This is a genomic window from Enterococcus sp. M190262 (assembly GCF_005843965.1).
Taxonomy (GTDB): Bacteria; Bacillota; Bacilli; order Lactobacillales; family Enterococcaceae; genus Enterococcus_D; species Enterococcus_D gallinarum.
Genome location: NZ_CP040461.1, coordinates 1,735,686 through 1,851,028, shown reverse-complemented (window position 1 = coordinate 1,851,028; position 115,343 = coordinate 1,735,686). Strand labels below are relative to the sequence as shown.

Annotated in this window: 100 protein-coding genes and 2 tRNA genes (2 of these 102 cut by a window edge); 18 read left to right on the top strand and 84 right to left on the bottom strand. The window is 41.2% G+C overall.

Features of this window, described 5'->3' with window-relative positions; all coding sequences use genetic code 11:
• On the bottom strand, positions 1 to 882 hold the 5' portion of the coding sequence (locus FE005_RS08670) for an aldose epimerase family protein (protein WP_005471910.1). 105 nt of this gene lie to the left of the window's left edge; only the first 882 of its 987 coding nucleotides appear in the window; its start codon is at positions 880 to 882; its stop codon lies beyond the left edge, outside the window.
• A 145-nt stretch (positions 883 to 1,027) separates the two neighbouring features.
• Between FE005_RS08670 and FE005_RS08665 the strand changes: the two genes are divergently transcribed.
• Entirely contained in the window at positions 1,028 to 1,390 is a 363-nt protein-coding gene (locus FE005_RS08665; protein ID WP_003127663.1) for an iron-sulfur cluster biosynthesis family protein, read from the top strand.
• Between the two features lie 90 nt (positions 1,391 to 1,480).
• Here FE005_RS08665 and FE005_RS08660 read toward each other — a convergent pair whose 3' ends face one another.
• Genes FE005_RS08660 through map form a run of 3 tightly spaced genes read right to left on the bottom strand, consistent with a single transcriptional unit; the run spans position 1,481 to position 4,432 of the window.
• On the bottom strand, positions 1,481 to 2,692 hold the full coding sequence (locus FE005_RS08660) for a glycosyltransferase family 4 protein (RefSeq protein WP_003127662.1): 1,212 nt from the start codon (positions 2,690 to 2,692) through the stop codon (positions 1,481 to 1,483).
• 19 nt (positions 2,693 to 2,711) lie between these two features.
• Positions 2,712 to 3,635 carry a YihY/virulence factor BrkB family protein gene (locus FE005_RS08655; RefSeq protein WP_003127661.1) on the bottom strand — a complete coding sequence of 308 codons (924 nt, stop codon included), beginning with the start codon at positions 3,633 to 3,635 and terminating at the stop codon, positions 2,712 to 2,714.
• A 32-nt stretch (positions 3,636 to 3,667) separates the two neighbouring features.
• A complete protein-coding gene (map, locus tag FE005_RS08650; protein WP_003127660.1) occupies positions 3,668 to 4,432 on the bottom strand; it encodes a type I methionyl aminopeptidase in 765 nt (254 codons plus the stop codon).
• A gap of 171 nt (positions 4,433 to 4,603) precedes the next feature.
• Between map and FE005_RS08645 the strand changes: the two genes are divergently transcribed.
• A complete protein-coding gene (locus FE005_RS08645) occupies positions 4,604 to 5,044 on the top strand; it encodes a flavodoxin (protein WP_003127659.1) in 441 nt (146 codons plus the stop codon).
• A 68-nt stretch (positions 5,045 to 5,112) separates the two neighbouring features.
• On the opposite strand, the gene FE005_RS08640 is transcribed toward FE005_RS08645, so the two are convergent.
• On the bottom strand, positions 5,113 to 5,700 hold the full coding sequence (locus FE005_RS08640; protein WP_003127658.1) for a TetR/AcrR family transcriptional regulator: 588 nt from the start codon (positions 5,698 to 5,700) through the stop codon (positions 5,113 to 5,115).
• A gap of 231 nt (positions 5,701 to 5,931) precedes the next feature.
• Here FE005_RS08640 and FE005_RS08635 point away from each other — a divergent pair, with 231 nt between their 5' ends.
• The 6 genes from FE005_RS08635 (at position 5,932) to FE005_RS08610 (ending at position 11,478) form a co-directional block, all read left to right on the top strand.
• Positions 5,932 to 7,167, top strand: coding sequence for an aminopeptidase (locus FE005_RS08635; protein ID WP_138371651.1), 1,236 nt, complete (start codon positions 5,932 to 5,934; stop codon positions 7,165 to 7,167).
• Positions 7,168 to 7,363: 196 nt separating this feature from the next.
• Positions 7,364 to 8,011: a metal-dependent transcriptional regulator gene (locus FE005_RS08630; RefSeq protein ID WP_005471905.1), complete on the top strand. Its 648-nt coding sequence runs from the start codon at positions 7,364 to 7,366 to the stop codon at positions 8,009 to 8,011.
• 12 nt (positions 8,012 to 8,023) lie between these two features.
• Entirely contained in the window at positions 8,024 to 9,547 is a 1,524-nt protein-coding gene (zwf, locus tag FE005_RS08625) for a glucose-6-phosphate dehydrogenase (RefSeq protein ID WP_060815194.1), read from the top strand.
• 98 nt (positions 9,548 to 9,645) lie between these two features.
• Entirely contained in the window at positions 9,646 to 10,452 is an 807-nt protein-coding gene (locus FE005_RS08620) for a hydroxymethylpyrimidine/phosphomethylpyrimidine kinase (protein ID WP_138371650.1), read from the top strand.
• Entirely contained in the window at positions 10,434 to 10,913 is a 480-nt protein-coding gene (locus FE005_RS08615) for an ECF transporter S component (protein ID WP_138371649.1), read from the top strand. The genes FE005_RS08620 and FE005_RS08615 overlap by 19 nt, the downstream gene beginning before the upstream one ends.
• A gap of 1 nt (position 10,914) precedes the next feature.
• Positions 10,915 to 11,478, top strand: a complete 564-nt coding sequence (locus FE005_RS08610; RefSeq protein WP_029487175.1) for a TIGR01440 family protein — start codon at positions 10,915 to 10,917, stop codon at positions 11,476 to 11,478.
• A gap of 137 nt (positions 11,479 to 11,615) precedes the next feature.
• Here the strand turns inward: FE005_RS08610 and FE005_RS08605 are convergent, their stop codons facing one another.
• The 19 genes from FE005_RS08605 to FE005_RS08515 all read right to left on the bottom strand — a co-directional run bounded on the left by FE005_RS08605 (position 11,616) and on the right by FE005_RS08515 (position 36,110).
• Positions 11,616 to 13,055 (bottom strand): glutamate synthase subunit beta, encoded by a 1,440-nt coding sequence (locus tag FE005_RS08605; protein ID WP_138371648.1) that lies wholly within the window; start codon positions 13,053 to 13,055, stop codon positions 11,616 to 11,618.
• A gap of 1 nt (position 13,056) precedes the next feature.
• Positions 13,057 to 17,544, bottom strand: coding sequence for a glutamate synthase large subunit (gene gltB / locus FE005_RS08600; protein WP_138371647.1), 4,488 nt, complete (start codon positions 17,542 to 17,544; stop codon positions 13,057 to 13,059).
• Between the two features lie 371 nt (positions 17,545 to 17,915).
• On the bottom strand, positions 17,916 to 20,711 hold the full coding sequence (gene ileS / locus FE005_RS08595) for an isoleucine--tRNA ligase (protein WP_138371646.1): 2,796 nt from the start codon (positions 20,709 to 20,711) through the stop codon (positions 17,916 to 17,918).
• A gap of 375 nt (positions 20,712 to 21,086) precedes the next feature.
• Complete coding sequence (locus FE005_RS08590; protein ID WP_003127647.1) at positions 21,087 to 21,836, bottom strand: DivIVA domain-containing protein; 750 nt, start codon at positions 21,834 to 21,836, stop codon at positions 21,087 to 21,089.
• Positions 21,837 to 21,855: 19 nt separating this feature from the next.
• Positions 21,856 to 22,638, bottom strand: a complete 783-nt coding sequence (locus tag FE005_RS08585; protein ID WP_003127645.1) for an RNA-binding protein — start codon at positions 22,636 to 22,638, stop codon at positions 21,856 to 21,858.
• A gap of 18 nt (positions 22,639 to 22,656) precedes the next feature.
• Positions 22,657 to 22,929 carry a YggT family protein gene (locus tag FE005_RS08580; RefSeq protein WP_029487179.1) on the bottom strand — a complete coding sequence of 91 codons (273 nt, stop codon included), beginning with the start codon at positions 22,927 to 22,929 and terminating at the stop codon, positions 22,657 to 22,659.
• A gap of 17 nt (positions 22,930 to 22,946) precedes the next feature.
• Positions 22,947 to 23,561 carry a cell division protein SepF gene (locus tag FE005_RS08575; RefSeq protein ID WP_005471891.1) on the bottom strand — a complete coding sequence of 205 codons (615 nt, stop codon included), beginning with the start codon at positions 23,559 to 23,561 and terminating at the stop codon, positions 22,947 to 22,949.
• Between the two features lie 13 nt (positions 23,562 to 23,574).
• On the bottom strand, positions 23,575 to 24,249 hold the full coding sequence (locus tag FE005_RS08570) for a YggS family pyridoxal phosphate-dependent enzyme (RefSeq protein ID WP_138371645.1): 675 nt from the start codon (positions 24,247 to 24,249) through the stop codon (positions 23,575 to 23,577).
• A gap of 12 nt (positions 24,250 to 24,261) precedes the next feature.
• On the bottom strand, positions 24,262 to 25,500 hold the full coding sequence (gene ftsZ / locus FE005_RS08565; RefSeq protein ID WP_003127641.1) for a cell division protein FtsZ: 1,239 nt from the start codon (positions 25,498 to 25,500) through the stop codon (positions 24,262 to 24,264).
• A gap of 31 nt (positions 25,501 to 25,531) precedes the next feature.
• On the bottom strand, positions 25,532 to 26,848 hold the full coding sequence (ftsA, locus tag FE005_RS08560) for a cell division protein FtsA (protein ID WP_003127640.1): 1,317 nt from the start codon (positions 26,846 to 26,848) through the stop codon (positions 25,532 to 25,534).
• Positions 26,849 to 27,002: 154 nt separating this feature from the next.
• Entirely contained in the window at positions 27,003 to 27,953 is a 951-nt protein-coding gene (locus FE005_RS08555; protein WP_138371644.1) for a cell division protein FtsQ/DivIB, read from the bottom strand.
• Between the two features lie 86 nt (positions 27,954 to 28,039).
• The gene (murG, locus tag FE005_RS08550; RefSeq protein WP_138371643.1) at positions 28,040 to 29,134 is read right to left on the bottom strand and encodes an undecaprenyldiphospho-muramoylpentapeptide beta-N-acetylglucosaminyltransferase; all 1,095 of its coding nucleotides are present in this window, start codon (positions 29,132 to 29,134) and stop codon (positions 28,040 to 28,042) included.
• Positions 29,131 to 30,507 carry a UDP-N-acetylmuramoyl-L-alanine--D-glutamate ligase gene (murD, locus tag FE005_RS08545; RefSeq protein ID WP_138371642.1) on the bottom strand — a complete coding sequence of 459 codons (1,377 nt, stop codon included), beginning with the start codon at positions 30,505 to 30,507 and terminating at the stop codon, positions 29,131 to 29,133. The genes murG and murD overlap by 4 nt, the downstream gene beginning before the upstream one ends.
• Before the next feature lie 14 nt (positions 30,508 to 30,521).
• Entirely contained in the window at positions 30,522 to 31,484 is a 963-nt protein-coding gene (gene mraY, locus FE005_RS08540) for a phospho-N-acetylmuramoyl-pentapeptide-transferase (protein WP_138371641.1), read from the bottom strand.
• 12 nt (positions 31,485 to 31,496) lie between these two features.
• Positions 31,497 to 33,704, bottom strand: coding sequence for a penicillin-binding transpeptidase domain-containing protein (locus FE005_RS08535; protein WP_041119492.1), 2,208 nt, complete (start codon positions 33,702 to 33,704; stop codon positions 31,497 to 31,499).
• Positions 33,705 to 34,124 carry a cell division protein FtsL gene (gene ftsL / locus FE005_RS08530; RefSeq protein ID WP_003127633.1) on the bottom strand — a complete coding sequence of 140 codons (420 nt, stop codon included), beginning with the start codon at positions 34,122 to 34,124 and terminating at the stop codon, positions 33,705 to 33,707.
• Between the two features lie 5 nt (positions 34,125 to 34,129).
• Positions 34,130 to 35,089, bottom strand: a complete 960-nt coding sequence (gene rsmH / locus FE005_RS08525) for a 16S rRNA (cytosine(1402)-N(4))-methyltransferase RsmH (protein ID WP_003127632.1) — start codon at positions 35,087 to 35,089, stop codon at positions 34,130 to 34,132.
• A 14-nt stretch (positions 35,090 to 35,103) separates the two neighbouring features.
• Positions 35,104 to 35,535 (bottom strand): division/cell wall cluster transcriptional repressor MraZ, encoded by a 432-nt coding sequence (gene mraZ / locus FE005_RS08520; RefSeq protein ID WP_003127631.1) that lies wholly within the window; start codon positions 35,533 to 35,535, stop codon positions 35,104 to 35,106.
• 206 nt (positions 35,536 to 35,741) lie between these two features.
• Positions 35,742 to 36,110 (bottom strand): DUF3397 domain-containing protein, encoded by a 369-nt coding sequence (locus FE005_RS08515; protein WP_003127630.1) that lies wholly within the window; start codon positions 36,108 to 36,110, stop codon positions 35,742 to 35,744.
• A 331-nt stretch (positions 36,111 to 36,441) separates the two neighbouring features.
• Between FE005_RS08515 and FE005_RS08510 the strand changes: the two genes are divergently transcribed.
• Positions 36,442 to 36,561, top strand: a complete 120-nt coding sequence (locus tag FE005_RS08510) for a DUF4044 domain-containing protein (RefSeq protein WP_005471881.1) — start codon at positions 36,442 to 36,444, stop codon at positions 36,559 to 36,561.
• Between the two features lie 127 nt (positions 36,562 to 36,688).
• On the opposite strand, the gene cls is transcribed toward FE005_RS08510, so the two are convergent.
• The 5 genes from cls to secA all read right to left on the bottom strand — a co-directional run bounded on the left by cls (position 36,689) and on the right by secA (position 43,622).
• Entirely contained in the window at positions 36,689 to 38,134 is a 1,446-nt protein-coding gene (gene cls, locus FE005_RS08505; RefSeq protein WP_003127628.1) for a cardiolipin synthase, read from the bottom strand.
• A 109-nt stretch (positions 38,135 to 38,243) separates the two neighbouring features.
• Positions 38,244 to 39,128 (bottom strand): permease-like cell division protein FtsX, encoded by an 885-nt coding sequence (gene ftsX / locus FE005_RS08500; RefSeq protein ID WP_003127626.1) that lies wholly within the window; start codon positions 39,126 to 39,128, stop codon positions 38,244 to 38,246.
• A complete protein-coding gene (gene ftsE, locus FE005_RS08495; RefSeq protein WP_005471877.1) occupies positions 39,121 to 39,807 on the bottom strand; it encodes a cell division ATP-binding protein FtsE in 687 nt (228 codons plus the stop codon). The genes ftsX and ftsE overlap by 8 nt, the downstream gene beginning before the upstream one ends.
• A gap of 116 nt (positions 39,808 to 39,923) precedes the next feature.
• Positions 39,924 to 41,031 (bottom strand): peptide chain release factor 2 gene (gene prfB, locus FE005_RS08490; protein ID WP_138371640.1). Its coding sequence is split into 2 segments (ribosomal slippage): positions 39,924 to 40,958 and positions 40,960 to 41,031, totalling 1,107 coding nucleotides; the frame shifts between segments, so codons are not numbered across the junction.
• A 92-nt stretch (positions 41,032 to 41,123) separates the two neighbouring features.
• Positions 41,124 to 43,622 carry a preprotein translocase subunit SecA gene (gene secA / locus FE005_RS08485; RefSeq protein WP_003127623.1) on the bottom strand — a complete coding sequence of 833 codons (2,499 nt, stop codon included), beginning with the start codon at positions 43,620 to 43,622 and terminating at the stop codon, positions 41,124 to 41,126.
• A gap of 507 nt (positions 43,623 to 44,129) precedes the next feature.
• On the opposite strand from secA, the gene FE005_RS08480 reads away from it, so the two are divergent.
• The 3 genes from FE005_RS08480 (at position 44,130) to FE005_RS08470 (ending at position 47,689) form a co-directional block, all read left to right on the top strand.
• Complete coding sequence (locus FE005_RS08480; protein ID WP_060813454.1) at positions 44,130 to 45,389, top strand: extracellular solute-binding protein; 1,260 nt, start codon at positions 44,130 to 44,132, stop codon at positions 45,387 to 45,389.
• A gap of 81 nt (positions 45,390 to 45,470) precedes the next feature.
• Positions 45,471 to 46,817, top strand: coding sequence for a carbohydrate ABC transporter permease (locus FE005_RS08475; protein WP_003127621.1), 1,347 nt, complete (start codon positions 45,471 to 45,473; stop codon positions 46,815 to 46,817).
• Between the two features lie 2 nt (positions 46,818 to 46,819).
• On the top strand, positions 46,820 to 47,689 hold the full coding sequence (locus FE005_RS08470; RefSeq protein ID WP_003127620.1) for a sugar ABC transporter permease: 870 nt from the start codon (positions 46,820 to 46,822) through the stop codon (positions 47,687 to 47,689).
• 91 nt (positions 47,690 to 47,780) lie between these two features.
• Here FE005_RS08470 and FE005_RS08465 read toward each other — a convergent pair whose 3' ends face one another.
• Positions 47,781 to 48,140: a helix-turn-helix domain-containing protein gene (locus tag FE005_RS08465; protein ID WP_003127619.1), complete on the bottom strand. Its 360-nt coding sequence runs from the start codon at positions 48,138 to 48,140 to the stop codon at positions 47,781 to 47,783.
• 128 nt (positions 48,141 to 48,268) lie between these two features.
• Here FE005_RS08465 and FE005_RS08460 point away from each other — a divergent pair, with 128 nt between their 5' ends.
• Positions 48,269 to 49,111: an aldo/keto reductase gene (locus FE005_RS08460; RefSeq protein ID WP_138371639.1), complete on the top strand. Its 843-nt coding sequence runs from the start codon at positions 48,269 to 48,271 to the stop codon at positions 49,109 to 49,111.
• 18 nt (positions 49,112 to 49,129) lie between these two features.
• Positions 49,130 to 49,924: an SDR family NAD(P)-dependent oxidoreductase gene (locus FE005_RS08455; RefSeq protein WP_060813460.1), complete on the top strand. Its 795-nt coding sequence runs from the start codon at positions 49,130 to 49,132 to the stop codon at positions 49,922 to 49,924.
• Between the two features lie 250 nt (positions 49,925 to 50,174).
• Here the strand turns inward: FE005_RS08455 and raiA are convergent, their stop codons facing one another.
• The 5 genes from raiA to FE005_RS08430 all read right to left on the bottom strand — a co-directional run bounded on the left by raiA (position 50,175) and on the right by FE005_RS08430 (position 53,741).
• Positions 50,175 to 50,732, bottom strand: coding sequence for a ribosome-associated translation inhibitor RaiA (raiA, locus tag FE005_RS08450; RefSeq protein ID WP_003127615.1), 558 nt, complete (start codon positions 50,730 to 50,732; stop codon positions 50,175 to 50,177).
• A 133-nt stretch (positions 50,733 to 50,865) separates the two neighbouring features.
• Positions 50,866 to 51,540 (bottom strand): ComF family protein, encoded by a 675-nt coding sequence (locus tag FE005_RS08445; RefSeq protein WP_005471862.1) that lies wholly within the window; start codon positions 51,538 to 51,540, stop codon positions 50,866 to 50,868.
• A complete protein-coding gene (locus tag FE005_RS08440; protein ID WP_005471861.1) occupies positions 51,530 to 52,840 on the bottom strand; it encodes a DEAD/DEAH box helicase family protein in 1,311 nt (436 codons plus the stop codon). Before FE005_RS08440 ends, FE005_RS08445 begins: the two co-directional genes overlap by 11 nt.
• 215 nt (positions 52,841 to 53,055) lie before the next feature.
• Positions 53,056 to 53,376, bottom strand: coding sequence for a PTS sugar transporter subunit IIB (locus tag FE005_RS08435; RefSeq protein WP_003127611.1), 321 nt, complete (start codon positions 53,374 to 53,376; stop codon positions 53,056 to 53,058).
• 71 nt (positions 53,377 to 53,447) lie between these two features.
• Positions 53,448 to 53,741, bottom strand: a complete 294-nt coding sequence (locus FE005_RS08430) for a hypothetical protein (RefSeq protein ID WP_003127610.1) — start codon at positions 53,739 to 53,741, stop codon at positions 53,448 to 53,450.
• Positions 53,742 to 53,842: 101 nt separating this feature from the next.
• Between FE005_RS08430 and FE005_RS08425 the strand changes: the two genes are divergently transcribed.
• Complete coding sequence (locus FE005_RS08425; RefSeq protein WP_003127609.1) at positions 53,843 to 54,478, top strand: YigZ family protein; 636 nt, start codon at positions 53,843 to 53,845, stop codon at positions 54,476 to 54,478.
• A gap of 192 nt (positions 54,479 to 54,670) precedes the next feature.
• Here the strand turns inward: FE005_RS08425 and FE005_RS08420 are convergent, their stop codons facing one another.
• Positions 54,671 to 55,378: a GntR family transcriptional regulator gene (locus FE005_RS08420; RefSeq protein WP_003127608.1), complete on the bottom strand. Its 708-nt coding sequence runs from the start codon at positions 55,376 to 55,378 to the stop codon at positions 54,671 to 54,673.
• Between the two features lie 188 nt (positions 55,379 to 55,566).
• The gene (locus FE005_RS08415) at positions 55,567 to 59,799 is read right to left on the bottom strand and encodes a 2-hydroxyacyl-CoA dehydratase (RefSeq protein ID WP_138371638.1); all 4,233 of its coding nucleotides are present in this window, start codon (positions 59,797 to 59,799) and stop codon (positions 55,567 to 55,569) included.
• Between the two features lie 177 nt (positions 59,800 to 59,976).
• Here FE005_RS08415 and FE005_RS08410 point away from each other — a divergent pair, with 177 nt between their 5' ends.
• On the top strand, positions 59,977 to 60,582 hold the full coding sequence (locus FE005_RS08410; RefSeq protein WP_060813470.1) for a TetR/AcrR family transcriptional regulator: 606 nt from the start codon (positions 59,977 to 59,979) through the stop codon (positions 60,580 to 60,582).
• 156 nt (positions 60,583 to 60,738) lie between these two features.
• Here FE005_RS08410 and FE005_RS16835 read toward each other — a convergent pair whose 3' ends face one another.
• The 42 genes from FE005_RS16835 to FE005_RS08205 all read right to left on the bottom strand — a co-directional run bounded on the left by FE005_RS16835 (position 60,739) and on the right by FE005_RS08205 (position 95,999).
• Entirely contained in the window at positions 60,739 to 60,906 is a 168-nt protein-coding gene (locus FE005_RS16835) for a hypothetical protein (protein WP_003127605.1), read from the bottom strand.
• Positions 60,907 to 61,046: 140 nt separating this feature from the next.
• A tRNA-Gln gene (locus FE005_RS08405) sits at positions 61,047 to 61,118 on the bottom strand.
• A gap of 1 nt (position 61,119) precedes the next feature.
• Positions 61,120 to 61,203, bottom strand: a tRNA-Tyr gene (locus FE005_RS08400).
• Between the two features lie 85 nt (positions 61,204 to 61,288).
• Entirely contained in the window at positions 61,289 to 61,525 is a 237-nt protein-coding gene (locus FE005_RS08395) for a DUF2969 domain-containing protein (protein WP_005471857.1), read from the bottom strand.
• A gap of 124 nt (positions 61,526 to 61,649) precedes the next feature.
• Positions 61,650 to 62,297, bottom strand: coding sequence for a CBS and ACT domain-containing protein (locus FE005_RS08390; RefSeq protein ID WP_003127602.1), 648 nt, complete (start codon positions 62,295 to 62,297; stop codon positions 61,650 to 61,652).
• A 25-nt stretch (positions 62,298 to 62,322) separates the two neighbouring features.
• Positions 62,323 to 63,024, bottom strand: a complete 702-nt coding sequence (locus tag FE005_RS08385) for an ABC transporter ATP-binding protein (protein ID WP_005471855.1) — start codon at positions 63,022 to 63,024, stop codon at positions 62,323 to 62,325.
• Entirely contained in the window at positions 63,024 to 63,800 is a 777-nt protein-coding gene (locus FE005_RS08380) for an ABC transporter ATP-binding protein (protein ID WP_060813473.1), read from the bottom strand. Before FE005_RS08380 ends, FE005_RS08385 begins: the two co-directional genes overlap by 1 nt.
• A complete protein-coding gene (locus tag FE005_RS08375; protein WP_005471852.1) occupies positions 63,781 to 64,758 on the bottom strand; it encodes a branched-chain amino acid ABC transporter permease in 978 nt (325 codons plus the stop codon). The genes FE005_RS08380 and FE005_RS08375 overlap by 20 nt, the downstream gene beginning before the upstream one ends.
• 9 nt (positions 64,759 to 64,767) lie before the next feature.
• Positions 64,768 to 65,646: a branched-chain amino acid ABC transporter permease gene (locus FE005_RS08370; RefSeq protein WP_003127599.1), complete on the bottom strand. Its 879-nt coding sequence runs from the start codon at positions 65,644 to 65,646 to the stop codon at positions 64,768 to 64,770.
• A 209-nt stretch (positions 65,647 to 65,855) separates the two neighbouring features.
• Complete coding sequence (locus tag FE005_RS08365; RefSeq protein WP_003127598.1) at positions 65,856 to 67,043, bottom strand: ABC transporter substrate-binding protein; 1,188 nt, start codon at positions 67,041 to 67,043, stop codon at positions 65,856 to 65,858.
• 260 nt (positions 67,044 to 67,303) lie between these two features.
• Positions 67,304 to 68,176, bottom strand: coding sequence for an ROK family protein (locus FE005_RS08360; RefSeq protein WP_003127596.1), 873 nt, complete (start codon positions 68,174 to 68,176; stop codon positions 67,304 to 67,306).
• A gap of 184 nt (positions 68,177 to 68,360) precedes the next feature.
• Complete coding sequence (locus tag FE005_RS08355; protein WP_138371637.1) at positions 68,361 to 68,816, bottom strand: N-acetyltransferase; 456 nt, start codon at positions 68,814 to 68,816, stop codon at positions 68,361 to 68,363.
• Between the two features lie 53 nt (positions 68,817 to 68,869).
• On the bottom strand, positions 68,870 to 69,145 hold the full coding sequence (gene yidD, locus FE005_RS08350) for a membrane protein insertion efficiency factor YidD (RefSeq protein WP_003127593.1): 276 nt from the start codon (positions 69,143 to 69,145) through the stop codon (positions 68,870 to 68,872).
• Positions 69,146 to 69,228: 83 nt separating this feature from the next.
• A complete protein-coding gene (locus FE005_RS08345) occupies positions 69,229 to 69,405 on the bottom strand; it encodes a DNA-directed RNA polymerase subunit beta (RefSeq protein ID WP_005471848.1) in 177 nt (58 codons plus the stop codon).
• Between the two features lie 15 nt (positions 69,406 to 69,420).
• A complete protein-coding gene (gene murA / locus FE005_RS08340) occupies positions 69,421 to 70,710 on the bottom strand; it encodes a UDP-N-acetylglucosamine 1-carboxyvinyltransferase (protein ID WP_003127592.1) in 1,290 nt (429 codons plus the stop codon).
• A gap of 92 nt (positions 70,711 to 70,802) precedes the next feature.
• The gene (locus FE005_RS08335; RefSeq protein WP_003127591.1) at positions 70,803 to 71,036 is read right to left on the bottom strand and encodes a DUF1146 family protein; all 234 of its coding nucleotides are present in this window, start codon (positions 71,034 to 71,036) and stop codon (positions 70,803 to 70,805) included.
• Between the two features lie 152 nt (positions 71,037 to 71,188).
• Positions 71,189 to 71,611 carry a F0F1 ATP synthase subunit epsilon gene (locus FE005_RS08330; protein WP_003127590.1) on the bottom strand — a complete coding sequence of 141 codons (423 nt, stop codon included), beginning with the start codon at positions 71,609 to 71,611 and terminating at the stop codon, positions 71,189 to 71,191.
• A gap of 30 nt (positions 71,612 to 71,641) precedes the next feature.
• The gene (atpD, locus tag FE005_RS08325) at positions 71,642 to 73,048 is read right to left on the bottom strand and encodes a F0F1 ATP synthase subunit beta (RefSeq protein WP_003127589.1); all 1,407 of its coding nucleotides are present in this window, start codon (positions 73,046 to 73,048) and stop codon (positions 71,642 to 71,644) included.
• A gap of 26 nt (positions 73,049 to 73,074) precedes the next feature.
• Positions 73,075 to 73,977, bottom strand: a complete 903-nt coding sequence (locus FE005_RS08320; RefSeq protein WP_003127588.1) for a F0F1 ATP synthase subunit gamma — start codon at positions 73,975 to 73,977, stop codon at positions 73,075 to 73,077.
• A gap of 15 nt (positions 73,978 to 73,992) precedes the next feature.
• Complete coding sequence (gene atpA / locus FE005_RS08315; protein ID WP_003127587.1) at positions 73,993 to 75,549, bottom strand: F0F1 ATP synthase subunit alpha; 1,557 nt, start codon at positions 75,547 to 75,549, stop codon at positions 73,993 to 73,995.
• 23 nt (positions 75,550 to 75,572) lie between these two features.
• Positions 75,573 to 76,115: an ATP synthase F1 subunit delta gene (atpH, locus tag FE005_RS08310; RefSeq protein ID WP_005471844.1), complete on the bottom strand. Its 543-nt coding sequence runs from the start codon at positions 76,113 to 76,115 to the stop codon at positions 75,573 to 75,575.
• Positions 76,102 to 76,626, bottom strand: a complete 525-nt coding sequence (gene atpF, locus FE005_RS08305; RefSeq protein ID WP_003127585.1) for a F0F1 ATP synthase subunit B — start codon at positions 76,624 to 76,626, stop codon at positions 76,102 to 76,104. Before atpF ends, atpH begins: the two co-directional genes overlap by 14 nt.
• An 82-nt stretch (positions 76,627 to 76,708) precedes the next feature.
• The gene (gene atpE / locus FE005_RS08300; RefSeq protein WP_003127584.1) at positions 76,709 to 76,924 is read right to left on the bottom strand and encodes an ATP synthase F0 subunit C; all 216 of its coding nucleotides are present in this window, start codon (positions 76,922 to 76,924) and stop codon (positions 76,709 to 76,711) included.
• A 32-nt stretch (positions 76,925 to 76,956) separates the two neighbouring features.
• On the bottom strand, positions 76,957 to 77,676 hold the full coding sequence (atpB, locus tag FE005_RS08295; protein ID WP_003127582.1) for a F0F1 ATP synthase subunit A: 720 nt from the start codon (positions 77,674 to 77,676) through the stop codon (positions 76,957 to 76,959).
• Between the two features lie 292 nt (positions 77,677 to 77,968).
• A complete protein-coding gene (gene smpB / locus FE005_RS08290; protein ID WP_003127581.1) occupies positions 77,969 to 78,427 on the bottom strand; it encodes an SsrA-binding protein SmpB in 459 nt (152 codons plus the stop codon).
• A 12-nt stretch (positions 78,428 to 78,439) separates the two neighbouring features.
• A complete protein-coding gene (gene rnr, locus FE005_RS08285) occupies positions 78,440 to 80,773 on the bottom strand; it encodes a ribonuclease R (RefSeq protein ID WP_103300945.1) in 2,334 nt (777 codons plus the stop codon).
• 3 nt (positions 80,774 to 80,776) lie between these two features.
• On the bottom strand, positions 80,777 to 81,532 hold the full coding sequence (locus FE005_RS08280) for a carboxylesterase (RefSeq protein WP_003127579.1): 756 nt from the start codon (positions 81,530 to 81,532) through the stop codon (positions 80,777 to 80,779).
• Between the two features lie 122 nt (positions 81,533 to 81,654).
• Complete coding sequence (secG, locus tag FE005_RS08275; RefSeq protein ID WP_003127578.1) at positions 81,655 to 81,891, bottom strand: preprotein translocase subunit SecG; 237 nt, start codon at positions 81,889 to 81,891, stop codon at positions 81,655 to 81,657.
• Between the two features lie 209 nt (positions 81,892 to 82,100).
• Entirely contained in the window at positions 82,101 to 82,373 is a 273-nt protein-coding gene (locus tag FE005_RS08270) for a GNAT family N-acetyltransferase (RefSeq protein ID WP_003127577.1), read from the bottom strand.
• A 42-nt stretch (positions 82,374 to 82,415) separates the two neighbouring features.
• Entirely contained in the window at positions 82,416 to 83,351 is a 936-nt protein-coding gene (locus tag FE005_RS08265) for an alpha/beta hydrolase (protein ID WP_103300947.1), read from the bottom strand.
• Positions 83,352 to 83,729: 378 nt separating this feature from the next.
• Positions 83,730 to 85,073 (bottom strand): hypothetical protein, encoded by a 1,344-nt coding sequence (locus FE005_RS08260; protein WP_245178480.1) that lies wholly within the window; start codon positions 85,071 to 85,073, stop codon positions 83,730 to 83,732.
• Positions 85,074 to 85,143: 70 nt separating this feature from the next.
• Positions 85,144 to 85,527: a hypothetical protein gene (locus FE005_RS08255; RefSeq protein ID WP_003127574.1), complete on the bottom strand. Its 384-nt coding sequence runs from the start codon at positions 85,525 to 85,527 to the stop codon at positions 85,144 to 85,146.
• Positions 85,524 to 86,540, bottom strand: coding sequence for a sugar transferase (locus FE005_RS08250; RefSeq protein WP_081131226.1), 1,017 nt, complete (start codon positions 86,538 to 86,540; stop codon positions 85,524 to 85,526). Before FE005_RS08250 ends, FE005_RS08255 begins: the two co-directional genes overlap by 4 nt.
• Complete coding sequence (locus FE005_RS08245) at positions 86,537 to 87,523, bottom strand: helix-turn-helix transcriptional regulator (protein WP_003127572.1); 987 nt, start codon at positions 87,521 to 87,523, stop codon at positions 86,537 to 86,539. The genes FE005_RS08250 and FE005_RS08245 overlap by 4 nt, the downstream gene beginning before the upstream one ends.
• A 46-nt stretch (positions 87,524 to 87,569) precedes the next feature.
• On the bottom strand, positions 87,570 to 87,761 hold the full coding sequence (locus FE005_RS08240; protein WP_003127570.1) for a hypothetical protein: 192 nt from the start codon (positions 87,759 to 87,761) through the stop codon (positions 87,570 to 87,572).
• A gap of 74 nt (positions 87,762 to 87,835) precedes the next feature.
• Positions 87,836 to 88,369, bottom strand: coding sequence for a hypothetical protein (locus FE005_RS08235; RefSeq protein ID WP_103300951.1), 534 nt, complete (start codon positions 88,367 to 88,369; stop codon positions 87,836 to 87,838).
• A 7-nt stretch (positions 88,370 to 88,376) separates the two neighbouring features.
• On the bottom strand, positions 88,377 to 89,225 hold the full coding sequence (locus tag FE005_RS08230) for a DUF2963 domain-containing protein (protein ID WP_138371635.1): 849 nt from the start codon (positions 89,223 to 89,225) through the stop codon (positions 88,377 to 88,379).
• Positions 89,215 to 90,654 carry a glycosyltransferase gene (locus FE005_RS08225; protein WP_138371634.1) on the bottom strand — a complete coding sequence of 480 codons (1,440 nt, stop codon included), beginning with the start codon at positions 90,652 to 90,654 and terminating at the stop codon, positions 89,215 to 89,217. The genes FE005_RS08230 and FE005_RS08225 overlap by 11 nt, the downstream gene beginning before the upstream one ends.
• Before the next feature lie 16 nt (positions 90,655 to 90,670).
• Complete coding sequence (gene asp3 / locus FE005_RS08220) at positions 90,671 to 91,564, bottom strand: accessory Sec system protein Asp3 (protein ID WP_138371633.1); 894 nt, start codon at positions 91,562 to 91,564, stop codon at positions 90,671 to 90,673.
• Between the two features lie 15 nt (positions 91,565 to 91,579).
• On the bottom strand, positions 91,580 to 93,172 hold the full coding sequence (asp2, locus tag FE005_RS08215; RefSeq protein WP_138371632.1) for an accessory Sec system protein Asp2: 1,593 nt from the start codon (positions 93,170 to 93,172) through the stop codon (positions 91,580 to 91,582).
• Complete coding sequence (gene asp1 / locus FE005_RS08210; protein WP_230321091.1) at positions 93,159 to 94,760, bottom strand: accessory Sec system protein Asp1; 1,602 nt, start codon at positions 94,758 to 94,760, stop codon at positions 93,159 to 93,161. The genes asp2 and asp1 overlap by 14 nt, the downstream gene beginning before the upstream one ends.
• 21 nt (positions 94,761 to 94,781) lie before the next feature.
• Positions 94,782 to 95,999, bottom strand: coding sequence for an accessory Sec system protein translocase subunit SecY2 (locus FE005_RS08205; RefSeq protein ID WP_103300955.1), 1,218 nt, complete (start codon positions 95,997 to 95,999; stop codon positions 94,782 to 94,784).
• A 263-nt stretch (positions 96,000 to 96,262) separates the two neighbouring features.
• On the opposite strand from FE005_RS08205, the gene FE005_RS08200 reads away from it, so the two are divergent.
• Positions 96,263 to 96,718: a hypothetical protein gene (locus FE005_RS08200; RefSeq protein WP_138371630.1), complete on the top strand. Its 456-nt coding sequence runs from the start codon at positions 96,263 to 96,265 to the stop codon at positions 96,716 to 96,718.
• A 41-nt stretch (positions 96,719 to 96,759) separates the two neighbouring features.
• Complete coding sequence (gene secA2 / locus FE005_RS08195) at positions 96,760 to 99,129, top strand: accessory Sec system translocase SecA2 (protein WP_138371629.1); 2,370 nt, start codon at positions 96,760 to 96,762, stop codon at positions 99,127 to 99,129.
• Between the two features lie 136 nt (positions 99,130 to 99,265).
• On the opposite strand, the gene FE005_RS08190 is transcribed toward secA2, so the two are convergent.
• The 5 genes from FE005_RS08190 to pgk form a co-directional block, all read right to left on the bottom strand.
• Positions 99,266 to 111,220: a KxYKxGKxW signal peptide domain-containing protein gene (locus FE005_RS08190; protein WP_138371628.1), complete on the bottom strand. Its 11,955-nt coding sequence runs from the start codon at positions 111,218 to 111,220 to the stop codon at positions 99,266 to 99,268.
• Positions 111,221 to 111,379: 159 nt separating this feature from the next.
• Positions 111,380 to 112,492, bottom strand: a complete 1,113-nt coding sequence (gene glf / locus FE005_RS08185; protein ID WP_138371627.1) for a UDP-galactopyranose mutase — start codon at positions 112,490 to 112,492, stop codon at positions 111,380 to 111,382.
• 227 nt (positions 112,493 to 112,719) lie between these two features.
• Positions 112,720 to 114,021 carry a surface-displayed alpha-enolase gene (gene eno, locus FE005_RS08180; RefSeq protein ID WP_003127565.1) on the bottom strand — a complete coding sequence of 434 codons (1,302 nt, stop codon included), beginning with the start codon at positions 114,019 to 114,021 and terminating at the stop codon, positions 112,720 to 112,722.
• 111 nt (positions 114,022 to 114,132) lie between these two features.
• On the bottom strand, positions 114,133 to 114,888 hold the full coding sequence (gene tpiA / locus FE005_RS08175) for a triose-phosphate isomerase (protein WP_003127564.1): 756 nt from the start codon (positions 114,886 to 114,888) through the stop codon (positions 114,133 to 114,135).
• Between the two features lie 69 nt (positions 114,889 to 114,957).
• A protein-coding gene (gene pgk, locus FE005_RS08170) for a phosphoglycerate kinase (protein WP_003127563.1) crosses the window boundary here: on the bottom strand, positions 114,958 to 115,343 show its 3' end. It continues 805 nt past the right edge of the window; the window shows 386 of its 1,191 coding nt (coding positions 806-1,191); its start codon lies off the right edge, out of view — the gene reads right to left on this strand; it ends in the stop codon at positions 114,958 to 114,960.

Genomic DNA, 115,343 nt, shown 5'->3' with positions numbered 1-115,343 from the left:
CTCAATAGCCATTCCGCCATGGTTTGCAAAAGGTCCGGTTTTCATTGGTGCTCCTTCTTCGCCATCTCGTGTGGTATAGATGACTACAGCCGGTCGATCCGTTGTAACTGTGATGGAAACTTTTTCATCAGGGCTCGTCACTTTCAAGTCCCAGTCCTGAGTATGATCCAATAAGAATGGATCATCAAGTAATGTTGTGCCCATTTTTCGTGCTACACGAAAGTCAAACTTCGTATCAGCAACAGGTTGTTTTTTTCCTGTTGTTGTGACATCAGGATTCGTTTCAGCCACATATTCCGCATTGATTTGAACCATGTGATCATCGATTGGATTTCTAGTGTCACCGGTCAAATTGAAATAGCCATGATTCGTGGGATTATATAGTGTAGGCTGATCGGTTGTGGCATCGTAAGTAATCGTAAATGAATCATCATTTTCCAATGTATAAGTCACTGTGTATGAAACATTGCCCGGAAATCCACTATCGCCGTCTTTGCGTTCTGTCCGATAAATTACGCCAGCTGCGGTTTCTGTTTCAAATGTTTCAGCTTTCCAAGTATCGGTATCCAATCCCTTAAATCCGCCATGCAATGTATTGCCATTATCATTATCTTCTGTTTGATACTCTTTCCCGTCGATAGTAAATCGGGTTCCTGCAATTCTGCCGGCAACTGGCCCAATCGTTGCGCCATAATAACGCGCTTTCTGGTGTCCTGCGATCGTATCATACCCAACAACTAAGTCTCGGCCGCCATCAATCGGCACGATCCAATCCAGTAAGCGTGCTCCTTCCGGGCTTGTTACAAGTTTGACACCGCTATCATTTTCAACTTCATAAACTGTTCCCATTTTTTCTGTTTCTCGTTGCTGTACACTTGGCATTGACCATCCTTCTTTCTTCACTGAAATAACTTCTCATTCAGTATAGACGTTTTAGCCTCAAGACGTCAATAAGCTGAAAGCAGATTACTTTTGTTCTGAGGGAAATGCTCTTAGAATGAAAATGAAGAGAAAGAAGGAGGAACACATGATGGAACTAAAAATGTCACAAGCAGTCATCAACAAACTAGAAGGATATCATAGCAATGAGGGGGCTTTACTGCTGGATCTGGATGACGGTGTCGGACCTTATTCGAAATTAGGGATCTGTTCTCTCGATACAAGTTTTCGTTTCTTGCTGGTCTCAGACAAAGAGGTTCCCGCACCTTACACCATTACTCTCTCATCTGCGGTTGGACCTATTTATATCAAAGACTATACAGCCAATTATTTTGACCAAGAACCAAAGCTTAATTTAAATGAGCGTTTCCAATCAATTATGTTAGAAACAGAATCTGGCGTTGTCGATCGTAACGTTGAAATAATCGATTTGCGCAAACAATCCTTTTAGGGATAGATACAAAAAAAACGACCCACACGTGACTTTCAGCTTCAACTGAACATGTCATGTGAGGATCGTTCTTTTACTGATGGACCGAGATTATTTTTTATGCCTAGCCCGTCGTTTTCTGCGCGAGGTCCGCTGAGGGGTTTTTGATTCTGTTGGTTCCTTTATTGGCTCCTCGGTTGTTTCTAGTGAGTCGCCTGTTCTCTTAGTCAAAACTTCCTGACGAAAGCGCCGATTACCTAGAAATTTCAAGGCGCACATCAATGGTTGGCGATTCTCTCCCACCAAACCAATCAATTCAATAAATAATTCAATCCCAAATGCGGTACTAATGATCAGTAGAATAATTGCCGTATTACTGGCATAGTTCATCAACAGTGCAATAAAAGAAAATACCATTGCTAACGCATAGATTGTCAATACTGCTCCCCGATGAGTGAATCCTAAAGAAAGCAAGCGATGATGAAGATGCATTTTATCAGCAGAAGAAATTTTTTGTTTGTTGAACTTCCGTCGAATCATCGCATAGACAGTATCGGTGATTGGTACGCCCAGAATCAGCATAGGCGTAATCACGGTTATAAACGTCGCATTCTTCAACCCTTGCAATGAGAGAACGGAAATCATAAACCCTAAGAATAAAGCACCCGTATCACCCAGAAAAATCGTTGCTGGATAAAAGTTATAGGGAAAGAATCCCACGATGGCAGCGACTAAAGTAAAGATCACCATTGAAACAGCTACTGAATCAGGTAAAAAGAAGTAACTGATAATCCCAATCGTTATCAAACTGATGATCGATACTCCACTAGCCAGTCCATCTAACCCATCAATCAAATTGACGGCATTTGTGATTGCCAATATCCATAAAATTGTCATTGGCAGGCCTAACCACCCTAAATCGAATACACCGATATAAGGAATCGACACAGTACTGATCTTGATCCCCGCCACAAAATAGATTTCCAAAGCCGCTAGCGTTAACCCACAGACCTTTTGTAATGGAGAGAGCTCAAAGATATCATCAAGCAAACCAGTCACTACAACGATCGCGGCTCCTAAGAGCATTGGCCAGACATAGTTAAATGGGATCATTTCGCGAAACTCCCAAAGCAAGGCAAAAGAGAAGGACAGGAAAATACTAAGTCCTCCTGCTGTAGGCATTGTTTTGGTGTTGATTCGTCGTTCTCCTGGGCGATCGACTGCACCAATTTTAAAGGATATCAATTTAATGATGGGCGTCAATATCAAAGATATGATCATCGTGATGAAAAGACGTACAATAAATTTAAATGCAAATTCCATCGCTCATTCTCACTTTCATTTATTTCTCCTTATTGGAAAATGTATCTTCAAGTTTTGATGAGATACGTTCCACGGGATCTTTTCGTTCTTTGATCTCTTGTCCCGATAAATATTCTTCCACAACTGCGTTGATGATGCCGCCTAAAATAATGATCGTTGCCGCCAGATTCAGCCAAATCATCAACACAATGAAACTCCCGATGATTTGATAGCCGCTGATCCTAGCAGCAAAAAAGCGGGCATATAAGCCAAACACTTGCGACAGCAGCATCCAGCCCGCAGTAGCAAATACTGCGCCAGGAAGCGTTGACCGAAGTTTTACTTTGGCATTAGGCACCAACCAGTAGATTAACATCAAGATAAACAGCAACGCAATGATCGTCAAAGGCCATTTGACAGTTTGGAAGGTAGCAATCAAATCATCTTGAATATGGAAGATTGGTTGTAGAAAGTCCAAAATGATCTTCCCTAAACCAATAACCATCGTCACACCTACGATTGCAATCATAAACAAGAGAATAATGACAAAAGAGACCGCACGAACAACAATAAAGTTCGAACGCTGATCGACACCAAACGCTTTGTTCATGGCAATTTGTAATGCATTGATGCTTTGGCTGGCTGACCAAAGAGCTGCAAGTGCCGAAATAGACAACAAGCCGCCGGAACCAGAAGTCAGCAGATTCTCAATGGCCGGTCCGATAAATTCATACACTTGACCAGGAATCAATTCTTGGACATAGGGCAGCACGTTACTAGGAGCGATTGAAAGAAAAGGCAGCAAGTTTCCGATCGCGATCAGCAATGGAAACAAGGATAGTAATAAATAATAGGCTACGACAACTGAGGTCGTTCCCATTTCAGATTCCGTGATCCGCGTTTGTGTCGTTTCTATAAATCGCATAAGCTTTTGATTGCTTTTCGCCTTATCGATCCATTTCATTTGGGGTTCCTCCGACATCCGTCCATTCTTTTCTAGTAGGTTCCTTCTTCTCCTTGAGAAGTCAAGATCCGTGGACCATCTTTTGTGATAGCTAAGCTATGCTCATATTGACAACTCAATCCACCATCAAGTGTGTACGCTGTCCAACCATTTGGATCCATCTTCATTTTCCAAGTTCCTGTGTTGATCATCGGCTCGATCGTGATGACCATCCCTTCTTTCAAGCGCAGGCCTTTCCCTGCTTCGCCATAATGAGGAATCATTGGTGCTTCGTGGATCGTTGGACCAATGCCATGACCGACAAAATCACGGACAACACCATAGCCTTCACCTTCCGCATACGTTTGGATTGCATGACCAATATCACCGATTCGATTCCCAACTTGTGCTTGTTCGATTCCCAAATACATCGCTTTTTTCGTTACTTCCATTAAACGATCGATTTCTGGGGTCGATTCACCTACGACATAACTCCAGCAAGAATCGGAGATTCCGCCTTTTAGATCAATACACATATCTACTTTGATCAGATCACCATTTTTTAATACTTTTTTTCGGGGAAACCCATGACAAATCTCATTGTTGATGCTGCAGCAAGTCGCATATTTATAATCTTCAAAGCCGATCTGTGCAGCGATTCCGCCATGGCTTTCAATATAATTTCTCACAAATACTTCGATATCCCAGCTAGTGATCCCTGGTTTAATAAACGTACGAAGTTGTTTATGAACGTCCGCAAGTAATGCGCCGGACTCAGCCATTTGATCAATCTCTCTGGCAGATTTTAATGTTATCATTTTCTCGTCTCCCTTATTTAAATTCCTCTTATTTTACCATAGAAAGCAAGAATTTTACAAAGTCTGCTGATTCACCTAAGACTTTTTTCAAGAATTGTTATTCTTGACTGGGTTTGCTATAATCAGAGAGGGTTTTTACTGTTGACCGTTAAAGGATCGGAGGACTTATTTATGACTTTAGCTAAAATCGTTTACGCAAGCATGACAGGCAACACCGAAGAAATAGCTGATATCGTTGCAGAAGCACTTGAAAATCTGGCTATTGAGGTAGATATCAATGAATGTACGCAAGTAGATGCCGATGAATTCGAAGAGGCAGATATTTGCATTGTAGCCACTTATACCTATGGTGATGGTGAACTGCCAGACGAGATCGTTGATTTCTATGAAGACTTGCAAGAATTAGACCTGAGTGGAAAAACATTTGGTGTTTGCGGTTCAGGTGACACGTTCTACGATGATTTTTGCAAATCTGTCGATGATTTTGAAGCAGCTTTTGCCAAGACCGGTGCTATCAAAGGAGCAGAAAGCGTCAAAGTTGATTTGGCTGCCGAAGAAGAAGACATTCAAAACTTAGAAGACTTTGCGAAAAAAATCGTTGCATCTCTTTGATGCGCATACATAAAAAAGCATGTATCCCACGCTGGGTACATGCTTTTTTCTCTTTACGTATGATTTAATTATTGATCGAATGACTTGTATGAAATATCAATCGGTGTTTCTCGATGAATGATATTTTCTGCGGTCTCGGTCATCAATTTTGCAATTTGGTCTTCCGTCGGATGAAGAATTCCCGAAGACATCAATGCGGCTAATCCAGTGGCAACGATCCATACACCCGTATGCAATGATTTCAGTTCGACTTCTGTTAAATCCTGATATTTCGGATCTTTTTTCACAGATTTGACGAATAAATCAAAAGAAAATTTTTGCATGGAATCGCCACCGCCATACTCTTCCAGGTAAAGCGCGCGATACAAGCGTTTTTCTTTATTCGCAAAACCAATGTAATTCAAAGTCAGATCGACGATCACGTCCCCACGTCTCTCAATGGGAAATACTTCTGTTGCTAGATAATCATAAATTTGATTGATCAAGGCACTTTTAAGGTCATCCATGTTTTTGAATTCTAAGTAAATCGGTTGGGTTGAACACTTCATTTTCGCTGCAATATTACGTGCGGTAAAACGTGTGAATCCTTCGGTTGCGACAACTTCATAGGCAGCTTTTAAAATCTGGTCTCTAGTAATTGTTTTCTTTCTTGCCATAATTTTTTAATCTCCTTAATTCTGCTATACATCGCTTTCAGAAAAACCTTTTATTCATTGTATCATGTTTTTTTAAGATTGCAAAACAACTTTTAAGATTGTCCTAGTCCCTATTTGCTTCCAATTCAGCATGAAAAAATCTGTTTTTTTGACTTCGATTTCATTTGTTTTCAAAAAAAGATAGTGCTATCATAGAGAAAGTTATAGTTAGAAAAATTAGGAGGAATTTTAATGGTTTTACCAAATTTTAATCAAAATCTTGAGAAATATGCCCAACTAATCACAGAAGTTGGCGTCAATGTTCAAAAAGGCCATACGATCGTCATCCAAATCGCTGTTGATCAAGCACCTTTGGCTCGCCTTTTGACAAAAAAAGCCTATGCATTAGGGGCAGCAGAAGTCATCGTTCAATGGACAGATGATGTCGTTCAAAAAGAATTTCTTGCCCACGCCGACAGCGATCGCTTGGAAACGATTCCCCAATACAAAATCGATCAAACAGACTATTGGGTAGCAAAAGGTGCGAGCCGTATCAGTGTGGTTTCAGCCAATCCCGATGCATTAGCAGGTGTAGATTCAGACCGCGTAGCGACTTATCAAGCCGCCTCGGGGAAAGCCATGATTAACTTGCGAAAAGCAACCCAAGCCAACAAAGTGAGCTGGACGGTTGTGGCAGCCGCTGGTCAAGATTGGGCACAAAAAGTCTTCCCTGATGCAACACCAGAAGAAGCGCAAGACTTGCTTTGGGATCAAATTTTCAAAACAACGCGCATCTATGAAGAAGACCCTGTGGCAGCTTGGAAGAATCATGATAAAACGTTGCAAGAAAAAGCCAATGAACTCAACGAAGAACAATTCACAGCGTTGCATTATACTGCCCCAGGCACAGACATTATTATCGGCTTGCCAAAGAACCATTTATGGGAAGGTGCCGGCAGCTTCAATGCCCGTGGCGAAAAGTTTATGGCAAACATGCCAACAGAAGAGGTCTTTACCGCTCCTGATAGCCGCCGCATCGATGGCTATATCTCAAGTACGAAACCATTAAGCTATGCGGGAACGATCATCTCTGGGATGAAGTTCACCTTTAAAGATGGGAAAGTGGTTGATTTCTCTGCAGAACAAGGAGAAGAAGTTTTAGCAAAATTATTAGCCATTGATGAAGGCGCAAAACATTTAGGCGAAGTGGCCCTTGTTCCTGATCCTTCACCAATCTCACAATCCGGAATCATTTTCTTCAACACCCTTTTTGATGAAAATGCTTCAAACCACTTAGCTCTTGGTTCGGCTTATGCATTCAGCTTACAAGGCGGAACAGAAATGAGCGAAGAAGAATTGGCCGCTGCTGGTCTCAACCGCAGCCAAACACACGTTGATTTTATGGTAGGATCTGCCCAAATGTCCATCGATGGAATCAAAGAAGATGGCACAACAGTCCCAGTATTCAGAAATGGCGATTGGGCTTAATACACACTAAAAAGGCTGAGAGGATGAATCATTCTCTCAGTTTTCTTCTTCTTAAAAAACTGACTGTCAGAATAAGCGAATAAAGTAAAGCGGTTTATAAAAAACCTTCTTCTTCCCACGGTTTTTTCCGTAGTAATCTGTGGCTTTTTTTGATAGAATTTAGTTTGATAGTCTTTGATAAGAGAGGATGAATACCATGACACCAAACCGCGAAGATTATTTGAAGCTCATCTTGGAATTGGGCGGTGATCAGAAGAAAATCAACAACAAACAAATCGTTTCTGGTCTGGATGTGTCTGCTGCTTCAGTAAGCGAGATGATTTCTAAGCTTTTAAAAGAAGGCTTAGTAGAACACTCTCCTTATCAAGGCGTCCAATTGACCGAAAGCGGACTAGCTTCGGCAAGTGCTCTCATTCGTAAACATCGTTTATGGGAAGTATTTTTAGTGGAGCATTTGAATTATTCTTGGAATGAAGTCCACGATGATGCGGAGGTACTTGAACATGTCACATCAGGGACATTGGCTGATCATTTAGAAGCCTATCTAGGACATCCTAAGTTTTGTCCTCACGGCGGAATGATCCCCGAACAGGGACAACCCGTCCACGAAGGAGAAAAAACGACGATGAGTGCTTACCCTGTCGGGACAAAGATCCGAATTGCTCGCGTGTTGGATGAACGGGAATTGTTGGACTATCTGGTAGCCATCGACCTGAATATTCATGAAGAGTTTGAGATCATTGATACGGCTGCCTACGAAGGACCGATCACCATTAAAAATGCGGATAAAGAAATTGCTGTCAGTTATAAAGCAGCTAGTACGATTTTTGTAGATAAATTGTAAGGAGTGAAAACGATGGAAAAAAAGGTGCTTTTTACTATTTTTGGCGGAACCGGTGACCTTGCACAACGCAAACTTTACCCTTCCCTCTTCCGTTTGTATAAAAAAGGCGATCTTAAAGAAGATTTTGCTGTAATCGGTACGGCTCGCCGTCCTTGGTCAGATGAACATTACCGTGAAGTTGTTATGGGAACGATCGAAGATTTGATCGAGTCAAAAGAACAAGCTGAGACTTTCGCTTCACATTTTTATTATCAGTCTCATGATGTAACAGATACCACTCACTATGACTCATTGAAAGAGCTGGCAGATTCTCTAGATCAGAAGTATCAGCTTGAAGGAAACCAACTGTTTTATCTGGCAATGTCTCCAAACTTCTTTGGTACCATCGTCTCACATTTAAAATCACAAGGCATGCTTGAAACCGAAGGCTACCATCGTGTGGTGATTGAAAAACCTTTCGGAAGTGACTATGCCTCTGCGAAACAATTGAACGAAGAAATCAATCAAGTTTTCAGTGAGCAAGAGATCTATCGAATCGATCACTATCTAGGAAAAGAAATGATCCAAAATATTTCTGCAATCCGTTTTGCCAATAATATTTTTGAATCGCAATGGAACAACCGCTATATCGACAATGTTCAAATCAATATCGCTGAAGATCTCGGCGTTGAAGAACGCGGTGGCTATTATGATAAGAGTGGTGCCTTAAAAGATATGGTCCAAAACCACATCTTGCAGATTCTCTCTTTGCTAGCTATGGAACCACCAGTCGCTTTCTCAGAAAAAGAACTCCGTACAGAAAAAATCAAAGCATTGAATGCGATTCGCATTTATTCAGAAGAAGAAGTCAAAACTAATTTTGTCCGCGGACAGTATGCTCACGGGCAATTAGAGGATCAGCAGTTTGCTGGGTATCGTGAAGAAATGAATGTTGCGGAAGATTCTGCCACCGAAACATTTGTCGCAGGCAAGTTTTTGATCGACAACTTCCGCTGGTCAGGAGTCCCTTTTTATGTACGCACAGGGAAACGTTTAACAGAGAAAGGCACCCGTATCAATATCGTTTTCAAGCAAGTTCCAGTGAATGTTTTCAAGAAAGATGTGACTGATTGCGAAAGCAAGAAGAAATTAGCACCTAATGTCTTGACGATTTATATTCAACCGACGGAAGGCTTTTCACTTTCTCTAAATGGCAAAGAAATCGGTCAAGGATTCGACACCCTTCCTGTTAAACTAGATTACCGCAATAGTACTGAAATCGTAGAAAATACGCCAGAAGCCTATGAAAAATTGCTCTTAGATGCTTTGAATGGTGACGGCACCAACTTTACTCATTGGGACGAAGTTGCTCAATCATGGCGCATCGTCGATGTCATCCGACATGCTTGGGATAAAGAAACACCTGATTTTCCGAACTATTCAGCAGGGACCATGGGACCAAAAGCCGCCTATGATCTATTAGCAGCTGATGGCTTTGAATGGATTTGGAAACCAGATGAATGGTATCGTGAACGAAACTTACTAAATAATCAATAAGCAGCAGCCAATTGGATGGGTAAAAAAACAGCCAATTGGCTGTTTTTATTTTTGCTCCATTCGCTATAATAAAACGAAAGACTAAAGGATGTGAATCAATGAAACAAGTATTGACCATTGCTGGCTTAGACAGCTTAGCAGGTGGTGGTGCCACTGCAGATATCAAGACCTTTGAAGAATTCAATACCTTTGGTCACATGGTGCTCACTTGTGTCGCAGCCATCAATGAGGAAATCACCATTTATGATATCCCTCCTGCAACGCTGAAGGACCAATTAGCTTCAGTTAAAGCTTTCACCCGTTTAGCAGCCATCAAAATCGGCCTATTACATACACTGGAAACGATCGAATTAGTGAAAAATTTCCTAGTGACCCAAGACTGCCCGATCATCTTAGATCCAGTCTTAGCTTTTAAAGAAGGACAGACAAAAGCCAATCAAGAGTATCAACACGCCCTGCAATCCTTATTTTCCTTAGCCACTATCGTTACTCCCAATTTGGTTGAAGCAGAATATTTCGCAAATCAAGCCATTACTACTCGGGAAGAAATGAAGATAGCTGCCAAAAAAATCAAAGCACTTGGGCCTGCTTTTGTGTTGATCAAAGGTGGCGCTCGTCTGAACGGGCTGCAAGCCTGCGACCTGCTCTATGATGGGGATGACTTTTTCTTTTTTGAGACACCAAAATCACCCAAACAGACAACGAACGGCGCCGGTTGTACGTTATCCGCTGCCATCGCTGCGCTCTTGGCTACTGACCGCTCAATGACAGATGCTGTACAGCAAGCCAAAGACTTTGTTTTTGCCGGCATTGAAAATGGGCTACAGCTGACAGAATCTTTAGGAAATGTCGATCAACTTGCTTATTTTAGGAAAGGAGTTACCTCATGTCTACCAAGAAACTAACAACGTTAGCTATGCTGACAGCACTGACTACCGCTCTTTCTTTATTATTTGTCCTGCCAGTTCCTCAGACAAAAGGTGTCGTGACCCTTTGCGAAGCCGGCATCTATACCACGGCTCTTTTATTAGGCGGTCCTTCAGGTGCGATCGTCGGCAGCTTGAGCGGCGGAATGATCGACTTTTTGTCCGGTTATCCAGAATGGGCATTGTTTTCTATTTTGATCCATGGCTGCCAAGGCTACTTTACTGGTCGTTTTCGTCACTATCCCCTGCTGGCACTTTGTTTGGGAAGCGTGACGATGATTTTAGGCTATGCCGCAGCAACGACCATCATGTTTGGCTTTGGAGCAGGCATTGCTTCGATTCTCAGCAATAGCCTTCAAAATGTTTTTGGTATATTGGTAGCATTTCCGCTTGTCAATTATTTAAAACGAACGCAAAAATTTTCTTTGAATGAGAGGTAAGATTCCAATGAATGATTTTCATCAACTTAAAAATGACTTAGTAACCATCACAACTGAAGTAATTGACGCAGCACACTTAACGCAAAATGATTTATTTGTTTTAGGCTGTTCTACTAGCGAAGTCGTTGGCGGGATGATCGGCAAAAACTCCAGCGAAGAAGTAGGCTACATCATTATTAAGACCATTAAAGAGGTGTTGGATCCGCTTGGCATTCGCTTAGCGGTTCAAGGATGCGAACACTTGAACCGTGCATTAGCTGTAGAGCGTAGCACTGCTCAGTATTATCAATTAGAAGAAGTGGCAGTTGTCCCTGCACTTCATGCGGGAGGTGCTTGTTCTGTAGCGGCATTTCGCTTGTTTGATGATCCCGTTGAAGTGGAGCATATCGTTGCGAAAGCTGGCATCGATATTGGTGATACTGCCATCGGCATGCATGTCAAACACGTACAGATCCCTATTCGGCCAAGTATCAAAACGTTAGGTGCAGCTCATGTGACTGCATTAGGCTCACGCCCCAAATATATCGGCGGACCGCGGGCACAGTACAAAGTATCTGCTATGTGACGAAAGATTCAACAAAACCGAAGGATACCTGCTAAGCTTCTTGGACGATTCGTCCTTCGCGCAAGATTGCGCATCGCTTTTCAGAGATAGCCTTCGGTTTATTTGTCTTATCTGTCGCATTTTTCCCGTTGTTTTTGCTAAATTTGTTGATAAATCAAGGCCCTCAGCGATTGATCGACTTTCTCCGCAGCGAGCCGCCCCTCTCGAATTGCCCAAATCACTAAGCTAGGACCTCTTTTTGCATCACCAGCTACCAAAACCCGTTCATTATTGGTTGTATAATCATCATAGATTTCACGGACATTGAAGGTGTCTAACAAGTGTGTTTCTGGACCTAAGAAGCCCATTGCCAACAAAACTAAATCAGCTTTCATCACTTGCTCTGTACCAGAGATTGGCTGAAAATTCTCATCTACTTTGACTGTTTCGATCCCAATCACCTGTCCCCGTTCCGCTCCTACAAAAGCAGTCGTCGAAATGCTGTGATACGTATGTTCCTGTAGAACCGCAGCAACTTCTTCCTGACCATACCCGATTTTAGCTGTCATTGGGTATTCAGGCCATGGATTTTCAGCTAAACGTTGTGGTGGAAGCTGTGGCGTGATTTCCAACTGACGAACAGAAGCAGCCCCTTGGCGCATCGCAGTCCCTAAGCAATCATTTCCGGTATCTCCGCCGCCGATCACGACTACGTGTTTGCCTGCCAAGGATTCATTCGCAGCTTTTCCATGGTTCAATACCTCTTTGGTTGCTGCTGTCAAATAATCAACAGCAAACTGAATCCCAGTCAAAGACCTTCCTGGGATCTTTAAATCCCGCGGAACACTGGCGCCAGTAGAAATAATAACACGATCATAAGCAGCTTCTAATTCTTCAGCAGAAATGTCGCGGCCGACTTCGACATTCGTTAGGAACGTCACGCCTAGTTCTGCCATCAAATCGATTCTGCGCTGAACCACTGTTTTATCTAGTTTCATATTAGGGATACCATACATCAGCAACCCCCCGCAACGATCACTGCGTTCATAAACCGTCACTTGATGACCTAACTGATTCAAGCGCCAAGCAGCGGATAGACCAGCTGGTCCACTGCCAATGATGGCGGTTTTGAAACCAGTTGCTGCTTGCGGTTCTCCCGATGCTCGGACCCAATCATTCTCAAATGCAGTGTCGATAATGAAACGCTCATTGTCATGAATCGTGACCCCGCTCCCATTTAGTGCCTCCGTGCAGCCTTTCTCACAAGGAGCTGGACAAACCCGTCCGGTCATTTCAGGTAATGGATTCGTTTTCGCTAACCGTTCAAAAGCCGCTTGAAACCTGCCTTGATAAACAAGATCATTCCATTCAGGAATCAAATTATCGTTGGGGCATCCAGATACTGTCCGTTGCCCACCATAGAAAGAACCGGTATGACAAAAAGGAATGCCACAATTCATACATCTTGCTGCTTGTTCTTGCCGCTCACTTGCTGGCAATGGTTCTTGCAGTTCTTGCCAATCAGTGATCCGCTCTGCTACCGGACGATACGGATTTTCTTTTCGAGGGTATTTTAAGAAACCAAAAGGATCTGCCATACTAGTCATGCTCCTTTCCTGGGATCGTCATCTGAGGACCGACAACTGACTCAAAAGCTTTAGCGATCAGTTCATCTCCTGAGAGACCTTGTTGCGCCAATTGATGAGTCGCTTCCACCATTTGATGATATTCCTTAGGATAAACTTTGATGAACAACTGCTTATGATAGAGCCAATCGCTTAGAATCTCGGCTGCTTTTAAGGAATCTGTATAGGCAAAATGGTTCTCGATCAATTCTTTCAATACCGCATCATCCCCGCTCTCATCTACCTTAAACAATTCCACCATTTCTAAATTGCATTGAGCAGCAAACGCTTGCTCCGGATCGTACACATAGGCGACACCTCCAGACATGCCAGCAGCAAAATTGCGGCCCGTCTTGCCTAGAATAACAGCGACACCTCCAGTCATATACTCGCAGCCATGATCGCCGATTCCTTCTACAACCACTTTGGCTCCGCTATTTCGAACACAGAAACGTTCTCCTGCCAGACCTCTGAAATATCCTTCTCCTCGATTTGCCCCAAAGCAAGCCACATTACCTACAATGGGCGACTGTTCAATATCATAACTAGCATCTGCTGGCGGTACAATGATCAAACGGCCACCACTCAATCCTTTGGCTACGTAATCATTGGCTTCTCCAACCAATCTCAGCTCAAGTCCTTGCGTTGCAAAGGCACCAAAACTTTGACCCGCAATTCCTTGATAATTGAATTGCAGCAATCCTGGAGGAAGTTCATAGTTCCCAAAGCGTTCTGCAATCCATCCCCCTATGCGGGCACCAACAGAACGTTGAATATTGTTGATCGGTTGACTGATAGCAACAGGATGTTGTTTTTCAATTGCTGCTTTGGCAAAACTATCCAATTCTGGCCATTGTCGTTTCTCCAAAAAAGGATCCGTCACTTTACGTGCAATCGGAAGTGTCGTACCCAAGATGCGAGCGAAATCCAATGATTTTGCTTTCCCTTTGGCAATGAAACGAGGTACCAAGACTTCTGTGTGCCCCACCATCTCATCAATGGTACGAAAACCCAGTTCTGCCATGATTTCTCTGAGGTCTTCTGCTAAGAAAAACATAGTATGAATAATATGTTCCGGTTTACCAGCAAAAAACTTTCGTAAAGCTGGATTTTGGGTGGCAATACCCACGGGACAAGTATTCAGACTGCAGACTCTCATCATCACACAGCCGATCGCAACAAGGGCCAATGAAGCAAAACTGTACTCTTCAGCACCTAAAAGTGCCGCAATCGCAATATCCCTTCCCGTCATCAATTTACCATCCGTTTCTAAGGTCATCCGCTGACGAAGATGATTGAGTGCCAATGTTTGATGAGCTTCTGCTAACCCCATTTCCCAAGGCAAGCCCGCATCTCTGATGGAATTGCGGGGAGAAGCACCGGTACCGCCATCATAGCCTGATATTACAACAACATCAGCACCTGCCTTGACAACACCGGTTGCAATCGTTCCAACACCCGTACTGGCAACCAGCTTCACATTGATTCGCGCATAAGGGTTGATGGTCTTTAAATCATGGATCAATTGTGCCAAATCTTCAATCGAATAAATATCGTGATGAGGAGGTGGTGAAATCAAGCGAACCCCAGGGGTTGATCCGCGAATCTCAGCGACCCAAGGGAAAACTTTATTTCCAGGCAGTTGACCGCCTTCACCTGGCTTCGCTCCTTGAGCCATCTTGATCTGCAACTCATCGGCACTCATTAAATACTCCGCATTAACTCCAAAACGTCCAGAAGCAACTTGCTTGATCCGACTATTGTAATTTTTGCCGTTGACCGCTTTGAAACGCTCGCGATGTTCCCCGCCTTCTCCACTATTTGATTTAGCTCCGATGGCATTCATTGCCTCAGCAATACATTTATGAGCTTCCTCACTTAGCGATCCATAAGACATTGCTCCTACTTTGAATCGTTTGACGATTTGGACAGCAGGCTCTACTTCCTCCAATGGAATTGGCTGACGCGAAGGTGTGAACTCCCATAGTGAACGAAGTGTCGTGGGTGTGCTTAAAGCCTCTTGATTCATGACAGCTGCATACTCCTTGTACAACTGATAATCTCCTGTGCGCACCGCTTTTTGAAAGTGATAGATGGTTTTTGGATTAAAAAGGTGATGCTCACCTTCTGCTTTAAACTGAAAGCTGCCTCCCGAATCTAGATAATCCTGTTGTTTTTCACCATAGGCAGCTTCGTATCGCTCAAAATACTCTTGTTCGATTTGTTTCAACGACAGGCCGCCAATCCGAGAAACAGTTCCCGTAAAATAAACCTCAGTGACTTGTGGTGAGATACCGACAGCTTCAAAGAGCTGAGCACCATGATAACCGGCAATAGTTGAAATTCCCATACGAGACATAATCTTTATGAGTCCCTTCTCACAGGCCTGTCGATAATTTTCGACATGATCACTCATGTCATAATAATGCAGCGTTTCGTAAGCCCCGTAAGGATGAATCCCACTGGCACCGTAGCCAACTAACATAGCATAGTGATGAACTTCGCAGACTTCAGCCGTGTCAACAATGAGTGAGGCAAGCGCTCGCTTTCCTTTTCGCACCAAGTAATTATGCAAACCCGAAACAGCCAACAAGACAGGAATTGCCATCTTACCTAGTTGTGGTGCAATAGGTTCGCGATCACTTAACACGAGAATCGTAGCCCCTTGATCAATTTTGGCTTCACTTTCTTTAAAAAGAGTATCCAATGCTTGGTGCAGTGTTTGTTGCTCATTGCCAGTCACAGAATAAAGAGTAGAGAGGACTGCCGCCGATTGTTGTTTCTGATTTAGATGTTTGATCTTCAGATACTCGCTTGTGGCTAAAATCGGACTAGCGATTTTTAATTTATGGCAATTTTGGCTAAGATCTTTTGTAACATCGCCATCTCGTCCCAGAAATAATTCTGTACCGATCACTAGCTTTTCGCGAATCGCGTCAATTGGTGGATTCGTTACCTGTGCGAATTGTTGCTTAAAGTACGTAAAAAGCGACTGGGGACGTTCACTTAAGATTGCTAATGGTGAATCAAATCCCATGGAGATAACCGGTTCCTCTCCTGTTTGAGCCATAGGGATCAGCAGTGTCCGGATGACTTCGTCGGTGTACCCGTGAAGTTTCCATAACCGCTGTAGTGTCTCTGTCGATAATCCATCAGAAAAAGGGGGTTCTGGTAAGTCATCCATCGTTAACAAATTTTCTGTCAACCATTCGCGATAAGGATGAGCTTGCGCGTATTTTTCTTTGATCTCTTTATTTCTCAAAATCAAGCCATTTTTGGTATCGACCAAAAACATATTGGCTGGACCTAAAACCCCTTTTTCAATTACCTCTGCTGCGGGTAGATCAACCACCCCTGATTCGGATGCTACGACAACTAAGCCATCCCTCGTAATTGAATAGCGGGAAGGCCGCAACCCATTGCGATCCAAAGCAGCACCCACCAGCTCACCATCCGTAAAACAAAGCGCTGCCGGTCCATCCCATGGTGCCATAAAACTAGCATTGTACTCATGAAAAGCAACTAGTTCTTCTGGCAAACCGGCTTCTTTCGACCAGGCTTCAGGTACCATCATCAAAAGCGCCTGAGGTAAATCTCTCCCTTGGCGATACAAGAATTCCATGCAATTCTCAAGTTTTGCGGAGTCCGAATTTTCCTCATCATAGACTTCGATTTGATGACTATGCATCCAATTTTCGGCTCCTCTTAACGTATTGATTTCCCCATTATGGGCTAAAAAACGAAAAGGCTGCGCGCGATTCCAGCTAGGAAAAGTATTGGTTGAAAAACGAGAATGAGTCAATGCGATACTGGAAGTCATACGCGGATCTTGTAAGTCCGTATAAAACAGTCCGACCTGATAAGCATGTAACATGCCTTTATAGACGATTGTTTGGCTAGAAAGACTGCAGATGGCTAGTTCCTTGGCTGCATAGTTTTTTTCTAATTGTCGCCGCAAATGATACAAACGGTCCTCAAAATCTCTGCCGACTGTCACATCGAGAGGTTTTTCAATAAAGAATTGACAAAAACTAGGCATCACTTTTTGTGCTCCTGGACCACATTGCGAATAGTCATAGGGAACTTCCCGCTGCCACAACACCCGAAATCCCATTTGCTGAATATCCTGAGCAACGGCCTTTCTTAATTTGACTGCGGATTCTCGTTCTTGCGGCAAAAAAAACATGCCTACTGCATAGTGACCTTTCGGCGGTAAAACAATCTCTGCCGCTAAAGCAATTGCTTGAAAAAAAGGATCAGGTAATGCCATCAACACACCAGCACCATCCCCTGTATCTGGTTCGGCTCCTGTTCCGCCACGATGATTCATTCGTTCTAACATCGTCAACGCATTTTCAATCAGTTTTCTCGAGTATAATCCATCTTTTTGTACGATAAAGCCCATGCCACAAGCATCACTTTCAAAACGAGGATCATACATTAATGTCTCTTTTTCCCTCATCCCCTCATCCTTTCTTTAAATATTCTGAATATTCCAATTTTTAACAGTTTACCTTTTCTATGTAAATCTTGCAATCTTTTTCTGCAAGTTGGTCTAGCTTCCTCTCAAAAACGCTGAACGGGTAAAACCGATTGGGACAAAGCAAGCACGATTGCCTAGCGCTGCATTTTTATCACTTCTATGCTTCTTATCATCAGTTGCTGTCGTCTAGTTGCTATTGCTAGGAGAAAACGATGAAAAAGACACAAAAGCTGATAACTAAGTCAGCACAATGAAATGATCACAAAAAACGTGTGCCATCGGTCGATCTACTTAGATCGTCCAACGGCACACTGATAATTTTTGGTTTACCTTTATTTCTCAGCTAATTTTTATTTCTCAAAGCCTTCAGCAACGGCTTCTGGATAATATTCTTCCACCAAATGAGCACAACGCCCGCAAAGTGTTGGCAGTTTCTCATCCACTCCGACATCTGTCCGCACTTGCCGACAACGGTCGCAAACTTCACCATCGGCTTTTTCGATCAAGATTGCACCATCTTCAAATTGTAGCGCTGCTTCTGGAGCGGCACTTCCTGCTTCTTTGATTTCGAAGAAGTCTGGTGAAATGATCAATAATTGGGCCAAATCAGCATCAACAGCCGTTAATAGGTCTGCCAGCGGTTGTGATGGATAGATGGTCACTTTTGCTTCCAATGACTTACCAATCAGTTTATCATTCCGTGCTTCTTCTAGTGCTTTCAGGACATTGTCACGGAATGAAAGAAATGCTGTCCACATATCAAGCAACTCAGCTTGATTCGCAAATGATTCATAACTTGGCAATTCAGCTAGTTGAACATAGGCTTCCTCTTCTTTTAAGTGAGACCAGATTTCTTCGGCTGTGTGAGGAATGATTGGCGTCAACAATTTTGTCAAAGCCACTGCCGTTTGGTAAAAGACAGTTTGCATTGCTCGCCGTTGTGGATCATTTTCCGCTTCGATATAAACAACATCTTTCGCAAAGTCTAAATAGAAAGCAGAAAGATCGCCAGTCAAGAAATTGATGATCGTCTTATAGATATGCAAGAAATTGTATTTCTCATACCCATCTTCACGAATGGTTTTGATCGTTTCGTTTAATCGAACCAGCATGTATTTGTCTACAGAGCGTAAGTTTTCATAAGAAACCATATCCGTTTTTGGATCGAAATCAGCCGTATTGGCTAATAAGAAACGCATTGTATTACGGATCTTACGGTAAACCTCGGAGACTTGATTCAAAATATCCATTGAAACTCGGACATCTGCTTCATAATCTACACTGCTAACCCATAGGCGAAGGATATCGGCACCCATTTGTTTGATTACTTTCTCTGGAGCAATGGTATTTCCAAGAGATTTACTCATCTTCCGGCCTTCACCATCCAAGGTAAACCCTTGAGACAAGACTGATTTGTATGGTGCTTCCCCATTGATCGCCACACTTGTGGTGATACTTGAGTTAAACCATCCACGGTATTGATCTGAACCTTCCAAATACATGTCAGCTGGGAAAGTCAACTCTGGACGTTGACGCAAGACTGCTTCATGAGAAGAACCAGAATCAAACCAAACATCCATGATATCTGTTTCTTTAGAGAATTTGCCATTTGGTGAACCCGGATGCGTAAAGCCTGCAGGCAATAATTCTTCGGCTTCTTTTTCAAACCAGATATTTGATCCGTGTTGTTCAAATAGCGTTGCAACATGTTCGATCGTTTCTGGCGTAATGATTGCTTCACCGTTTTCGGCGTAGAAAATCGGCAGTGGTACCCCCCAGGCACGTTGACGTGAGATGACCCAATCGCCTCGATCACGAATCATGTTGTACAAGCGTGTTTTGCCCCAAGGAATGATCCAGTCCACTTTCTCGATTTCATCAAGGATGTTTTGACGGAATTGATCGATTGAAGCAAACCATTGTGGTGTTGCCCGATAGATAACAGGTTTTTTGGTCCGCCAATCATGAGGATAACTATGGACAAAGAAATCAAGTTTCAATAATGCACCTTTTTCTGCTAACAAATCGGTGATCATTGGGTTCGCTTTATCATAGAAGATTCCTTCAAATCCTGGTGCTTCTTCCGTAAACATCCCACGACTATCGACAGGAGATAGGACATCTAATTTGTATTTTTTGCTTACGATGTAGTCGTCTTCCCCGTGCCCAGGAGCAGTATGAACCAATCCAGTACCTGCTTCCAGCGTGACATGGTCACCTAGCATCACCAATGAAGTCCGATCATAGAAAGGATGCTGGCCAGTCATGTATTCTAGTTTTTCTCCAGCAATTTCTTGCAAGATTTCAACACTTTCCCATCCAATAGCTGCTTGAACAGTCTCCAACAAATCTTTGGCGATCACAAATTTACGGCCATCTGCCATGATTTGAACATAAGTAAACGTTGGGTTTACTGAAATTCCTAAGTTTGCTGGTAATGTCCAAGGTGTCGTCGTCCAAATAACGAAAGATGTATCTTCATCAAGGATTCCTTTTCCATCTGCTACAGGAAAAGCGACATAGATCGAAGGTGATTTGACATCTTTGTATTCGATCTCTGCTTCTGCCAATGAAGACTCGCTGGATGGTGACCAGTAGATTGGCTTTAATCCTTTATAGATGTAGCCTTTTTCTGCCATCTTTCCGAATACGCGGATTTCAGCAGCTTCGTAATCAGGTGTCAAAGTGATGTAAGGATGATCCCAATCACCTGAGATTCCTAAACGTTTAAAGTCCTCACGTTGGGTATCTACTTGTGTCAAAGCATACTCTTCGCATTTTTTGCGATATTCCGCAAGTGTCATTTCTTTGCGTTTGATGCCCTTGTTTGTCAGCACTTGTTCGATCGGCAATCCATGCGTATCCCAACCTGGTACATAAGGTGAGCGGAATCCTGACATTGATTTAGAACGTACAATAATGTCTTTACTGATTTTGTTTAATGCATGACCAATGTGGATATTGCCATTCGCATAGGGAGGGCCATCATGTAAGACAAATGTTGGTTTCCCTTCGTTCAGTGCTTGTCTTTGTTGATAGATATTTTGTTCTTCCCAATCTTTTTGCCATTCGATTTCGCGATTAGGCAAATTTCCCCGCATCGGAAAAGCCGTTTTTCCAAGATGCAATGTTTCTTTCATCTTCATTGTATTCGCTCCTTTTACTGATTACTCATGATTATGGCATGTGCAAGCACATGTCGATCAAACAATTTTGTCTATCCTGCCTCAATTTCAGTGAATTCACTCATTGAAATGACTAAATCCTTCTAATTAGCCCATAGGCTATGAAGCTATAAAAAAAACACATCCATCCCGGAAAGGGACGAACGTGTTCGTGGTACCACCCAAATTTTATTGTCAGTGACAATTCTTTGTTGATCGGTAACGAGATCAAACGTTGGACTCTACCACTGTTCAAGACCAAGACTAACAGATGATCTAATTTCTTACAGGGTTTTATCCGGCTTCCACTCTCCCAGACTCGCTTTAAAAGTATAAGAAATTTTTCTGTTCTGTATATTAGTCATTTGTTTTATTTAATTCATCTAGTAATTGACGTGCATCATCCAATGTTTTCACTTCTGGATTTTCTTCTACATCAATTTCTTTCTCACTGGATTCCACGATTTCTACTGGACTCTCCACTGCTTCTGAGTTTACTTCAGAATCATTTTCGCTGTCAAGTTCTTTTGATAAAACTTCTTTGATTACTTGATGAGAATCTTTTACATAGCTAGAAAACGGCGCCAAAATTTCTTCCCATTCTGGACTTTTTACTTGCTCTAATTGTGTTTGCAGCATAACCAAAAGATTGTTGTGGAAAACGCGCGTTTTCTTCTTCAAATCATTGGTTTCAGTTGCCAATTGACGCGCATTATTGGTTGCATCCGTCAGAATTTCTTTGGCTTTTTCTTCTGCAGCTGTTGTCAATGCATGAGCACGTTTTTCGGCATTCGTTACTAATTCATCTGCACGGTTTTGAGCAGAAGTAACGATCACTTCAGATTCTTTGCTTGCGCTCGTTTTTACTTTGTCTGCGGTATCTTGAGCCACGATAATCGATTGGTTCAATGCATCTTTCAATTCATTGAAATACTCAAGTTTTTCTTCTGCATGCTTCAATGATTTTTCTAGTTCACGGTTCTTTTGAACAGCTTCTTCATAATCACGAACGATCATATCTAAGAAGTCATCGACTTCATCCTGATTGTAACCGCGCATTTTTACTGAAAAGCTTTTGTTTTGAATATCTAATGGAGTTAATGCCATAAGTTTACACCTCTTTGTTTTATTTACGTAATACACCTAATAACAATCTAACTTTTTCTTTTTTTGTCGTGCCTTCTAACCCCTGAATCTGGATACGCCCAAATCCTCTGATTGATACGATATCCAGTAGATCCAACATAAAATCCGGACGTAATGTTTCTGTCCAATTGACTTTCACTTTGCCAGACTCGATGAGTTGTTTGGAACGCTGGCGCGAAATATTATAGACAGCAGAAATGACAGTATCCAAACGGAGAGAGCTGACCGTTTCTCGTTCTTCGCTCCAGCCGTCTTTTGGTACGATCAATTCCGTGTACTTCGTTTCTTCGAGGCGAACTGAGACATTCCCGATTTTATCGACCTGTGTTTGGACAAAATGACTGATTTCGCTTGCCACAAATACTTGCCAATTTTCCCCATCAGAAATGATGTCACCAAAGTATTCCCTTTTGACCCCTGTGCCCATTAACGTTCCTAAAACCTTCCCATGACTTAAAACCGTGAATTTTTTTGGATAGATAATGGTGAATAATACCAAATCAAATTCTTCACTTGCTGGTTGGTAATAGTCTGGGTAGATCAGGCACCGTCTTCTTTCAGCAGCTTCATATCCGCCAAAAAATTGAAAACTCAAATCGGTTGATTGCCGAATCAGACTTTCTAAAATATAGGCTTGCCGCGGATCAAGAAAATCTGTTAAATAGGGTGCGTATTGCATCTGCACTTGTTCGATCCAGCCTTGCGCAGAATCAATAAAAGGGTGCTCATCGCTTCGAAAATGCTGATAGACATTTGCGTTCACCGATATTCACCCCTTACGTTAGAATAAGATTGCTTGTAGAAGAACGAACAGACCTTGCGTTGCTAGCTGCAGAACGATAATGGCAAATGCAATCGTAAAGTCGATGCCAGCGAAACTCAGATTTAGACGATCAAACAAACCTAGATATGGTTCACAGATTTTTGCTAAGAAACGTCCAAATGCTGATTGGTATCCTCCCGGAAACCAAGAAAGCAAGGCATAGATCACTAATAATACTGTATAGAGATATACTGCATCACTGAATAGATTTAATAACCTAAAGACTAAAATATGCTTTCCTCCTTGACTCAGATATCGAAGAAATTACTATCTGCTAATGTTTGAGCAGTTCCCTCGATCTCCATTCCTTTTGGCGTACATAAGAAGATTTCATCTCCAACACGCTTGATATCGCCATCTTCAGCGTACACTGTTCCCGTCAAAAAATCAACTATTCGCCGTGCTTGGTACTCCTCAATTAAATGAAAATTAACAAGTACTGCATCGCCATTGATCACTTGTTTCGCGATTCCCATCGCTTCTGAATAAACTCTTGGTTCTACGATAGTAATCTTGCCTGCAGCCTTGGACTTTATTTCTTTTGTTTTGGGATTACTGCGTTGTTGGGCCATAGAAACGACCTTTTCCTCTGTCTTTTGGACAGGGCGTTGTTGTCTTTCAAAGGACGCACTTGATGCTGTTGAACGCTGCGCTTGCGCTTGCTGTGATGGCATATGGCTTCGTGAAAATGTATTCGTTGGATTTTCAGCACGAGTCGTGCGTGGTGCAACATAAGAACTACCTTGATTGACGGCGATATTTTGCGGGGATCGCACAGATTCTTGAGCTACCACGCTTTCTTCGTAATAATCTTCTTCATCTGTCAATCCAAAAAAATTGGTCAATTTCTCTTTTAAAGACATATGTCAACCTCCTTTACTCCTGAAATAATGCGGTGCCGATGCGAACAACTGTCGCACCCGCTTGGATCGCAACGGCAAAATCATTACTCATTCCCATACTTGTTTCTGTACATGGAGCATGTGCCAAGTGCAGCGCTGCGATTTTTTCTTGTAATTCTTTCAACTGATGAAAATAATGGAGCTGCTCTGCTTCTGAAGAAGCAAGTGGTGCCATGGTCATCAAGCCGATGACATTGATTTTATCAAAGGGCTGCAACTCTTCAATAAATGAAACAACATCGTCTGGTGCAATTCCTTGTTTACTTGCTTCACCTGAAATATTGACTTCTACAAAACAAGCAATCGTTTTTGCTGCTCGTTTTTGAATTTCTTGCGCCAATTTCAGCGAATCTAACGCATGGAAATAATCAACTTCATTTATAATTGATTTTACCTTTCTGCGTTGCAAATTACCAATAAAATGCCAGTTTACTTCTGGAAAATCTGCTAGTTGCTGCTTTTTTTCCAGGAGTTTTTCTACTCGGTTTTCCGCACAGTCAGTGACACCGGCTTCGATGATCTTCCGTGTTTTTTCACTATCGACAGATTTTGTCACAGCAACCAGACGAACCTCACTTGCTTTTCTAGAAACAAGAGCACAAGAATCCTGGATCTCTTGCTGGATCTTGTGCAAGTTCTCAGAAATCATGTGCTCTGCCTCCTAGCGTTTGCGACGGAAGAATGGTGGTGTACTTAATTCATCGTCGTCATTTGTTTTTACTTCATCTCTATTGAATGTATCAAATTCTTTTTTTTCAACATTCTCAAATTGGCTTTCTTCTACTTTAGGACGAACGTTTTGTTCTTTACGAATATCCCAATCACCAAAGCCATGATCATCTTCTACGTGTGAAGGTTTCGCCTGATCCATATCTAACGTTGGTTTTTGTGGAATTGAATGGATTTGACTTTGTCTGCTTGTACGAGAAGAGCGTTCCTTTTTTGAAGGATCGATACCTGTTGCAATCACAGTCACACGGATTTCATCTCCTAAGTCTTCATTGATTGAAGTTCCTAGAATAATGTTTACGTCGCCTGTTGCAGCACTTGCTACGATATCAGAAGCATCTTGTGCTTCAAATAAAGTCATGTCTAATCCGCCAGTGATGTTCAGTAAGACTTGTTCTGCACCATCGATAGATGTTTCTAGCAATGGAGAAGAGATCGCCTTTTTCGTTGCTTCGATGACACGTTCTTCGCCGCTAGCAACACCAATACCCATCAATGCTGTTCCTTGATTTTCCATTACTGTTTTCACGTCAGCAAAGTCCAAGTTGACATAGCCTGGTGCAGTAATCAGATCAGAGATTCCTTGTACCCCTTGACGCAATACATTGTCTGCTTCACGGAATGCTTCCAGCATTGGTGTCTTCTTGTCAACAACTTCCAATAAACGGTTGTTGGAGATGATCAATAATGTATCGACGTTTTCTTTTAGTTTTGCAATTCCTTCAGCTGCGAAACGGCCGCGTTTTGGTCCTTCAAATGTGAATGGACGAGTTACTACGCCGACTGTCAATGCGCCGATTTCTTTGGCAAGTTTTGCAACAATCGGAGCTGCCCCAGTTCCGGTACCTCCACCCATGCCGGCAGTGATAAAGATCATATCAGCGCCTTGCAAGGAATCACGAATTGCGTCTTCACTTTCTTCTGCTGCTTTTTCTCCAACTTCAGGTTGAGAGCCAGCACCTAGACCGCGAGTATATTTAGGGCCTAATTGGATCACTGTTTCAGCTTTTGAATTTTTCAATGCTTGCACATCTGTATTGGCAGCGATAAATTCGACACCTTTAACGTTTTCTTCGATCATACGGTTGACAGCATTGCCGCCGCCGCCGCCGACACCGATAACTTTGATTACAGCGCCATCATTGATATTGTTATCAATTGAAAATTCCATAGTTTATCTTCCTCCTGAGTATCGTTTTAGATTATTCAAAGATATTTGAGAAGAAATCTTTGACACGGTTCGTGATCGATTCGCCTTTCTTCTCTTCTTCTGGTTCTTCATAAGTTTCTTCTGGAGCCTCGTACTGCTCATAAGAAATCTCTTGTTGAACAGCAACAGGTTGTTGCGTCGTACGTTCACCCGTGATCGCGCTTTTAGCAAGCTGATAAACTTCACTTAAATTAGCAGAATAATCAACGATACTGATCACATTAGTGAAAACCGGATTTCTCAATCCCATATGGTTTGGCACGTATAATTTCACATTTGTTTCGAAGACTTCCTGTGCTAAATCGACAACGCCAGGTAAGCTAGCAGCTCCGCCAGTCAAAATAATTCCGCCTGGTAATTCAAACGCATCGATTTCATTCAAGACATCTTTTGATTTATTAAAGATTTGCTCCATCCGTGCTTCGATGATTTCAGCAAGATACCGTTCATCGATTTTGACAGGTTCAGATTTACCAATGACGTCCACTGGGAATTCTTCGCTTGCCGATGTACGTTCAGGATAAGCATCACCATAATTGATTTTTAGCGCTTCTGCATTATTGAAAGAAGTATTCAACACAGTAGAGATGTCTTTTGTTACAAATTCTCCACCTTCTTGATTGACATGGGTGAATTTCAACTGTTTGTCATGCATTACCGAAGTCGTTGTTTGACCGCCACCAATATCAATCACGATCGTACCAAAATCTTTTTCGCCATCTGATAAAATCGATTCAGTCAAAGCTAGTGGTGTGATTACAAGTTCGTTGACAATCAAGCCGGACTTTTCAACACATTTGCGAATATTGTGCAAAATCGTTTTAGGGCCTGTATAAACTACCCCAAACATCTCCAAGCGGACACCGATCATTCCGCGAGGATCTTTGATCCCTTCAAAGCCATCCACAGTAAACTCTTGCGGTAAAATGGCAATGATCTGTCTTTCAGGAGGTGTAGATCGAACGAGCGCTGCTGATGCTACGTTACGCACGTCGTCATCTGTGATTTCTTTTGATTCGCTGTTGACAGCAATCATCCCTTGGCAATTTTCAACTTCTAACAGATTGGCTGGCACACCCACGCTCACACTGCGAATTTGGATACCCGCTTTTTCTTCTGCTTGTCTTACTGCTCTTTGGATGGCTTGAACCGTCTTGTCAATGTCTACAATGATTCCGCGGTTGATTCCTTCTGATTTTGCATTTCCTACACCAATAATGTTCATTTGGCTATCAACGTATTCAGCTACAACAACTTTCACAGATGTCGTACCAATATCGAGGCCAACATACATTCCCGTTTTTGCCATGGATGGGGTTCCCTCCTACTTAATTTGCATATATCGCGAACCTTGAAAAGTTCGTATTTATATCTAATTAGAATAATTTGTTCACTGTTACCAATTCTACCATATAATAGCGATTTTTAGAAACAAGTTAATGAAAAAAACTCTTGAATTTTTCCTAAGAATCCCCTTCGGTCGATTGTTCTGTTGCCGAGTCACTGTCTTTTGTATTGGAAATCGGATAGGTAAAGATGCCCACTTCCATATCGATGATACTGTCTTCTTTCAAATCTTTTGCGATTTGCGGATAATACTGCATTTGACTAGCCATATTTGAAATGTTCACAATCACTTGGTTACCATCATTCATATAGATCGTTAACAACTCGTCATTACTGTCCCGAGGCGTGTACTTGATTTGAGAAATTCCTTCACGGATCTCTTGACTGAGCTTCTGATAAGCAGTCAGTACTTCTTTGATTTTTGACTGATCCGAAAAGCTCTCTAAAATAGGTAGTCCTTCCAGAGGCTGATCACTCGGTTCATTGATCACGACACCACTTTCAAGAATAGGTGAATAATGATTATCGCTTGCTAGCAATGCCACCTCTTGGTACTCCGATACCCGAATCTTGAACTGGTTTAAAGAAGTGATTGTCACTTGAACATTTTTGACACGAGGCAACGCTTTTTTGATGGCTTGTTCCGTTTGTTCGCGGTCAAAATACTGCGGCCATATTTCTTCTCCAGTCGTTAATTCCGAATGTTCGATAATTGATTGGGCGGACACTTGATCATTGCCCACGACTTTAACATCCGCTAACTTACTCAACGGGGAGACGTAATACAGAATAAATAACAACGGGATCAGCAAAACACCAATAATCAACAGCAATCGGCGCAACAATACTCGATTACGGTATTTTTTTAAATTGGGCAATCGATCAGCAAAAGAGCGGGGAGCTTGTTCTGAATCTTCAGTCTCTGCGCCTTCTTCGTGCTTTTCTTCTGTTTGGTCTTCTGATTGTTCTTCATCTGAGTGAATCCCGGAAATGACAGAGGGTGACCATACAGGTTGATCGCCTTTTTCTTTTTGATAACGCAGATTTTCTTTCTGCCAAGGGGTCAATTCTTCTGTCGTGGGGGTGGTTTGATTATCATGAGATTTCTTATCTTTACTGATGACAATCTCTCCTTTCTATCCAACACATTGTACTATTTGATTACCTCTTGCACAAGTCGAAATAGTCGCTCAGATGCATCACTGATTCCTTGCTCTTTCGACGCCTTTGCCATTTCCATCCGTACGTTTTCATCACTCATGATCGCATCGACACACTCAATTAGATTTTGACTGTTCAACTCATTGTCCGCAATCATCTTGACTGCCCCAGCATTGACTAAGCTTTGCGCATTTTTTGTTTGATGATCATTCGTCACATAAGGACTAGGAATCAAAATCGCTGGTAATCCCAATGCAGTAAATTCAGCGATCGATGTAGCGCCAGCTCGTCCTATCAACAAGTCACTATTCGCCATGACTTCTGCCATTTGATCGATGTAGGGGCGAATGCTGATATTTGGAAAGGCATCTTTCGACATACCGATCTTCTCTTCGATTTCTTGGTAATAACGGTCACCAGAAGCATATAACAGTTGATAATCTTTCTTTGCAAAAAGTGGAATTGCTTCGATAATCGCTTGATTGATTTTCAGTGCTCCTTGACTGCCGCCAAAGACTAAAACAGTTTTTTTCTTAGGGTCAAGGTCATAGGAAGCAAGGATCGCAGACTTCTGACTGTTTTTTACTTCTTGCCCGCGGGGATTCCCCACCAAGACCGTCTTCTTATCCGGAAAATAGTGCGCTGCATCCTGAAAAGCAATAGCAATCTTGTCCACATATCTGGTCAAAAATTTATTAGTGATTCCAGGAACACTATTTTGTTCATGGATGATCGTTGGGATCTTAAGTGCTGATGCCGCGTAGACCACAGCACCAGAGACATAGCCCCCTGTCCCGATCACTACATCCGGTTGAAATTCTCTGAGTATTTTCTTTGCTTCACGATAACTTTTCAGGAAAAGTTGGACTGTTTTGACATTGTCCAATGAAAGTTTTCGTTTAAAGCCTTGTATTTCTAACGTCTTAAAAGGAATCCCGGTTGGTGGAACGATTTTGTTCTCTAATCCACGGGTAGCCCCAATATATAAAAATTCAGCTGTTGGATCAATGGAACGAACATAATCGACAAAAGACAATGCCGGATAGATATGCCCGCCGGTTCCACCGCCAGTTACTAGTATTTTCATTCACTTCGCTCATTTCTGTTAAGTTCTGCTACTGCCGCCATAAATTTATCCCCCCGTACTTCAAAGTTCGGGTATTGGTCCCAGCTTGCATTGGCCGGTGATAATAAAACGGTATCTCCCGGTTGGCTTAATTGATAAGCCAAAGGAACAGCTGTAGTTACATCTTCTGTCAATTTAATCGTTTTGATTCCTGCATTACGTGCGGCTTCAGCAAGTTTCTCTTTTGTTTGTCCGAACAAAACAATCGCTTTGAGATCTTGCAGTGATGGAATCAGCTCATCAAAGGAGTTGCCGCGATCCAATCCTCCAGCCAACAAAATCAACTGATCCTTTTGGAAACCACCTAAAGCCATCTCTGTCGCCAAGCTATTTGTGGCTTTCGAATCATTGAAAAAGCGAACCCCTTCAATCGTATCAACATACTGAGTACGGTGAGGTACACCGCTAAATGTATGCAATGCTTGAACGATAGCCTCATTTGCTATCCCTTCTAATTTTGCCACTGCGATTGCAGCTAATGCATTTTCAACATTGTGACTGCCGGGAACGCCCAGTTCAGAAACAGGCATGATTGCCTCATCTTTGAAATATAACTGCTCTTCAAAAAGATACGCACCAGCCACTTTTTGTTGTGTCGAGAATGGAATCACTTTTGCTTTTGTTTGTTGAGAAAGTTCGACTAATTCTGACTGGTTCCAATTGATGACTAGAAAATCTTCTGCTGTCATATTTTGCTGCAGCCGCCATTTAGCCCGCACATATTCGGATCGATTGCCATGATAATCTAGATGAGCTTCATAAATATTCGTGATGACCGCAATTTTGGGATGTAATGTTTCGATCCCCATCAATTGGAAGCTGGAAAGTTCCATGATCAAGCGATCTTTAGCGCTAGCGGTTTGGGCGACGGTACTTGCTGGAAAGCCAATATTTCCAGACAACAATGCCCGGCCTTCACTAAATCCCGTATTTAAAACATTAGCGATCATCGTAGTGGTCGTGGTCTTTCCATTCGTTCCAGTGATCCCAATGATCGGTGCTTCCGAAATTTTGTAAGCTAACTCTACTTCCGTAATGATTGGGATATTTTTCTCGATCGCTTTTTGGACAATAGGCTGATCATAAGGAATCCCAGGATTTTTGACCACAAGTGAAAAACCCTCATCCAGTAGTTCAATTGGGTGACTGCCGGTGATTACTTTAACGCCTAACGCCAAAAGATCCTGTGCTTCTGGATTTTCGGCAAAGGGTTTCCCGTCATTAACAGTAACAAGTGCGCCCAAATCATGTAACAATTTAGCCGCACTGAACCCACTTTTTGCTAATCCTAGCACAAGAACTTTTTTATTTTGATATTCATTTATATTTTTCATATGATTCCTCTCTCCTACCATACAATCACTAATGTGATGATCGAACATCCTAAAGCAATCAGCCAAAAAATTGTATCGATCTTCCATTCCGACCAGCCACTCATTTCAAAATGGTGATGAATAGGCGACATTTTAAAAATCCGTTTACCAGTCAATTTGAAAGAAGCGACTTGCAGCATGACACTTGCTGTCTCAATCACATAGACAAGTCCGACAAGTAATAATGTCCATTCTTGGTGAAGCAGTATTGAAACTGCTGCTAAAAGACCGCCCAATGCAAGGGAGCCCACATCACCCATGAAAATTTTAGCTGGTTTACGATTGTATGGGAAGAAGCCGATCAATCCTCCAATGACCGCTAAACAGACGATCAGGATATCGATTTGATCTTGACACCAAGCAATGAGGCCATAAGTTGCAAATGAGATCGTACCGAGTCCAGCAACCAAGCCGTCAATCCCATCTGTTAAGTTGACGGCGTTTGAAAAGCCAACTAACCAAAAAATCACAAATGCGCCGTAAAAGATCGATAGCGGCAGCTCAAATCCAAAGAGATTCAAAACATTCGCATTGCCTTCTGATAAAAAGACCAGATAAAAGACAATCCCACCGATGATTTGTCCGATCAATTTTTGTAAAGAGTTTAAACCCATGTTGCGTTTCTTGAAAATTTTGATGAAATCGTCCAAGAATCCAAGCGCACCATAAACCAAGATAATAAATAACAAAATGAACAGCGATGCGGTCAACTGCTTTTGCCATGCGCCAACCCAAACTGCTGTGATCAATGCCGCAATCAAAAATACGAAGCCGCCCATTGTAGGAGTGCCAGCTTTGACATTGTGCCATTTTGGCCCTTCTCCTCGAATCTCTTGTCCGTATTTTTTCATTTGAAAATAGCCGATAAACAGCGGCATTGCAGCAGTAACGATTGCAAAACTACTGGCAAGTGGCAATATCATCTCTGTCCATTCCATAGTGTTCTCTCCCTATTCTTTTTCGCTCAATTTGAAGGTGATTGTTTGATCCGTGATTTCCTCATAAGGTGCAAGACTTTGGGAAACACAATACCCGTCGCCCTCAAATTTGACATCAACATCCAACATGTTACCCAATTTGACTAAATCAGCTTTTGACCATGTGGTGGTGTCAGGCATATAAATTTTGTCACTATCCGTTAGCAAAAGAAGTCTTTCTCCTGGCAGTACTTTCGATCCACTGTCCACAGACTGATCGATAACTGTTTTTCCATCCCCTAATACTACAGGTGCTAGACCAATTTTTTGTACATCAGTTGCCGCGGTAGTTGTATCTAATTTACGATAATCATTGACGGTTACTTTCTGACTATTTTCTGTTGCTGTTTCTTCTAATGTTGCTTTCTTTAAATCCATCACGCGTTTCATCAACGGATTGGCGATTTTTGCCAATGCTTCGCTGTCGTGGTGTTCTGGTAATTTAATTGTTAGATAAAGAATGTATTCAGGGTCTTCTGAAGGAACCATTTCTACGATTGAGTACAAGTAATTGGAATCCCCAGATAAGTATTTCCCAGTTTTTGGATCAGCTACTTGGGCAGTCCCAGTTTTTGCTGAAATATTGTAACCAGGTACACTATAGACACCATACGCACTTCCGTAGTTTTCACTTTCTACCACATCACGCATATATTCTCGAACTTTCGTCGCTGCTTGTTCCGTGATAGGGTGTCCAACAACTTCTGGCTGTGTTACAGTCTCTTCACCTGTTTCATTGTCCACGATTTTGCTGATGTATTGCGGCTTGACCATCGTGCCGTTATTTGCGACTGCGGTAAAAGCCTGCATCATTTGAAAATTCGTCACACCGATTGCTTGACCAAATGAAGTCATTGCTTGACTGACCGGATTATTTTCCGGCATGATCCCAGTATTCTCATTTGGCAGACCCGAGTACGTACTGCGACCAAATCCAAACTGTTGCAAGTATTGTTGCCAACGGTCTGTCATTCGTTGTTCCAAAGTAACCATCCCAATATTACTTGACCAAGAAAGAGCTTGACGCATCGTCAATGTTCCTTTTTGACCAAAGTCCCAGTCATTGATTGTCGCATCATACAGTTTCAATCCATCCGGACTTGGTGTAAAAGTTTCATTTTCATCGAATATCCCTTGATCGATAGCAGCAGCTGTGGTTAAGACTTTCATGGTCGATCCTGGTTCATAGTTGTCTTCGACCAATAAATTCTGCCAGGTCTTGATGGTACTTAAATCATCAGGATCATAGGTTGGCCTTTGTGCCATCGCCTCGATTTCTCCTGTTTTTGCATTCATTAATGTGGCAGTCAGATCTTCTGGCTTGTATTCTTTGAACACTTTATCCATGAGCGTTTCTAAATAGCTTTGAATCCGGCTATCAATCGTTGTATAGATATCTTTGCCATCTACCGCTGCCACTGATTCTGCCACCGTTCCCGGTAGCGGGTTTTGATTGTTATCCTTTTGATAGACGATTTTCCCGTCTGTTCCGGATAATACATCATCATAAGCAGCTTCTAGACCAGTTTTTCCTACTAAGCCAGAAGAGTCGTTCTCCTCATTTTCTGCTAGAGCATAGCCGATAAAGTGAGAAGAGAAAATTCCATTAGGATACATTCTAGAAGGATGATCTGTAAAATAAAGGCCAGCGATTCCTTCTTTTTTCATTGCTTCTTCGATCGCTGTCTTTTTCTCCAGCGTCATTTTACTTCCTTGGCTACCGAATTCCACTTGCCAACGTTCTTCTTTTAGACCTTTTTCCAAAGTTTGCACAGCCTCATTCTGATCAATACCTAGTTGCTCATTCAGGATTTTGGCTAATTTATCAAAGTTCTTCTCTTCAGCATATAAATTCTTTTTCCCACTAACGTAGGATTTCGACAAAATAGCATAAACAGAATAAGAAGTTGCATCTTCTGCGATCGCGATCCCGTTGCGATCATAGATTGTCCCGCGTTTTGCTTTGACAACTTCGCTTCCTTGATAAAGGCTCTTGGTTTTCTCAGCCAATGAAGTACCTGCCACATTACCTACGATAACAATGTAGCTCAAACGCGTGACAAACAAAAAGAACAATCCAATACTCGTAGCAAAGAGAATAATACCTACTTTTTTGCGATTGTTCGTTGTAGTTTGATTTTTCTTTTTCAAGTATTGCTTGAATTTATCTGTTAGCTTCATTTAATCCACTTTCCTTAAATTGTCATCATCGATCGACAATCCATTATCCTCAGCAACCTTTTTGATACGCTCAGTTTTAGAAAGTTCGTTTCTTTCTTGCTCTAATTGTTCTGCTTGACTATTTTTTTCATTGATGTCTGATTGGATCAGTGAAATATCATGTTCGACTTGACTGATCGTAGTCCGAATATTGATCGTCAGGATCGCTAATGTCAAAACGGCAATGATCACAAATGCTGCAATCAGTTTTTCTAAATTAGAGATACTTTTTAACCGGCGAGCAGGAGATGCTGGTACACGGATAACCTCAGGACGCTCAGGTTCGCTTGGCAGCTGTTCAATTGTCGGTTCAGAGTGAGCATAAAACTCTTGTTCAGACGTTTCTTCAAATTCATAATCATGAACTTTTAGTTCTGCCATAATTGCTAACCTTCGCTTTCCTTCATTTTTTCCGCGATCCGCAGTTTAGCACTACGGGAACGATTGTTTTCAGATACTTCTTCTTCAGAGGGAAGAAGTGGTTTTCGAGTAATTAATTTTAGTACTGGTTGAAATTCTTCGGGGATGATCGGCAACCCTGGTGGCACATCTTTGGGGGTGCTGTAAGCTTTGAACGTAGACTTGACGATTCGATCTTCTAAAGAATGGAAAGTGATAACACTGATTCGTCCATTTTTTTCCAATAAATCGATGGCCTGTTCCAAAGATTCTTCAATGACACCTAATTCATCATTCACAGCAATCCGAATGGCTTGGAAGATCCGTTTGGCCGGGTGTCCGCCTTTGCGCCGCGCCGGAGCGGGAATCGCTGTTTTGATAATCTCGACTAATTCTCCAGTCGTTTCGATTGGTTTATTTGCTCGTGTCCGTTCAATTTCACGAGCAATTTGTTTTGAAAATTTTTCTTCTCCATAACGGAAAAAGATTTTTACAAGTTGGTGATAATCAAATTGATTCACTACCTCATAAGCAGTCAAAGCAGCCGACTGATCCATCCGCATATCTAATGGTGCATCCTGATGATAACTGAACCCACGTTCTGCTTCATCTAATTGCGGCGAAGAAACCCCTAAATCATACAACACACCACTTACTTGATCGACACCCTGTTGCTGCAAAGCTTCCTTTAAATAGCGGAAATTGCTTTTTATAAACGTGACCATTCCTTTAGCCACATAAGGCGCTAAGCGTTCTTTGGCATGATCGATCGCTTTTTGATCTTGGTCAAATGCGTAGAGGTGTCCCTCTTCTGATAATTGGGACAATAAATATTCACTATGACCCGCTCCACCTAATGTACAATCGACATAGATTCCATCCGGACGAATAGCTAAACCGTCCACTGTCTCCTTCAACATTACGGTGTAGTGTTGAAATTCTGCCATGCGCTTTCCTCTTCCTATAAGCCAAAATCAATCATTGTTTCAGCAATTTCATCAAAATTTTCTTCTGCTTCAGTGGTAAATGCTTGCCAACGTGCTTCATCCCAGATCTCAATCCGGTTGGAAACGCCGATGATCACGCAGCTTTTCATAAGTGACGCGTGTTCACGCAAGGTTGCCGGAATATTGATACGACCTTGTTTGTCGATCTCGCACTCCGTGGCAGCGGAATAAAAAAAACGTACGAATGTCCGAGCATCTTTCTTCGCCAAGGGCATTTCGTTCAGTTTTTCTTCTAGTTTTTCCCATTCAGATAAGGGGTAGCCAAATAAACAGCCATCTAATCCACGTGTCACAACAAATTTTTCTCCGAGTTTTTCTCGCAGTTTTGAAGGAACGATTAGTCGGCCTTTTGCATCTATCGAATGTTGAAATTCACCCATAAACATCGATAAATAACCCCCGATCTCCACCTGATAATCACAGTCTACCACAATCCCCCACTTTCTACCACATTTAACGTGAAATTTAAAAGTGAAGTTCTTTGACTAATTTTTACCAAACGAAAAAACAGGAGTTTCTTTCTCTTAAAAAGTTTTTAAAAAAACTTTAAGCAGAAAAATCTCGATGGAATAAGGGTTCTCCCTGTCACAAATTACAAATACTTGACGATATTTAAAATGATCAAAACAACATGGAAAATCAATGTAAACAAAAAGATACTCCGCCAGTACATTTTGATGTATCTGCCATACTGGATTTCTTCGTAATAATACGCTTGAAAGACAGCTAAGAGAATCCCCAGTAATAAGATAGAAATCAAATAATAGGGAGTGATCGATTGCTCAAAGGTATTCTTTGATAACTGATGAATCCCAATCACCAAAAAAGGCACAGCTAAGTCGGGTGCCTTCAGTCCAAACCGTTCTTTCAAAGACAACGCAGAAACTAAAAATCTGCAAGCAAAAAAAACGACTAATGGAAAGATATACCAAAATAAAACAGCAGGCCCAAATCCAGACATACAAACAAATCCTTTCTAACAGCTAGTGTAACTATACTTTATTTTCTTTACATCTATGTTTCAGTTCGTTTAAAAATCCGCGGTCCAATAAGACAGTCTGCAATCTTTTACTTTCCTTACTCAAGCATCCTGCTTATTTTCTACTTATTTTTTCTCTATGTCTTTACTAATTAAAACAGAACAACCACCCTTCAACAAGAGAATCTTTGAAAAAACTTTTTGTGCTCTTGCAAAATATTCAAGATTTCTTAATTTATAAGAATAGCAGCTTGAGTTCTTTGGTAATTGGAGGTAAACTGTGACTAGAAATCAATCTAAAAGGTGGATCACGATGAACGAAAAAAAACCAAAAAGCACCTTCGCCAAAATCACTCAAGTAGTTATTTGGACAATGCTTATTTTGACAGTCGGGTCAGTTTTTCTGGCAGCCTACACAAGTATCATGAAATAATAAAAAACAGCAGTTGCATGAATCACCTTCTAACGTTGATCCAAAAAACAAACGTTAGAAGAGGTGCTTCAGCATTACTGCTGTTTTTTTTGTTGCCCAACTTTCACCTACGTTTACTAAATAGTTTCTATAGAAGCGGCGAAACAAGTCGTGCTAATCCCTCTTTGACCTTGATCAACAATCGGCGATTCCGGTATTTTTCCAAAGTCAATTCCTCTGAATCCTTGGAGTCAGCAAAAAATGCTTGGCGCGCTTCCTCAGCAACTTTTGCATCATAGACAACTGTATTGACCTCAAAGTCAAGTCGAAACGAACGAACATCAATATTCGCAGAACCAATCGAAACGACCCCACTGTCAACAATCATCGTTTTGGCGTGCATAAAACCTTTCTCATAAGTCTCTACCACTGCACCATAGGCTAATAACTCAGCAGCAAAGGAGTAAGTTGCCCAATAGACAAGTGGATGATCTGGCTTATTAGGGATCTGCAAATGAACAGAAACACCGGACAAAAGTGCCAGTTTCAAGGCATTGTGGATCGATTCATCAGGAATATAATAGGGAGTTTGAATCAAAATTTCTTTTTTGGCTAAATTAATCATCTTCAAATAAGTTATCTTTATCTCTTCGTGTTCTGAATCAGGACCGCTAGTCACTACCTGTGCAGCAATCGTTCCGTTTGTTTCGATCATTGGAAACAACGCTGCTTCATATTTGATTTCGATAGCATGTTGTGAATTCCAGTCCATCAAAAACCGGTTTTGTAGTGAGTAAACAGCTGGTCCTAAAATTCGCAGATGATTATCCCGCCAATAACCAAATTTTTCTACCTCACCTAAATATTCATTTCCAACATTGAAACCCCCGGTATAACCAATCTTGCCGTCGATCACGACAATTTTCCGATGATTGCGATAATTGATCCGAGGATTGAGATAAGGAACGAACAACGGGAAAAAGAACGCAACTTGACCGCCATGAACCCGTAATTCATCGAAGAATTTCAGTGAAACCTGGGTGCTGCCCCAAGCGTCCAAAAGCACACGGACTTTCACTCCTCGTTTGGCTGCACGGATCAAAGCATCTCGTACTTCTCCCCCCAATGTATCACTGCGATAAATATAATATTGCATATGGATATGATCTGTGGCGCCTTCAATATCTTTGAGTAATGCATCAAATTTTTTTCGGCCATCTTTATAAAGAGTCATTTCATTTGTAGTGGTATATAACGACTGACCATAGATCGTCAATAAATAAACGAGCTGCTTGACTTCTACTTGCGCAGTGGGCGGATGGGGATAAAGATTCCGCTGCAGCGCTTGCTTTTGCTCTTCCAGCTCCACGTTCAAACCAATTTTGGCTTGTGTCCTCAAATCGAAAATTTTTTCTTTGGAGATTCCGCGGCCAAAGAAAAAATAGAGTACAAATCCCACGACTGGTATAAACAATAAAACAAGCAACCACGCCCATGTCTGAGCCGTTTGCCGTCTTTCTCTAAAAATAATCACGATCGACAACAAAATGTTCACGAAGAAAATGATCGTGAACAGGTTATCCATAACTAACATACCAACCCTCACCTCTCCTAAAAGAATAGCGAACTTGCAGTCTAAAGTAAAGGTGTCGGCAAATGAAAAACAGACCTGCTAGTCAGCAGATCTGTTTCAATAACACGTTCTACGCTTTTAAGAAACGGCGCATTGAGATGATCGATCCTAATGAACCAATCACGATTCCGATCAGAGCCATGACACCACAAACTTGCAGTAGAAACTGATTTGGTGCAATCAAACTATAATTGGAACGTAGCAGTGCTGGATTGACTAACAAGTAAACTTGGTGATAACCAAAATACATAATAGCGATAGGGACAATTGATCCCAGCAATCCGATCCAGCCGCCTTCTAAGAAGAAAGGCCAGCGAATGTAACCATTTTTAGCACCTACCAGACGCATAATTTGAATCTCTCTTTGACGAGACAAGATCGTGATCCGAATCGTATTTGAAATCAAGAACATTGCCACAAAGATCAATAGGATAGCAGCCCCAAGTCCCCAAGTACGAACCGCAGCTGATAGAGCAAAGATCTTGTCAGAAGAATCGCCACCATAGTCTGCTTTGAAAACATTTGGCAATTCTCCAGCTTGTTTTGCAATTTTTTTCGTGTATTCAGGATCTGTGGCACTAACAACGTATACGTTATAAAGCGGATTACTGTCCCCTTCGAATAAGTTCCAAGAATCCCCCATCGCATCCTGAATTTTTTTCAATTCATCATCACGACTCGAAAAACGAACGTCTGAAACATTCGGTAATTCTTTAAGCGATTGTTCCAAAGTATCCATGTCTTTTTGTTCTGTTCCGATATCCACAAAGACAGAAACATCCACATTCTTACGGATGTCTTCGGCTAACTTCGTTGCATTTAAAATAACACCCAAAAAGATACCGACTAACGTCAACGTGATCGTGACTGCACTGAGTGACGCGATCGTCATCCAGCCGTTTCGTTTTAAACTTTTAATACTCTCAAGGAGATGACGGAAAAACGTTCTAATCATCGTAACCATATTCTCCTTCCGCTTGGTCGCGAATGATCCGACCATTTTCAATTGCGATTACACGGTGACGAATCGTATTGACGATCGTGCTATTGTGTGTCGCCATCACTACTGTTGTTCCTTGTGCATTGATCCGATCCAACAACTTCATGATCTCCCAAGAATTCTCAGGATCTAAATTTCCTGTTGGTTCATCTGCAATCAATACTTTCGGGGTATTCACGATTGCTCGTGCAATAGAAACCCGTTGTTGCTCTCCGCCTGAAAGCTCACTTGGGAAGACCCGTACTTTGTGTTTCAATCCTACAAGGTCCAATACTTCCATTACCCGTTTTTTGACCTCCCGAGGCTTGCGGCCAATAACTTGCATCGCATAAGCGACATTCTCATAAACCGTTTTTCGCGGAAGCAATTTATAATCTTGGAAAACAACACCGATTTCGCGGCGCATCAATGGCACTTCGCGATTCTTGATCGTCAACAGGTCATACCCTGCTACATTAAGAACACCCTTCGTTGCTTTTTCTTCACGATACATCAATTTGATAAAGGTCGATTTCCCTGCACCGGAAGGTCCGACGACATAAACAAACTCACCTTGATCAATTGAAATCGAAAGATTACGGATAGCAGTCGTACCATTAGAGTACTTTTTCATTACTTCTTTCATTTCAATCATGCAGCTATCTCTCCATCTCACTTTTTTTCATACTGGCTTATTATAGCATGAATATATTTCACAATGCTTTCAACAGATTACAATTATATTTCAATCTGTTTAATAGCCCAGTATAGTTATTTTTGATTTAATTTCAACTTGAGGTAGGCATCGATAAAGCCGTCTAAATCACCATCCATTACTGCTTGTACATTTCCTGTTTCAAAGTTAGTCCGGTGATCTTTGACCATGGAATACGGATGAAAGACATAGGAACGAATTTGTGAACCCCAACCGATCTCCATCTGTTCTCCGCGAAGCGCTGCAGCTTCCTGTTCTTTCTTTTCTACTTCTAGTTGATAAAGTTTTGCTTTCAACATTCCCATTGCTTGTTCCCGGTTTTTCAACTGCGAACGTTGTGCTTGACTAGCCACTACGGTACCAGTTGGAATGTGCGTGATTCGTACAGCAGACTCCGTCTTATTGATGTGCTGACCGCCCGCACCGCTCGCTCGATAAGTATCGATTTTCAAGTCATCACTATTGATTTCGATATCAATCGCACCATCTAGCTCTGGCATGACATCTACCGAACAAAAAGAGGTATGCCGTCTTTTGGCTGAATCAAATGGTGAAATCCGAACTAAGCGATGGACGCCTTTTTCTGATTTCAAATACCCATAAGCATTATGGCCTTTGATCAACAAAGTGACACTCTTGATTCCGGCTTCGTCTCCTGCCTGATAGTCCAATGTTTCGACTTGGTATCCATGTTGCTCGCAAAAACGAGTATACATCCGCAACAACATACTGCCCCAATCTTGGGACTCGGTGCCGCCAGCACCTGGATGCAGTTCGATGATTGCATTGTTTCGATCATATGGTTCATCTAACAGCATAGACAGTTCATAAGTTCCCATTTTTTCATTCAAAGCTTGGATACGTTCTGCTAGTTCTGCTTCCATTTCTGCATCTGATTCTTCTTGGATCATTTCCAAAAGAACTTCCAACTCTTCAAATTCTTCTGCCAATTGATTGAACTGATCGTAGGTTTCTTTATTGGCATTGTTCTCGTTGATCACCTTCTGTGCTTGCTCAGAATCATCCCAAAACGTAGGGTCCGCCATCTGGTGTTCTGCTTCAGCGATTGCCTCTTCTAACTGATCTAAGTCAAAGAGACCCCCTAAAACTATTTATTTTTTCATTCATTTGATTCAATTGATTCCGGATATCTGCGATTTCCATTTGAATTCCTTCTTTCTTCACGCATATTGTAAATGAACGGAAAAGGCTGGACAAGAAAAGCTGCCAGCCTTTTTCCTAACGTATCAATTCTTCTATTTTTTGCCGTGACAGTTTTTGAATTTTTTGCCACTGCCGCAAGGACACGGATCATTACGGCCAACATTTTTGAAACTAGGATCTTCTTCTGGGACTGTTTCAGTTTCTTGAGCTTCTCCTTGAGCGACTTGTTCTCGTTGTACATTTTGGCGAATCTCGGCTTTCATAAACAAGCGTGTCACTTCATATTCGATCGCTCCCACCATATCTTCAAACATGTTGTATCCTTCAGTTTGGTATTCAACCAATGGATTGTTCTGCCCATATGCCCGCAGACCGACTGACTGTCTTAATTGGTCCATCGCATCGATATGGTCCGTCCATTTCGTATCCACTACTCGCAGAATAACTACTTTTTCAAATTCTAACAATTGTTCTTGACTGTTTAATTGGGCTTTTTTCTGCTCGAAAACTTCTTCTGCCCGTTGATAGAGATAGTCTTTGATTTCTTGTGGTTTTTTGCCTTTGATATCATCAACAGAGATGGAATCTTCATGCACTAAAGCATTTCCGGCAAAGTCGACGATCCCTTCATAATTCCAATTGCTTTCTTCTAATTGGGTATGGCTATCGACAACTCGTTCAATCGATCGTTTGACCATATTCATCAATGTTTGTGAAAGATCCTGCTCTTCCATGATGACTTCTTGACGTTGACCATAGATGACTTCCCGTTGCTCACGCATAACATCATCGTATTGCAAAACGTTTTTCCGGGTATCGTAGTTGTTACCTTCTACTCGTTTTTGCGCAGATTCTACTTGTTTAGACAACATCTTACTTTGAATCACGGCATCTTCTTCATCAATCTTCATCCGATCCAAGAACACTTTGATCCGCTCAGAACCAAACCGTTTCATCAAATCATCTTCCAACGAAAGATAGAATTGAGAAACCCCTGGGTCTCCTTGACGCCCAGAACGTCCTCGTAATTGGTTATCAATCCGGCGAGATTCATGACGTTCCGTACCGATGACCGCTAATCCACCTAATTCAGCAACACCTAAGCCTAATTTGATATCTGTTCCCCGACCAGCCATGTTCGTTGCGATCGTTACAGCACCTTTTTGTCCTGCGTTCAGAATGATTTCAGCTTCTTTAAAGTGATTTTTGGCATTCAGTACTTCATGAGGGACTTTCTCTCTATCCAACATGCTTGAAAGCAGCTCGGAAGTTTCTACAGCTACTGTACCAACAAGAACTGGTTGCCCTTTACGATGCCGTTCTTTGATATCTTGCACCACTGCGTGGAACTTGCTTTCCAGCGTTGGATAAAGTAAATCTGCACGGTCATCACGAACGATTGGTCGATTGGTCGGAATCTGAATGACTTGCATATTGTAGATTTCACGAAACTCTTCTTCTTCTGTTTTTGCGGTACCAGTCATACCAGAAAGTTTTTTGTACATCCGGAAATAGTTCTGGAAAGTGATTGTAGCCATCGTTTTGGTTTCATCTTCGATCTCAACATTTTCTTTTGCTTCGATCGCTTGGTGCAATCCGTCAGAATAACGACGTCCATCCATGATCCGTCCAGTAAACTGGTCGACGATCAAGACTTTACCTTCTTGTACGACATAGTCGATATCGCGGATCATGATATAATTCGCCCGCAACGCTTGGTCCATATGATGGGTCAACGCTGTATTTTCGATATCATACAAGTTTTCCAAGCCAAATGTTTCTTCGGCTTTCTCGATCCCTTTTTCAGTCAATCCAATTGTTTTTGATTGGATGTCGATTTTGTAATCTTCTTCTTCTTTTAATCGTTTCACAAAATTATCGACCCGATTGTATAGTGCAGTCGATTTTTCTGCTTGTCCAGAAATAATCAATGGTGTTCTGGCTTCATCGATCAAGATTGAGTCGACTTCATCGACGATGGCATAATTCAATGGCCGTTGAACCATTTGATGGCGGTAAACCACCATATTGTCACGTAAATAGTCAAAGCCTAGTTCATTATTCGTACTGTAGGTGATATCACAGGCATATGCAGCCCGTTTTTCTTCTGCTGTCTTCGAATTGATGTTTAGCCCAACAGTCAATCCTAAGAAATTATATAACTCACCCATTTCTGTAGAGTCACGAGTTGCCAAGTATTCATTGACCGTTACAACGTGTACACCGGCACCACTTAACGCATTCAAATAAACCGGCAATGTCGCAGTCAAGGTTTTTCCTTCACCGGTACGCATTTCAGGGATATTTCCGTCATGAAGCACGATCCCCCCCATTAATTGGACATGGTAAGGATACAGCCCTAAGACGCGTTTTGCCGCTTCGCGAACCACAGCAAAGGCTTCTGGCAATAATTGGTCTAACGTTTCACCTTGTTGAAAACGACCGCGAAATTCATCTGTTTTTTCGCGCAATTGTTCGTCAGATAAAGCGGCCATTTCGTCCGCATGAGATTCAACTTGTGAAGCAATATGGTCAAGACGTTTTAATTCTTTTTTATCATTCTCGATTAATTTTCTAAAAAAATTGGCCATGCCTATATAATTCTCCTTTTATTTCTACTTTTCCTAACTGGAAACTCTCCTAACTATTTTATCACTAGTTCATCATAAAGGAAATATTTTTCGGCGCAGTTCATGTTTCTCCATGATTTTTTTAACTCTTTTTTTCTTTTTTCAATTGTTTTAAATAGATTTCTTTTACGCCCATTGCTTCTTGTGTCCAAAAGAAACTCTACTTCTCTTGCTCCTTAAAACAATCTCTGAAACAGAAAGCAATCGTTTGCTTTACAACGGACGGAAAAATGATCTGCCACATTTTCATTCGCTTTTCAAATGTGAATAGAATAACTAAGTTATTTCCTGAAAATTTCGACTTTATCATTCCAATTGTAGAAAGGTTTTGTGTTGGACTGATTCTTAATTTTTCTTATAAGCAATAGAAAACCAAAAAAGTTGTTCATTTTCTGCTTGACTATTATTGCAATCGATTGCATAATTAGGTCTGTAAACGCAAACAATTAATTTTTAGGAGGAACAAGAATGAAGGTAGATGTAAAACGATTACTTATTGGGGGAAGTATTTTAAGCTTGTCTGCAATCGTACTAGGCGCTTGTGGCAACAGCAACGACGATGCTGCTTCAAGCAATGGCAGTGCAGCGGAGTCTAGTGCAAAAGTCGAAGGTGATATTAAATTATGGGTAGATACCGAACATATTGATGCCTTACAAGGGCAAGTCGACAAATTTGAAAAAGAGTATCCTGATGTAAAAGTAACAGTTGCAGCTGGCTCTTCTGCCGATGCCAAAGCAGACGTCTCAAAAGACCCTGAACAAGCAGCCGATGTATTCATGATGCCTCATGACCAAGTAGGACAAATGGCTGAAGCTGGTCTGATTTATCCAATCGGTGATAAGCAAGCAGCAACAATCAAAGATACGAACGTGGAAGCAGCAGTTGATGCCGTGACTTGGAAAGACAAAATTTACGGCTATCCTTACGGTGTTGAATCTCAAGTGCTTTATTACAATACTTCTACATTGACAGCAGATGATGTAAAAACTTGGGAAGGATTGACTTCCGCTGGAAAAATCGGTACCAACTTTGCAGAAGACGGTGCAAACTACATTTTTGGCCCTCTATTTATGAGCAACGGAAATGTTCTTTATGGAGAAGACGGTGAAGATATTAATGGAACCAATTTCAACAACGAAGCTGGTGTTGAAGTCTTACAATGGATCGCCGATCAAAAAAATAATAGCGGTGTCCTTCAAGCCAGTGAATCCGCGTTGTCTGATTTGCAATCTGGTAAATCAGATGCCTTCCTTTCAGGTCCTTGGTCAAAAAATGACGTAGAAAAAGCGCTTGGAGACAACATGGGTGTTGCCGCCTATCCAACGATCGACTTCGGCAGTGGTGCGAAACAAATGAAAGCTTTCTTAGGTGTAAAACTTTATGCTGTCAACCAACAAACCGAAGCGCCATTAGCAGCTATGGCTTTAGCAGAATATTTAAGCAACCAAGAAACACAAGAAATCGAATTTACTGAAAACGGCGTTGTCCCTTCAAATAAAGATGCACAAGAATCTGATGCAGTAAAAGCTGATGCAGTAGCAAAAGCTGTGATGGAAATGTCTGATGCAGAACACTCTGTCGTAATGCCTAAATTGCCTGAGATGGTTTCTTTCTGGCCACCAATGGATGCGTTAATCAACGATACCTATAAAGGTCAAATCAAACCAGATCAGTTCCAAGATAAACTCGATAAGTTTGTTTCCGATATTTCAAAAGTAACAGAATAATCAACAACACATCACTATACATGACAAAGGGAAAGCCTGCTTTCCCTTTTCTAGTTAATTACGAAAGCAAGGTGAGAGGATATGTTCAGGAAAAAACATGCGTCGCATATCACTTTTAGAGAATTATTCAAAAAAGGCGATCTAGCGACAAAACTATCTTTTATTTTGATGGGAAGCGCTAATTTCGCCAATAAACAATGGCTGAAAGGAATTATTTTCATCGTATCACAAGTTGGTTTTATCGCTTGGTTCATAAGAAATGGTTTCCACGCTCTTCTGATGCTGCAAACATTAGGAACACAAAAACAAGGGTTGGTCTATAACGAAGCACTTGGTATTGAAATCTTGCAAAAAGGTGACAATTCAATGCTCTTATTGCTTTTCGGTATTGCTTCCCTGCTCGTTTGTGCACTCTTGATTATTCTCTATATCATTAATTTGAAAAGCGCCCGTCATTTGTACGAATTAAAACAACAAGGACTTAAAATCCCTACGACACGCGACGATTTACATAGTCTGGTGAACGAACGCTTTCATGCAACATTGATGACAATCCCATTGATTGGTGTCTTATTTTTTACTATCTTACCGCTCTTATATATGATTTCGATTGCCTTCACCAATTATGATCACAAAAATTTACCCCCAAAAAATCTGTTTACTTGGGTAGGATTGAAGAATTTCTCTAATGTCATCACTGGTGATATGGCGTCCACCTTTTTCCCAGTACTAGCTTGGACATTGACATGGGCTGTACTCGCAACGATCACTTGTTTCTTCTTCGGCGTGATCTTAGCCTTATTGATCAACGCGAAAGGGATCCGTTACAAAAAATTGTGGCGCACCATTTTTGTTTTGACGATGGCAGTTCCTCAATTCGTGTCACTTTTGATCATGCGTAACTTACTAAACGGTTCTGGTCCGATTAACTCACTCTTACTGAATTGGGGATGGATCTCTTCTTCGATCCCGTTTCTGACCGATCCTTTCTTTGCGAAAGTCAGCATTATCTTTGTGAACATGTGGATCGGGATTCCAGCAACGATGCTTGTAACAACAGGAATCTTACAAAATCTTGATCAGGAACAACTAGAAGCAGCCGAAATCGATGGCGCCAATAAATTCCAAATTTTCCGCTCCATCACATTTCCTCAGATATTGTTTGTAATGATGCCCGCATTGATTCAACAGTTTATCGGCAACATCAACAACTTTAATGTTATTTTCTTATTGACTGGCGGCGGCCCGTCTAACTCTAATTTCTATGGTGCTGGCTCGACCGATCTGTTAGTAACGTGGCTGTACAACTTGACAGTCAACACGATGGATTACAATTTAGCTTCCGTAATCGGTATCTTGATCTTTATCTTATCTGCTGTCTTTAGCCTGTTTGCGTACACGCGAACAAATTCTTATAAGGAGGGGTAACAATGTCTGTAAAGAAAAAGAAATCCGGCTACCAACAAGGGCAGTCAAAAACCCGTTTTCTGATTTATACGATTTTGATCATTCTTTCTGTTCTTTGGTTATTCCCGATCGTTTGGATCATTTTGACAAGTTTTAGAGGAGAAGGTGGGGCCTTCGTTCCTTATATCATTCCCAAAGAATTCACTTTTGAAAATTACCGACAACTATTAGCCAATGATAGCGGTAGCTACCCTTTTGTCCGCTGGTTCTTGAATACATTGTTTGTTGCTGTCTGCAGCTGTCTTTTGTCTACATTTATTACAATCGCAATGGCCTACTCTCTCTCACGGTTGCGCTTTAGACTTCGTAAACCTTTCTTGAAAGTTGCCTTGGTATTGAATATGTTCCCAGGCTTTATGAGCATGATCGCCGTTTATTATATTCTAAAAGCCCTCAACCTAACACAAAGCTTATTGGCGCTGATCTTGGTTTATTCGGCTGGAGCGGCACTGGGATTCTACGTTGCCAAAGGGTTCTTTGATACGATTCCAATGGCGCTAGATGAGTCTGCCATGATCGATGGTGCCAATAAATGGCATATTTTTACCAAGATCACATTGCCGTTATCAAAACCAATTATCGTCTATACCTCTTTGATGGCCTTCATGGGTCCTTGGATGGATTTCATCTTTGCTCGAATCATCATGGGTGATGACGTCAAAAACTATACCGTTGCGATCGGACTTTATTCTATGATGACAAAAACAACAGCCAATTCGTTGTTTATGTCCTTTACAGCTGGCTGTGTGCTGATCGCTATTCCAATCACCCTACTCTTTATCTATATGCAAAAATATTATGTACAAGGAATTACTTCCGGTTCAGTGAAATAACCCTCTTCCTACTTCACTTTTTTTAAGCAAAACTAGCAATCGCTGAGTGACTCTCGACTCGACGATTGCTAGTTTTTGTTTTTGATCTTCCCTACGCCTCTTGACTAGCTAACGCTACTTCAACGCCTTGTTCTTTCAATGTTGAAACATGCATTTCTCCCCAATGACAGAGAGCATCCAATACGCTGCTTAATGTCAGACCATAGTCGCTGAGAGAATAGACAACCTTTGGTGGAACTTGGTGATAAGAGGTTCGCAAAACGATGCCGTCTGTCTCCAGCTCTCTTAGTTGCTGCGTCAGCATTTTTTGACTGATATCAGGTATCCGTCGCTTCAAATCACTCGGACGCAAGGCGCCATCTCGCAGATTACACAGAATAATCGGTTTCCATTTTCCACCGATCACATCCATAGTAGCTTCCACACCAATGTTGTATTTTTTTGGAGTCATACTTCAAACACTTCCTTTAAATTCACAAAAGTTACTTTTTTGACACTATAGTACAAAAAAGTAGGTACTATTCATCTGAACTTTTTTAGTATAAGGTATATTTACCAAAAATCAAGGAGGAAATTTATATGATTCACTCATTAACCGACACAATTACATTGAACGAACAAGTCAGCATTCCTGGCTTTGGTTTGGGCGTCTTTCAAATTCCTGATGAAGAAGTAGCTACTGTTGTAAAAAACGGCATTTTAAAAGGTTATCGTTTGATTGATACCGCGCAAATATATGATAATGAAAGCGGAACAGGCCAAGGGATCAAAGAAGGACTAGCAGCAACGGGACTTACACGAGAAGAACTCTTTGTCACTTCTAAAGTTTGGAACAATTATTTGACCTACGATGAAACGATCGCGGCTTTTGAAAAGTCCCTCGCGCTTTTGCAATTGGATTATTTAGACCTTTATTTGCTCCACTGGCCTGGCAAAAATGCGTATCAAGAATCTTGGCGGGCACTTGAAGACCTCCATCAAGCTGGAAAGATCAAAGCCATCGGCGTCAGCAATTTTCAGAGCCATCATTTGAAGGAATTGCTCGCTACAGCAAAAGTCAAACCTGTGTTAAATCAAGTGGAACTACATCCAAAATTAGCTCAAAAAGAACTGCGTGATTATTGTCAGCAACAAGGAATCAAGATCCAAGCTTGGTCTCCATTGATGCAAGGTCAGATTCTCCAACATCCGATCCTCGTAAAGATGGCTCAACGCCATCACGTATCCCCTGCACAAATCGCCTTACGCTGGCATATCCAGCAAGATATTTTACTGGTAGTTAAGACAGTTAATCCCGACAGAATGGAACAAAATCAGCAACTCTTTGATTTTTCTTTGTCGGAAGAAGATATGCATGAACTTAATCGTTTGAATGAAGATCACCGGGTAGGTCCCGATCCGGATCAATTTAACTTTAACTAAGGAAATGGAGTGAAGGAAATGGAATTAGGATTAACAAAGAAAACAGCACTGGTCACTGGCTCTACGAAAGGTATTGGGAAAGCAATTGCTTTCGAGCTGGCAAAAGAAGGCGCGGATGTCATCGTCAATGGACGGCAAGAGGACAGTGTCAAAGCTGTCGTTGCTGAATTAAAAGAAAAATTTCCTAAGACGAATCCCCAAGTGGCTCCATATGATCTAGCCGATGCAGCAGCTCGCCAACAGCTTTTTGACCACTTCCCTAAAGTAGATATTCTTGTCAATAATATGGGGATCTTCGAACCAATGGATTACATGGAAATTACCGATGAAGTTTGGGAACATTTTTTCCATGTGAATGTTTTGTCGGGAAATGCTTTAGCAAAATTTTATTTGCCTCATATGCTCCAACAAAACTTCGGCCGTGTGATTTTTATTGCCAGTGAAGAAGCCGTTATGCCTTCTGGAGAAATGCCGCAGTACAGCATGACAAAAACGATGAACCTCTCTTTGGCTAAAAGTTTGTCAAAACTCACCGCTGGGACACAGGTCACTGTAAATACGATCATGCCTGGTTCAACACTGACCGAAGGCGTAGAAACGATGCTGAAAACGATGTATCAAGAAAGTGATTTGCCGGAGTCCATGTGGGAAGAAGATTTCATGAAAAAGCATCGCCCACTGTCTCAAATTCAACGGCTCATTCGTCCAGAAGAGATTGGACGCTTTGTAGCTTTCGTTGCTAGTCCTTACGCATCCTCTTTCTCTGGAGCCGCCTTGAGACTCGACGGTGGTTTAGTACCAACGATTTATTGATTTCTCAGCAAAGAACTATGTCAAAAAGACTTTAGCAAACACAGCAGCCGAAAGGCCATGAAATTGCCCCTATGATCCCGCAGATCGGATTTACACCTGCAGGATTGATAGGGCAATTTTATTTCACTCAGCGAATCATTTTGTTTAACTGCCCCTTTTATCACAGCTTTTTTATTCAAAAAAACAGAGCAGATCACTCTGCTCTGTCAAAAAAGACTTTTTTGGGGATTTCCGACAAGTCATTCTTTGATTAATCGGTTTCGATCAATCCATACTTGCCGTCTTTACGGCGATAAACAATGCTTGTGCCGTTTGTTTCGGCATCTTCAAAAATGAAGAAGTTATGTCCTAGCATATTCATTTGCAAAACGGCTTCTTCACTATCCATCGGTTTTAGAGAAAGACGTTTTGTACGTACAATGTCTAGTTCTGCTCCATTGGTTTCTTCTTCGTTTGTATCCGTTGTGAATAAGTCGCCATTGTCTGGAGCCACTAAAGCTGTTTCCCGAGATTTACGGTTGATTTTCGTTTTGAATTTACGGATTTGGCGTTCCAATTTATCAACAACCAAATCAATACTTGCATATAGATCAGGAGAAGTTTCTTCCGCACGCAAGACTAGGAATGGTAACGGAATGGTTACTTCAACTTTTGCTGTTTTTTCGGTATATACTTTCAAATTAACATGCGCTGTTGCTTCAGGCACATCATTAAAATAACGCTCTAGTTTACCTACTTTTTTCTCAACGTAATCGCGGATCGCTTCAGTTACCTCGATATTTTCGCCACGTACATTATATCTAAACATAAAAATTACCCCTTTCGTCTACCACACTAAGAAGGAAAAGGACCACTCTCTTCTTCTTCTTAACTCTATTATATCGAAGTATCTTGCATTTGGAAAGCGAATCGCTAAGATTTTTTTAAGCGTTTACAATTCCTTATCTGGCAAAAGAAAAGGACGTGATCGTTTTCGGCTGGCAAGTCAAAAGTACTTCTGCAGCATGATAAATTGTTTGTCCAGTCGTATACACATCATCCACCAGCAACACACGTTTGTCCTTGATTTCTTGACCCTTTTCGATAATAAATGGTTGCGGAGCTGCTAATCGTTCGTTTCTAGTCATTGCTGCTTGAGGAGGTAAATGGATCTTTTTCTTTAGTAAGGATCGGTAATCAATCCCGGCAGCTTGTAATACTGCTGTCACTTGATTAAAGCCACGCTGCTGATAGCGTTCATGAGAAAGGGGGATCGGGATGACCAGATCATAGAGCAATCCTTTGAAAGCTTGCTTGATCTCTGGGAGAAAGGTAGCCCGCAGACGAAAATCGCCCATTAATTTGTATTGATGGAGCCACTCCTGCATTCCTTGATTGTATGTCATCAGAGCACGATGCTGTAGCTGAAACTTTGGATAACGTTGCCCCCAATAGCGACAATCCCGACAATTTTGGCTTTCATTACAACATGTCTTGCAGCAGCTAGTCAAATCAACAAACTGCAATTTACTCCTACAGTCTGGACACTTCTCTGAAGCAGGAATTCCTAATGGCCATAAAATCTCCCGCAGCCACAGTTCTCGTGCAAACTCCTGTTGACACCAGCTACACTTCACTTGCCAGCCACTCCTTTGCTAATCGATTCATCGCTTGGATTTCCAAGATCGCCTTACGAATCGCTGATGTTGCCTGATCATAGAAAAAGAGAACTTCTCCATGATTGAATGGACCTTTTCGATCAACTCGTCCAGCAATCTGGACCAGTGCTGATTTAGAAAAAACAGGATGATCTGCTCCCATCACCACTACAGAAACATTTTCAAAGGTAACACCTCGTTCCAAGATGGTAGTTGTGAAAAGAATCTGATACTTTGAATTGCGCGCCTTGACTACTTTTTCTATTCGAGCAGGGTCTTTTGCTGAAACACTGGTTATCGTCTCCTCTTTTAAGAATGATCGAACAGCTTTTTCTAGCCGTTCCATAAAAACAATACTTGGGCAAAAAACTAAGACAAAATTTGTTTGAGATAGGCGTTGCAGATGAAACAATAAGCGCCGTAGTCTTCTTTTTGTTTGATACACGTTACGCCAACCTTCATACCAAATCAGTTGAGGAACGATCAGCGGTCGCTGATGAAAACGCAGCGGCATTTTTTCCACTGCAAAATTTGTTGTTTCTTTTAGTAACGCATCTGAAGGTGTGGCACTTAGATAAATCAGACAGCCGGTCGCTTTCAATGCATTCATTAACCCGAACCTTAGTTGCTGGTCCCCTTCATAAGGAAAAGCATCTACTTCGTCAACGATTATCAGATCAAATGCCCGATAAAAATGCAGCAGTTGATGAATGGTCGCCACAAGCAAGTCTGTATACCGATAGTCTTCCTCTGAATCTCCGTAAAGCAGTAAACAAGATTCTTTGGGAAATGCCTGTTGGATCCGAGGGAACAGTTCGCGGCACACATCGATTCGCGGAGAGACGACAGCTACCCGATGTCCTTGCAGCCTTGCCGCTTGTATCACTTCAAAAATCATTTCCGTTTTGCCAGAGCCGGTTACCGACCAAACCAACGTTGCTTTTTTTTGTTGATAATTTCTTACCAACGCTTGTGAGATTCTTTTTTGAAAAACCGTTAGTGGACCAGGCCAATGAATTTTCGGAAAACTGACGCTGCTTTGTTCCGAAACTGTCACAAAAACTTTAGACGTATCTGCCCGTCCGTAATGGATGCAGGCAGGGCAATAGTGAATCCCTGTTGGCAGTTGTACCTCCTCTTTATTGAAGCAGCTGCCACAACGCTGACATTCAATTTGCCCCTCTTTGATTAAGACGGCTGGACGAATGTCACCTTTGAGTTGGTCGGAGTTGTTGCGTTCCCTTTCGGATACTAAAATTTGACGACCGCCTTCTTCCATCGTATCCCTCCTCTCGTTATATATGACTGATCAAGCCTTCAAAAGCAGGTACATTCGCTAGTTTTTTCGAAAGCCTTGGACATTCGACACAATTAAAGTACGCCATCCACAAAAAAAGAACCTTACACGTTCTCATTTTCTGCCAAAACAGAGAAATTCGAAACCTGTAAGGTTCTACTCAATAGTCTTAAGTAATCGTTGAAAATGGATCGGGCTTATTCACCAATCAATGTCAATGCTTGATCCAACACTTTTTCACCATTCATCATACCATAGTCAGCCATGTTGATAACTTCCAATGGGATTCCCTTTGGTGCTAAACGTTTTTCAAAATCGCCTTTCATGAAACGAACTTGAGGGCCTAATAATAAAACGTTCACATCTTTGCTTTCTAAATGTTGATCTGCTTCTGAAGCGGAAACAGCAAAAATATCTGTATCAAGACCTTTTGCATCAGCAGCTTTCTGCATTTTTGTCACTAATAAGCTGGTGCTCATTCCTGCGGAACAAACTAACATAATCGTTTTTTTAGCCATATCGAACACTCCCTAAAATTTTAAATAATATAACATTACCTATTCCTAGTATAGAACAAGTTTCAAATTTGTCAACGCTTACTGTCTATTAACCAATTGGACTTGACCAATTGATTGAAAACAACATATTCCTTCTTTAAATTCACGTGAACCACTTCATATCTTGCATTCAACCACGCATAGGCCCCGTTTTCCGGATGTCGATAATCATTGGCCCACCAATCAATGCTCTTGCGGGCACTCTTTGGCAGCCCTGTCGCCGGAAATAACAGTTCATCAAATTGTGTGAAAGTCAATGTGACTTGAGAACCGCCATTAGATTTTAAGTAATGAGTGATGATATCGTATTTCTTGCGTTTACTCAATGGCAACGCCTCCTTTTTTATCCGTTCACTTATTCTTTACTGATTTCTTTCATTGAAACTTTTCTCCACATTACCTATACTGAAAATAAAAGGAGGAGCCTATGAAGAATAGTTATCGCACCATTCGTGAGGATGGACAAAGTGAACAAGAAATCAAGAAATCCCGATTCATTTGTTCCCTTAAACGTGTCACTTCCGAAGAGGAAGCCAAAGCATTCATCCTCGCTCTCAAAAAAGAGCATTGGAAGGCCAATCATAATTGCAGTGCTTTTGTTATTGGCGAAAACAATGAGATCCAACGAAGCAGCGACGATGGGGAACCAAGCGGTACCGCTGGTGTCCCCATGCTAGATGTCCTCAAAAAAAATGAATTAATCAATGTGGTTGCTGTTGTGACCCGTTACTTTGGTGGGACGAAATTAGGCGCTGGCGGTTTGATCCGCGCTTATGCAAGCACTGTTGCCGCTGCCTTAAAGGAAATCGGTATCGTTGAAGGGACACTTAACCAGACACTTTATTTGACCATCGATTATCCTCAGCTAGGAAAGCTGCAAAATCACTTAGAGCACCAAAACATTCACTTAGCATCCATTGACTATACGGATAAAATCCGAGTAACGCTGATGGTTCCCGAAATATCCTTGTCCGCGGTAGAAGCCGATCTAACAGATCTGTTACAAGGACAACTAGAGATCGCACACGGCCCTGTCAGCTATGTGGAACGACCGATTTCCTGAGAAACAGATCGAATTTGTGTTGTCATTACTTGCTGGTGAAGCAGAATGATTGTTCAGATAGCTACTGTCAAGCGATGCCTCATGAATCTGCTTGAGGCATCATTTCTGACAATTCTTGCTACTCTTTCACCTCGTTTACTAGCTTTCACTTTTGTCTTTCACTTTGGTCAATATAATTTTCTATTTCCTGTCTTATTTTTCTAAATAAAATTCAAAACGATTCCCTACGTATTGTGTACGCACGTATTCAAATGGTTGTCCGTTTTCAAAACAGGTAATTTGCCGCATTCTTAAAATTGCATCCCCGCGTTTGATTTGCAAGTAATCAGCGATTTGCTCCGAAGCAATCATTGCTGAGATCGTTTGTGAGGCAGCTCCGATCTTATGACCGCCCTTTTCTTCTAACACATGATACAAAGATGAGATGATTTCTTCTTTACTAAAATTGTGAATCAATTTCTCTGGAATACTCGCCACTTCGAAACAAATAGGTACATCATCTGCATAACGAATGCGTTCCATCCGTAAAATCGTCTCATGTCCTTCTAATTGCAACTTTTCCATTTCACTCGAACTTGGGGCTGTCAAGAAGTAGGCCACTGCTTTACTAGAAGGCACCCGTCCAAGTGAGCGCATGATCTCAGTAAAACTCGTGGTTCCGCTCATTTTCTCCTGTACTTTCTGACGAGCCACATAAGTTCCTGATCCGATTTTTCTTTCCAAAATCCCTTCGTCGGCTAGTGTCTGAATAGCTTGGCGCAATGTCATGCGACTAACACCGAATTGTTTCGCTAACTCGCGCTCAGAAGGCAAACGGTCACCGATTTTGTAGGTTTCATTCTCGATGTTTGCTTTGATTTGATCATGTATCTGTATGTATACGGGTAAGTTCTCTGCCATAGTCTATTCCTCCATTCAGTTTCTATTATAACTGGTATATACCTAAATAACCAATGAAAAAACTAAAAAGACTGTCAATTTAAGGGAAAAATCCTTTTTTTCATTCTGTTCTTCTTGCAAAAGACAAAATAAGAAAAAAAGTTCCCTCAAATTGGTACAGTCTTATTGGATAGTTAAAGCGCTGAATGTTAGTTGCTGCTTTGCAAAGCTTTATTGGCCGTTGCCAACATTAAACGAATCCGATTCAATTGATTGACCATGGAGACTCCAGGATCATAATCAATCGCAGCAATATTGGCTTTAGGATATTGGTGCCGCAGTTCTTTGATTACACCCTTACCGACCACATGATTTGGCAAACAACCAAAAGGCTGCATGCAAACGATATTAGTCACATCAGATTTCAATAGATCAATCATTTCACCAGTCAAAAACCACCCTTCACCCGTATGATTACCAATAGATAAGATTTTGCTAGCATCATCTGCTAATTGATAAATCGAGTGTAATCCTTCAAATCGCTGAGAAGCCCGCAACGCACGGTCCATCGGTTTTTGGATCCGTTCGATCAATCCAATGGCAAATTCAGCGATCCATTTGCTTTTTTTGGCCATTCCTAGGTTTTGATAGCGCCAAATCTGATTATAAAGCGAATAATTCATAAAACCAACCATGTCTGGTACTACCGCTTCCGCCCCTTCTGCTTCCAAAAGTCTCACGATATCGTTATTCGCTGTAGGAGAGTATTTCACTAAAATCTCGCCTACCACACCGACTCTTGGTTTCACGATGTCCTGCAGATCAATCGTATCAAAATCGGCAATGATTTTTTTCATGTTGTGGTTGAACAAAGTAAAAGAACCGTTGCGTACATTTTTTTCAACTTTTTTAAGCCACGTTTCATGAAGCCGATCTACAGAACCAGAGATGGCTTCATAAGGCCGCGTTCGATAAACAACTCGTTCAAATAAATCTCCATACAAAAATGCAACAGCCACGCGTTTGAGCATTGGTAATGTAAACTTAAAGCCAGGATTTGACTCCACGCCTTGATTTCCCATGGAGACCGAAACGACGGGAACTTGTGGAAAACCCGCCTCGTTCAATGCTTTACGCAGCAGCGGGATATAATTGGTTGCCCGACATCCCCCGCCCGTTTGTGTCATCAATACGCTAGTGTTTTGCAAGTCATATTTTCCGCTTTGGAGTGCTTCGATCAATTGACCGATGGAAATAATGGCTGGATAGCAAGCATCGTTATTTACGAAACGCAGGCCCACATTGACTGCTTCTCGATCATCCGCCGGCAAGCAGATCACATTGTATCCCGAAGCTTGCAGTGCCACATCAACTAACCCGCTTTGATGAATTGGGCTTAGCATGGGTAATAACAAAGTATGTTGTTTACGCATTTCTTTAGTAAATGTGATCTTGGCTGGTTCTTCAAAACGTTGAGTAGGAATAAAATGGTTTTTCTCCCTTTCATTGACAGCTGCCTTAAGAGAACGTAAACGGATCCGAATGGCGCCTAAATTAGCCCCTTCATCGATTTTCAATACAGTGTACAATTTGCCATATTGTTCCATGATCTCTTCTACTTGATCTGTTGTGACGGCGTCGATTCCACAACCAAATGAGTTTAGTTGGACCAATTCCAACTGCTTGCTTTTAGCGACGACCCGTGCTGCGGCATATAAACGAGAATGGTAAACCCACTGATTAACGACCCGTAAATGACCGACATTTCCCAAATGCGCAATGCTATCTTCTGTTAATACATGAAAGCCCTCTTGGGTAATCACTTCCGCGATCCCATGATTGATCTCCGGATCCAAATGATAGGGTCTGCCAGAAAGTACGATGCCTCGCTGATTGGTTTCGGTCAGCATCCGTAAGGTTTTTTCCCCTTGCTGACAAACATCTAGCTTAAATTGATCCAATTCTTCAAAACCAAGCCGCAATGCGTGCGCGATCTCTGTCTCAGTGATACCCAAATCTTGAAATTCTTCTGACAACACTTTGACCATTGAAGTTTCGTCTGCCAAATTTAGAAACGGGTTACGATAATCCACACGGCCAGCACGGATATCATCCAGATTGTTGCGAATAACATCTGGGTAGCTTTGTACGATGGGACAGTTGAAATGATTCTCAGCCTGCGCTGTTTCTGGTCTTTCAAAAATAATTCCTGGATAAAAAATCAATGGGACCCCTTGGTCGATCAACGTTTGAATATGTCCATGAGCGATTTTGGCCGGATAACAAGCGGTATCACTTGGAATTGTCTCGATACCTTTCTCATACAATTCTTTGTTTGATCGTGGGGACAATTCAACGCGAAAGCCCAGTTCTGTAAAAAAAGTATGCCATAACGGATAGTTTTCATATAGATTCAATACACGAGGAATGCCGATACGCCCACGAGACGCTTCTTTTTTGCGAAGCGGGCGATACTTAAACAAGCGGCGGTATTTGTAATCGACTAAATTTATCTTGCGCTCTTCTTTTTTGATTTTGATGCGGGCACCCCGCTCGCAGCGATTTCCGGTAATAAATTTGCGTCCATCCGAGAATAAAGTGACAGTCAGCATACAATTATTTTCACATAACCCGCAATGAGTGAATTCTTTTTCAGCAGTAAATTGACTCAATTCATCACTTGAAAGCAAGGCTGTGACTTCACCAATCTCGTAATTTTCTAACGCGATCAGTGCTGCACCATAAGCCCCCATCAAGCCAGCAATTGACGGCCGCACGACTTCCCTGCCGCTGATTTTTTCAAAGGCTCGTAACACCGCCTCATTATAAAAAGTTCCTCCTTGACAGACGATTTTTTCGCCTAGATCTTCTGGGCGACGAATTTTGATCACTTTATACAAGGCATTTTTGATCACAGAATAGGAGAGACCCGCAGAAATATCCCCGACAGATGCACCTTCTTTTTGGACTTGTTTCACTTTTGAATTCATGAATACCGTACAGCGAGAACCAAGATCGACTGGATTCTTGGCAGTAGTGGCTGCTAACGCAAATTCTTTGACTTCGTATTTCAGCGAACGCGCAAAGGTTTCAATAAAGGACCCGCAGCCTGAGGAACAAGCTTCATTCAGCTGGATCGAAGAGAGTGCACCATCTTTGATAGTCATGGCCTTCATATCCTGCCCGCCAATGTCTAAAATAAAATCGACCCCCGGTTGGAAATGTTCGGCGGCTTTATAATGAGCCATCGTTTCAACTTCACCAATGTCAATTTTCAGTGCATTTTTGATCAACTGTTCTCCATATCCTGTGACCGCAGCTTTCCCAATGAACACAGCTGGTGGCATCTGCTGATACATTTCCTGTAATACCCGCATGGTGGTTTCCAATGGCTGCCCTTCATTGTTGCCATAAAAAGAGTAAAGAATCCTACCCACTTCGTCGATCAATACGACTTTCGTTGTCGTTGAACCCGCATCGATACCGAGAAAGGCTGCTCCTGTATGAGAAGCAAGTTTTTTTTCTTCCACCGAAGATTGGCCATGACGCTGTCTAAAAACTGCGAGCTCTTCTTCCGTAGCAAATAGCGGCGCCAATGTGTGAGACGGTTGCAATTTCGCTGAATCATCGGTTGATAACCGGGCTAATAATGTATTGAGTTGAGCTGTTTCTTCTCCATATAAAGCGGCGCCGATCGCAACAAACAGCTGGGGATTTTCTGGAAAAATAATGTCTTCTTCAGCAATTTGCAGTGTCTCCACAAAGCGGCGCCGTAGTTCAGACATGAAATAAAGGGGGCCACCTAAAAAAGCCACTTTTCCCTTGATTTTACGACCAGCAGCTAACCCTGCAATCGTCTGATTGACCACTGCTTGAAAAATACTGGCGGCGATGTCGGCTTTATCTGCTCCTTCATTGATCAAAGGTTGCACATCTGTTTTTGCGAATACCCCGCAACGGGAAGCGATAGGATAGATCGTTTGATAATTTTTCGCTAAATCATTTACACCATTAGCATCGGTTTTCAACAATACCGCCATTTGATCGATAAACGCACCCGTCCCACCTGCACAGCTACCATTCATTCGTTGTTCCAACGCCCCTTCAAAAAAGGTGATTTTGGCATCTTCTCCCCCTAATTCAATGGCAACATTTGTTTCAGGAATCAGTGTCTCAACTGTTTTAGTACAGGCAATGACCTCTTGCACGAAAGGGATCGCTAAAACTTCGGCCAGTCCCATCCCTCCAGAGCCAGTGATTGCTAGTGCGACCTGTTGATTACCGATGACTTCCTGAGCTTCCAGTAAAACTTTTTTTGTGGCAGTTTTGATATCCGAATAGTGGCGTTCATACTTGGCAAAGAGGGTCTGCTTTTTTTCATTCAAGACCACCATTTTGACAGTCGTCGATCCTACATCGATACCAGCACTTAATTTTTTCATAGGGTGCCTCCGCTTTATCCAACACTTTGTTGATTATCTTACAAACTGTTTGTTATAATACTTATGTCTATTTTAAGAACAATCTATTGACATTTCAACAAACAGATTCATGGGATGTGTGGGATAAGCAACAGGAACGGTAAAAATGTCGTTTAAATTGAGAGGAAGTTCACAAAAATGAAAAAAGTTGATTTGCGGGTTCAACGCACGAATAAACATATCATGGAGGCTTTTATCCGACTCGTAGAGCAAAAAGGCTACGATCAAGTGACTGTCCAAGATATTGCCGACGAAGCCATGATCAATCGTGCGACATTCTATGCTCATTATAAAGACAAACAAGATTTATATGAAAAAATTTTTGATATGGCAATCGACTCCTTTACTTCGATTTTGTCCCTTGAAGATTTAGTCCAGGGAAATCGAATCAAGATCAAACGAGTCGAACTTGCGATGACAAAAATCTATCAGCACATTCAGGACAATCGCTTTTTTTATCTGACCATCATGGATGGCGCAGCCATCGAATTAGTCCGGCAACGAATCGCGGAGATTCTCTATGAACAATATGACCATATTTTTTCAAAATTAAAAATTACAGAAAGCTCCATCGAAGTACCGCTGGATTTCGTTATTGAATATATGACATCGATTTTTGTTGGTACTCTGCACTGGTGGCTTACTGCCGATAGTCAAATGACTCCTGACCAACTAGCTAAACTGGTCATTAAATTAGTCGCCAATGGACACTTAACCGTTCTCGGTATCGAAATCGAAGGGTAACATACGAGAAGGAGAGTATATCGTATAAATCAAAAAACCGAACCAGAGTTGCTTCCCCCAGTACTTCCTCTCAGAAATCAGGAAAACGTGAAACGGGTGACAACTCTTGTCCGGTTTATTTGTTATTGGGCTGTTTTACTCAATGTCTTTTCGCAATCAATGATTCTTTGAACGCCATTTGATCGTATCTTTTGTTTTACGCAATTGTGTAACTTTGATACCTTTTGGTGCAATACGAATAGCATAATCTTCACGTTTGACAACATCATACACATGTTCAGCTGCTTCGGTGACTTTTTCTTTTAGATTCAATTTAAATTTCATCTTCTCATCTCCTGAGTTATTTACCTATAGCCTATCGTAAATAAAAAAAATCTTCAACTTTTAACCCTTAGAATTTTGCTATAAATAACGAAGAAAAGTCAGCAAGACATGCTTGCTGACTTTTCTTGATTGTTCACTGACTGGGGTAGCTGGATTCGAACCAACGCATGACGGAGTCAAAGTCCGTTGCCTTACCGCTTGGCTATACCCCAATGGTGGAGGAGAGTGGATTCGAACCACTGAACCCGAAGGAACGGATTTACAGTCCGTCGCGTTTAGCCACTTCGCTACTCCTCCAAACGGCTTTTAAAAAACCTGACTCAGTTATAATACCTAAAAATATAACAAATTGCAAGAGCAAAATGTCATTTTTTTTAAGAAATTATTCATGTAAGTTCCATTGGCGCAAAATCGTTTCAATTGCTGCATCCAAAGTTCGGCTTGCACCTAAATCTTCTTCGCCCAGAAAGCTTTGGAATTCTTTCGGACCGGATGCGAGAATTTCACCAATCACTTTTTTCCCTAATACTAGTTGATGGACTTCATATTCTTTTCCTTGGATCACCTTAACGGTTTCTTCCACACGGACTTCAATATCTTTATTTTTTTTCGACATCATACTCACCTCTTTCAGATACCTTGTTTATTCTACCAGAAAACACCGCAAAGCAAAAGCAAATCTAGTCAACCATTCATCCAGAAAAAAATCATGCAATCACTGATTGTGTTTGCATGATTTTTGCTTATTTTTGATTGGTCAATACCGCACTCAATACCGTATACCCAGCATTGGCAAAAATTTTCTCGATTTCTGACACTTGTCTGGATTCAACTTGAATCTCTACGATCGTTTTCAAAGCCATTCGATTGACCACGATCGTTAAAATACTTAATTGATGATCTGTTAATAACTGCGTGATTTCCGCTAAGACACCGCTGTGGTCATCAATAATCTCAAGAGCTACTCTTGTACCGCCCTCATAATAACCTGTGATCTTCAAGAAAGCATCAAAGATATCATTGTTCGTAATGATCCCTACTAGTTCGTCATCTGCTAAAACAGGCAACACACCGACATTTTCTTCTCGCATGACTGCAATCGCGTCTTCTAGCAGCGCCTCCGGTTTGATGGTGGTCACTTTCTTCAGCATGATATCTGCTACAGTCGTTTTGTTTAATAAATAATTCATTTCATAAACACTTAAACTTGTCGCTTTTGAAGGCATTGCTTCTGCAATCGTGCCTTCTGTAATCAGGCCAACTAACCGTTGCTGATCAACAACCGGTAATCGATGGATGTCATGTTTTTTCATTAAGTCTATCGCATCAAATATTGGCATTGCCGAATGAACAGTGATGACATTCTTGGTCATAAAATCACGTACGCTCATTTTTCATCCCCCTTGTTGTAAGCTATTAACCGCCTAAATAGGCTTTCTTGACTTCATCACTTTCCAATAACTCTTGCCCGCTTCCTTGCAAGACGATTTTGCCGGTCTCTAGAACATACCCGCGGTCAGCAATGGACAAAGCCATTTTGGCATTCTGCTCAATCAATAAAACGGTCGTTCCTTGCTGTTTGATTTCTTGGATAATCGAGAAGATCTCTTTGATGAATATCGGGGCTAGGCCCATGGATGGTTCATCGAGTAAAAGCAACCGAGGCTTGGACATCAGTGCACGTCCCATTGCCAACATCTGCTGTTCTCCTCCTGATAACGTTGAAGCATCTTGACTTAGTCGTTCTTTTAGGACAGGAAATTTCGTGAAGACCTGCTGATAGTCCTCTTTGACTTGATTGTCTTTTCGCAAAAAAGCGCCCATCTCAAGGTTTTCTTGAACGGAGAGTCCTGGAAAAACGTGACGTCCTTCAGGTACTTGTGATAATCCATTAGCAACGATTTTTTGTGGAGCTTCTTTTTGGATGGGTTTGCCTTCAAAGAGAATCGTGCCTTTAGAGGGTCGGATCAGACCGGAAATCGTCCGCAAAATCGTCGTTTTCCCTGCACCATTGGCACCGATCAACGAGACGATCTCTCCTTGATTGACTTCAAAGGAAACATCATGAACCGCTTGGATCATGCCGTAATGGACACTTAAATTTTCAATACGCAGCATTAGAGTTCCCCTCCTAAATAGGCTTCGATCACTCGCGGATCATTTTTGATCTCTTCTGGCTTTCCATGAGCAATCACTTGCCCATATTCCAGTACATAGATGCGTTCACAAACTTCCATGACTAAACTCATGTCATGTTCGATCAATAAAATCGTCAGTTGAAAGTCTTTTTGGATACGGTAGATCAATTTAGTCAGTTCCGCTGTTTCCTGAGGATTCATCCCGGCGGCTGGCTCATCAAGAAAAAGGATCTTTGGTTCAGTAGCCAATGCCCGAACGATCTCAAGACGTCGTTGTTCACCGTAAGGAAGATTTTTTGCTAGTGTTTGGCTTTTATTTTCTAAGTCAAAGATACGCAATAATTCCATGACTTTCTCTTTCATTGCAGCCTCTTTGTGATAAAACTTTGGCAACCGCAACACACTCGTAAAAAAGCCTTCTTTTTGTTTGCTGTTCATGGCAATCAGAACATTGTCCATCACTGTAAGATCTTTGAACAACCGAATGTTTTGGAAGGTGCGGGATAATCCCATAGCTGCGATATGATAGGGCTTCTCCCCATTCAATCGCTTGGATTGTCCTTGTTCTTCTAAAAGAACGTCGCCTTCACTTGGTTCATAGACGCCTGTCAGCAGATTGAAGAGTGTCGTTTTCCCTGCACCATTCGGACCAATCAGGCCAACTAGTTCATTAGTTTCTAAATGTAAATCGACATGTGAAACTGCCGCCAAACCACCAAAGTTCTTAGTCAGCTTCTTAACTTCCAATAGAGGCATTCGTGTCATCCCCCTTTTTTGTAAATTTATCAAAGATGCGCTTCACAGAAAATTCCCAAGTTCCCAAAAGTCCACTTGGCTTGAAAATCATAATGGCGATCAATGCCAGTGCGTAAATAATCATGCGCAAATCTGAGAAGCCTTGTAAGTACATATTCAATATACCTAATACGACCGCTGAAACCACTGCTCCTGTCGTACTACCGATCCCGCCAAACACAACGATGATCAAGACATCGATCGATTTCATAAAGCCATAATCTTTCGGAAATACCGATTGTTGATAACTTGCATATAATGTACCGGCAATACTAGCCATGACAGCACCCATCACAAAAGCAATCACTTTGTATTTCGTTGTATTGACCCCCATTGCTTCCGCAGCGATCTCATCTTCTCGTATCGCTAATGTTGCTCGTCCTGGTCCACTATGGATAAAATTAGAGACCACCAAGATGGAGCCGACAGCAAAAAGAAAGACGATTTGCCAATTACTGAATTGCGGTAACCCGAATATCCCTGCAGGTCCATTCGTCAATCCTCGTAAATTGACTAATAAGATACGGATAATCTCTGAAACACCTAACGTTGCAATCGCTAAGTAGTCTCCTTTCAAGCGCAATGTTGGAATCCCGACAACTAATGCGATCAGCCCCGAAACGAACATCCCCACGATAAGACCAGAAAGAAATCCGCCAAATGTAGGATTGTTGGCTGTTAAAATTGCCCCTGCGTAAGCACCAATCGCCATAAAACCTGCATGACCTAAAGAAAATTGTCCCGAAAAACCAATAATTAAATTTAGCCCTACTGCTAAAATAATATTGATTCCGATATTGACGATAATCGCGTCTGAAAATAGATTGATCAATCCGCCGTTATAAGCTGCAAACAAACCGAAGTAGATAACAGCGGCGAGTGCTAACCAAGTAATGTTGTATTTCAAATTCTTTTTCATCACTGACACCTACACTTTCTCTTTCAGGTTCTTGCCCAATATTCCTGCCGGACGGACCAACAATATAATTATTAAAATGACATAGACTAAAGCATCTTTATAATCAGAAAAACCTAATGCAGTAGCAACTGTTTCAATTAGTCCGATCACGAAGCCACCTAATGCTGCCCCAGGAATGATCCCTATACCGCCTAATACAGCCGCAACAAAAGATTTTAGTCCCGGCACAACCCCCATCGTAGGATCGATCGAATTGTAATACAATCCAATTAACATCCCACCAGCAGCTGCCAACGCAGAACCAAGAGCAAATGTGAAGGAAATCGTCCGATTGACATTGATCCCCATCAACCGTGCGGCATCCGCATCCACGCTAACAGCACGCATCGCTTTTCCCATTCTGGTTTTCTTGACGATTAGCTGTAAAAGGATCATTAACGCCAATGAGACTGCTAAAATCAATAATTGTATGTTACTTACCTCCACAAAACCAATACTATAAGTTTTGCGGGCAATGGCTTGTGGAAATGGTCGGACATCTGGTGAAAAGAAAAAAATCATGACATTTTGCAATAAATAGGAAACACCGATAGCGGTGATCAAAGCCGAGATCCGGGTGGAATTCCGGAGTGGGCGATAGGCCAGAAACTCGATCGTCACGCCTAACGCTGCACTAGCAATCATTGAGATGAATAGTGCAGGAAAAAAGCCCAGATTCCATTGATTGATCAAAAAATAACCAATAAAACTGCCGATCATATACACTTCACCATGAGCAAAGTTGATCAGTTTAATGATGCCGTAAACCATCGTGTAGCCTAACGCTAATAAGGCATAGATACTACCTAGAAATAAACCGTTGATTAGTTGTTGGATCATCATTTCCATGTTTTCACTTCCAATACCTTAAATTCTTGATACTTGTCTAAGAAAAAGGAACCGCGACAGAAGTCTTCAGCAACGAGTCAAATGAGTATCTGCCATGATTGATAGGATCACAGATTTACGACTTTTTCATTTATCGTTCATCATTTTGTTCGCTTACCTTCGACTTTGTCTCAGTCCCTATTTGATCGTGTAAAGAACGGTCCTTCTATTTAAGGATTTACTGTATCAGCTGACGTTTCTTTACCTTCAGTTAGTCCTAATACAACTGCTGATTTTTCTGGATTATGATTTTTGTCCATGGTGATCTCTCCCGTCACACCTTGGAAGTTTTTCAAAGCAGATAGTCCTTCAGCAATCGCAGTTGAGTCTGCTGAATCTTGATCTTCAATGGCTTGTTTGATCATGTAGACAGCGTCGTATGCCAATGCATTAAATGCGGAAGGTTCTTTGCTATACTTTGCTTTGAATGCTTCGACAAAAGGTTCTACCTTGTCATTGGCAGGAGCTTTAGTTGAGAAGTGTCCTGTATAATAAACATCCGATACATTTTCCGCGCCTGCTGTTTGGACCATTTTTTCATCACCAAAGCCATCCGCACCAATAATTGGCTGATCGATTCCTAATTCTCGGGCTTGCTTGATAATCAAACCAGCTTCGGTGTAGTAGCCAGGAATGAACAATACATCAAAGTCAGCATTTTTGATTTTCGTCAACACCGCTTGGAAATCTTTGTCACCTTCTGTGAAATTCTCTTCGAGTACAATGTCGCCATTGTAGCTATCTTTAAAGGCTGCTGATAATCCATTCGCATAGTCGCTGGAATTATCGCCTAAAATAATTGCTTTTTTAGCATCCAAGTTGTCTGCAGCATATTTTGCTAAGATCGTTCCTTGGAAACTGTCTTGGAAACAAGAACGGAAAGCAAATCCTTGAACTTTGTCACTGCTGACAGTAATCGCATCATCTGTTCCGGAAGGTGTCACTAACGGAACTTGTGCTTTGGTGACATTTGGCAATGCCGCCTTCGTCGCACCTGAAGTTGCTGGCCCGATCATTGCTACTACTTTATCATTGGTCGTTAAATTGGCTGCGACTGTCGCTGACTCATTATTGTCAGATTTGTTATCTTTTGAAACAATTTCAATTTGTTTTCCTAAGATACCGCCACTCTCATTGATTTCTTCAACCGCCAGATCAATTCCTTCTTTTTCCGCCGTTCCATAAGCTGCAACAGCACCCGATAATTCTAAATTGACACCAATTTTGATCGTATCACCTTCTTGTTTGTTGCCACCGCTAGCAGAACCGCTACCGCTAGTGGAACCACCAGTTGGTCCCGCACTACAAGCCGATAATAAAAATAAACTAGCAAATAAAAATGCAAATTTCTTTTTCATCCTTATTCCTCCCCTACTCCCATGGATATGTTATCAAATATACTTAATAATAGGGAAAATGTCAACGAATTATCAGAATATTTTCTTTATTCAGATACTTTAAATTATTTTAAAAAAAATAAAGATTGATGCGTCGCGATTGTAATCGATTTCCGAAAAAAATAGTTGTGACCACTCTTCCAAAGTGATCACAACTTGTGTATCTGTTGATTCAAGGTTTATGTTTAAAATTGAAAAAATGACAGCAACAATGCGCTGAATCAATTCAGTACTTGTGCGGTGAAATTAGCTGCCGCTCCAACTAGATTGGCATCGTTTCGATAATCACAAAGCTTAATCAGTGGAACAAAGTCATTTAAGTCTTGTGCTGCCAGCATTTTCTTCATTCGTTGATTGATTTCTGGCAACAATCCTGCTTTTGCACTGACTCCGCCACCAATAATCAATACTTCAGGGTCAAAAGCAAATTGGATGCTGAATAACCCTTCAGTCAAATAGCGATAAAATTTGTCTACCTCTTCTTTGGCGATAATATCACCTTCTTCTGCTCGACGAAAGACTTCCTCGCCACTGATCGTTTTGCGGTCCACACCGATTCGGTCACAATAACGCCAAGCCATTTGAACAGCCGTCCCTAACTGTGAAAAAGATTTGCCTTTATCAAGAACCATCAAACCAAACTCGCCGCCGTAAAGATGGGCGCCTTTGATCAGTTTTCCTTGTTGAAAAAGTGCTCCGCCGACCCCAGTACCAATCACGATGAATGCTGCCGTGTCAAAATCTTTCCCAGCGCCTTGATAAAATTCTGCCATTCCGGCACAATTGGCATCATTCTCAATAGTGACTGGCAATTGAAATAACGCTTCCAATTCAGCGAAAATATTAAATCCGTGAATATATGGAATGGCGCTGATCCCATTGATCTGCTGCTGTGCAACATTCACCGCTCCTGGCGCACTAATGCCAACGCCTTCAAGAGGTTTTTTAATGCTATCTCGAATTGCTTTGAGCTCTTCTTTCATTTTTTGCCAAGTATCAGGCGTCGCAAATTGTCCTTTGTCACTTAATTGTTCGTCCTGCCATAATCCATATTTCACTGCAGAACCGCCCATATCAAATACTAGTAATGTCATCTCAACATTCCTTTCTCACTCAGTTGTCTCCCTTATTTTACTGTACTTTCCTCAGTTAAGAAAGCGATTTCTGTTGATTTCGTTGAAAAGGACAATAACGCGCTCTAAATGATTTGATTCAGAGTAACATGAATGGCGGACAAAACCCATTTTTCAAATGAAGTCAAAGTGCGCGAGATGCTTTTTAGAGAATTTTCTCTAAAATCACTTGATCAGTAAGTAGAATGCCGTTCTCATAAATGGGATCTTTGTAATGATCGACAAAATAGTTTTTGACTACTTTTTTTTCAATGAAACCCATTTTTTTATAAAGTGTTAACGCTGCGGAAGGAAGATTACCAGTTTTGATAGTTACACAAAGAGTTTCCGTAGTTTTTGTTGCAGCAATCTTACTTAACGCTGCGGTCAGTAAACGACCACCGATTCCTTGATTCTGTGCTTCCGGTGCAACAGCAACATTCATGATTTCCCATCCTGCTGTTTGCAGTTGATAAACAATCACTCCTACGATCTGCTGCTCATTTTCAAAAACAAGAATCTCACTGGCTTGTATGTATCGATCTACCGCTTCTTTTTCTGGATCAGCATCCAGTAATAGCGGCCATGGCAAAGATTCTTTTGGTGATAAAGCTCGAATCATCGTTTTGCTCCTTTACTCCGTTCATTCCTGCCTACCCCTGCAGTTTGAAGGGTTTATTTTTTGCGATAGTGATAAGTAGGCTGCTCCTGATCTTGGGTATTTCGTTTTAGTGTAAAGCGCTGAGGTACGTAGTCGATTCCCCCTTTTACAAACGGATGACAACGTAAAATTCGCGAGATTCCCATCAAACTTCCTTTACCTGCCCCATGTACTTGGATCGCCTGAATCATATAGGACGAACACGTAGGATAATAGCGACAGCTAGGGGGAAATAAGGGAGAGATGAATCGCTGATACAGCCGAACAAATCCAATCAAAAGCTTGCTCACATCTCATACTCCTCTCTCTTCTATTTATAGAATTGAAAAAAACTAGAATAAAGCAATGTGCTCCATTCTAGTTTCAGCTTTGTTTACTTCATGAAGTCCAATATATGGTTCCATAGATGAGGCGAGAACACTTTTAACGGCATACCGTCTCCAATGATACCATAGCCGATCATAGTGCCGGCAATAAAGAGCAGGATCGCCAATAAGATAACCAACAAAATTTTTACCAAACTAGTTAAAATATATCGATTAAGCTTCAAGGTCGCATCTCCTCTTTAAACGGTTACTGGTGCTGTTTTTTCAGAAGTTGTTACCCGCTCAACAGAAGCACCTAACTGTTGCAATTTTTCGTGGAATTTATAATAGCCACGGTCAAGATACTTCAGATTACGGACACGAGTCAATCCGTTTGAACGCAAGCCTAATAAAATCAAAGCTGCTGCCGCTCGTAGATCCGTTGCATAAACCAGCGCGCCTTGTAATTCGTGGCCGCCTTCGATCACAGCGATGTTTCCGTCAATTTTAACATGACCGTTCATACGGCGCATTTCTTCTAAATGTTGGAAGCGATTTTCAAAAACCGTTTCATTCACGATGCTAGTCCCATCAGCCAACATTTGAATCGCAGTCATTTGCGCTTGCATATCTGTTGGGAAACCTGGATGAGGCATCGTTTTTACATCAGTTGCTTTGATTGTTTTAGGTCCAACTACCCGAATCCCTTCTGGAACTTCAGTGATTTTAGCACCCATTTCAGTTAATTTTGAAATCAGTGGACGATTGTGTTCAGAAATTGCATCTTTGATAATCACATCGCCTTCTGTCATTGCAGCAGCTACCATGAAAGTTCCTGCTTCAATACGGTCTTGTACGATCGCATGAGAGACCGCATGCAAATGGTCGACGCCTTCAATGCGCATGGTTTCTGTCCCAGCACCAAAGACTTTTGCGCCCATTTTATTTAAAATGTTCGCTAAATCTACGATTTCAGGCTCTCGAGCGACGTTCTCAATGATCGTCGTTCCTTTGGCTTTGACTGCTGCCATCATGATGTTTTGAGTAGCGCCTACACTCGGAAAATCAAGGTAGATCGTATTTCCTTTTAACTCACTAGCAATCGCTTCTATGTAGCCATCTTTTTGAATAATTTCAGCTCCCAGAGCTTGGAATCCTTTGAGATGCAGATCAATTGGTCGTTTGCCAATAGCACAACCTCCTGGCATTGCAACTTTCGCATGACCATTTCTGGCTAATAAAGGTCCCATAACAACGATTGATGCACGCATTTGACTAACATATTCATACGGTGCTTCAATAGCTAATTCGCGGGAAGCATCCATTGTAATGGTATTTTTTGATTGATCAAAAGCAATCTCGACGTTTAAATGACGGATCACTTCATTCATTGTCAAAACATCAGATAAAATCGGTACATTCTCTAAAGTCGTTGTTCCTTCTTCTGCTAACAAACTTGCTGCTAAAATAGGTAAAACGGCATTCTTTGCACCTTCAACCTTGACAGTTCCAATTAAACGATTACCACCTTGAACGATAATCTCTTCCATTTTGTTCCCTCCAAATAATGCAGTTGAATCATACACAAAATCTTGACAATTATAGCATACAATCGCACAACCTGCATGTATTATTGAATTTCTTAAAAACCTATTAAAAATAAATTACGGCATAATGCAATCAGTTCAAGGAAAAAAGTGCTAGCAGTATAGCCTAAAGCAATTGCTAAAAAGACCATGACCATCCGTATTTGCGTCGTTTGTAAGGCTTTAAAAAAAGCATCGATCCGCAAAGACTGCAACGCCCAAAACGCTAAATAGATAAATGCTAAATGACTGACGATACGAATAATCGCATCTACTCCATAAACTTGCATCCTCGATTCTCCTTTTCACATCTGAACGTTACTATCATACCACAAAATTTAAAAGAGCCAAAATATTCTTTCTTGAAACTTTCATTGGAAGACTTTAAAAAGACTTTAAAACGTTTTTGAGATAAAAAAAAGCAAAGACCACTGGTCTTCGCTTAGGAATGTTTTGACACATTGATTCGATTGATTGCACGATGCAAAGCAACAGTCGCACGTCGTAATTGGTCGATATCTTCCACTTGTTTTGCTTCTTCGATTTGCTTTTCGGCACGCTGTTTGGCACGTTCAGCACGAGAAACATCGATATCACGATCACGTTCAGCACTATCGGCTACAATTGAAACTACATTGTCCCGCACTTCCATGATTCCGCCATTGACAGCGATCCAATCGACGTGAGTATCGGAATCGATCCGTTTCACTCGAACTTCATCGATTGCCAAAGGCACGATGATCGGCGCGTGTTGCGGTAAGATCCCGATTTCTCCATCTGTCGTTCGTGCAACCACGATTTTGGCATGGTGTTCATACACCAAACCAGCAGGTGTCACCACATTAACCGTTAAAAATTGATCCATGAGGTTCCCCTCTTTCTCTATGGTTGCTTATTAATAACCTAGTGCTTTTGCTTTTTCAATTACATCTTCGATTCGACCTACACTTCGGAAGGCTTCTTCAGGAAGATCATCGTATTTACCTTCTAAAATCTCAGCAAATCCTTTGATGGTTTCTTCAACTGGCACATAAGAACCTGGTTGTCCTGTAAATTGTTCCGCTACGTGGAAGTTTTGTGATAAGAAGAATTGGATTCGACGCGCACGCGCTACGAGAGTCTTTTCTTCATCTGACAATTCATCCATCCCTAAGATCGCGATGATATCTTGCAATTCACGGTAACGTTGCAACGCATGCTGAACTTCGGTTGCTACTTCATAGTGTTTTTCCCCTACGATTTCAGGAGCTAATGCACTTGATGATGAAGCCAATGGATCTACCGCAGGATAAATCCCTTGTTCAGTCAATTTACGTTCCAAGTTCGTTGTCGCATCCAAATGGGCAAATGCAGTTGCTGGCGCTGGGTCAGTATAGTCATCGGCTGGCACATAGATGGCTTGAATCGATGTTACAGATCCTTTTTTCGTAGAAGTGATTCGTTCTTGTAATTGACCCATTTCAGTTGCTAGAGTTGGTTGATAACCAACGGCTGATGGCATCCGGCCTAACAAGGCAGATACTTCAGAACCCGCTTGTGTGAAACGGAAAATATTATCGATAAACAAGAGCACATCTTGACCTTCAACGTCACGGAAATACTCAGCAATGGTCAAACCAGTCAAAGCAACCCGCATCCGGGCACCTGGTGGTTCATTCATTTGACCGAAAACCATGGCTGTCTTTTCGATAACGCCTGATTCTTTCATTTCATAATACAAGTCATTACCTTCACGCGTCCGCTCGCCAACACCGGTAAATACTGAAATTCCCCCATGCTCTTGAGCGATATTGTGAATCAATTCTTGAATCAATACGGTTTTACCAACACCGGCACCACCGAACAAGCCGACTTTACCACCTTTTAAGTAAGGAGCTAATAAATCGATAACTTTGATCCCAGTTTCAAGGATTTCTGTACTTGTTGACAATTCATCGAAATCTGGGGCTTTTTTGTGGATACCACTACGTTTGGCATCCTCTGGGAATGGTGCTTCCAAGTCGATAGTATCGCCTAGTACATTAAATACTCGGCCTAGAGTATCTGTTCCTACAGGGACAGAGATTGAGGCACCTGTATCGATGACTTCCATTCCTCGTTGCAAACCGTCTGTAGATTCCATTGCGATGGTGCGGATCACACCATCCCCTAGTTCTAAAGCGGCTTCCAATACTACTTTTGTTTTTTTCTCGTCTTTTTTGTAAACGATCAACGCATTGTTGATATCTGGTAAGGATTGGTCTAGAGAGAATTCCACGTCGACAACGGGACCAATGACTTGAACAATCTTGCCTGAACTCATTCGTATTCCTCCATTCGTTCTCGAAATTATTCTAACGCGGATGCCCCCGCAACAATTTCAGTAATTTCTTGGGTGATTGCTCCTTGACGCGCCCGGTTATAAGAAATCGTCAAATCCCCAATAATATTTTTGGCATTATCTGTTGCCGTCTTCATCGCAGTCATTCCAGCAGCATGCTCTGCTGTTTTGGCATCGACAATGGCACCATAAATCAAGCTTTCAGCATATTGCGGCAACAACTGATCCAAAATTGCTTCTCTTGAAGGCTCAAACAAATACTCTTGTTCATAGCTTTCTGCTTCTTCTGGATCCAAATCTGAGATAGGCAGCATTTTTTCCACGCGAAATTGGCTCGTCAACGAATTGATGTGATGGTTATAACAAACATATAGTTCATCAAATACTTCATTTTGATACATCGTTGTAGCTAAGGTAACAATTTTACGCACTTCGTCAAAACTTGGCTGATCGGAAAGATTTCTCAACTCATAAGCTAACTTGATTCCTCGTGTTTTAAAGAAATCTGCTCCTGTCGCACCGATGGCGATCATAACATATTCTTCATCTTGAGCATGATCTTCGTCCAGCATCGTCATCATTTGTTTCAAAATCGAACTGTTGTAGCCACCGACTAAACCGCCATCTGAAGTAATGACGATATAGCCAGTGCGCTTTACAGGACGACTAACAAGCATACTGTTGTAATTGACGCCCTCTTTAGGTCCAGCAGCTGCAAGATCTGAGAGTTGTTGCGCAGTAAGGTGAGTAACGATCTCACGCACTTTCGTTGCATAGACTTGAAATTGTTTTGAGTGTGCTTCTGATTTAGTCAATTTAGCAGCCGAAACCATTTGCATGGCGTTTGTGATCTGACTGGTTTTCTTGGTTGAGGCAATTCGTTGCTTGATCTCATTTAATGAAGCAGCCATTCATTCTCACCTCTTTTATGCATTTTGCATTGTTGACATTTTGTCTTGTGCTGAAACACGTGATGTATTTGCAGCCATGAAAATATCTTTGAATGCTTTGATTGTGTCATCTAATAAGCTTTCTTCTGGCAAGTCTTTCGTTGCACGAATCGTTTCAAACACATCTGCTTGATTTGCTTCAATGTATTCAAACAATTCTGCTTCAAAGTCTAATACTTTATTTACTGGCACACTGTCAAGGAATCCGTGCGTCAATGCGTATAAAATAACCACTTGTTTTTCAACTGCTAATGGTTCATGCAGTTTTTGTTTCAAAATTTCAACAGTCCGACGTCCACGATTCAATTTTGCTTGAGTAGCGGCATCTAAATCAGAACCAAATTGCGTGAAGGCTTCTAACTCGCGGTAACTTGCCAAGTCCAAACGCAATGTTCCAGCCACTTTCTTCATCGCTTTGATTTGTGCAGAACCCCCAACCCGTGAAACGGAAAGTCCGGCAGCTACGGCAGGGCGAACACCTGAATAAAACAGGTCATTTTCTAAGAAAATTTGTCCGTCTGTAATGGAGATCACGTTGGTTGGAATATAAGCAGAGATATCTCCTGCTTGGGTTTCAACGAATGGCAAGGCAGTCATTGAGCCTCCGCCTAGTTCATCACTTAATTTTGCAGCCCGTTCCAATAAGCGAGAATGCAAGTAGAAAACGTCCCCTGGGTAAGCTTCACGACCTGGCGGACGACGAAGTAGTAAGGAAAGTTCCCGATAAGCAACGGCTTGTTTTGATAAATCATCAAAAACGATCAAAACGTGTTTACCGTTATACATGAATTCTTCACCCATTGCTGCTCCAGCATAAGGGGCGATATATAATAGTGGTGCAGGTTGAGAAGCACCGGCTGATACCACGATCGTATAATCAAGCGCACCATAGCGGCGCAATGTTTCTACTTGTGCACGAACCGTGGAATCTTTTTGACCGATCGCTACATAAATACAGATCATATTTTGACCTTTTTGGTTGATGATCGTATCGATTGCGATGGTTGTCTTCCCTGTTTTACGGTCACCAATGACCAATTCACGTTGTCCGCGTCCGATTGGAACTAAAGCATCAATGGCTTTCAATCCAGTCTGCATTGGTTCTGAAACGGATTTACGTTGCATAACACCAGGTGCAGCTGCTTCTACCGGACGAGATTTATCTGTATCGATTGGACCTAAGCCATCGATTGGTTGTCCTAACGGATTCACTACTCGTCCAATCAAGGCATCCCCAACAGGAACTTCCATGATTTTTCCAGTACGTTTTACTTTGTCACCTTCACGAATGGATTCAAATTCACCTAAGATGATGATCCCTACATCGTTTGATTCCAAGTTTTGGGCCATACCGTAAGAACCGTTTGAAAACTCAAGCAATTCTCCACTCATCGCATTTTCTAATCCGTGAGCCCGGGCGATCCCATCCCCTACGTATGTGACTGTTCCAATTTCTTCTACAGAAAGTTCATTTTGATAATTTTTGATTTGTTCTTTGATCAAGGCACTTATTTCTTCTGCTTTGATGGCCATCCGATTCACCTCTTATCTCTTGTTTATCTGCCGATCTGTTGTCGCAGATAATCCAGTTGGCTCTTAATACTACCGTCGATCACTTGATGGTTGGCTTCCACGATGACCCCACCTAAAATGGCTGGATCAACTTTTTCTGAAAGCACTGCTTTCTGGTAGCCGAGCGTCTGCGCGATTTGTTTCGACAATTGTTCTTTTTGACTTGACGACAATGCAACTGCTGTGGTCACCGTACCACTGACTAAACCTTGCTGCTCGTCATAGCGGCGTTCATACTCATCAATGATCAGCAATAGGTCGTCCATACGATTATATTCATACACGATCTCAAGAAAATTTTTGACTAATCCATCAAAGTTATTAAATAACTGATCAACAAGTTTTCTTTTTTCATGAAGATCCAAACGATTATCGGTCACGATTTGGCCAAACATCGGAATCTCTTGATAAATCTGACGTAGTGTCATCAACTCATGATAAACAGCTTCAGCTCGTTGTTCTTCCATCGCCAATTCGAACAACGCCTTGCCATAGCGTTTACCTACAGTAAATTTATCGAGTTTCATTGACTGAACCTAATCCTTCGATATATTGATTAATTAAAGATTCATGATTTTCGGGAGTCAATTCACGGCCCAAGATTTTTTCTGCGATTTGAAGTGAAAGATCTGCAACATCATCTTTGACTTCTTTTAACGCAGCTTCTTTTTCAAGCGTGATATCTGAGTGAGCTTTTTCTTTCAAACGAGAAACTTCTTCTTTGGTCTCGTTCAAAATATTTTGGCGACTCAATTCTCCGCTGTCTTTGGCGCTTTTGATGATCTCCGCAGCTTCTGAATGGGAATTGGCCAATTTTTCTTGGCGTTCTTTTTCCAGTTTCGCTGCATTCAAGCGGGATTGTTCCGCTGAATCCAAATCATTGGCGATTTTTTCTTCCCGTTTTTGCATCATGCTACTAATGGCATCCCATGCAAAGTGTTTCAACAAGAATAGCAAAAGAAGAATTGAGCCGCTGACAAGAATAATATTGCCAAGCATAGCATTTTTTACTTCTGCTAGAACCAAGTGATTTAGCATAACGACTCTTCCTTTCTGAAAGTAATTCTCTCATTTAAAAAAGCAAAAACGAGTGCATTGTTCGTTTCTGCCTTTTTCACGTTTAGCCTTGGAAGACTAATAGCAACGCGATAACTACCCCCAAAATAGGCACAGCTTCGACTAGCGCTACCCCGATAAACATTGTTGAACGTAATTGACCTGACATTTCAGGTTGACGTGCCATTGATTCGATCGTTTTGGCGATTACTTGTCCGTTACCATAACCTGCACCAATTGCTGCTCCGATAATTGCTAATCCTGCTCCGATGAAATTCATATTGTTTTTCCTCCTAAAAGTGTTTGTTTTGATTAGTGTTCCGCCACGATTTTGTGGCTCATAAATACCATGGTCAATGTGACAAATACATAGGCTTGGATGGCGCCTATAAACAATGAGAAGCCAATCCAAATCATTTCAAGCGGCATCGCGATAGGCAATGACCACCAACCTAGACTTGTGAACATATTCGCTATCAACCCTAACAAGACCTCTCCAGCAAAAATATTCCCATAAAGCCGTAAGCCCAAAGTAATAACATTTGTAAATTCTTCGATAATTTTCAATGGTAATAAGAAACCAACTGGTTTCAAGTAAGAATTGATCATAAAGTTTTTGAAACCAAGCGTTTTGATACCAAAGAAATGTGTCAAACTAATAACCATAAGTGCAAGTGTCAAGGTGACAAAAGGATCCGCTGTGGGACTCTTCCATAAAGAGACATCATCAGCTGTCACGATCTTTGTGACCAGCCCAATTTCATTCGCCACAAACACAAAAAGAAACATTGTTACACCCAGCAAATGAAAGTTGTTCACTTGCGATCCTGGTATATTGTCAGCTACGATTCCGCGAACAAAATCAATGACCCATTCAATAAAGTTCTGCTTCCCTTTTGGCTTCATTTGCAAATTTCGTGTACAAATGAACACCACCAAAAAAACAATTATACAAGAAATGATTGTCATCATTGCTACAGTTCCATCAAACCAAATCGGACCGATGTGAAACATAAGCGATTTTTCATCCAATCTTTCTCACCTCTTTTCCTGTCATCTCCAGAAAATATCTGGTGTTACAATGCGTTTCCTCTCATAACAATCGGTATCATACCACCACGACAAGAAAATTTCAAAGCATTTTCAAGAAAATTAGACAAAAAAGTTTTTCTGCCAAAATTCGAAAAAAAACTTAATTGAAACACTGTCGTGAAATTTCATGAAAAGCTTGGTACATCAGTACCTTTGCCTTAAATGCTACCAAATTTTTCCCTAATCTCAAAGCAATACACTTTAAATGATTCTAAAAGAACTTCTTAGAAGATTAAAAGTTTCTAAGAGCACGATCAATTTGCCGTTCCTGATCTTTTCGTTTTAGGGTTTCTCGCTTGTCATATTCGCGTTTTCCTTTGGCTAAGCCGATCAAAACTTTGGCATAACCATCTTTGATATAAACTTTTAGCGGAACAATGGTCATTCCTGTATTTTTGCTTTCACCGATTAACCGAGCAATCTGCTTTTTATGCAGTAACAATTTTCTTGTACGCAAAGGATCATGATTAAAAATGTTCCCCTGTTCATAAGGACTTATATGAACATTATACAAATAGGCTTCTCCATTACGGATACGAACAAAGCCGTCTTTTAGATTGATCCGACTGTTGCGGATCGATTTGATCTCAGTTCCTTGCAGCACGATCCCTGCTTCGATCGTATCAAGGATCGTGTAGTCATGACGAGCTTTTTTGTTTTGGGCAATTAGTCTGCCCTCTCCCTTAGGCAACGGTCATCCCTCCTACTTTTTCTTAATTCCTTTATAGAAAGGTTTCTTTTTTGAATTTCCGTTTTTTTTCTTTTTACGAGAAGATTTTCCCCGTAAATTTTCTTTTTTCTGTCGATCTGAGGTTTGTCTTCGCTGTTTGTTTTCTTTATTTTGCTTTTTTTTAGGCTGTTGGATTCGTATGACTTCTTCTGCTTCAATCAATTCAAAATCGATTTCGCGAGTCTCTGGATCCGCTTTGATCACTTTGATGCGGACTTTTTGTCCGATCTTAAACGTTTGCCCAGTACGTTCACCTACTAATGCGAGGTGGTTTTCCAAGTAATGGAAGTAATCTTGTTTCAATGCAGTAATATGGATTAACCCTTCGATGGTATTCGGCAACTCCACGAAAAGTCCGAATTTTACTACTGAGCTAATAATCCCGTCAAACTCTTCTCCTACTTTATCGGCCATAAATTCAGCTTTTTTAAGAGCATCTACTTCACGTTCTGCTTCCACTGCTCTTCGCTCCATTTGTGAACTGTGTAAAGCAATATCTGGAAGGTTCTGCTCCCACTTTTCTTGATTGCTTTCTGACGGATCCGTACTGTATGAACGAATCAGCCGATGAACGATCAAATCGGGGTATCGGCGGATCGGTGATGTGAAGTGGGTATAGTAGTCTGCAGCCAGTCCATAATGCCCATAGTTATCTTCAGAATATTTTGCTTGTTGCATACTTCGCAACAGCATGGTGTTGACCACCATCGCTTCAGGTTTATCTGCAACATCTTCCACGACTTTTTGTAGATCTTTGGGCGTGATGGAGCCTTTTGTCTGCTTGACAACAATTCCTAACGCAGAAGCAAAATCAAAAAAGCGCCGCATTTTTTCTTCTTTTGGTTCTTCATGGATCCGATAAATGAACGGCAATCGACGTTTGTTGAAATGCTCTGCCACTGTTTCATTAGCAGCCAGCATAAAGGACTCAATCAATCGTTCGCCAACTCCTCGTTCGCGAAGAAGGATGTCCTGAGGATGCCCTGCTTCGTCAACCAATACTTTGGCTTCACGATCCTCAAAAGAAACTGCCCCCCGCCGAACGCGCATCGCTTCTAAGATTTGATGCAATTCAGCCATTTCCTTAAACATCGGAACAAGCGAGGCATAACGAGCCATTGTCTCAGGCTCTTGGTCTTCCAAGATTTCATTTACTGCTTGATAAGTCATTCGTTCTGTTGTTTGAATGATGCTTTGAAAAATCTCATGTTTGATCACTTTACCTGAAGAATCGATTTCCATCTCACAACTCATTGTCAACCGCGGAACGTGAGGATTCAGTGAGCAGATACCATTTGACAGCCGCTGAGGGATCATAGGAATGACCCGATCGGTCAGATAGACGCTGGTGCCTCGTTCAAAAGCTTCCTTGTCTAGGGCACTGTTTTCTGTCACATAATAAGAAACATCTGCGATATGGACCCCTAAGAAAAAGTTGCCGTTGGCTAATTTACGAACGGTGACCGCATCATCAAGGTCTTTCGCATCTGCCCCATCGATCGTGACAATCAATTGTTCCCGCAGGTCACGACGTTCTGGGAATTGTGCCGGATCAATGGCATCAGGAACTGCATCAGCTTCCGCTAATGTTGCTTCTTCAAACTTTGTCGGAATACCGTTAGCTACGACGATCGACAAAATATCCATTCCAGGATCATTTTTATGACCAACTACTTTTTTGACTAGTCCTTCCAAGCTTTTAGAGTAGCCTTTCTCCGGATAGTGAGTGATCTCAACGATCACAATGCTGCCATCTACCGGACGAACGCCTTCTGCACCGATGAATACTTTTAACTCATTCATTTTTTTATCTTTTGGCTGAACGACTCCATAGAGGTCTGTTTCTTGGATCTCCGCTTCATCAAAGAGTGTAAACTCACCGACAACTTGTGTGACTGCCCGTTTGCGGATTTCAACGACTTTGCCCTCTGCCCCTTTATCGGAAAAAGGATCAGCAGCATGAAGTATGTCGATAGCAACTGTATCTCCATCCATCGCATAGCCAGTCGATTCTTTAGGAATATAGATGTCTTCTTCTTCCTCATCGATACTCACAAATCCAAAGCCTCGTTCGTTTGCTCGGAATGTTCCTTCAACTAAGACTCGCTGCATTGGCAATTTGACTTTGCCTTTCTTATTGAAGAGAATGCTCCCCTCTCGTTCCATTGCGGCTACTGTTTGAACAAGATTTTTGAAATCCTCGCTTTTTTGCAGTTGCAATGCCTCGGCAATTTCTTCCATGGAAAAGCTTTTCTTGCGGCTTTCTTCCATGAACTGAATAATTTTTGTTTTAATCGTCTCTTTCATTTTTTACCCTTCCCAAGCGAGGCTTTCCAGAAAAGCCCAAACATCTTGTTCTAATTTTTTTCGTTCTGGGCCGACAGTCACTACATGTCCACTATGTGGATACCACTGTAATGTGTAGGGCACATGAGACAATGCTGCTGCTGTGCGAAAAACCGTCTGGGGATCGATCATACGGTCTCTTCCTGCTTGTGCAAGAAAAACAGGCACATCGATCGTGTCAAGATTAGTTGCTGTTTCTTGCCCAATCGATTCAATTTCTAGCAGCTGGTCTCTGACTTGTTGCGGTACGCGAGCCAAAATCATTTGCTGCTCTTCGGATGAATAAGAAGAGTATTGCAGAATCATTTCTGCATATTTTTCAAAATTTCGCGGCACATCATTCTTTGTTTCAAAGAGCGGTGAACAGAATAGCCCACCACCGATTAGCGCAGGTTCCGCTTGTGTCAAACTGTTCATGGCAAAGATGCCTCCCATTGACAATCCCAACACAGCAATTTTTTGGTAACCTTTTTCTTTCAAAAATTCAATCGCTGCTTTGGCATCTGCTCGCCATTGTTGAATCCCTTGATTCAAAATATCTTCAGGGTTTGTTGTCCCATGACCCGAAAACATCGGTGTATAAACAGTATACTCTTTTTGTTCTAAAAACCGGCAAAGCATCCGCACATCATTGGGACTACCAGAATAAGCATGGAACAAAATCACTGCCCGATCTCCGTGGGGAGCAAACACTGGTTTTGGTTGGTTAAAATTCTTCATTTCTTCGTTTCACCTCACGTCCAATTCTACCATAGTTCGATGATTTCAACGATAAATGCGTTCATAAGATTTTTGGCAAAGAAAAAACCCCTCGCAGCCGAGAGGTTCCAAATTTCATCCAATTATTTTGATGACAAATAGGCCAAAAGAAATAGCAAGACCATCCATACAAAGCCTAAAATGGCAGTTGAACGTTGCATTACCGCTTCAAATCCACGCGCTTTTTGTTTACCGAACAATTGGTCTGCTCCACCCGTAAACGCGCTGGCAGCACTATTTTGTTTGCTTGGTTGCATCATAATCGTAATAACCATGATCACAGAAATCACAATCACTGCTGCTAATAATATATTGTACACGATAGCTCCTCCTTGCTTGCTAGAATCGTCCTTCTAACTCTACCACATTCGGGACCTTTTTTCCAGTATATTTTATTGATGCTATGGCGATGTTCCCTGCATCCAAACAAGACAACTACTAAATCCCAGAACAAAAAAAGACACTAGCCGTACAGCAACATAAAGATCGTTGTTGCACGACTGTTGTCTCAATCATTTTCTACCGAAATTCAGCGAGCCAATACATCATCATATTCTGATTTTTCTTTGAACTCTTTGACAGCGAATGAACAAACTGGCATGATTTTTCGATCTTCGCGGCGCGCTTTTTCTACCACCGCATTCAGTAACTTTTGTGCTAACTTCTGACCGCGATACGCAGAATCAACAAATGTATGATCAACCACCAACACATCGTCTGGCGCCTCTTGCCAGGTGATTTCTCCTATTTCTTTGCCGTCATCGTATAAGGCAAAACGTTTGTTTTCTTCTTTGATTTCCATTTTTTCACATTCCTTTCTAGTTAAAAAAATTCAAATGCACTATTACTCTGTTGCCTGGATAAATTGTAGAATAGTCGGCCAATATTCTGGACTTTCTGTGACCGCTTGAAGATGGCCCATCTTTGGAAAAATGACTCGTTTTTTTTCCCCAGCAGTTGCTTCCATCAATGTGTCTGTTTCTTCTGCTGAGACAAATGGATCTTCAGAACCATGTAAAAATAAAACAGGTAAATGGTTACTGCCTAGTTGGCGTGTGACAGAGATCTGTAGAAATGGGTACCCTACTAATTGTTTACTGTAACGATTTGCCATACGCAGGAACCGTTTGACGGGTAATCCAGAAAGACGCGGTAAATTGGCTCGTATCAAACTATAGATCGAGGTATAGCTGCTGTCTGCAATCAATCCTCGAACTTGAATAGGCAATACTTCTCCACTCGCTAAGAGGACTGTTGCGGCCCCCATCCCTTGACCATACAAGAAAATCTGGCATTGCGCATCTTTTTCAACTAATTTCTCGATCCAGAGAATCAGATCTAAGCGATCCAACCAGCCTAACCCGATTTGAAGCCCTTCACTTTGCCCGTGTCCGCGAAGATCTGGCACTAAGACATTGTGTCCGGCTTGCCACAAGCGTTCCGCGGCATCTTGACAATCGACTTGTCCAGAACTGCGATAGCCATGAAGACAAATCACCCATGTTTTGGCACACTGATCAAAGACCCGTGCATGTAACAGAACATCATCCGTTGCAGTAAGGGTACATTCGGACCCTTCTTGCCAGAAAGTTGAAGGTGCTTCCTGTGATCGCTGTCCCGAAGGAACAAGTTGTTTTCTGCCTTCTTTTTCATACCAATGGTTATTGCGCATGATCAGAGCAGATACAAAATAACGTACACCTTTTTTTAGGACTGCAGTTCGGTAAATATAGTATAACCCAGCAATCAGTCCAATAAGTACAATTATCAGCCAAAGCATAGGATCCCTCCCTTGACTCTAGTGTACCATCTGCACAGCAAATGAGCCAAAAATTTAAACAGATTTTAGGTGTCCTTATAAAATAACCAGTAATCAAAAAACTTTGAGAAAAAACATTTCTGAACCAGATAAATTGATTTTCCCCAAAGATTTTTTTACGGTGACGGTAGCTGAAGATACCAGCAATCAGAAGGAGCAAACCTCCGAAGAAGATTAAAGCACAGAATGATCCTTCATTCATCTGCGACAGTTTGGCTGACAGATGATTGCCGATGACCAATTCTTGCCCTATTCGAGTATCGGATTTAAGCAAAAAAACCCAATCACGAGAAAAAGAGAATCTTGATCGTTTATCGATCAAAATTCTCTTTTTCATTGCTAAATGGAAGGCTCCTTGTCATCATTGATCAAGAATTTAAGCAATTCTGACTGTTCTGCAAAAATTGCTTCCACAGATGAGCTTCGATAATGACTCTTTTGCTCGGTAACTTCTGATAGCTCGGAATCAATTTGGTTAGTTGATTCGACGTACTCTTCGATTGGTGCAGATTCTGCACGCACTTCCGGTTCTGAAAAACCATGATTCATAGCTGATGGACGGCTATCCTCAAAGCGATCAGCCGAAGCCTTCGGTTGGTCTTGCCAGAACAATTCCCCAAATAAATACATTCCCAGCGCATTTTTATTATTAAACACTTTACAAGATAGCCCCATTTTAGCTAATACCTGATTCACTGTGTTTTCATTGATCGTTCCTGCAGAAATATCCCGGATCAGTATTGTATCCGCATATTGAATATCCTGATCACTATTGACATAATCAATGAATTGATCCGTCAAAGCCGTCAGCTCTTTTTTAACGATTTCGGTTAAATCGACGGTCTGACGTCCATTGATCGTCACAATAAATGGATTGTTCTTCTTCGTTGTGACCAGCATATCGTAGATTACCCCAGCATCCAAATCAAAAGTTGGCGTGGGATGATTTCCCTCATTTTCTTGGTAAGCTTGTACCACGTTGCCGGCTAATTCATATAAGCCGTCTGTAACTTTTGTACTTTTGATCAGTTCGCCATTTTCATAACTGTCACAAGTTAGATAATGATCATTAATCTCAAACACATAAGTCAATCCCGCCAGAATTTCTTCAACGCCTAACATTAAATGAATATCGTTTCGTCTACTTTCAAAAATCACAGCCAGCGATTTGGGAATCAGTTTTACTCGTTCGATTCGTATCCGATAGTGGGTACCATTAACGACTGTCTCGAATTCATCTGCCAGTTGCCTCTCGATTTCTGCCAGCTGGTCAAAACTTTCTGTTGCTACGCCAATGCACAATGAGCAGCTAAAGCAATCCTTTGCAATTTCAGTGAAAAGCGAGGTTCTCTTCTCTACTAAATAAGAAAGTATCGTTTTGATATATGTCTTAAAATTTTGGTCTCCAATGGCTGCCAATGGATTTCCAAAGGTTTGGTAAGCCTTCGAACGTCGACTATATAACTTGTCGAAGCCCCAAGTAATTTCTTGCTCGCTTCCCCCGAGAAGAATTCGTTCCCCAACTTTGTTTTTGGAGTGGGTCGGTTCATTATTCTTTCCTAAAAGATACTGCAGATTATTTTTTTTGACTTCTGAATAAACAGAACTTCTGACATCTTGATAACCATAGCCAACGACGCCTACTCGAAATTCATCAATGTCTAATGCAATGATTTTGTCCACACTAATCCTCCTAACTTCCCTATTTGTCATGATTTCTTGCTCCCCAAACATTCTGTTGTTGTTTCAGCCGCTACTCTTTTGTCTCCGCTTGAATAAAGAATGCATTTGACAGTTCTTGTATTTTCTTCGCCTGTTCGTTGACTTCTGTTTCTAAAAAAAACAAATCGTTGAAAATCGCTTTTGTATTGCGTACATGTTCCAAAAGGTCATTGACTTTGACCCGCTGCAAGTCAATTTTTTGGCAAAGATCTCTCAGCTCATCTTGACTGTTCTTCAGAATAAAAAAATCGCGATACCCAATGGTGGACTGTTTTTTTTCTGAGATCATTTGCTTTAATCGCTCAATTTTACTATCCCGTTGTTCGATCGTTTGATTCATCTCTGCTAGCATCTGGTCTAGCTCGCTGATCTGGACGATTGCGGATAATTTCTTTGTGATCATCGATTGTGTCATTCTTGATTTGCCCCTTTGTTTAGGAGTATTTTTACTTCTGAATCCACTAGTGCAGTCCTAGTAAATATTCCCGATCGCAGTAAGCAACTAAATGAAAGAACATTGTTCTTCATTCGCAGCATTTCTTCATCTGTTAACTCACCTAATTTATGGTCAATTTCTTCAATCCCAGCGATAACAATCCCAAGTCCTAGTTTCTGTACCATCTCTGCTATGGCTGCTTGTTGCCATACAATGACAGGGATGCCTAATGAGAGATACAATGAAATTTTGTGAGGCGCATTATACTTCGTGTACTGTTGATAGTCACCACCAGCTGGCAATTTATCATCCCACGCAAGACCAAAGCCATTCTTCTCCATCTTGCGAATCAATTCTTCTTGCTCAAATACACCACAATAATGGACATTTGCGCCAAAAGGGCGATCATTCTTTTCACCATATACGAGAATTTCAGTGCGATTGGGCCATTGCTGTAAAAAAAGGGTTTTTGCTAAATTCCCTGCAAAGACAACTCGTTTTTCTGGCCGCTCATGACTGACACTTACTTCCTTGTGTCGATAGTCAAAAAACGGTTTTTGGACCATTTTTCGGGTCACTCCTCGTTCGACTAAAGCTGTCTGCATAGCTTGACTATGAACGATTAATAATGTGGCTTCGTTGAAAAGAGCAGCTTCATCAAAGTCGACATTCCCTCGCAACATCTCAGCATCATGGATGAATAAGATCGTATAGATCCCTCTTTGCTTCATTCTTTGTAAAAACATCCGATCGAAATGGGCACCATTATAGCTTGGATATTGGTAGACCACCATATCTTGATTGGCAACACCAGCTGTAATGCCATCGATCCTCGAGGTAAGTGCGTAATCATCTTCATTCTCATCGATATAACGATAAATATATAAAGGCTGATAATCCATCCCCTTGGCAATGTCACAAACATCTGCTTTCGCCTTTTTGACTGAATCTGCTGCATTCGATTCAATGATCGTCGTCACCCACCGATTCACGCTTGCCCCATCTCCTTTTCCATCATTGCTCGCACAAACATCACTTCATCTTTTGGTAAGCACCATTCTGCACCTTTCAAATTTTTGGAAAACAGTTGCACAGCTGGATCTTCTTGCGAAGTATTCCTTGTAAGGATCAGATATTTGACTAGCTTTAGAACCGTTTGATTGTAGACATCAATATGCCAATGTTCTTCCATTAAACGACTCGCATGTTGAAGCAATTGAATGGCATCTTCACAGCGTTGCATATCTACCAAACATTCCGACAAATCCAATACGGCTCCTACTAAAACTGGTCGCAGTTCAGTAAAGTCAGTTGCATTTATTTTCTTTAATAGACAGCTTTCTAACAGAAACATTTGTTTTTCTAAAGAAGAGGATTGCAATCCATAGCGATGTTTGATGCGCAACGTAGCCAAATATAAGAGACTATCAAACAATGTATAAAAATCAGTTCCGAGAAAAAATGTTTCAAGCATCTCTAAACTTGCTTGTGGGACTTTCTGGTTCATACAGCCGAACACGAGGTCAGAATAGGCCAGCATAAGTTTAAACATCACATTATCCTCAGTAGCAGGACGAAATTTTTCTAACTCTTTTCTGACTTTGAGAAAGGTGACGAACATGTCCTCTTTCGTTGATAAAGAGCTATAAATCAGTACACTTAATAGATGAAGTTGTTCATCTGTTGACATAGCAAACATGTCTAACAATTCGGTATCTGATATGCTCAACATTTTCTTGATTCCAACAACCATTTCGAAAGGCAGGTCGATTTCATATTGTACCCACCTATAGTATCGTGAGCGAGATAACCCAATCTTTCTTTCAAAAGACTTCACAGATAGACCTTTACATTTGCGGATTTCTTCTAATTTCTCGCGATCAATATTGACAGCAACTACTGATGTATCAGGTATCTTTAAGTCTGGGTTGATCGTACTGATTAATCGACAAACGCTTAGTAATCTAGTTTCCATATTTTTCAAATCCTTTTTTCTAAAATGCAGGACCTATTTCCAATTTTTACTTCTGTAATGCTTCCAACAAAGAATAGACCAACGATCCAAGGATCACGATCGACATAACCAAGGAAAGCACGATGGTGACAGCTTTCCCTTTTTTTTTCTCTTCCGAGTGATCTCTTACGTTTTCTCGTTCTTCTTGAAATCCTGCTTGAATCGTTTTATCTAACTGATTATTTGCCAACGAAATCACCTCTCCCCAGTTTATTTCCAGCTAACAACTATGAAGAATACAGTGTTTAACTATTGGATTTGATCAGTTGCCAGCTATAGCGACTCACTCATTTCTGCAACGTTTTCTGTTGGTTCGTTTTCCTCTGCACCTGTATTAGCTTCTACTTCTGTTTCTTCTAATGAACGCAATTCATGAATCAGCTCTTGACTCAATTGACTCACTTCGCTATCCTGTCTTTCTACGGTTGAGGTCAACATATCAATGATCTGATCGGTTTCATTCAAGAAATACGTCCGAAGCATTTGCTTTTCAACCTCGTAAGCAGAAAAGAGTTTTTCATAAATCATTTGCAATCTGTTTTGCTCTTCCTGTTGCTGCTCAAAAGACGCATTGAATTGTTTTTTTAACGATTGGATCTCATTTAGATCGATGTCATTTTCTGACTTATTGATCATTGCTTTCATCTCTTGATTGATCTGAATCAATTGATCAATCAATTCTTTTTGTTGATGCAGGATGCGCTTTGCCTCCTCCTGCTCATTCTCAAAAGAGAGCATGGATCCGCTGTTTTCTTTGATTAATGACATGATTTGCTCATACAATTCATTGACCTTCATTTTCTTCATTTCGTCTTCATCCTTTCAAGACAACTTTGTCCATGCAAACATTCTTATTTGCCAATAGGTGATAATTCTTCTGATCCACTTCCACCCTATGGATGTAAGGGATGTGATCATCTAAAATACTCATTAAATTTCCTTTGATATTCCCTTTTCCATCAAGAGGCGACTCTTCTAGATACAGGGTATTTCTTGAATTAGATGTTGCTAAAGCGAACAATTCTAATCCCATGTATGAAATTCCCACGGTATCATTTTCTGTTAACCGCAAAGCTAACTGTTCCCGAATGAAATCAAGTGTTGTATTAAATTTCTGGGTTACCTTCAATGTTGCAGTATCACGAATCGTGACCAAGTTGATTGCTCCCTGATAAAAGTAATAATTCAAGATGCTTTGCTGCTGATCATTGAAAAAAGCAATCTCTTGAACCTGATCGTTACAATAATAAATAGTTGAGAACAATTTCCCGTCAGCGGCATATTCTTCAATGAAGTCTATCGTACCATCCGGATAGAAGTACCGTACCTCTTTGACATGTCTTCTAGTCATAGGGTATAAGCTCACTTTGCCTATTTCATCCCCGTCTGTAATCAACGAAATGGTACGATCTTCGTTCATATAGACTTCTGTACAATAAGCCGTTGGGACTTGGTTAAAAAATAAAAAGGTTTCTGGATCGTGGCTCCGTTGTGTGACTTGATCTAAAATATTTATTCCCTGCACCGCTTCTTTTTGAAGCATCGCTTGAAAATTTGGACTTGGTGAGATAGACAACACTTGGTTTCCTTCTTTGATTCGTGATTTTTGTGTCATCCATATCCGGTCATTGGGTCGGATTACAGTGACTAATTCATAATGCATCGATCAACTCACTCCATTTCTCTGCAATTATCGAGTCTTGAAACATCCGGACAGACTTGCGGGTGTTGGCTTTAAGTTGGTTTAAATCAGTAGCGACTAACTGACGAATTCCTTCTGTTAGTTGCTGGACATTGTAGGTATCATCATTTCTGGAAAAGTCTTTCAAATACCCGTTGACCCCTTCTTTGATCAACTCCATCGCCCCAAAACGTGCCTTGTACGTCACAATTGGTAATCCCGCATTCAATGCTTCGATATAGGTCAATCCAAATCCTTCTGAAAAAGAGCCAGAAATAAAGGCATCATAATTGGGATATACCTCATTGATCGCATGGGAGTGGCCTTTTAATTGAATATATTCTTCTGCATTTAGCTCTTTGATTATTGCATTCAACTTGCTTTCTTCTCCGCCTTGACCATAGATATCTAAAGAGAGCGTTGGATGTTCTTTTTTTGCTGCAGCAATTGCACGTATCACAAGATCAATGTGCTTTTCTGATGCCAAGCGAGAGACCGTCACAAACTTCTCCGCCTGTTGTTTGCCTTTTTCAAATGATTCTTCTGTCATATCGCGAATCCCCCCCACAGGGATCGTCACAATTTTTTCGGATTCGTTTGGAAAATCGATCAGTAGATCTTGTCTCTGCAATTCTGTCGCAACAACGATGTGAGTAACTTGCTCTAAATGCGTCAATGCATATTCATAATAATTGTTCCAAAGAGGTGCACGAGGTACATCACGATCAGATAAATGATCAGCATGTACTATTTCGATCAATTTGATTTCTGGAGGACAATGATCATATAAGGCGGCCTCACTTTCTTCTCCTCGATCAATGATGATAGTTTTGATTTCTGGGAACTCTTCCATCAATTGTTTAAAGAAAAAGCGTTGCAGCAAGACTTCATTTCTAAAGAAGCGATGTTTGCCCTTAAAAGCAAACAAGTGAATATTCGTCATCACTCTTCCTCGATGAGGATCATTGCGATAGCTGTACATGATTTTTCTTTGATTCGTTCGATAGTCAAAAATCTCTACCCGATAATCTGAAACTAGCAATAACCCTTCTTTTTTTCGGCTAGGGGATTTTTCCATGTGCTCAACGATTTTCAATCCTGATGATGTGATGGTTTCTTTAATCCTATGCGTGTTCGTGGCGTCTACCAAGAGATCCTGTTTCGCGGTAAAATTCGCTTTAGCTCCTTGTCTTAAATAGTCACCTTCTAGGGCAAAATATTCCCACATGGAGATGACTTTATTGTCTGGTATCTTCCAAGCTGCCATCGCTTCATGTAGATTCTTTACTAATTCCATAAAAATATATTTATACGGAATATTTTTTCTATCAAAACAAGCAGCACGGTAGAACTGTGCATGTTCCACACCAGAATTGCCGATTCCCATTGCTTTATTTACAAAAAAATTCATGATGTCCCCCTTTTATTTAGGTTGATTTTTTTCTATTTTCTTTTAAATTTTCTAATACATTCAGTGCCCTTCGATTAAGTACGATTTTTTTCTGCAAACGATGCATAAGCTCAGTTGACTCAGTTTCTTTGTTTGGTTTTGCAAATAATAAAGCCAGTATAGAAAAATCATCGTGATAACAGGATTCCAGTAAAGAAAAATTTTGTCCCATTTTAAGGGTGATTTGATCAGGATTATCGATTCGCTGATAGATTTGTTCAAGCAAAACTTCCAAAAACGATGAAGCAGCCGTAACACCGGGTTCAATAAATAATCCCGCTTCACAATCAGGAAGTGAATATTCTTTGACATAACTATTCTGTTTTTCGAATACGACCGATAATGCAGCACTTTCCCCCACCAACGGAGTAACTGCAACAATGTTTGCTCCTGAGTTTGAGCCTGAGTTTGCTCCTATAGGAACCACCGCCAAAGCTTGGTTCTCCTTAGTGGATAAAACCAATTCCTTAAAAAGAATCTGTTGGTGCTTTTTGTTTACCATATGAATTTGGTAATCAGTGGCGTTTTGTGGAAAACGGAAGCTCTCCTGGGTTGTTTCGAAGACCAGTTTTTCAAGAAAAAAGCCGTCTTTATCAAAAAATTCCACCAGCAGCTGGACTGCTTCTTTACGATCGAATTCAGCATGAAGTGTTAACTCGTACTCGTGTCCAGGCAGCAACATCGGCAACATAGGTGATTTTCGACTACTGTGAAATTCTGTTTTCGAATACCAGGACTTAATACTGACGCCAGGAGGCATCAGAGGTGAAGAATAAGCGACGTCACCAGAGGATGTGTAGGCTATTTTTGCGCCATAATTGTAATTATCATTAAAGTCGATCCCCCACTTGATACGGTACATGCTATTCATCGACTCCCCCATTTCTTATAAAATTTTCTTGATATTCCGATGAAATGTATGCACAAGAATATTCTTGTATTGTTTCAAAAACCAATTGTTGATGGCGGGACTATTGTCGTTATGACGGCCTATCATGCCTTTATATAGAACACGAGTCATGGGAAAATTGTTTTTTAGAAATTCAAATAACATTGGAAATGCCTCCATGTCATAATCGTCTTGTTTCATGTAGGCGATAGCAAATGTCGTTTGCCTGTAGTCTCCACTTTTAAACTTTTCCCAGAAACGTCCATTCAATTGACTACTTGCTTCTTCTGAAACAAAGCCAATATTGTAAAGCAGCATATCCAATGAGGTTGGAAATCCTGTTGGCCGATTAATGCGTTCATTGAGTGCAATAGATCCAAGATTCGTCAACGGTTTCCCTACGATGACACTGTTTGGACTCAAATCACTCGCATAATAAAGAGCGCCAAAAGTGCCCATCGACAATCCAGACAAAATGAGATCCGATTTTTGAAATCCCAACAATGCTAGTTTTTCTAATATGATTGTTACGATTTCTTGTTCAAATTTCTGGCTGCCTAGATAGAAATTTCCTCCTTCTAGACGGGGGTCACCAATCAGCAAAAAAGGACAGCCCATGCTCCCCATCATTCCACGTCCTTCGAATCCTTCAGCAGAGCGATATCCGGAAAAATAAACCGCTAATGGAGGTTTTAGGTCTCCTGGATTAAAGTAATAGATCACTTCTCCGCCCAGATGCTCATCATCCCGGATCCGGCCGCCCCCTGGAATCATGACACTTTCATCTGCCATTGCTCGTCGCAAGTGCATTTGTCCGATCGTAAATTGTCCTTGATTTCCTTTGGCATACAATGAGACGTTGATGTATGCCTGTTGATCCAATTTGAAGTAAATCGGATCCCCATTTAGGATGCGATCGTGGGCGATCTCAATCACTTGAATGACCTGATTTGTGTTTTCTTTGATGAAAAAAAGTTTGATCTTCAGTATCGCCTCTCCTTGGATATTTGCGATCTCGGGATAAAAACATGTCCGTTCCTCTTTAGGGATCAGGTTCGTCATTTTCCAAGTAGTGATTTGCTGATAATCTGGTGTCAATTGTGCCTTTACCTGACAAGCTGCATGTCCTTCTTTAGTGATTTGCAACGATACATCTTTATTAAATTTCATGTGATCCATCGATAACTTATATCCTTGCTGCTTCGCTGAAAATTGTTCATTGATGCTACTAAAAACATTTTCCAACTGTTGTTCATCAAACAGTTTTGCTGCTTTTAATGTGAAGAGCGCTTGAACTTCGGGAGACAGCTGACATTTTTTTTCGTAAAAGATTTGATAGGCTGGCAGTTGTTCCAATAGCTCCTTGTCTTCAAGAATCAACGCATCTTTCTCTAGTAGAAAAAGGGCTCGATGGTACTTGCTGTTATATTTGTCTTTCTCGAACAGCTGCAGTTCCTGCTCATCTTTTCTGAAATCATAGGCTAACGGAAGCCATTGATAAACAAACAAAGAAGAAAGCTGTTTTTGCCACTCTGAAGAAACAGCTGCAGCCGCAATATGGAATATCTTTATTTGTTTAGACGACGCCATAGAGCAGATCCCTCCATTGTTTGATGACATTTTCTTCGCTAAATCGTTCAATATAACTGATATTTTCTACTAGTGCTTGGTTCCAATTGTTTAAATCATCCATATAAAAAGCGATTGCTGGATCTAGGTCTCTGATTTGACCAATGATTTGCCCATTCTTTTGGTCATCAACATAATCGGTTTTCTTCCGAACGAGCTGAGGAATTCCTGCGCTTACTGCCAATGCTTGTTTCTGCACATCAACTTCAGCAGACAAATCAATATACAAACGTGTCTCATTAAAATCCTGTCGAATCGTCGTGAGGTGAGAATCCAATCGAAAGTGAATCCTGAAGTTGACATCAACTGCTTCTACCAGATTTCTCCAGTTTTCGCTTTCTCGAATCTCTTCAATCGCCTCTTCATCTGTTTTAAATAACTTCTTGGCTTTTTTTGCTTCAAAATACTTCAGTACCTTCTGATACTCCTCAGATTCACTATCGACACCAAAGTGAGTATCAACCATTTCTTTTTGTGCTTCACGTAAAACGACTTCGCTTTGGAATGTCGTCGTTTCGATAATTAAGTCATAACGATCATTTTGAATGACTTTTTGCAGCAATAAGTGATGGATTCTCAGAACGTCTTCGTTAAGCTCACCGGCGTTCCAATAAAGAACCAGCTGCGGAATGGAGTTGCTATTGCCTAGATGGAAAGAAGTTGTGTAAATAGGTATGCGCTGTATACGAGATGGGTCATTGACACCGGAATGTCTCATTAAAGACAAGAGCGCTGTTTGATTACTAGTGGAATCAGTAATAATTTTATTTTCGGCTGCCCACAATTCTGCTTTTTCCTCTGGTGCACACTTTGAAAGTTGGTGAGCATCAGAAACGATCTGAATCACTCGCTTTCGTTGCTCATTCGTTTTGACCAATCGCAGATTCCGCTCATTTGTCAAACAGATCAGTTGATCTTCGGATTCACTATTCCATTGAAATTGATTCATCATTTCTAAGAGAAGATCCTCCATACTTCGATACTGACTTTTCTTTAGTCCAATTCTTTGAGAATCAATCAGCTCAACATGCGGATTTTCTCCAAAGTATTCCACACATTTTTCCATTCCCGATTCGTTATAGTAAATCCTCTTTACTTGTTCCCCATTGTCTGTCTGCAATGATTTTGCAGAAATAAATCCTCGATCATCGAAGAAGAGAATTTGTCGGTAAGGGTCCGTCATTAAATACATTTGTTCCGCAAAGCCAAAAGCATTGAAACGAATTTCACCAAATGGTTGATCTTCCTTGATCAACGTGATACCAAAAGGCGTATAGACTTTCTCCACATTGTGAGAAAGAGGCAAGTCATCTACATCTAAAGGAAACCCATTGATCTTGTGAATATCTTGCAAGCGATCGTAAAGCGAAGTCATCTGAGCTGCTTCTAACCCATACGCATGCATTTTATAGCGCAAAAACGGGATATGTTCCAATAACAATAAGTGGTACGGTTCTCGATTGTTCTTGAAAAGCTGAATGACATTCATCATGTAGTCACTTTCTAAATTGCCGCTGCTGGTCGTCCAATCGGGAATAAAATAATTCAAAGAATTGCCTCCTAACATCCTCTAAAAAATCCGGTAAGTGCGTCTGGAAAAGAGGAAGCGTATTTCATTTGTGATAGTTTCTAAAATAATGATCAACATAAAAATACTTCCAAAATAAAAAGCTAAGTTGGAAATGATCTGATTTTGCAACCCAATCAATAACGGAATCATTGAAATGATCACAAGATAACTGTTGCCAAGCAATGCAACCGTAGATAATCGCTTCAATATATATCTCTCCGTCTGTTTACCAGGTGCAATATTTAAAATATAGTCTCCTGTCTCTTTAAGATTTTTGGCTATATCGTAAGGTCGAACGTTAATAAAACTAAATCCATAACCTAAAACATAGAGAATCAGACCATAAGTGAAAACACCCCGCACATTATTAAATGAAAAGTAAGTCGTAATAAAATTCGAAAAGCCTGTGTCTCCCCACTTTTCATTCAAGAGTAAAAGCTGCGGCATTGAAAAGACGGTTACCGCAAACATAAACGGCATCGCTCCTGCAGGCAAAAGACGAATGGGAATATACGAATTGTTGAAGCGACTATCAATACCTGTCCGTTCAATATTGATGCGGTATTCTGCACTGTAAAGGAAAAGCGTTAGATAAATAAAGATTAAAGTCACTATAACCAAACCAATCATAAAATTTTGACTCAAGTGGACGGATTCTGTTTGTCCCGAAATTAACATAGCTGGGATGTTCATCAATAGACCTGGAACGATAAACAAGCTTTGACCACCGATTCCTTTGTCGATATTGATATCGGCTAGCCACGCAACGAACAATCCTCCAGCAGTCAAAATAAGGACTGCTCCTAAAAACAACAGGACAACGGATCCCCCAACAGCTTTTTGATCGATCATTGATGAACGAAATTTTAACACTAATGCGCAACTTTGAAGGACAGCAAATAAAAGAGTCAAACAACGTTGAATATAGCCGATTCTTTTTGTGGAAAGATTTCCGATACTTTCTGTATCAATCATGCTGATCGTTGTCCAGATGATCAGAGCAGTCATATACGGTCCCATTCCTAAAGAAAAAAGCGTTGGAACAGTGAAATTTCCACCGGTTGATGTTGCTAAGAATTTCAGAATCAAGCTAGTTGATTCCTCTGGTATCTTTTCTGAAATAAAAAAAGGAATCGGAATATGCTTTCCTATCTCAACGATGAACAACAGGAAGAAACTCGCGATGATCCTACGAATGAGTTCTTTTTGATTCTTCATTTTCATCTCCAATTTTTCTTACTTTTTTTTCATCTGTAAGGATTAACAAAATAATAGCAAGTTTAAATCCCCCTTTTTTATTTGTTTTTTTGTTGAAACGAAAAAAAAAATGAAAAGGTGGTGTTAGTCATTGTGGTATCATCGTTTTAAATTCAAATAAGAAAACAACGCTTCATTTTTAGATGATCATCTGAGAATGACGAGGATTGGAAAAAAAAGGGGAGAAAATTCCGTAGAAACATCCCCAAAAAGAAGGATTTCATATGAAGAAACTAATTGAACTCATCATACCTCTTGTTTTGCTGTTAGGAGGTATCTTTTTTTTGAAAGATACTTTGACGAATAATGAAACACAGACTGTAGAATCAAGGACTCCTGACAATGAACCTAGTCCTAGATTAGACTTGAAAGCTGTCGTTTTACGGACTGAAGATACTTTGGAGGTAGCTGATCAAGAGTCCATCTATCATGGGAAATTTCCCTACTATAATATGGACACCACCAAAACCTATACGTTTTCCCTTCACTTCGTAACAAGTTCTGGTGAAGCGTTGCTTGATCAAAACAAGGAACCACTTATTGCATCCAAAAAAATGAAACTAGCTGCTCCGAAGGGAAAAATCGTCTTTTTTTTAGAAGCCAATGATTTGATGCGGGATTATCTTTTTGAACTAGAGGACGTAATGATTCGTGCTAAATTAGCCAGTAACACAAATTAATCTGCTAACACTATCAATTTTTTGGGGAAGGATCAGCAAAAATGAAAGATAAAAAATTTCGCAAATATATGCGGTTAGCGAGAAAGGTTCAAAATCTCGCAGACAAGTATCGGCAATTGTCGGATCAAGAATTACAAATGCAAACTATTCTTTTTCGTCAACAACTCGAACTAGGAAAAAAGTTAGAGAGTATACTCCCACAAGCCTATGCTGTAGTTGTCGAAGCAGACCGTCGTGTCTTAGGAATGGAACCTTATTTTGTCCAAATTCTTGGCGCGATTGCTCTTTTTTATGGCAATGTTGCTGAGATGAAAACCGGTGAAGGAAAAACATTGACAGCCACCATGCCGATGTACTTACACGGTCTGGGAGGCAAAGGAAATTTTTTGATTACTTCCAATACCTATTTAGCATTGCGGGATATTGAGGAAACCGGGAAAGTCTATCGTTTTCTAGGACTAACCGTGGCTGCTGGAGTCCCCGAACATGAAGATGAAGGAGAAGAAGTCGACAAAGAGGTCGTCTATGCAGCAGACATTGTCTATACTACCCATAGCGCATTGGGATTTGACTACTTGTTTGACAACTTGGCCGTTTCTCCAGATGAACAATACGTTACCCACTTCAATTATGTACTGATTGATGAAATTGATGCAATATTACTCGATATGGCTCAAACACCATTGATCATTTCAGGAGCTCCCAAAGTCCAGTCCAACTTTTTTACGCTATCTGATTGGTTTGTAAAGAGCCTGATTGAAGGGAAAGACTACCTAAGGAGCGAAAATAAGCGCCACGCCTGGTTTACAGAAACAGGTATTCAAAAAGCAGAAGACTATTTAGGTATCGAAAACATTCTTTCAGAAAAATGGAAAAATCTTTACCGCCATTTAGTCATTGCCTTGCGGGCCAATTATCTCTTGCACTTAAACAAAGACTATGTTGTAGAAGACAATGAAATTCTTTTACTTGACGAAGCAAATGGGCGCAAGTTGATCGGAACAAAACTACAAGCTGGGCTTCATCAAGCAATCGAAGCCAAAGAAGGGGTAGAGATCACCACGGAAAGCCGATCCATGGGCTCCATTACCTATCAGAATCTCTTCCGAAAATTCAAGATTTTATCCGGAATGACCGGGACAGCCAAAACAGACGCTGACGAATTTCGTGAAACTTATAATATTGACGTAATCGAAATTCCAACGAATAAACCCATTCGCCGAAAAGATCATCAGGACCTTGTATATGTTACCAATCAGTCAAAGATCATGGCTTCTTTAGAAGCAGTAAAAAATGCTTTGATCCAAGAACGTCCCGTTCTGATTGAAACAGGATCGGTCTCAATGTCGACTTTATACTCTCTGATTCTCTTAAAGCATCGAATTCCTCATAACCTTTTAAATGCTACAACAGCGACCAAAGAATCCTGGATCATCTCAGAAGCGGGCAAAAAAGGGGCCGTAACAGTAGCCACTTCAATGGCTGGACGCGGTACAGACATTAAACTTGAACAAGACGCGCGGGAAAACGGCGGTCTGTTAGTAGTTGGAACCGAACGAATGACCAGTGACCGAATCGATAATCAGCTGCGGGGGCGCTCCGGACGTCAAGGAGACCCTGGTGATAGCATTTTTTATGTATCCATGGAGGATAAAATCGTTGTTGAAAGTGCACCTAAATGGGCAGCCCAGGAACGAGAACTATTAACTGAACAAGAAAAATCAGCCAATGGTTTCAAGCCATTAAAAAAGAAAAAATACAATAAATTGATCAATCAGTCTCAAAGCAATCGTAAAAATCAAGAAATTGCTGGACGTCAAACAACGCTAGAATTTGACTCAATCATCACCATTCAAAGAGACAAAATGTACAGCATGAGGAACAGTATCATGACAGGCACGCCAGTTGAGTTAGAAAAAATCTTCAACAAATGCATGGAAGAAGTAATCAATCAATTCATCACTAAGAAAGAGAATCTAAATAAACAAGCGATCCTTGATTTCATCTTTAATAATTTGGACTATAATTTTGATATTTTTGAAATCGAGAAACTGGATAAATTTAATAAACGAACCGTCAAAAAATTCTTATTAGCTCTGATTTCAGATCGTTTGACTCACATTCAGCAATTCATGCCGGACAGTTTCCAGCAGCTGTTCTTCAAGCGAATTGTTCTTTTAAAAGCGTTGGATACTCTTTGGATCGAACAATCAGACAACTTGCAGCAATTGAAAACAGTCATCAATGGAAGAAACTGGGGACAACACCGTCCCATCTATGAGTTTCAAGTAGAGGCACACCGTTCTTTCACTCAAATGCGTGAAGCAATTTATCTAGAAGCAATCAGAAATTTATTATTATCCGAGTTGGTAAAAACAGAAGATGGTTCATTCGATGTTGAATTTCCATAATCGGCTATAGCGAATAAAAAAGCGTCACAGTTAGGCAAATCTAACTGTGACGCTTTTTTATTGAGTAGTAACACTTCTATCATTTTAGAAGAGCTAGGAAATTTATCCCAGCCCTTCATAAACTGAAAGGAACTGATTAATCCGTTTCACGCTTTGCTGCATCTTTTTTCTTTTTCATTAAAGCAATCGCAGCTAACAGCGCGGCAATTCCAGCAAGAGACATTTGACTACCGCTTGCATCAGATTCACCAGTCTTAGGAAGAGTGGCTCCAGTCGCATGTCCCCCCACTCCTATGTTGCCTTGTGACGTTCCTGTATTTCCATTCGTTGCATTATTCTGCTCGGAATTTGTAGGAGTTGAAGTAGATCCGCTGATTGATGCACTTTCTGAAAGTGAATGATCTTGACTAGTTGATTGTGATTGTAGTTCTGAAAGACTTTCAGACAAACTATTACTATGATAGTCACTGACGATTTCAGAGTTGACATCACTTGTACTTGTACTTAACGAAGCAGATTCACTAACGCTTGTACTTTCGCTGATTGATTCGCTTGCGCTCATAGAGAGGGAGTCCCGATCAGAAGCACTAAAGCTTTCACTCAGACTAGCAGAGTTGCTAGCACTTGTACTATCGCTTGTAGAGCCAGATTCACTTGTCTCAGCACTGCTTGACATTGAGTCACGTTCGCTATCGCTGATGCTTGTGCTTTCGCTAGCTGATTCAATCACATCCAGGCTTTCACTTGTTGAGTTCGAATCACTCACACTTGCACTATTCGACATTGAATCACGTTCACTGTCACTAATGCTTGTGCTTTCACTGACGGATTCACTCGTACTTGTACTTTCACTCGTTGAATTCGAATCACTCACACTTGCACTATTCGACATTGAATCACGTTCACTGTCACTAATGCTTGTGCTTTCACTGACGGATTCACTCGTACTTGTACTTTCACTCGTTGAATTCGAATCACTTACACTCGCACTATTCGACATTGAATCACGCTCACTATCACTAATGCTTGTGCTTTCGCTAACGGATTCACTCGTACTTGTACTTTCACTCATTGAATTCGAATCACTTACACTTGCACTATTCGACATTGAGTCACGTTCACTGTCACTCGTACTTGTACTTTCACTGGCTGATTCACTCATACTTGCACTTTCGCTTTGACTAATCGATGTGCTTTCACTTGCAGAAATTGACTCACTTGTACTGAAACTGCGGCTTTCTTCCGTAGAAATACTTGCGCTTTCAGACTCAGAATCACGAGTGCTGGAGCTGTCGCTTATACTCTCAGAAGCAGAGACTTGGTCGCTAGTGCTCATTGATTGACTCAAACTTGTACTGTCACTTGCACTAACCGATTCAGAATCTCGGAAACTTTCACTCGTACTAATACTTTCACTAATCGAAGTTGATTCGCTAGGTGAAACCACCGTACTATTCCGCTCGCTTTCGCTAGTACTGATGCTGACGCTAACTGATTCACTTATACTCGAACTTTGTGAATCACTTGTTGAAGCACTCACACTTTGAGACTCAATCACTTCTTGTTTTTCGCTAAGCGACGTACTGATTGATGCCGATTCGCTTAGACTCGTACTAATTGATTGTGAGGTGCTAGTGCTTTCACTAGCACTTGCTGAGACAGAATCATTGGTACTTGTACTGTCACTTGTTGAAAGGCTAGAACTATTCGATCTTGAATATAGATCACTTAAGCTGTCACTTGCACTAGCGCTATTGCTGATTGATGTGCTAGCACTATCACTCGTGCTGAAACTACGTGATTCGCTTGCACTTTCAGATCTAGATACTAAATCACTTTGGCTCGTGCTTAAACTTAAGCTGTTACTAATCGATGTGCTGCCGCTATAGCTCAGGCTGTCACTTCGCGATTCACTCGCACTCTCTGATCTAGATAGTAAATCACTTAAGCTAGTACTTGCACTCAAGCTATCACTGATTGAAGTGCTCATGCTGTTGCTTACACTATCACTCCGTGACTCACTAGCACTTGTTGATTGAGAGTTCATTTCACTTAAACTTAAGCTAGTACTGCTGCTTCCGCTAAAGGAAGTACTTGTGCTTTGACTTAAGCTATTGCTCCGCGACTCACTGGCACTGGCTGAACGAGATAGTAATTCGCTCAAGCTAGTACTGCTGCTTTCACTCGTACTAATTGACGTGCTGCTGCTATAGCTGACGCTATCACTCCGTGACTCGCTGGCACTTACTGATTGAGATAGTTGTTCACTTAGACTTGTACTAGAGCTCAAACTCGTACTAGCTGAAGTACTATTACTGAAACTATTACTTAGACTATTACTTAAGCTAATCCCTTCGGAAAGCGAGTCGCTTGTCAATTGGCTCAAGCTAGTACTCAAGCTGGTACTGTTGCTCATGCTAGTTGACGATGAATCACTCAATGAAATACTAGTACTTGTGCTGAGACTCAGACTTGCAGAAGTACTACTGCTGTAGCTTTGACTTTCACTTGCAAATGATCTACTTTCTGAAAGACTATCGCTATTGCTCAAGCTTGCACTGATTGACAACGAGTCACTGATTGATGTGCTGATACTCAAACTTTCGCTCATACTTACAGAAGCACTATTACTAATACTTGTACTATCACTAGTGCTTGCACTAATGCTTGCTGAGGTACTACTGCTGTAGCTAGAACTGTCACTAGTACTTTGACTAATACTTGCCGAAGTACTGCTGCTATAGCTTTCACTCATACTAGAACGTGAATCACTGATTGACGTACTCATACTATTCGATTCACTGTTGCTGATACTTGAACTAATTGAAGCAGAATCACTGACTGAAGTGCTGACACTTGTGCTCAGGCTCAAGCTGGCTGAAGTACTACTGCTATAACTTTGACTTTCACTAGCCCGCGAATCGCTAACTGACGTACTTGTACTTGTTGATTCACTAATACTTGCACTAGTACTACCGCTGTAGCTTGCAGAGTCGCTCGCACTTTGTGAAACCAAACCACTAGTACTCAATGAGGATGAATCACTGATTGATGTGCTTACACTTGATGATTCGCTGTTACTGATACTTGTGCTTACAGATAATGAATCACTTAGCGATGTGCTTGTACTTATCGAGTCACTGTTACTTACACTTGTGCTGCCGCTATAGCTTGCAGAATCACTCGCACTTAACGATGCGGAAATACTTGTACTTACAGATAATGAATCACTGATCGACGTACTTGTACTTGTTGATTCACTGTTGCTTACGCTTGTACTTAGCGACGAAGAATCACTTAGTGACGTGCTTTCGCTTGTGGACTCGCTATTACTTACGCTCGTACTACCACTGTAGCTTGTAGAATCACTCGCACTTAATGATGCGGAAATACTTGTGCTTACTGACAATGAATCACTGACTGACGTACTTTCGCTTGTCGACTCACTGTTACTTACGCTCGTACTACCGCTGTAACTTGCAGAATCACTCGCGCTTAATGATGCCGAAATACTTGTACTCAATGAGGATGAATCACTGATCGACGTACTTGCACTTGCTGATTCACTATTACTGATACTTGTGCTTACTGATAATGAATCACTGATCGAAGTGCTTGTACTTGTTGACTCACTGTTACTTACGCTCGTACTACCGCTGTAGCTTGTAGAATCACTCGCACTTAGTGATGCCGAAATACTTGTACTCAATGAGGATGAATCACTGATTGACGTACTTGCACTTGCTGATTCACTATTACTGATACTTGTGCTTACTGATAATGAATCACTGATCGACGTACTTGTACTTGTTGACTCACTGTTACTTACACTTGTGCTCAATGATGATGAATCACTGATCGACGTACTCGTACTTGTCGATTCGCTATTACTTACACTTGTGCTACCGCTGTAGCTTGCAGAATCACTCGCACTTAGTGATGCGGAAATACTTGTGCTTACTGACAATGAATCACTGACTGACGTACTTTCGCTTGTCGACTCACTGTTACTTACGCTCGTACTACCGCTGTAACTTGCAGAATCACTCGCGCTTAATGATGCCGAAATACTTGTACTCAATGATGATGAATCACTGATCGACGTACTTGTACTTGCTGAATCGCTGATACTTACGCTAGTGCTTAGTGATGATGAATCACTGATTGACGTACTTGTACTTGTCGAATCACTGTTGCTTACGCTCGTACTACCGCTGTAACTTGCAGAGTCGCTCGCGCTTAATGATGCAGAAATACTTGTGCTCAATGAGGATGAATCGCTGACTGACGTACTTGCACTTGTCGAATCACTGTTGCTTACGCTCGTACTACCGCTGTAACTTGCAGAATCGCTCGCACTTAGTGATGCAGAAATACTTGTGCTCAATGATGATAAATCACTGATTGACGTACTTACGCTTGTCGACTCACTGATACTTACGCTCGTACTACCGCTGTAACTTGCAGAATCACTCGCACTTAGTGATGCCGAAATACTTGTACTCAATGAGGATGAATCACTGATTGACGTACTTGCACTTGCTGATTCACTATTACTGATACTTGTGCTTACAGATAATGAATTACTGATCGACGTACTTGCGCTTGTTGAATCGCTATTACTTACGCTCGTGCTTAGTGATGATGAATCACTCATTGACGTACTTGTACTTGTCGAATCACTGTTACTTACGCTCGTACTACCGCTGTAACTTGCAGAATCGCTCGCACTTAGTGATGCAGAAATACTTGTGCTCAATGATGATGAATCACTGATCGACGTACTTGTACTTGCTGAATCACTGATACTTACGCTAGTGCTTAGTGATGATGAATCACTCATTGACGTACTTGTACTTGTCGAATCACTGTTACTTACGCTCGTACTACCGCTGTAACTTGCAGAATCGCTCGCACTTAATGATGCCGAAATACTTGTGCTCAATGATGATGAATCACTGATCGACGTACTTGTACTTGCTGAATCACTGATACTTACGCTAGTGCTTAGTGATGATGAATCACTCATTGACGTACTTGTACTTGTCGAGTCACTGTTACTTACGCTCGTGCTGCCGCTGTAGCTTACAGAATCGCTCGCGCTTTGTGATGTCGAAATACTTGTGCTCAATGAGGATGAATCGCTGACTGACGTACTTTCGCTTGTTGAATCGCTACTGCTTACACTTGTGCTGCCGCTGTAGCTTGCAGAATCACTCGCACTTAATGATGCGGAAATACTCATGCTTAGAGACAGCGAATCGCTGATTGATGTACTTGTACTTGTCGAGTCACTGTTACTTACGCTTGTGCTGCCACTGTAACTTGCAGAATCACTCGCACTCAGTGATGTTGAAATACTTGTACTCAATGACATAGAGTCACTGATTGACGTGCTTACACTTGCGGATTCACTATTACTAATACTTGTACTTACAGATAATGAATCACTGATCGACGTACTTGTACTTGTTGATTCACTGTTGCTTTCGCTCGTACTACCGCTGTAACTTGCAGAATCACTCGCACTTAGTGATGCCGAAATACTTGTACTCAATGAGGATGAATCACTGATTGACGTACTTGCACTTGCTGATTCACTATTACTGATACTTGTGCTTACAGATAATGAATTACTGATCGACGTACTTGCGCTTGTTGAATCGCTATTACTTACGCTCGTGCTTAGTGATGATGAATCACTCATTGACGTACTTGTACTTGTCGAATCACTGTTACTTACGCTCGTACTACCGCTGTAACTTGCAGAATCGCTCGCACTTAGTGATGCAGAAATACTTGTGCTCAATGATGATGAATCACTGATCGACGTACTTGTACTTGCTGAATCACTGATACTTACGCTAGTGCTTAGTGATGATGAATCACTCATTGACGTACTTGTACTTGTCGAATCACTGTTACTTACGCTAGTACTACCGCTGTAACTTGCAGAATCGCTCGCACTTAATGATGCCGAAATACTTGTGCTCAATGATGATGAATCACTGATCGACGTACTTGTACTTGCTGAATCACTGATACTTACGCTAGTGCTTAGTGATGATGAATCACTCATTGACGTACTTGTACTTGTCGAGTCACTGTTACTTACGCTCGTGCTGCCGCTGTAGCTTACAGAATCGCTCGCGCTTTGTGATGTCGAAATACTTGTGCTCAATGAGGATGAATCGCTGACTGACGTACTTTCGCTTGTTGAATCGCTACTGCTTACACTTGTGCTGCCGCTGTAGCTTGCAGAATCACTCGCACTTAATGATGCGGAAATACTCATGCTTAGAGACAGCGAATCGCTGATTGATGTACTTGTACTTGTCGAGTCACTGTTACTTACGCTTGTGCTGCCACTGTAACTTGCGGATTCACTCGCGCTTAATGATGCAGAAATACTTGTACTCAATGAGGATGAATCACTGATCGACGTACTTACGCTTGTTGACTCACTAATACTTGCAGATGTTGATTCGCTAGCTGACGTACTCGTACTTGTCGAATCACTGTTACTTACGCTTGTGCTGCCACTGTAACTTGCGGAATCACTCGCGCTTAATGATGCAGAAATACTTGTACTCAATGAGGATGAATCACTGATCGACGTACTTACGCTTGTTGACTCACTAATACTTGCAGATGTTGATTCACTAGCTGACGTACTTGCACTTGTCGAATCACTGTTACTTACGCTCGTACTACCACTATAGCTCGCAGATTCGCTCGCACTTAATGATGCCGAAATACTTGTGCTCAATGATAATGATTCACTGATCGAGGTACTCGTACTTGTCGAATCACTGTTACTTACGCTTGTGCTGCCACTGTAACTTGCAGAGTCGCTCGCGCTTAATGATGTTGAAATACTTGTACTCAATGATAATGATTCACTGATCGAGGTACTTGTACTTGTCGAATCACTGTTACTTACGCTTGTGCTGCCGCTATAGCTTGCAGAATCACTCACACTTAATGATGCCGAAATACTTGTACTCAATGAGGATGATTCACTGATCGAGGTACTTGTACTTGTCGAATCACTGTTGCTTACGCTTGTGCTGCCACTGTAACTTGCGGAATCACTCGCGCTTAGTGAGGCGGAAATACTTGTACTCAATGACAATGAATCACTAAGTGAGGTGCTCAAGCTCGTTGACTCACTGATACTTACTGATAGTGAATTGCTTGCAGAAATACTTTCACTTGTTGAGTCGCTATTACTTACACTCGTACTGCCGCTGTAACTTGTTGATTCACTTGCACTTAGTGATGTCGAAACGCTGACACTCACTGAGGATGAATCACTAAGTGAGGTACTCAAGCTTGTTGAATCACTAATACTTACCGATAAAGAATCACTAGCTGATATGCTGGCACTGATTGAGTCACTGATACTTGTAGATGTTGATTCGCTAACTGACGTACTCACAATTGTCGAATCACTGTTACTTACGCTCGTACTACTGCTGTAACTTGCAGATTCGCTCGCACTTAGTGAGGTAGAAATACTTGTACTCAATGAGGATGAATCACTGATTGATGTGCTCAAACTGGTTGACTCACTGATACTTACTGATAGTGAATTACTTGCAGAAATACTTTCACTTGTTGAATCGCTATTACTTACACTCGTACTGCCGCTATAGCTGGCTGATTCACTACTAGACTCACTATTACTATCGCTAATGCTCAATGACATCGACGTACTAATTGAATTTGAGATCGATTCTGACTCCGATAAACTTTCGGATAAACTCATGCTTGCACTCAACGAATCAGAAATAGATTCACTTAAACTAATGCTTTCACTGAGGGAAGAAGAATCCGATTCACTGATAGCGACAGATAATGATTCTGATGCTGAAATACTTTCTGATACTGAGTCACTTTCTGACAGAGATAGTGACGTGGATTCACTTAGTGATTCCGAGAGTGAAACTGATACTGACTCTGATAAAGATAAACTTTCAGAATCACTTGTACTGTTGCTCAATGATCCAGAAACAGACGCACTTAAGCTGGAACTATCACTTTCCGAATCAGACTCTGATACACTAGCTGATATAGATAACGATTCTGATGCCGAAAGGCTTTCTGACATTGAATCACTATCCGATAATGAAATAGATGTTGAAATACTTTCAGATAGGGATTCTGACAACGATTCTGAATCACTAATAGAAATTGATAGAGACATTGATTCGCTTTCTGAAATAGATGTAGATAACGAACCACTTTCTGAGTCTGATACCGAAACAGATTCACTGATAGAAAGAGACGTTGACTCTGAGTCACTCAATGAAATCGAAACCGATTCTGAATCACTTAAAGAAGTTGAAGTAGAGATTGATGTTGACAATGATTCAGAAGTCGAGTCATTCATGTCAGATTCACTTTCTGAAATAGACGATGACACTGAGTTGCTCTCTGAATCTGATACTGAAACAGACGCACTAATTGATGTAGAAATTGATTCTAAATCACTAATAGAGATCGATTCTGATAATGAGTCACTTTCTGAAATTGATTGAGAAAGAGAAACACTTTCTGACTCAGAAGTAGAAGTAACAATGGATTCTGATAATGATTCGCTTCCCGAAATAGACTCGGACGTAGACAATGATACCGGGTCTTGTTCATAATTGACCGTAAACATCTGTGGCGAAGAATCCGTTTGAGATGCTCCATTGCTGGTAGTATCAAAAGTTTGATTGGCAGCCATAGCTTCCGCTAATGTATTGTAGACTACTCCATCTGGTCCTGTAACCGTATAGATATACCCGTTTCTCTCTAAATCTGCATCTGTCACCCCAAGAGTGAAACTTTCATTTGAAACACCGGAAGTACCATATTTTCCAACAGTGACAGTTCCTGGGATTTGCTCAAATGCTTCCCCTGTAGCAGGATCTGATTCAGGTTGATTATTACCAACGACACCGACTTCTTGATAGGATGGATAAAGAGTGATCGTAATAAATTGTTGATCACTGTCTGTTGTACTGCCATTATTACTAGTACTATCAAAAACAAATGTTCCAGTTTGATCTGCATAATAACCAGCTTGAGTTAGGTAATCCGCGATTAAGTCAGAATAGCTTAGTTCTTGACCAGTCGTCCCATTGATAGCAACTGTGCCAACTTGGTTTTGTAATGGACGGCCATCTGAATTAACAAAAGTTACATTGACAGTTTGTGTGTCTGCTGCAACGTAAATGGTTGTCAGACTCGCTTCAGTTCCAACTGTAGTAGATCCAGGCTGTACATTGCCATTCAATACGGCACCTGTTGCATAATAGTAACCTGGAGGCAAATTAGTCGAAGTATAGTAACTATTTGTCCAATCGATAACATTCCCATAGTTTGCAGGAATTCTATCTGTTCCGGAAGCTTCGGTACCAGCATTCATATACTCAGAAGAGATTACTTGACCAGTCTTAACGTCGACATATTGGTACTGAACCGAATGATTGGCAACACCATATACATAAATATTATAAGTATAATTTGTGTTCTCCATTGGAACAATCGCAACCGTCGCTTGCCCATAGCTGTCCCCATTATCGGCATTAGTCGTACTATCTCCGCCGCTTTGACCATCATTTTTAGCTGAACTAGCAACTTGGGTACCGATTGCCCACATATAATTTTCAGGCATTAACTCATTGGCATACTCCAATGTTTGCAAATCAAGATACTCACCAATGTAATTAACGTCTGGATCAATTGGCATATCAACAGTTTTAATAATATTGCCGTACTGATCAACATAATTTACGGTTACGGTTCCTGGCGCAATCGCAACAGTCGCTAATTCACGGGTAGAAGTGTCTACAATGTTAGATGTAGTAACATTTCCAGCCGTATCTTTAATAGTTGTTGTCGAACCTGAAATAGTCATTTCCACGAATTTTAAGTTACGGTTGCCTTCTGGAGCAGCGGTTTGGCTACTGCTGCCTTGCCATGTACTGATCTGAGAATTATTCATGACAAATGTTCCCGAACCGGTAATCAATCGACCTGCCGAAACAGCTCCTGAAGAAGTTAGACGGGCTAAGTGCAATGCCCGCGGTGAAATAAAGCGAACTGTTGCACCGGAAGCCACGTTCACAACAGTGTTGGCATTCCATTGTTGCAGATCAAGTACCGTTCCTGCATTAAATGTAACAACCGCTCTATTCGTGACGTTTAGCGAGTTGGAACCTACTGTACGAGTTGCCGTCATTTGCAGATTTTGACCAAAAGTTGCGGTTCGGTCATTTGATTGACTTCCCGAGTAACGAGAAAAATCGAGTAGCATTTGGAAACCGTCTTGTTTCCAAGTTACGTCATCTCCGACAGTAATTGAGTTAAATCCATAATAGACAAGGGGATAGTTGTTGCTGTTATAGGTACTAAGCTCGTTTCCAATAATTGTCGCGCCATCGCCCACTTTAAAGGTGTGATTGAATCCTGTATCACTCGCATTATTGCCACGGATTGCCATATAGTAAAACATGGAGTAACCGGTAGTACCAGCTGTCCGATTCAACTCTACATGGGCTCCGTTAGCGATTGCTACTTCACCAATTTGCATCAATTCTTGTTTGACATTTGCGATGACTTTACCTGATAAAGTAACGTGACTGTCCTCTGCATCCAGCAATCGTCGTGGTTGATAAGCGGTATCTGTCCCGCTAACACCATCTCGGCCTTCGAGAGTCACATTATTGATATTGAAGTACCAGTACCCATAACCTCCGGTTGCTGATCGTGAATCGATCACTCCATCTGCATTACCTGTGCCACTGTCTCCTGAGTTGGTACCTGATTGCCAATGAATCAAATTCACATCTGTGATCGTAAAGATAGAACCGCGAACTGTAGAACTTGTCCCTACATTAAATGCTGCTCCTGCCATATTGACTGTAAACCCATTACCGTCAATAATCACACTCGTTGCCCGCCATCCTAAATCACGGGTAGCCACATTGGTAGCTGCCGTAATATTAGCGGTTACCTCAATATAGGTAATCGAAGCATTTCCATATGCTGCTTTCAGCGTAGCCCAGTCATTCACTGCTGCATAAGTGCCATTAGCAATAGCTGTTTGCTTGTATAATTCCTTATTTTTCACTTGGTCCGGAACATCAACCGTCACCCCAGAAGGTGAATTGGTTTTGTTACCATCGTTGATTGCCTGCTCAAATTCTTCTCGGCCCATATCTGGATCCGCAGAAACATTGATTTTAACAATCTGCCCTGATTGGGTGGTGATGGCAAAACTAGCAATCAAATTATTGGCACTAGCATATTGTTGTGCTGCCCGAATCAAAGATGTGCTTGGTGATTTGCCATCTTTGACAACAATTTCTAATGCATTCGTCGTGGTGTCAACCGACGCTTGTACTTTCTTGGGTACTAATTGATCGAAGAGATCTTGTGCTTTTTGTGACTCCACTTTATTTTTTTCGGAAACAGTTTGTTTTGGTTGGTTCTTTTGACTTACTGAAGTTGAATGAGAGCCACTTGTCGATTGTGACAACGATAGACTTGTCGATTCTGAGGCACTTGACGACAATGAGCCACTTTCAGAAATCGAGGCACTTTCAGAGATACTCAAACTTTCTGATTCAGATCCGCTCTTCTCTTCCGAAAGACTCATTGATTCAGAAACACTTTGAGATGCCTCGATACTGGTAGCTTTGTTTTCAGTTTCTGAATCACTCCTACTCTGTGATTCTGTTACACTCGTTGACTCTGTCGCACTTTGTGACTGGGTGTTGCTTTCGGATTCAGAAAAACTTTCCGATGGACGCATGCTTTCAGATTGTGAAGTAGCCTCACTTTCTTGCGTCGATGAAGCAGGAATTTTGGCATTCGTTTTATTTGCCAAGACGTTCTCGGCATTTGCTTCTTTACTTGCATCTAAAGGCGGTGTGATTTCTGAAGCATGCGCCACGATTGGTGTGATACTCAATCCAGCAATGCCAGTAAAAGAAGTGATCGTTGCATAGACCCAATGTTTTCCGCTTTTATACATCTTGTAGCGTTCACTCTTATTGGAGCGTAGCAACTTTCGATAATTATTCTTTTTACTCATTACGTTTATTTTTCTCCCCTTTCATAAAACTATTTTTATAAGCTTCCCCTAGTCCTATTTTTAAAAGATAGGACAATTCATTATTTCATAACTAGTAAAAAAGTTACGTTTTGTCCCAGAATCGGGACAAAAAAAGAGCAACCTCTTCCATAAAAGAAGTTACTCTGCTTGAAATTCATGTTTGACTAGTTTTAAAGCGGCTGCAATCGTATCATCCATATCATAATAACGATAGTTTGCTAGACGCCCACCAAATAAACATTTTTTTTGCTGATGCGCTAATTTTTCATACTTGCGATACAGTGCATGGTTGATTTGATCGTTAATTGGGTAGTAAGGAATGTCTCCCTTCCGCCAAGTTTTTGGAAATTCTTTCGTGACAACTGTTTTTTTTGTCACAACTGGACAAAAATGTTTATGCTCAATGATTCGCGTATAGGGCGTTTGACTGTCTGTAAAGTTCATGACTGCTGTTCCTTGATAATTATCTGTATCATATGTTTCAGTTTCAAAATGTAAAGAACGATAGGCCAACTCCCCGTAACAATATTCAAAATATTGGTCAATCATTCCAGTATAAACAATCTTCTTGGTTGATGCTTCATGACGCGTACGGTCTGCAAAAAAATCAGTTTCTAAAGAAACTTCAATCAGTGGATTTGAAAGCATTTTTTGAATCATTTCTGTATAGCCCAATTTTGGAATGCCTTGAAAAGTATCCGTAAAATAATTGTTGTTAAATGTATACCGGACCGGCAGTCTTTTAATAATAAAAGAAGGTAGCTGAGCACATCCTCGTCCCCACTGTTTTTCCGTATAGCCTTTGATCAGCTTATGATAAATATCTGTCCCCACCAAAGAAAGAGCTTGTTCTTCTAAATTTCGGGGTCTTTTTATTCCTGTCTTTTCAATTTGTGCCATTAATTTGATGCGAGCTTCATCTGGTCTTTTGGTTCCCCATAATTGGTAAAACGTGTTCATATTGAAGGGGAGATTATATAGCTCACCTTTATAGTTTGCAATAGGTTCATGAATATAGGGATAAAAATCAGCAAACTGATTGACGTAGTCCCAAATTTTTTTGCTCGATGTGTGAAAGATATGCGCACCATATTTATGTATGTCAATTCCGACTTGTTTTTCTGTATAACAGTTGCCACCAATATGTGCTCGTTTTTCCAACATTTTCACCGAGTGTCCCCGTTTAGCTGCTTCATAAGCAAAAACCGAGCCAAATAGTCCTGTACCAACGATTAGATAATCATACGCCATGTATTTCTCCTAAATTTATTTTTTCTTTTATTATAGAGTTTCGCTAAACCAGAACTATAATTTCTTTTTTTAGAAAAAGAAAATAAAGAAGAAAAGACTGCTCTCTGTTCCATGAGAAAAATAAGTCTTGTTTCAAATCACTTAATCCAGACAGCAAAAAAGCTCTGAAATCACAGCGGTTGTTAAATCAACCGCTGCTCTTTCAGAGCAATGTAATCATCGAAAGATTATTTGTTTTTCAAGTTGTAAAAAGCTTGCAAGCCTTTGTATTCAGCAACTTCACCAAGTTGGTCTTCGATACGTAGTAATTGGTTGTATTTAGCAATACGGTCAGTACGTGAAAGAGAACCAGTTTTGATTTGGCCAGCATTTGTTGCAACTGCGATATCAGAGATTGTTGAATCTTCTGTTTCACCTGAACGGTGAGAAACAACGGCAGTATAACCAGCTTCTTTAGCCATTTCGATCGCATTGAATGTTTCAGTCAATGTACCGATTTGGTTTACTTTGATTAGGATTGAGTTACCGATACCGTTTTTGATTCCTTTTTCAAGGATTTCAGTGTTTGTAACAAACAAGTCGTCACCAACTAATTGAACTTTGTCGCCTAGGCGTTCAGTCAATAGTTTCCAACCATCCCAGTCGTTTTCATCCATACCATCTTCGATTGTGATGATTGGGTATTTGTTAACTAACTCTTCCAAATAGTCAACTTGTTCTGCAGCTGTACGTTTCACACCGTTTTCGCCTTCAAATTTCGTGTAGTCGTACACGCCATTTTCGTAGAATTCAGAAGAAGCACAGTCAAATCCTAGGTAAACGTCTTTACCTGGTTCTAAACCAGCAGCTTTGATAGCTTCTAAGATTGTTTCAACACCATCTTCAGTTCCTTCAAAACGAGGAGCGAAACCACCTTCGTCACCTACTGATGTTTCTAAACCACGTTTAGATAAGATTGATTTCAATGCATGGAATACTTCAGCACCCCAACGTAGACCTTCTTTGAATGTAGGTGCGCCTACAGGCAAGATCATGAATTCTTGGAAAGCGATCGGAGCATCTGAGTGAGATCCGCCGTTGATGATGTTCATCATAGGTGTTGGCAATACTTTTGTATTGAATCCGCCTAAGTAGTGGTATAAAGGTACTTCTAAATAATCAGCAGCTGCACGAGCAACGGCAATAGAAACACCAAGAATTGCGTTAGCACCTAATTTGCCTTTGTTAGGAGTTCCATCTAAAGCGATCATTGCTTTATCGATAGCCATTTGGTCACGTACATCGTAGCCGATGATTGCTTCAGCAATGACGTTATTTACATTGTCAACTGCTTTCGTTACACCTTTACCACCATAACGAGCTTTGTCGCCATCACGTAATTCAACTGCTTCGTGTTCACCTGTTGAAGCTCCTGAAGGAACCATTCCACGGCCGAAAGCACCTGATTCTGTGTAGACTTCTACTTCGATAGTTGGATTACCACGTGAGTCTAGGACTTCGCGTGCGTAAACATCAGTAATAATTGACATGTTTTGTCTCTCCTTTGAGTTTGTTTTATCTTAAGGGAATCTCCCTTGCGAACATCTTAATTGTAGTGAAAAAAGCTGTTTTCTGCAAACAATATTTTCATGAGAATGAAATTATTTTACTGCATCCAACAATGCTAGGAATGAATCAGCTTGCAAGCTTGCGCCGCCAACTAATGCTCCATCTACATTTTCTTTTGCCATGTATTCTGCAATATTTTCAGGTTTTACAGAACCACCGTATTGGATGCGTACAGCATCAGAAACTTCTTTACCGTATAATTTTTCAACTGTTTGACGTACAACACCACAGATTTCATCAGCAATTTGTGCATCTGCTGATTTACCTGTACCGATCGCCCAAATTGGTTCGTAAGCAATGACTAGATTGCTGACTTGGCCATCTGTCAATCCTTCTAAACCGGCAGTGATTTGTCCTTCGATCCATTCAGCTGTTTTTCCAGCTTCATAAGTTTCTAAAGATTCACCACAACATAGGATTGGGATCATACCATTTGCGAAAATTGCTTTCGCTTTTTTGTTGATGTCTTCGTCAGTTTCATGGAAATATTCACGGCGTTCTGAGTGACCGATGATTACATAGTCAACACCTAAGTCAGCTAAAGCAGCTGGTGAAGTTTCTCCTGTAAAGGCACCTTCATTTTCCCAGTAGCTGTTTTGAGCAGCAATTTTTAATTCTGTACCTTCTGCAGCTGTTACTAATGTTTCCAAGAACAACGCTGGTGCTCCGATAACAGAATCTACTTTATCGTTGCTAGGAATTTTTGTTTTGACTGCTTCAGCAAATTCTTTTGCTTCTTTCGCAGTTTTATTCATTTTCCAGTTTCCGGCAATAATTGGTTTGCGCATTTTTCTGGCACTCCTTTGTTATTTAAGGGTCACGGCTGCTTATTGCAACGCAGCCGCGTCATTGCTTGATTATTTGTCGTTGATTGCTGCTAATCCAGGAAGAGTTTTACCTTCTAGAAGTTCTAAACTAGCACCGCCACCTGTTGAGATGTGAGTGAATTTATCAGCAAAACCTAATTGTTCTGCAGCTGCAGCTGAATCTCCACCACCGATGATTGTTGTTGCATCTTCAAGGTTTGCGATTGCTTCACAAACACCGATGGTACCATTAGCAAAGTTTGACATTTCGAACACACCCATTGGTCCGTTCCAAACAACTGTTTTTGCACCTTTTAATGTTTCAGCGAACAATGCAATTGTTTCAGGTCCGATATCTAAGCCCATTTGACCTTCAGGAACATCACCAGTATGTTCTTCTGTTGGAACATCATTTGAAAATTCAGCAGCTGTGATTG

Coding starts and splice junctions, on each gene's coding strand:
- FE005_RS08665 (WP_003127663.1), top strand. CDS start 1,028: ATGATGGAACTAAAAATGTCACAAGCAGTCATCAACAAACTAGAAGGA.
- FE005_RS08660 (WP_003127662.1), bottom strand. CDS start 2,692: ATGGAATTTGCATTTAAATTTATTGTACGTCTTTTCATCACGATGATC.
- FE005_RS08655 (WP_003127661.1), bottom strand. CDS start 3,635: ATGAAATGGATCGATAAGGCGAAAAGCAATCAAAAGCTTATGCGATTT.
- map (WP_003127660.1), bottom strand. CDS start 4,432: ATGATAACATTAAAATCTGCCAGAGAGATTGATCAAATGGCTGAGTCC.
- FE005_RS08645 (WP_003127659.1), top strand. CDS start 4,604: ATGACTTTAGCTAAAATCGTTTACGCAAGCATGACAGGCAACACCGAA.
- FE005_RS08640 (WP_003127658.1), bottom strand. CDS start 5,700: ATGGCAAGAAAGAAAACAATTACTAGAGACCAGATTTTAAAAGCTGCC.
- FE005_RS08635 (WP_138371651.1), top strand. CDS start 5,932: ATGGTTTTACCAAATTTTAATCAAAATCTTGAGAAATATGCCCAACTA.
- FE005_RS08630 (WP_005471905.1), top strand. CDS start 7,364: ATGACACCAAACCGCGAAGATTATTTGAAGCTCATCTTGGAATTGGGC.
- zwf (WP_060815194.1), top strand. CDS start 8,024: ATGGAAAAAAAGGTGCTTTTTACTATTTTTGGCGGAACCGGTGACCTT.
- FE005_RS08620 (WP_138371650.1), top strand. CDS start 9,646: ATGAAACAAGTATTGACCATTGCTGGCTTAGACAGCTTAGCAGGTGGT.
- FE005_RS08615 (WP_138371649.1), top strand. CDS start 10,434: ATGTCTACCAAGAAACTAACAACGTTAGCTATGCTGACAGCACTGACT.
- FE005_RS08605 (WP_138371648.1), bottom strand. CDS start 13,055: ATGGCAGATCCTTTTGGTTTCTTAAAATACCCTCGAAAAGAAAATCCG.
- gltB (WP_138371647.1), bottom strand. CDS start 17,544: ATGAGGGAAAAAGAGACATTAATGTATGATCCTCGTTTTGAAAGTGAT.
- ileS (WP_138371646.1), bottom strand. CDS start 20,711: ATGAAGATGAAAGAAACATTGCATCTTGGAAAAACGGCTTTTCCGATG.
- FE005_RS08590 (WP_003127647.1), bottom strand. CDS start 21,836: ATGGCATTAACTCCATTAGATATTCAAAACAAAAGCTTTTCAGTAAAA.
- FE005_RS08575 (WP_005471891.1), bottom strand. CDS start 23,561: ATGTCTTTAAAAGAGAAATTGACCAATTTTTTTGGATTGACAGATGAA.
- FE005_RS08570 (WP_138371645.1), bottom strand. CDS start 24,249: ATGATTTCTGAGAACTTGCACAAGATCCAGCAAGAGATCCAGGATTCT.
- ftsZ (WP_003127641.1), bottom strand. CDS start 25,500: ATGGAATTTTCAATTGATAACAATATCAATGATGGCGCTGTAATCAAA.
- ftsA (WP_003127640.1), bottom strand. CDS start 26,848: ATGGCAAAAACGGGAATGTATGTTGGCCTCGATATTGGTACGACATCT.
- murG (WP_138371643.1), bottom strand. CDS start 29,134: ATGAAAATACTAGTAACTGGCGGTGGAACCGGCGGGCATATCTATCCG.
- murD (WP_138371642.1), bottom strand. CDS start 30,507: ATGAAAAATATAAATGAATATCAAAATAAAAAAGTTCTTGTGCTAGGA.
- mraY (WP_138371641.1), bottom strand. CDS start 31,484: ATGGAATGGACAGAGATGATATTGCCACTTGCCAGTAGTTTTGCAATC.
- FE005_RS08535 (WP_041119492.1), bottom strand. CDS start 33,704: ATGAAGCTAACAGATAAATTCAAGCAATACTTGAAAAAGAAAAATCAA.
- ftsL (WP_003127633.1), bottom strand. CDS start 34,124: ATGGCAGAACTAAAAGTTCATGATTATGAATTTGAAGAAACGTCTGAA.
- rsmH (WP_003127632.1), bottom strand. CDS start 35,089: ATGGCAGAATTTCAACACTACACCGTAATGTTGAAGGAGACAGTGGAC.
- mraZ (WP_003127631.1), bottom strand. CDS start 35,535: ATGTTTATGGGTGAATTTCAACATTCGATAGATGCAAAAGGCCGACTA.
- FE005_RS08515 (WP_003127630.1), bottom strand. CDS start 36,110: ATGTCTGGATTTGGGCCTGCTGTTTTATTTTGGTATATCTTTCCATTA.
- FE005_RS08510 (WP_005471881.1), top strand. CDS start 36,442: ATGAACGAAAAAAAACCAAAAAGCACCTTCGCCAAAATCACTCAAGTA.
- cls (WP_003127628.1), bottom strand. CDS start 38,134: ATGTTAGTTATGGATAACCTGTTCACGATCATTTTCTTCGTGAACATT.
- ftsX (WP_003127626.1), bottom strand. CDS start 39,128: ATGATTAGAACGTTTTTCCGTCATCTCCTTGAGAGTATTAAAAGTTTA.
- ftsE (WP_005471877.1), bottom strand. CDS start 39,807: ATGATTGAAATGAAAGAAGTAATGAAAAAGTACTCTAATGGTACGACT.
- secA (WP_003127623.1), bottom strand. CDS start 43,622: ATGGCCAATTTTTTTAGAAAATTAATCGAGAATGATAAAAAAGAATTA.
- FE005_RS08480 (WP_060813454.1), top strand. CDS start 44,130: ATGAAGGTAGATGTAAAACGATTACTTATTGGGGGAAGTATTTTAAGC.
- FE005_RS08475 (WP_003127621.1), top strand. CDS start 45,471: ATGTTCAGGAAAAAACATGCGTCGCATATCACTTTTAGAGAATTATTC.
- FE005_RS08470 (WP_003127620.1), top strand. CDS start 46,820: ATGTCTGTAAAGAAAAAGAAATCCGGCTACCAACAAGGGCAGTCAAAA.
- FE005_RS08465 (WP_003127619.1), bottom strand. CDS start 48,140: ATGACTCCAAAAAAATACAACATTGGTGTGGAAGCTACTATGGATGTG.
- FE005_RS08460 (WP_138371639.1), top strand. CDS start 48,269: ATGATTCACTCATTAACCGACACAATTACATTGAACGAACAAGTCAGC.
- FE005_RS08455 (WP_060813460.1), top strand. CDS start 49,130: ATGGAATTAGGATTAACAAAGAAAACAGCACTGGTCACTGGCTCTACG.
- raiA (WP_003127615.1), bottom strand. CDS start 50,732: ATGTTTAGATATAATGTACGTGGCGAAAATATCGAGGTAACTGAAGCG.
- FE005_RS08440 (WP_005471861.1), bottom strand. CDS start 52,840: ATGGAAGAAGGCGGTCGTCAAATTTTAGTATCCGAAAGGGAACGCAAC.
- FE005_RS08435 (WP_003127611.1), bottom strand. CDS start 53,376: ATGGCTAAAAAAACGATTATGTTAGTTTGTTCCGCAGGAATGAGCACC.
- FE005_RS08425 (WP_003127609.1), top strand. CDS start 53,843: ATGAAGAATAGTTATCGCACCATTCGTGAGGATGGACAAAGTGAACAA.
- FE005_RS08420 (WP_003127608.1), bottom strand. CDS start 55,378: ATGGCAGAGAACTTACCCGTATACATACAGATACATGATCAAATCAAA.
- FE005_RS08415 (WP_138371638.1), bottom strand. CDS start 59,799: ATGAAAAAATTAAGTGCTGGTATCGATGTAGGATCGACGACTGTCAAA.
- FE005_RS08410 (WP_060813470.1), top strand. CDS start 59,977: ATGAAAAAAGTTGATTTGCGGGTTCAACGCACGAATAAACATATCATG.
- FE005_RS16835 (WP_003127605.1), bottom strand. CDS start 60,906: ATGAAATTTAAATTGAATCTAAAAGAAAAAGTCACCGAAGCAGCTGAA.
- FE005_RS08395 (WP_005471857.1), bottom strand. CDS start 61,525: ATGATGTCGAAAAAAAATAAAGATATTGAAGTCCGTGTGGAAGAAACC.
- FE005_RS08390 (WP_003127602.1), bottom strand. CDS start 62,297: ATGAGCGTACGTGATTTTATGACCAAGAATGTCATCACTGTTCATTCG.
- FE005_RS08385 (WP_005471855.1), bottom strand. CDS start 63,024: ATGCTGCGTATTGAAAATTTAAGTGTCCATTACGGCATGATCCAAGCG.
- FE005_RS08380 (WP_060813473.1), bottom strand. CDS start 63,800: ATGCCTCTATTGGAAGTTAAGAAGCTGACTAAGAACTTTGGTGGTTTG.
- FE005_RS08375 (WP_005471852.1), bottom strand. CDS start 64,758: ATGAAAAAGAATTTGAAATACAACATTACTTGGTTAGCACTCGCCGCT.
- FE005_RS08370 (WP_003127599.1), bottom strand. CDS start 65,646: ATGGAAATGATGATCCAACAACTAATCAACGGTTTATTTCTAGGTAGT.
- FE005_RS08365 (WP_003127598.1), bottom strand. CDS start 67,043: ATGAAAAAGAAATTTGCATTTTTATTTGCTAGTTTATTTTTATTATCG.
- FE005_RS08360 (WP_003127596.1), bottom strand. CDS start 68,176: ATGACATTACTAGTATTTGATATGGGCGGTTCTGCAGTGAAATATGGA.
- FE005_RS08355 (WP_138371637.1), bottom strand. CDS start 68,816: ATGATTCGAGCTTTATCACCAAAAGAATCTTTGCCATGGCCGCTATTA.
- murA (WP_003127592.1), bottom strand. CDS start 70,710: ATGGAAGAGATTATCGTTCAAGGTGGTAATCGTTTAATTGGAACTGTC.
- FE005_RS08335 (WP_003127591.1), bottom strand. CDS start 71,036: ATGCAAGTTTATGGAGTAGATGCGATTATTCGTATCGTCAGTCATTTA.
- FE005_RS08330 (WP_003127590.1), bottom strand. CDS start 71,611: ATGGATCAATTTTTAACGGTTAATGTGGTGACACCTGCTGGTTTGGTG.
- atpD (WP_003127589.1), bottom strand. CDS start 73,048: ATGAGTTCAGGCAAGATTGTTCAAGTCATTGGTCCCGTTGTCGACGTG.
- FE005_RS08320 (WP_003127588.1), bottom strand. CDS start 73,977: ATGGCTGCTTCATTAAATGAGATCAAGCAACGAATTGCCTCAACCAAG.
- atpA (WP_003127587.1), bottom strand. CDS start 75,549: ATGGCCATCAAAGCAGAAGAAATAAGTGCCTTGATCAAAGAACAAATC.
- atpH (WP_005471844.1), bottom strand. CDS start 76,115: ATGAAACTCGATAAATTTACTGTAGGTAAACGCTATGGCAAGGCGTTG.
- atpF (WP_003127585.1), bottom strand. CDS start 76,626: ATGCTAAATCACTTGGTTCTAGCAGAAGTAAAAAATGCTATGCTTGGC.
- atpE (WP_003127584.1), bottom strand. CDS start 76,924: ATGAATTTCATCGGAGCAGGATTAGCAATTATCGGAGCAGCAATTGGT.
- rnr (WP_103300945.1), bottom strand. CDS start 80,773: ATGAAAGAGACGATTAAAACAAAAATTATTCAGTTCATGGAAGAAAGC.
- FE005_RS08280 (WP_003127579.1), bottom strand. CDS start 81,532: ATGAAGAATTTTAACCAACCAAAACCAGTGTTTGCTCCCCACGGAGAT.
- FE005_RS08270 (WP_003127577.1), bottom strand. CDS start 82,373: ATGGAAATCAAAGAAGAAAACAAACGTTTTGCCTTATACGATGACGGC.
- FE005_RS08265 (WP_103300947.1), bottom strand. CDS start 83,351: ATGCTTTGGCTGATAATTGTACTTATTGGACTGATTGCTGGGTTATAC.
- FE005_RS08255 (WP_003127574.1), bottom strand. CDS start 85,527: ATGACACAATCGATGATCACAAAGAAATTATCCGCAATCGTCCAGATC.
- FE005_RS08245 (WP_003127572.1), bottom strand. CDS start 87,523: ATGGAAACTAGATTACTAAGCGTTTGTCGATTAATCAGTACGATCAAC.
- FE005_RS08235 (WP_103300951.1), bottom strand. CDS start 88,369: ATGAAGAAAATGAAGGTCAATGAATTGTATGAGCAAATCATGTCATTA.
- FE005_RS08230 (WP_138371635.1), bottom strand. CDS start 89,225: ATGCATTATGAATTAGTCACTGTAATCCGACCCAATGACCGGATATGG.
- FE005_RS08225 (WP_138371634.1), bottom strand. CDS start 90,654: ATGAATTTTTTTGTAAATAAAGCAATGGGAATCGGCAATTCTGGTGTG.
- asp3 (WP_138371633.1), bottom strand. CDS start 91,564: ATGAATAGCATGTACCGTATCAAGTGGGGGATCGACTTTAATGATAAT.
- asp2 (WP_138371632.1), bottom strand. CDS start 93,172: ATGGCGTCGTCTAAACAAATAAAGATATTCCATATTGCGGCTGCAGCT.
- FE005_RS08205 (WP_103300955.1), bottom strand. CDS start 95,999: ATGAAGAATCAAAAAGAACTCATTCGTAGGATCATCGCGAGTTTCTTC.
- FE005_RS08200 (WP_138371630.1), top strand. CDS start 96,263: ATGAAGAAACTAATTGAACTCATCATACCTCTTGTTTTGCTGTTAGGA.
- secA2 (WP_138371629.1), top strand. CDS start 96,760: ATGAAAGATAAAAAATTTCGCAAATATATGCGGTTAGCGAGAAAGGTT.
- FE005_RS08190 (WP_138371628.1), bottom strand. CDS start 111,220: ATGAGTAAAAAGAATAATTATCGAAAGTTGCTACGCTCCAATAAGAGT.
- glf (WP_138371627.1), bottom strand. CDS start 112,492: ATGGCGTATGATTATCTAATCGTTGGTACAGGACTATTTGGCTCGGTT.
- eno (WP_003127565.1), bottom strand. CDS start 114,021: ATGTCAATTATTACTGATGTTTACGCACGCGAAGTCCTAGACTCACGT.
- tpiA (WP_003127564.1), bottom strand. CDS start 114,888: ATGCGCAAACCAATTATTGCCGGAAACTGGAAAATGAATAAAACTGCG.